This is a genomic window from Inmirania thermothiophila (assembly GCF_003751635.1).
GTDB lineage: Bacteria > Pseudomonadota > Gammaproteobacteria > DSM-100275 > DSM-100275 > Inmirania > Inmirania thermothiophila.
The window spans coordinates 55,398-167,342 of sequence record NZ_RJVI01000001.1 but is presented as its reverse complement, the minus strand read 5'-3'; the positions used below and the strand labels follow the sequence as shown (position 1 = coordinate 167,342).

The 111,945-nt window shown below is 74.6% G+C and carries 104 protein-coding genes and 1 tRNA gene (2 of these 105 running past the window's edge); 62 read left to right on the top strand and 43 right to left on the bottom strand.

All coding sequences use genetic code 11. The features are described 5' to 3' along the window. The 6 genes from hemB to EDC57_RS00740 form a co-directional block, all read right to left on the bottom strand. A protein-coding gene (gene hemB / locus EDC57_RS00765; protein ID WP_123400861.1) for a porphobilinogen synthase crosses the window boundary here: on the bottom strand, nt 1–369 show its start. The gene continues 603 nt to the left of window position 1, outside the view; 369 of the gene's 972 nt are visible here — the first part of the coding sequence; its start codon is at nt 367–369; its stop codon lies beyond the left edge, outside the window. Nucleotides 370–480: 111 nt separating this feature from the next. After that, nucleotides 481–1,383 carry an AEC family transporter gene (locus EDC57_RS00760; RefSeq protein ID WP_123399281.1) on the bottom strand — a complete coding sequence of 301 codons (903 nt, stop codon included), beginning with the start codon at nt 1,381–1,383 and terminating at the stop codon, nt 481–483. Nucleotides 1,384–1,395: 12 nt separating this feature from the next. Next, nucleotides 1,396–3,705, bottom strand: a complete 2,310-nt coding sequence (topA, locus tag EDC57_RS00755; RefSeq protein WP_123399279.1) for a type I DNA topoisomerase — start codon at nt 3,703–3,705, stop codon at nt 1,396–1,398. Nucleotides 3,706–3,729: 24 nt separating this feature from the next. Next, nucleotides 3,730–4,203 carry a Smg family protein gene (locus EDC57_RS00750; RefSeq protein WP_123399277.1) on the bottom strand — a complete coding sequence of 158 codons (474 nt, stop codon included), beginning with the start codon at nt 4,201–4,203 and terminating at the stop codon, nt 3,730–3,732. After that, a complete protein-coding gene (gene dprA, locus EDC57_RS00745) occupies nt 4,200–5,318 on the bottom strand; it encodes a DNA-processing protein DprA (protein WP_123399275.1) in 1,119 nt (372 codons plus the stop codon). Before dprA ends, EDC57_RS00750 begins: the two co-directional genes overlap by 4 nt. Before the next feature lie 25 nt (nt 5,319–5,343). Then, a complete protein-coding gene (locus EDC57_RS00740; protein WP_123399273.1) occupies nt 5,344–6,384 on the bottom strand; it encodes a LysM peptidoglycan-binding domain-containing protein in 1,041 nt (346 codons plus the stop codon). A gap of 158 nt (nt 6,385–6,542) precedes the next feature. On the opposite strand from EDC57_RS00740, the gene def reads away from it, so the two are divergent. The 10 genes from def to EDC57_RS00690 are packed head-to-tail and all read left to right on the top strand — an operon-like array spanning nt 6,543 to nt 18,409. Further along, entirely contained in the window at nt 6,543–7,046 is a 504-nt protein-coding gene (def, locus tag EDC57_RS00735) for a peptide deformylase (RefSeq protein WP_123399271.1), read from the top strand. A 5-nt stretch (nt 7,047–7,051) separates the two neighbouring features. Further along, nucleotides 7,052–8,017 carry a methionyl-tRNA formyltransferase gene (gene fmt, locus EDC57_RS00730; protein ID WP_123399269.1) on the top strand — a complete coding sequence of 322 codons (966 nt, stop codon included), beginning with the start codon at nt 7,052–7,054 and terminating at the stop codon, nt 8,015–8,017. Next, nucleotides 8,014–9,348: a 16S rRNA (cytosine(967)-C(5))-methyltransferase RsmB gene (gene rsmB / locus EDC57_RS00725; RefSeq protein WP_245995089.1), complete on the top strand. Its 1,335-nt coding sequence runs from the start codon at nt 8,014–8,016 to the stop codon at nt 9,346–9,348. The genes fmt and rsmB overlap by 4 nt, the downstream gene beginning before the upstream one ends. Further along, nucleotides 9,348–9,899 (top strand): DUF4390 domain-containing protein, encoded by a 552-nt coding sequence (locus tag EDC57_RS00720; RefSeq protein ID WP_123399267.1) that lies wholly within the window; start codon nt 9,348–9,350, stop codon nt 9,897–9,899. Before rsmB ends, EDC57_RS00720 begins: the two co-directional genes overlap by 1 nt. Then, nucleotides 9,881–12,103 carry a sensor histidine kinase gene (locus EDC57_RS13240; protein WP_281272244.1) on the top strand — a complete coding sequence of 741 codons (2,223 nt, stop codon included), beginning with the start codon at nt 9,881–9,883 and terminating at the stop codon, nt 12,101–12,103. Before EDC57_RS00720 ends, EDC57_RS13240 begins: the two co-directional genes overlap by 19 nt. Continuing rightward, nucleotides 12,100–13,479, top strand: coding sequence for a sigma-54-dependent transcriptional regulator (locus EDC57_RS00710; protein ID WP_123399265.1), 1,380 nt, complete (start codon nt 12,100–12,102; stop codon nt 13,477–13,479). The genes EDC57_RS13240 and EDC57_RS00710 overlap by 4 nt, the downstream gene beginning before the upstream one ends. Nucleotides 13,480–13,500: 21 nt before the next feature. After that, on the top strand, nt 13,501–14,880 hold the full coding sequence (gene trkA / locus EDC57_RS00705; protein ID WP_123399263.1) for a Trk system potassium transporter TrkA: 1,380 nt from the start codon (nt 13,501–13,503) through the stop codon (nt 14,878–14,880). A 4-nt stretch (nt 14,881–14,884) separates the two neighbouring features. Further along, a complete protein-coding gene (locus tag EDC57_RS00700) occupies nt 14,885–16,336 on the top strand; it encodes a TrkH family potassium uptake protein (protein WP_211331844.1) in 1,452 nt (483 codons plus the stop codon). 8 nt (nt 16,337–16,344) lie between these two features. Beyond that, nucleotides 16,345–17,790, top strand: a complete 1,446-nt coding sequence (locus EDC57_RS00695; protein ID WP_342768971.1) for a TrkH family potassium uptake protein — start codon at nt 16,345–16,347, stop codon at nt 17,788–17,790. A 4-nt stretch (nt 17,791–17,794) separates the two neighbouring features. Beyond that, nucleotides 17,795–18,409: a class I SAM-dependent methyltransferase gene (locus tag EDC57_RS00690; RefSeq protein WP_123399259.1), complete on the top strand. Its 615-nt coding sequence runs from the start codon at nt 17,795–17,797 to the stop codon at nt 18,407–18,409. On the opposite strand, the gene EDC57_RS00685 is transcribed toward EDC57_RS00690, so the two are convergent. From EDC57_RS00685 to ftsY, 5 genes are read right to left on the bottom strand one after another with little or no spacing between them, the layout of a single operon-like run. Next, nucleotides 18,376–18,621 carry a putative signal transducing protein gene (locus EDC57_RS00685; protein ID WP_123399257.1) on the bottom strand — a complete coding sequence of 82 codons (246 nt, stop codon included), beginning with the start codon at nt 18,619–18,621 and terminating at the stop codon, nt 18,376–18,378. The two genes, EDC57_RS00690 and EDC57_RS00685, sit on opposite strands and share 34 nt — an antisense overlap. Then, on the bottom strand, nt 18,618–19,379 hold the full coding sequence (locus EDC57_RS00680) for a PP-loop family protein (protein WP_123399255.1): 762 nt from the start codon (nt 19,377–19,379) through the stop codon (nt 18,618–18,620). Before EDC57_RS00680 ends, EDC57_RS00685 begins: the two co-directional genes overlap by 4 nt. A 47-nt stretch (nt 19,380–19,426) precedes the next feature. Beyond that, complete coding sequence (ftsX, locus tag EDC57_RS00675) at nt 19,427–20,392, bottom strand: permease-like cell division protein FtsX (RefSeq protein WP_123399253.1); 966 nt, start codon at nt 20,390–20,392, stop codon at nt 19,427–19,429. Beyond that, entirely contained in the window at nt 20,389–21,066 is a 678-nt protein-coding gene (gene ftsE, locus EDC57_RS00670; RefSeq protein WP_123399251.1) for a cell division ATP-binding protein FtsE, read from the bottom strand. Before ftsE ends, ftsX begins: the two co-directional genes overlap by 4 nt. Nucleotides 21,067–21,077: 11 nt before the next feature. After that, complete coding sequence (ftsY, locus tag EDC57_RS00665) at nt 21,078–22,058, bottom strand: signal recognition particle-docking protein FtsY (RefSeq protein WP_123399249.1); 981 nt, start codon at nt 22,056–22,058, stop codon at nt 21,078–21,080. 96 nt (nt 22,059–22,154) lie between these two features. On the opposite strand from ftsY, the gene EDC57_RS00660 reads away from it, so the two are divergent. The 5 genes from EDC57_RS00660 to EDC57_RS00640 all read left to right on the top strand — a co-directional run bounded on the left by EDC57_RS00660 (nt 22,155) and on the right by EDC57_RS00640 (nt 26,203). Beyond that, a complete protein-coding gene (locus tag EDC57_RS00660; RefSeq protein ID WP_123399246.1) occupies nt 22,155–23,486 on the top strand; it encodes a M16 family metallopeptidase in 1,332 nt (443 codons plus the stop codon). Continuing rightward, the gene (locus EDC57_RS00655; RefSeq protein WP_123399244.1) at nt 23,476–24,789 is read left to right on the top strand and encodes a M16 family metallopeptidase; all 1,314 of its coding nucleotides are present in this window, start codon (nt 23,476–23,478) and stop codon (nt 24,787–24,789) included. The genes EDC57_RS00660 and EDC57_RS00655 overlap by 11 nt, the downstream gene beginning before the upstream one ends. Beyond that, entirely contained in the window at nt 24,786–25,373 is a 588-nt protein-coding gene (gene rsmD, locus EDC57_RS00650; RefSeq protein WP_245995088.1) for a 16S rRNA (guanine(966)-N(2))-methyltransferase RsmD, read from the top strand. Before EDC57_RS00655 ends, rsmD begins: the two co-directional genes overlap by 4 nt. Nucleotides 25,374–25,404: 31 nt before the next feature. Beyond that, entirely contained in the window at nt 25,405–25,887 is a 483-nt protein-coding gene (gene coaD / locus EDC57_RS00645) for a pantetheine-phosphate adenylyltransferase (protein ID WP_123399242.1), read from the top strand. A 61-nt stretch (nt 25,888–25,948) separates the two neighbouring features. Further along, nucleotides 25,949–26,203, top strand: a complete 255-nt coding sequence (locus EDC57_RS00640; RefSeq protein ID WP_123399240.1) for a YfhL family 4Fe-4S dicluster ferredoxin — start codon at nt 25,949–25,951, stop codon at nt 26,201–26,203. A 55-nt stretch (nt 26,204–26,258) separates the two neighbouring features. Here EDC57_RS00640 and EDC57_RS00635 read toward each other — a convergent pair whose 3' ends face one another. After that, nucleotides 26,259–27,599 (bottom strand): peptidoglycan -binding protein, encoded by a 1,341-nt coding sequence (locus EDC57_RS00635; protein WP_123399238.1) that lies wholly within the window; start codon nt 27,597–27,599, stop codon nt 26,259–26,261. A 7-nt stretch (nt 27,600–27,606) separates the two neighbouring features. Further along, complete coding sequence (locus EDC57_RS00630) at nt 27,607–28,704, bottom strand: flagellar motor protein MotA (RefSeq protein WP_123399236.1); 1,098 nt, start codon at nt 28,702–28,704, stop codon at nt 27,607–27,609. Between the two features lie 135 nt (nt 28,705–28,839). On the opposite strand from EDC57_RS00630, the gene EDC57_RS12705 reads away from it, so the two are divergent. Further along, complete coding sequence (locus tag EDC57_RS12705; protein WP_170164995.1) at nt 28,840–29,262, top strand: hypothetical protein; 423 nt, start codon at nt 28,840–28,842, stop codon at nt 29,260–29,262. Between the two features lie 58 nt (nt 29,263–29,320). Continuing rightward, nucleotides 29,321–29,836, top strand: a complete 516-nt coding sequence (locus EDC57_RS12700) for a TlpA family protein disulfide reductase (RefSeq protein WP_170164994.1) — start codon at nt 29,321–29,323, stop codon at nt 29,834–29,836. On the opposite strand, the gene EDC57_RS00620 is transcribed toward EDC57_RS12700, so the two are convergent. From EDC57_RS00620 to fdhF, 3 genes are all read right to left on the bottom strand, one after another. Continuing rightward, complete coding sequence (locus tag EDC57_RS00620; protein ID WP_123399232.1) at nt 29,824–33,435, bottom strand: hydantoinase B/oxoprolinase family protein; 3,612 nt, start codon at nt 33,433–33,435, stop codon at nt 29,824–29,826. The two genes, EDC57_RS12700 and EDC57_RS00620, sit on opposite strands and share 13 nt — an antisense overlap. A gap of 92 nt (nt 33,436–33,527) precedes the next feature. Continuing rightward, complete coding sequence (lhpI, locus tag EDC57_RS00615) at nt 33,528–34,508, bottom strand: bifunctional Delta(1)-pyrroline-2-carboxylate/Delta(1)-piperideine-2-carboxylate reductase (protein WP_245995087.1); 981 nt, start codon at nt 34,506–34,508, stop codon at nt 33,528–33,530. Further along, nucleotides 34,505–37,243, bottom strand: a complete 2,739-nt coding sequence (fdhF, locus tag EDC57_RS00610) for a formate dehydrogenase subunit alpha (protein WP_123399230.1) — start codon at nt 37,241–37,243, stop codon at nt 34,505–34,507. The genes lhpI and fdhF overlap by 4 nt, the downstream gene beginning before the upstream one ends. Nucleotides 37,244–37,340: 97 nt before the next feature. Between fdhF and hslV the strand changes: the two genes are divergently transcribed. Genes hslV through ubiB form a run of 5 tightly spaced genes read left to right on the top strand, consistent with a single transcriptional unit; the run spans nt 37,341 to nt 42,055 of the window. Further along, complete coding sequence (gene hslV / locus EDC57_RS00605) at nt 37,341–37,886, top strand: ATP-dependent protease subunit HslV (RefSeq protein WP_123399228.1); 546 nt, start codon at nt 37,341–37,343, stop codon at nt 37,884–37,886. A 4-nt stretch (nt 37,887–37,890) separates the two neighbouring features. Next, nucleotides 37,891–39,207: an ATP-dependent protease ATPase subunit HslU gene (hslU, locus tag EDC57_RS00600; protein ID WP_123399225.1), complete on the top strand. Its 1,317-nt coding sequence runs from the start codon at nt 37,891–37,893 to the stop codon at nt 39,205–39,207. A gap of 22 nt (nt 39,208–39,229) precedes the next feature. Further along, nucleotides 39,230–39,595: a gamma-butyrobetaine hydroxylase family protein gene (locus EDC57_RS00595; protein WP_123399223.1), complete on the top strand. Its 366-nt coding sequence runs from the start codon at nt 39,230–39,232 to the stop codon at nt 39,593–39,595. After that, the gene (gene ubiE / locus EDC57_RS00590; RefSeq protein ID WP_123399221.1) at nt 39,592–40,353 is read left to right on the top strand and encodes a bifunctional demethylmenaquinone methyltransferase/2-methoxy-6-polyprenyl-1,4-benzoquinol methylase UbiE; all 762 of its coding nucleotides are present in this window, start codon (nt 39,592–39,594) and stop codon (nt 40,351–40,353) included. The genes EDC57_RS00595 and ubiE overlap by 4 nt, the downstream gene beginning before the upstream one ends. 43 nt (nt 40,354–40,396) lie before the next feature. Then, nucleotides 40,397–42,055 carry a ubiquinone biosynthesis regulatory protein kinase UbiB gene (ubiB, locus tag EDC57_RS00585; RefSeq protein WP_123399219.1) on the top strand — a complete coding sequence of 553 codons (1,659 nt, stop codon included), beginning with the start codon at nt 40,397–40,399 and terminating at the stop codon, nt 42,053–42,055. 7 nt (nt 42,056–42,062) lie between these two features. Here the strand turns inward: ubiB and EDC57_RS00580 are convergent, their stop codons facing one another. From EDC57_RS00580 to EDC57_RS00565, 4 genes are all read right to left on the bottom strand, one after another. Beyond that, nucleotides 42,063–42,611, bottom strand: coding sequence for a DJ-1 family glyoxalase III (locus tag EDC57_RS00580; RefSeq protein ID WP_123399217.1), 549 nt, complete (start codon nt 42,609–42,611; stop codon nt 42,063–42,065). Then, the gene (locus tag EDC57_RS00575) at nt 42,515–43,354 is read right to left on the bottom strand and encodes a divergent polysaccharide deacetylase family protein (protein ID WP_123399215.1); all 840 of its coding nucleotides are present in this window, start codon (nt 43,352–43,354) and stop codon (nt 42,515–42,517) included. The genes EDC57_RS00580 and EDC57_RS00575 overlap by 97 nt, the downstream gene beginning before the upstream one ends. 14 nt (nt 43,355–43,368) lie before the next feature. Continuing rightward, on the bottom strand, nt 43,369–44,676 hold the full coding sequence (locus EDC57_RS00570; protein ID WP_123400855.1) for a S41 family peptidase: 1,308 nt from the start codon (nt 44,674–44,676) through the stop codon (nt 43,369–43,371). Between the two features lie 114 nt (nt 44,677–44,790). Beyond that, nucleotides 44,791–45,924: a murein hydrolase activator EnvC family protein gene (locus EDC57_RS00565; protein ID WP_123399213.1), complete on the bottom strand. Its 1,134-nt coding sequence runs from the start codon at nt 45,922–45,924 to the stop codon at nt 44,791–44,793. A gap of 84 nt (nt 45,925–46,008) precedes the next feature. Between EDC57_RS00565 and EDC57_RS00560 the strand changes: the two genes are divergently transcribed. Genes EDC57_RS00560 through EDC57_RS00540 form a run of 5 tightly spaced genes read left to right on the top strand, consistent with a single transcriptional unit; the run spans nt 46,009 to nt 48,583 of the window. After that, nucleotides 46,009–46,329: an ArsR/SmtB family transcription factor gene (locus EDC57_RS00560; protein WP_245995086.1), complete on the top strand. Its 321-nt coding sequence runs from the start codon at nt 46,009–46,011 to the stop codon at nt 46,327–46,329. A gap of 48 nt (nt 46,330–46,377) precedes the next feature. Beyond that, nucleotides 46,378–46,803, top strand: a complete 426-nt coding sequence (locus tag EDC57_RS00555; protein WP_123399211.1) for a rhodanese-like domain-containing protein — start codon at nt 46,378–46,380, stop codon at nt 46,801–46,803. A 37-nt stretch (nt 46,804–46,840) separates the two neighbouring features. Further along, entirely contained in the window at nt 46,841–47,116 is a 276-nt protein-coding gene (gene grxC / locus EDC57_RS00550; RefSeq protein ID WP_123399209.1) for a glutaredoxin 3, read from the top strand. Then, the gene (gene secB, locus EDC57_RS00545; RefSeq protein ID WP_123399207.1) at nt 47,113–47,583 is read left to right on the top strand and encodes a protein-export chaperone SecB; all 471 of its coding nucleotides are present in this window, start codon (nt 47,113–47,115) and stop codon (nt 47,581–47,583) included. The genes grxC and secB overlap by 4 nt, the downstream gene beginning before the upstream one ends. Further along, nucleotides 47,540–48,583 (top strand): NAD(P)H-dependent glycerol-3-phosphate dehydrogenase, encoded by a 1,044-nt coding sequence (locus tag EDC57_RS00540; protein ID WP_123399205.1) that lies wholly within the window; start codon nt 47,540–47,542, stop codon nt 48,581–48,583. The genes secB and EDC57_RS00540 overlap by 44 nt, the downstream gene beginning before the upstream one ends. Here the strand turns inward: EDC57_RS00540 and EDC57_RS00535 are convergent. Beyond that, on the bottom strand, nt 48,580–49,053 hold the full coding sequence (locus EDC57_RS00535) for a tRNA (cytidine(34)-2'-O)-methyltransferase (protein WP_123399203.1): 474 nt from the start codon (nt 49,051–49,053) through the stop codon (nt 48,580–48,582). The genes EDC57_RS00540 and EDC57_RS00535 overlap by 4 nt on opposite strands. Here EDC57_RS00535 and EDC57_RS00530 point away from each other — a divergent pair. The 18 genes from EDC57_RS00530 (at nt 49,052) to EDC57_RS12685 (ending at nt 68,595) form a co-directional block, all read left to right on the top strand. Next, nucleotides 49,052–50,026: a dihydroorotate dehydrogenase gene (locus EDC57_RS00530; protein ID WP_123399201.1), complete on the top strand. Its 975-nt coding sequence runs from the start codon at nt 49,052–49,054 to the stop codon at nt 50,024–50,026. The genes EDC57_RS00535 and EDC57_RS00530 overlap by 2 nt on opposite strands. A 172-nt stretch (nt 50,027–50,198) precedes the next feature. Beyond that, complete coding sequence (locus EDC57_RS00525; protein ID WP_123399198.1) at nt 50,199–51,002, top strand: type IV pilus biogenesis protein PilM; 804 nt, start codon at nt 50,199–50,201, stop codon at nt 51,000–51,002. Next, complete coding sequence (locus EDC57_RS00520; RefSeq protein WP_123399196.1) at nt 50,999–51,610, top strand: hypothetical protein; 612 nt, start codon at nt 50,999–51,001, stop codon at nt 51,608–51,610. The genes EDC57_RS00525 and EDC57_RS00520 overlap by 4 nt, the downstream gene beginning before the upstream one ends. After that, nucleotides 51,607–52,272, top strand: coding sequence for a hypothetical protein (locus EDC57_RS00515; protein ID WP_123399194.1), 666 nt, complete (start codon nt 51,607–51,609; stop codon nt 52,270–52,272). The genes EDC57_RS00520 and EDC57_RS00515 overlap by 4 nt, the downstream gene beginning before the upstream one ends. Further along, nucleotides 52,269–52,604 carry a hypothetical protein gene (locus EDC57_RS00510; protein WP_123399192.1) on the top strand — a complete coding sequence of 112 codons (336 nt, stop codon included), beginning with the start codon at nt 52,269–52,271 and terminating at the stop codon, nt 52,602–52,604. Before EDC57_RS00515 ends, EDC57_RS00510 begins: the two co-directional genes overlap by 4 nt. 5 nt (nt 52,605–52,609) lie before the next feature. Continuing rightward, the gene (mshL, locus tag EDC57_RS00505; protein WP_123399190.1) at nt 52,610–54,277 is read left to right on the top strand and encodes a pilus (MSHA type) biogenesis protein MshL; all 1,668 of its coding nucleotides are present in this window, start codon (nt 52,610–52,612) and stop codon (nt 54,275–54,277) included. 4 nt (nt 54,278–54,281) lie between these two features. Continuing rightward, complete coding sequence (locus EDC57_RS00500; protein WP_123399188.1) at nt 54,282–55,196, top strand: ExeA family protein; 915 nt, start codon at nt 54,282–54,284, stop codon at nt 55,194–55,196. Further along, complete coding sequence (locus EDC57_RS00495; RefSeq protein WP_123399186.1) at nt 55,193–56,368, top strand: tetratricopeptide repeat protein; 1,176 nt, start codon at nt 55,193–55,195, stop codon at nt 56,366–56,368. Before EDC57_RS00500 ends, EDC57_RS00495 begins: the two co-directional genes overlap by 4 nt. Continuing rightward, complete coding sequence (locus tag EDC57_RS00490; RefSeq protein WP_123399184.1) at nt 56,368–58,095, top strand: GspE/PulE family protein; 1,728 nt, start codon at nt 56,368–56,370, stop codon at nt 58,093–58,095. The genes EDC57_RS00495 and EDC57_RS00490 overlap by 1 nt, the downstream gene beginning before the upstream one ends. A 3-nt stretch (nt 58,096–58,098) precedes the next feature. Next, nucleotides 58,099–59,322: a type II secretion system F family protein gene (locus tag EDC57_RS00485; RefSeq protein ID WP_123399182.1), complete on the top strand. Its 1,224-nt coding sequence runs from the start codon at nt 58,099–58,101 to the stop codon at nt 59,320–59,322. 13 nt (nt 59,323–59,335) lie between these two features. Beyond that, nucleotides 59,336–59,863 carry a prepilin-type cleavage/methylation domain-containing protein gene (locus EDC57_RS00480; RefSeq protein ID WP_123399180.1) on the top strand — a complete coding sequence of 176 codons (528 nt, stop codon included), beginning with the start codon at nt 59,336–59,338 and terminating at the stop codon, nt 59,861–59,863. 86 nt (nt 59,864–59,949) lie between these two features. Then, nucleotides 59,950–60,360, top strand: coding sequence for a prepilin-type N-terminal cleavage/methylation domain-containing protein (locus EDC57_RS13235; RefSeq protein WP_123400853.1), 411 nt, complete (start codon nt 59,950–59,952; stop codon nt 60,358–60,360). A 46-nt stretch (nt 60,361–60,406) separates the two neighbouring features. After that, the gene (locus EDC57_RS00470; protein WP_123399177.1) at nt 60,407–62,317 is read left to right on the top strand and encodes a tetratricopeptide repeat protein; all 1,911 of its coding nucleotides are present in this window, start codon (nt 60,407–60,409) and stop codon (nt 62,315–62,317) included. Continuing rightward, complete coding sequence (locus EDC57_RS13230) at nt 62,314–62,772, top strand: pilus assembly FimT family protein (RefSeq protein ID WP_170164993.1); 459 nt, start codon at nt 62,314–62,316, stop codon at nt 62,770–62,772. Before EDC57_RS00470 ends, EDC57_RS13230 begins: the two co-directional genes overlap by 4 nt. Continuing rightward, a complete protein-coding gene (locus tag EDC57_RS00465; protein ID WP_123399175.1) occupies nt 62,772–63,227 on the top strand; it encodes a type II secretion system protein in 456 nt (151 codons plus the stop codon). The genes EDC57_RS13230 and EDC57_RS00465 overlap by 1 nt, the downstream gene beginning before the upstream one ends. A 1-nt stretch (nt 63,228) precedes the next feature. Beyond that, on the top strand, nt 63,229–64,050 hold the full coding sequence (locus EDC57_RS00460) for a prepilin-type N-terminal cleavage/methylation domain-containing protein (RefSeq protein WP_123399173.1): 822 nt from the start codon (nt 63,229–63,231) through the stop codon (nt 64,048–64,050). Beyond that, nucleotides 64,047–64,481: a hypothetical protein gene (locus EDC57_RS12690; RefSeq protein WP_170164992.1), complete on the top strand. Its 435-nt coding sequence runs from the start codon at nt 64,047–64,049 to the stop codon at nt 64,479–64,481. The genes EDC57_RS00460 and EDC57_RS12690 overlap by 4 nt, the downstream gene beginning before the upstream one ends. Continuing rightward, complete coding sequence (locus tag EDC57_RS12685) at nt 64,471–68,595, top strand: DUF6701 domain-containing protein (RefSeq protein ID WP_170164991.1); 4,125 nt, start codon at nt 64,471–64,473, stop codon at nt 68,593–68,595. The genes EDC57_RS12690 and EDC57_RS12685 overlap by 11 nt, the downstream gene beginning before the upstream one ends. On the opposite strand, the gene ntrC is transcribed toward EDC57_RS12685, so the two are convergent. The 13 genes from ntrC to rpsU form a co-directional block, all read right to left on the bottom strand. Beyond that, nucleotides 68,577–70,049, bottom strand: coding sequence for a nitrogen regulation protein NR(I) (gene ntrC, locus EDC57_RS00445; RefSeq protein WP_123399169.1), 1,473 nt, complete (start codon nt 70,047–70,049; stop codon nt 68,577–68,579). The two genes, EDC57_RS12685 and ntrC, sit on opposite strands and share 19 nt — an antisense overlap. Further along, nucleotides 70,042–71,091: a nitrogen regulation protein NR(II) gene (gene glnL / locus EDC57_RS00440; RefSeq protein ID WP_123399167.1), complete on the bottom strand. Its 1,050-nt coding sequence runs from the start codon at nt 71,089–71,091 to the stop codon at nt 70,042–70,044. Before glnL ends, ntrC begins: the two co-directional genes overlap by 8 nt. Before the next feature lie 113 nt (nt 71,092–71,204). After that, the gene (locus EDC57_RS00435; protein ID WP_123399165.1) at nt 71,205–71,747 is read right to left on the bottom strand and encodes a DUF4124 domain-containing protein; all 543 of its coding nucleotides are present in this window, start codon (nt 71,745–71,747) and stop codon (nt 71,205–71,207) included. A gap of 98 nt (nt 71,748–71,845) precedes the next feature. Beyond that, nucleotides 71,846–73,255: a glutamate--ammonia ligase gene (glnA, locus tag EDC57_RS00430; protein ID WP_123399163.1), complete on the bottom strand. Its 1,410-nt coding sequence runs from the start codon at nt 73,253–73,255 to the stop codon at nt 71,846–71,848. Nucleotides 73,256–73,443: 188 nt separating this feature from the next. After that, nucleotides 73,444–74,604 carry a cation diffusion facilitator family transporter gene (locus tag EDC57_RS00425; RefSeq protein ID WP_123399161.1) on the bottom strand — a complete coding sequence of 387 codons (1,161 nt, stop codon included), beginning with the start codon at nt 74,602–74,604 and terminating at the stop codon, nt 73,444–73,446. Further along, nucleotides 74,594–74,830: a sulfurtransferase TusA family protein gene (locus tag EDC57_RS00420; RefSeq protein WP_123399159.1), complete on the bottom strand. Its 237-nt coding sequence runs from the start codon at nt 74,828–74,830 to the stop codon at nt 74,594–74,596. The genes EDC57_RS00425 and EDC57_RS00420 overlap by 11 nt, the downstream gene beginning before the upstream one ends. Then, nucleotides 74,827–75,873, bottom strand: a complete 1,047-nt coding sequence (locus EDC57_RS00415; protein WP_123399157.1) for a tRNA (5-methylaminomethyl-2-thiouridylate)-methyltransferase — start codon at nt 75,871–75,873, stop codon at nt 74,827–74,829. Before EDC57_RS00415 ends, EDC57_RS00420 begins: the two co-directional genes overlap by 4 nt. A gap of 97 nt (nt 75,874–75,970) precedes the next feature. Further along, nucleotides 75,971–76,555, bottom strand: coding sequence for a hypothetical protein (locus EDC57_RS00410; RefSeq protein WP_123399155.1), 585 nt, complete (start codon nt 76,553–76,555; stop codon nt 75,971–75,973). 100 nt (nt 76,556–76,655) lie between these two features. Continuing rightward, nucleotides 76,656–76,728 (bottom strand) — tRNA-Ile (locus EDC57_RS00405). 73 nt (nt 76,729–76,801) lie between these two features. After that, nucleotides 76,802–78,634 carry an RNA polymerase sigma factor RpoD gene (gene rpoD / locus EDC57_RS00400; protein WP_123399153.1) on the bottom strand — a complete coding sequence of 611 codons (1,833 nt, stop codon included), beginning with the start codon at nt 78,632–78,634 and terminating at the stop codon, nt 76,802–76,804. A gap of 89 nt (nt 78,635–78,723) precedes the next feature. Beyond that, nucleotides 78,724–80,454: a DNA primase gene (dnaG, locus tag EDC57_RS00395; protein WP_123399151.1), complete on the bottom strand. Its 1,731-nt coding sequence runs from the start codon at nt 80,452–80,454 to the stop codon at nt 78,724–78,726. Nucleotides 80,455–80,482: 28 nt separating this feature from the next. Next, entirely contained in the window at nt 80,483–80,938 is a 456-nt protein-coding gene (locus EDC57_RS00390; RefSeq protein ID WP_123399149.1) for a GatB/YqeY domain-containing protein, read from the bottom strand. A gap of 4 nt (nt 80,939–80,942) precedes the next feature. Continuing rightward, nucleotides 80,943–81,158, bottom strand: a complete 216-nt coding sequence (rpsU, locus tag EDC57_RS00385; protein ID WP_123399147.1) for a 30S ribosomal protein S21 — start codon at nt 81,156–81,158, stop codon at nt 80,943–80,945. Nucleotides 81,159–81,223: 65 nt separating this feature from the next. On the opposite strand from rpsU, the gene tsaD reads away from it, so the two are divergent. Next, nucleotides 81,224–82,261, top strand: coding sequence for a tRNA (adenosine(37)-N6)-threonylcarbamoyltransferase complex transferase subunit TsaD (gene tsaD, locus EDC57_RS00380; RefSeq protein WP_123399145.1), 1,038 nt, complete (start codon nt 81,224–81,226; stop codon nt 82,259–82,261). 3 nt (nt 82,262–82,264) lie between these two features. Here the strand turns inward: tsaD and plsY are convergent, their stop codons facing one another. Genes plsY through gshA form a run of 4 tightly spaced genes read right to left on the bottom strand, consistent with a single transcriptional unit; the run spans nt 82,265 to nt 86,045 of the window. Further along, on the bottom strand, nt 82,265–82,858 hold the full coding sequence (plsY, locus tag EDC57_RS00375) for a glycerol-3-phosphate 1-O-acyltransferase PlsY (protein ID WP_123399143.1): 594 nt from the start codon (nt 82,856–82,858) through the stop codon (nt 82,265–82,267). A gap of 49 nt (nt 82,859–82,907) precedes the next feature. Further along, nucleotides 82,908–83,786, bottom strand: coding sequence for an energy transducer TonB (locus EDC57_RS00370; RefSeq protein WP_123399141.1), 879 nt, complete (start codon nt 83,784–83,786; stop codon nt 82,908–82,910). Next, nucleotides 83,783–84,745, bottom strand: a complete 963-nt coding sequence (gene gshB, locus EDC57_RS00365) for a glutathione synthase (protein ID WP_123399139.1) — start codon at nt 84,743–84,745, stop codon at nt 83,783–83,785. Before gshB ends, EDC57_RS00370 begins: the two co-directional genes overlap by 4 nt. Before the next feature lie 4 nt (nt 84,746–84,749). Continuing rightward, entirely contained in the window at nt 84,750–86,045 is a 1,296-nt protein-coding gene (gene gshA, locus EDC57_RS00360; protein WP_123399138.1) for a glutamate--cysteine ligase, read from the bottom strand. Nucleotides 86,046–86,210: 165 nt separating this feature from the next. On the opposite strand from gshA, the gene EDC57_RS00355 reads away from it, so the two are divergent. The 8 genes from EDC57_RS00355 (at nt 86,211) to EDC57_RS00325 (ending at nt 97,374) form a co-directional block, all read left to right on the top strand. After that, entirely contained in the window at nt 86,211–86,615 is a 405-nt protein-coding gene (locus EDC57_RS00355) for a response regulator (protein WP_123399136.1), read from the top strand. Between the two features lie 40 nt (nt 86,616–86,655). Next, the gene (locus tag EDC57_RS00350; protein ID WP_123399134.1) at nt 86,656–87,021 is read left to right on the top strand and encodes a response regulator transcription factor; all 366 of its coding nucleotides are present in this window, start codon (nt 86,656–86,658) and stop codon (nt 87,019–87,021) included. Between the two features lie 4 nt (nt 87,022–87,025). Further along, the gene (locus EDC57_RS00345; protein WP_123399131.1) at nt 87,026–87,553 is read left to right on the top strand and encodes a chemotaxis protein CheW; all 528 of its coding nucleotides are present in this window, start codon (nt 87,026–87,028) and stop codon (nt 87,551–87,553) included. A 49-nt stretch (nt 87,554–87,602) separates the two neighbouring features. Continuing rightward, nucleotides 87,603–89,993: a methyl-accepting chemotaxis protein gene (locus EDC57_RS00340; protein WP_123399129.1), complete on the top strand. Its 2,391-nt coding sequence runs from the start codon at nt 87,603–87,605 to the stop codon at nt 89,991–89,993. A gap of 36 nt (nt 89,994–90,029) precedes the next feature. Beyond that, nucleotides 90,030–92,144 carry a FimL-related protein gene (locus tag EDC57_RS12980; RefSeq protein WP_245995085.1) on the top strand — a complete coding sequence of 705 codons (2,115 nt, stop codon included), beginning with the start codon at nt 90,030–90,032 and terminating at the stop codon, nt 92,142–92,144. Then, nucleotides 92,080–96,102: a hybrid sensor histidine kinase/response regulator gene (locus EDC57_RS13225; RefSeq protein WP_281272249.1), complete on the top strand. Its 4,023-nt coding sequence runs from the start codon at nt 92,080–92,082 to the stop codon at nt 96,100–96,102. The genes EDC57_RS12980 and EDC57_RS13225 overlap by 65 nt, the downstream gene beginning before the upstream one ends. Next, entirely contained in the window at nt 96,099–96,578 is a 480-nt protein-coding gene (locus EDC57_RS00330) for a chemotaxis protein CheW (RefSeq protein ID WP_123399125.1), read from the top strand. Before EDC57_RS13225 ends, EDC57_RS00330 begins: the two co-directional genes overlap by 4 nt. A gap of 121 nt (nt 96,579–96,699) precedes the next feature. Continuing rightward, nucleotides 96,700–97,374, top strand: a complete 675-nt coding sequence (locus tag EDC57_RS00325; RefSeq protein WP_170164990.1) for a c-type cytochrome — start codon at nt 96,700–96,702, stop codon at nt 97,372–97,374. Between the two features lie 10 nt (nt 97,375–97,384). On the opposite strand, the gene EDC57_RS00320 is transcribed toward EDC57_RS00325, so the two are convergent. After that, nucleotides 97,385–98,116: a 16S rRNA (uracil(1498)-N(3))-methyltransferase gene (locus tag EDC57_RS00320; RefSeq protein WP_123399121.1), complete on the bottom strand. Its 732-nt coding sequence runs from the start codon at nt 98,114–98,116 to the stop codon at nt 97,385–97,387. Between the two features lie 139 nt (nt 98,117–98,255). Between EDC57_RS00320 and EDC57_RS00315 the strand changes: the two genes are divergently transcribed. Continuing rightward, on the top strand, nt 98,256–99,290 hold the full coding sequence (locus EDC57_RS00315; protein WP_123399119.1) for a GGDEF domain-containing protein: 1,035 nt from the start codon (nt 98,256–98,258) through the stop codon (nt 99,288–99,290). On the opposite strand, the gene metF is transcribed toward EDC57_RS00315, so the two are convergent. Genes metF through metK form a run of 3 tightly spaced genes read right to left on the bottom strand, consistent with a single transcriptional unit; the run spans nt 99,278 to nt 102,734 of the window. Next, nucleotides 99,278–100,114, bottom strand: coding sequence for a methylenetetrahydrofolate reductase [NAD(P)H] (gene metF, locus EDC57_RS00310; protein ID WP_245995084.1), 837 nt, complete (start codon nt 100,112–100,114; stop codon nt 99,278–99,280). The genes EDC57_RS00315 and metF overlap by 13 nt on opposite strands. Before the next feature lie 20 nt (nt 100,115–100,134). After that, on the bottom strand, nt 100,135–101,553 hold the full coding sequence (gene ahcY / locus EDC57_RS00305; RefSeq protein WP_123399117.1) for an adenosylhomocysteinase: 1,419 nt from the start codon (nt 101,551–101,553) through the stop codon (nt 100,135–100,137). A gap of 20 nt (nt 101,554–101,573) precedes the next feature. Then, nucleotides 101,574–102,734, bottom strand: a complete 1,161-nt coding sequence (gene metK, locus EDC57_RS00300) for a methionine adenosyltransferase (protein WP_123399115.1) — start codon at nt 102,732–102,734, stop codon at nt 101,574–101,576. A 101-nt stretch (nt 102,735–102,835) separates the two neighbouring features. On the opposite strand from metK, the gene EDC57_RS00295 reads away from it, so the two are divergent. The 6 genes from EDC57_RS00295 (at nt 102,836) to fba (ending at nt 110,390) form a co-directional block, all read left to right on the top strand. Further along, nucleotides 102,836–103,396: a thioredoxin family protein gene (locus EDC57_RS00295; RefSeq protein ID WP_123399113.1), complete on the top strand. Its 561-nt coding sequence runs from the start codon at nt 102,836–102,838 to the stop codon at nt 103,394–103,396. Nucleotides 103,397–103,556: 160 nt separating this feature from the next. Further along, nucleotides 103,557–105,551 (top strand): transketolase, encoded by a 1,995-nt coding sequence (gene tkt / locus EDC57_RS00290; protein ID WP_123399111.1) that lies wholly within the window; start codon nt 103,557–103,559, stop codon nt 105,549–105,551. A 40-nt stretch (nt 105,552–105,591) separates the two neighbouring features. Then, a complete protein-coding gene (gene gap / locus EDC57_RS00285; RefSeq protein WP_123399109.1) occupies nt 105,592–106,596 on the top strand; it encodes a type I glyceraldehyde-3-phosphate dehydrogenase in 1,005 nt (334 codons plus the stop codon). A 61-nt stretch (nt 106,597–106,657) separates the two neighbouring features. Then, nucleotides 106,658–107,848, top strand: coding sequence for a phosphoglycerate kinase (locus EDC57_RS00280; RefSeq protein WP_123399107.1), 1,191 nt, complete (start codon nt 106,658–106,660; stop codon nt 107,846–107,848). Continuing rightward, nucleotides 107,845–109,302 (top strand): pyruvate kinase, encoded by a 1,458-nt coding sequence (gene pyk, locus EDC57_RS00275; protein ID WP_123399105.1) that lies wholly within the window; start codon nt 107,845–107,847, stop codon nt 109,300–109,302. The genes EDC57_RS00280 and pyk overlap by 4 nt, the downstream gene beginning before the upstream one ends. Before the next feature lie 23 nt (nt 109,303–109,325). Then, complete coding sequence (gene fba / locus EDC57_RS00270; RefSeq protein ID WP_123399103.1) at nt 109,326–110,390, top strand: class II fructose-bisphosphate aldolase; 1,065 nt, start codon at nt 109,326–109,328, stop codon at nt 110,388–110,390. Between the two features lie 64 nt (nt 110,391–110,454). Here the strand turns inward: fba and EDC57_RS00265 are convergent, their stop codons facing one another. Beyond that, complete coding sequence (locus tag EDC57_RS00265) at nt 110,455–111,102, bottom strand: thiopurine S-methyltransferase (protein ID WP_123399101.1); 648 nt, start codon at nt 111,100–111,102, stop codon at nt 110,455–110,457. Nucleotides 111,103–111,204: 102 nt separating this feature from the next. On the opposite strand from EDC57_RS00265, the gene EDC57_RS00260 reads away from it, so the two are divergent. Next, nucleotides 111,205–111,945, top strand: partial view of a zinc metalloprotease HtpX gene (locus tag EDC57_RS00260; protein WP_123399099.1) — the 5' portion only. Its footprint extends 213 nt past the window's final position; 741 of the gene's 954 nt are visible here — the first part of the coding sequence; the start codon lies at nt 111,205–111,207; its stop codon lies off the right edge, out of view.

Sequence of the window (111,945 nt, the reverse complement as noted above, 5' to 3'; positions counted from 1 at the left end):
GCCGTGGGTGGTGAAGGGATCGAGGGCGACGTCGGTGATGACGCCGAGCTGCGGCACCGCCTCCTTGAGGGCGCGCACGGCGCGCTGCACCAGCCCCTCGGGGTTGTAGGCCTCGGCGGCGTCCGCCGACTTCTTCTCCGGCGGCGTCACCGGAAAGAGGGCCAGGGCCGGGACCCCCAGTTCGGCCAGGGTCTCGGCCTCGCGCAGCAGCTCGTCGATGCTCATGCGCTCGATGCCGGGCATGGAGGGGACGGGCTCCCGCCGCCCCTCGCCCTCGAGCACGAACATGGGCTGGATGAGGTCGTCCACGGTCAGGACCGTCTCGCGCATGAGGCGGCGGGAGAAGTCGTCGCGGCGCATGCGGCGCATGCGCGTGCCCGGGAAGAAACCCCGGCTGGTGTCGATGCGGCTCACTGGCGTCCCCTCCGAAGGCGATGGCCTGCCGCCGCCATCATAGCCCAGCGCAGGGGCGGGGTGGGCTCACCCCGCAAGACCCAGCACCAGCGGCAGGGTCAGCACGGCGGCGGCGGTCTGGCCGGTGACGAGCCCCGCCATGAGGGCGCCGTCGCCGCCGAGCTGGCGCGCCAGCACGTACGCGCTGGGCGCCCCCGGCAGCGCCGCGAAGAGCACCGCCACCAGGGACGCCGGCTCCGGCACCGCGAGCAGGCGGCAGGCGGCGAACACCAGCGCCGGCATGAGGGCGAGCTTCGCCGCAAGGCCGAGGGCGAGGAGGCCGGGACGCTGGCGCACGGCGGCGAAGTCGAGGCCCGCCCCCACCGCGAGCAGGCCCAGCGGCAGCGCGGCGCGGCCGAGAAGCTCCAGCAGCGTCGCCGCCGCGGCCGGCGGCGCGACCTCGGCGAGGCGCAGGCCGATGCCGGCGGCGCAGGCGAGGATCAGCGGGTTGCCCGCGACCGCCCGCACGAGCCCGATGCCGCCGCTGCCGTAGCGGGCGAGCAGGGTGACGCTGAGGAGGTTGACCAGCGGCACCAGCACGGCGAGGGCGACGGCGGCGAGCCCCAGGCCCGCCTCGCCGAGGAGGGCGGCGGTGGCGGCGAGCCCCACGTAGGTGTTGAAGCGCACCGCCCCCTGGTAGAGGGAGGTGAAGGCGGGGCCGGGGACGCCGAGACGGGGGCGCAGGACGAGGAGCAGCGCGGTCATGGCGAGGACCCCCGCGGCGAGCGCCCCCGCCATGCGCGCCGCCCCGGCCCCCTCGAGCTCGGCCCGCGACAGGCTCAGCACCAGCAGGGCGGGGAAGAGGACGTAGTAGGTGAGACGCTCGGCCGGCCGCCAGAAGCCCTCGCCGGGGAAGCCGGCACGGCGCAGCAGATGGCCCAGGGCGATGACGAGGAAGAGCGGCAGGAGGGCGGCGAGGGCGGCGCTCACGGGCGGCGGCGCTCAGGATGCGCCGGCGGCGCGTTCCTCCTCGGGGGCGGCGGCGGGGGCGCGGAAGTCGCACGCCTTCTGCGGGCAGACCTTCTCGGTGCCGCGGCGCTTGGTGGTCTTCAGGGTCAGGATCGGCCAGCCGCAGGCCGGGCAGGCCTCCGCCAGCGGCGGGTCCCAGACCGCGTAGTCGCACTTCGGATAGGTGCTGCAGGAATAGAAGACCTTGCCGCGGCGCGAGCGGCGCTGGCGCAGCGTCCCCTCGCCGCACTGGGGACAGCTCACCCCGGTGTCCTTCGGCGGCTCGAGGGGGCGGATGTAGCGGCACTTGGGATAGGCGCTGCAGCCGACGAAGCGGCCGTAGCGGCCGCTGCGGACGAGGAGCTCGGCGCCGCACTCCGGACAGCGCTCGCCCTCCACCACCTGCGGCGGCGGCCGCTCCTCGCCCTCGAGATCCCGGGTGTAGTCGCAGTCCGGGAAGCCGCTGCAGCCGACGAAGCGGCCGCGGCGGCCGAGGCGGATCGCCAGCGGCCGCCCGCACTTGGGGCAGGCCTCGTCGAGGGCCTCCTGGGTGACGTCGGCGCGGCGCAGGCTGCGGTCCTTCTCCTCCACCAGGGCCTTGAACGGGCCCCAGAAGCGGCGCAGCAGCGGCACCCACTCCTCCTCGCCGCGGGCGACGGCGTCGAGCTCGTCCTCGAGGCGCGCGGTGAAGGCGTAGTCCACGTACTGGGGGAAGTGCTGGGTGAGGAAGCGGGCCACCACCCGGCCGAGGTCGGTGGGGCGGAAGCGGCGCTGCTCGAGGGTGACGTACTCGCGCTGCTGGAGGGTGGAGATGATGCTGGCGTAGGTGGACGGACGGCCGATGCCGTACTCCTCCAGCGCCCGCACCAGGCTCGCCTCGGTGTAGCGCGGCGGCGGCTCGGTGAAGTGCTGCCCGGCCTCGATGTCCTCGAGGCGCACCACCTCGCCCTCGGCGAGCGCCGGCAGCCGGCGGTTCTCGCCCGCCTCGGGGCGCTCGGGCTCGTCGCTGTCCTCCTGGTAGACGCGCATGAACCCGGGATCGGCGACGGTGGCGCCGGTGGCGCGGAAGACGCCGGCCTCGCCGGCGGCGAGCTCCACCGCCACCGTATGCAGGGTGGCGTGCTTCATCTGGCAGGCGACGGTACGCCGCCAGACGAGCTCGTAGAGGCGCAGCTGCTCGTCACTGAGGAAGGGGCGCAGCGACTCCGGGGTGCGCCGCACGGAGGTGGGGCGGATCGCCTCGTGGGCCTCCTGGGCGTTCTTGGTGCGGGTCTTGTAAATGCGCGGCCGGGCCGGCACCTGGTCGGCCCCGTACTGCTCGGCGATGTAGCGGCGCAGCTCCTCCACCGCCTCCCCGGCGAGGTTGACCGAGTCGGTGCGCATGTAGGTGATGAGGCCGACCCGCTCGCCGCCGATGTCCACCCCCTCGTAGAGCTGCTGGGCGATGCGCATGGTGCGCTGGGCCGAGAAGCGCAGCTTGCGCGAGGCCTCCTGCTGCAGGGTCGAGGTGGTGAAGGGGGCGGCGGGGTTGCGCCGCCGGTTCTTGCGCTCCACCGAGCGCACCCGGAGCCGGCCTGCGGCGGCCTCGAGCAGGCGCTGCCGGGCCGCCTGCGCGGTGGCCGCGTCGGTGATGGTGAACTGCTCCACCTTCGCCCCGTCCAGCCGCACCAGGCGGGCGGAGAAGGCCTCGCCGTCCTTGTCGGCGCGGGCCACCAGGGTCCAGTACTCGCGCGGCTCGAAGCGCTCGATCTCCTCCTCGCGCTCGACGATGAGGCGCAGGGCGGGGCTCTGCACGCGCCCCGCGGACAGCCCCGGGCGGACCTTCTTCCACAGCAGCGGCGAGAGGTTGAAGCCCACCAGGTAGTCCAGCGCGCGGCGCGCCTGCTGGGCGTTGACCAGCGGCATGGCGATGTCGCGCGGCTGCGCCATCGCCTCCTGGATGGCGCGCCGGGTGATCTCGTGGAAGACGACGCGATGCACCGCCTTGGCGTCGAGGGCACCGCGGCTGCGCAGCAGCTCCAGCAGGTGCCAGGAGATGGCCTCGCCCTCGCGGTCGGGGTCGGTGGCGAGGTAGAGGGCCTCGGCCCGCCGCAGGGCGCGGGCGATGGCCTCCACGTGGCGCGCGTTGCGCTCGATGGGCTCGTAGCGCATGCGGAAGTCGTGCTCGGGATCCACCGCCCCCTCCTTGGGGACGAGGTCGCGCACGTGGCCGTAGGAGGCGAGGACCTCGTAGTCCGGGCCGAGGTAGCGCTTGATGGTGCGCGCCTTGGCGGGGGACTCGACGACGACGAGCTGCCTGCCCATGGGATCTGCGCTGCCCCCCGCCGCTCAGTGCAGGGCCCCGCCGGGGAGCTGGTAGACGTAGTCGCGCATCCAGGCGTAGGCCGCCTCGCGTCCGGGCTCGCTGAACAGCACCATGAGCGCGACCCACTGCGCGGCCTCGCGCCCGAGGTGCGGCTCGTCCAGGGCCAGGAGGCGGTCGAGGACCAGCTCGCGGGTGCGGTGGTCGAGGACGCCGCGCTGCTCCAGATCCAGCAGCAGCCCCCGCGCCTCGAGGTCGAGCCGAGCCACCTCGGCCTCGGTGTAGATCCGGATCGCGCCCGGCGCCACCACCCCGGGCAGGCTCTCCTGGCGCTCGCCCAGCTCCTCGAGCCAGTCGAAGGCGCGCTCGATCTGCTCCTCGTCGAAGCCCTGCTCCTCCAGCTCCGAGCGTAGCGCCTCCTCGCTGGGCGGCTCCGCGGCGGGGGCCTCCATGTAGTGCTCGAACAGATAGACGAGGACGTCGAGGATGGTCTCGTTCATGCTTCCTGGCCGTGCCGCCGGGCGTAGAGGCCCCCGGGCGCCGATGATACCTGCCCCTCCAGCTCGAGGACGAGCAGCATGGAGGAAACCTCCTCGGGGGTCAATCCGGTGCGCTCCACCAGGAGGTCGATCCCGGCCGGCCCGTCGGCGAGGGCGGCGAGGAGCCGCGCGTAGGCGGGATCCCGCCCCGTGGGCGTCCCGGGGCGGTCGGCGGCGGGCGGTTGCGGTGCCGCCGCCGCGGCCCACAGGGGGCCGAGCTCCTCGAGGATGTCGGCGGCCTCCTCCACCAGCTTCGCCCCCTGGCGGATGAGGGCGTGGCAGCCCCGCGCCAGGGGGTTGTGGATGGAGCCGGGGACGGCGAAGACCTCGCGCCCCTGCTCGGCGGCGAGCCGCGCCGTGATGAGCGAGCCGCTGCGCGCCGCCGCCTCCACCACCAGGGTGCCGAGGGCGAGGCCGGCGATGATCCGGTTGCGCCGCGGGAAGTGGTGGGGCCGCGGCGGCGTCCCCGGCGGGAACTCCGAGACGAGCAGGCCGCGGCGGGCGATCTCGCGGGCGAGCTCGCGGTGGCTTGCGGGGTAGACGCGGTCGAGCCCGGTGCCGCAGACCGCCACCGTGGCCCCGCCCGCGGCGAGGGCGCCGCGATGGGCCGCCCCGTCAATGCCGAGGGCGAGGCCGCTGGTGACGGCAAGGCCCGCGCCGACGAGAGCACGGGCGAAGGCGGCGGCGTTCTCGCGCCCGCCCGGGGTGGGGTTGCGGCTGCCGACGATGGCGATCTGGGGGGCTGCGAGCAGCGTCGCCTCACCGTGGAGCCACAGCGCCGGAGGCGGGTCGGGGATGGCGGCGAGCAGCGGCGGATAGGCGGTCTCGCCGAAGAGGACCAGACCCCGTGCCGGATCGGCCTCGAGCCAGGCGCGATCGGCGGCGATGCGGTCGGGATCCGGCCGCCCCAGGTGGGCGATGGCGGCGTCGGCGAGGCCGCACTCGGCGAGTGCCGCCTGCGGGAGCGCCGTCACCGCCGCCGCGTCGCCGCCGGCGCGGGCGAGCGCCGCCGCCAGGGCCGCAGCGCTCAGGCCCGGGGTGCGGGCGATCCAGACCCGGGCCTCGGTCGCCCGCAATCCCTGCGGGGCGGCCACGGGGCGGTCAGGGGGCGGTGACCGGATCGAGCACGTGGATGGGGCGCTCGGCCTCCATGACGAGGGCGTAGCTCACGCGCTCGAAGGGGCGGAAGACCATGACCAGGCCCGAGCGCTCGTCGGGCAGCCGCACGGTCTCGCGCGGCTCGGGGCTGACCACGTCGCGCACGGTGCCCCCGGCACGGTGCACGGCGAGCACGTGCCCGGCCTCGATGCCGTCGGTGCGGCCGAGATCGAGCACCACCACCTGGTACTGGCCGATCTGGGAGACGCCGTCGACCACCGCGATGATGCGCCCGCGGGTCCCGCGCGGCGGGGCGTGGGGATAGAAGGTGTCGGCGCTGCGCTCCTCGCCCACGGGCAGGAGGCGGTCGCCGATCAGGGCCTCGCGCACGGTGTGGGTGAGCACGAGCGTGGCCGGGTCGCCCACCCGCTGCAGCGCGGCGGTCCCGACGAAGAGGGCCTCGTGGCCGAGGATCTCGCCGGTGTCGGGGTCGGTGAAGGTGCGGCCCGGGCGGTAGACGCCGTAGCGCAGCCTGTCCGTGGGCGGGATGCTGCGCACGTAGATGCGGTTGCCGCTGCCGTTGACGAGGTGGCCGTCGAGGCTCTCGACGATGTACGGGGCGCGCTCGAGCTCCTCGCGGCTCAGCACCACCCGCGACTCGTCCAGGAACTGGCGGACGGCCTCGAAGGGGATGGGCGGGATGGCCTCGCGCAGGGGGGTCGCGCGCACCCGCGGCGAGAGCTTCACCGTCGGCCGACCCCGCCGCACCGTGAGCTGCGGGCGCCCCTCGGCGTCGAAGCTCAGCAGGATCTCGTCGCCGGGGTAGATCAGGTGGGGGTTGGCGATCTGGGGGTTGATGTGCCAGATGTCGGGCCAGCGCCAGGGGTCGCGCAGGAAGCGGCTGGCGATGTCCCAGAGGGTGTCGCCGCGGCGCACCACGTAGCGCTCCGGGTGGCCGTCGCGCAGGGCGACGGCGTCGCCTGCAGCGGCCGCCGCGCCGGCGGCGAGGAGGGCGAGGATCCAGCTCAGAATGCGTGCATGCATGCCCGGTCCCCCGGCGTCCTGTCGGGCGAGTGTAGGTCAAAACGACGGCCCCTCAAAGGCTCGCCTATAATGCCAACCCCGTGCAAGCTGTAGCACGGCGGTGGGGCCCGCGCCCGGAAGCGGTCCACACTTCGGCACCATCCACCCGCGGACAGACCATGGCCAAGCTGACGATCCTGCACTTCCCCGATTCGCGGCTGCGCAACCGCGCCGAGCCGGTGGAGCGGGTCGACGACGAGGTGCGCCGCCTCGTGGACGACATGTTCGAGACCATGTACGACGCGCCCGGCATCGGTCTCGCCGCCACCCAGGTCAACGTCCCGCGCCGGGTCGTGGTCATCGACGTCTCCGAGGCCCGCGACCAGCCCCTGTGCCTGATCAACCCCGAGATCCTCGCCGCCGAGGGCGAGGAGGTGAGCGAAGAGGGCTGCCTCTCGGTGCCCGGGGTCTACGAACGGGTGCGCCGGGCGGCGCGGGTGCGGGTGCGTGCCCTCGACCGCGAGGGCGCGCCCTTCGAGCTCGACGCCGAGGGGCTGCTCGCGGTGTGCATCCAGCACGAGCTGGATCACCTCGAGGGGCGGCTCTTCATCGACCGCCTCTCCGAGCTCAAGCGCGAGCGCATCCGCAAGCGGCTCGAGAAGCTGCGCCGCCAGACCATGTGAGGGCGATGGCGGCCTCTCCCCTGCGCGTGATCTTCGCCGGCACCCCGGCGTTCGCGGTGCCGAGCCTCGAGGCCCTGCTCGGGGCCGGCCATGCGGTGGTGGCGGTCTACACCCAGCCCGACCGGCCCGCCGGGCGCGGCCGGCGGCCGCGGCCGAGCCCGGTCAAGGAGGCGGCGCTGGCGGCGGGGCTCGCCGTGCGCCAGCCGCGGACCCTGCGCGATGCGGCCGAGCAGGCCGCGCTCGCCGCGCTCGGCGCCGACCTCATGGTGGTGGTGGCCTACGGCCTTCTCCTGCCGCCGCCGGTGCTGGCGGCGCCGCGGCTCGGCTGCGTCAACGTCCACGCCTCGCTGCTGCCGCGCTGGCGCGGGGCGGCGCCGATCCAGCGCGCGATCCTCGCCGGCGACGGCGAGACCGGGGTGTGCCTGATGCAGATGGACGAGGGCCTGGACACCGGCCCCGTGCTCGCCCGCGCCGCCACCCCCATCGGCCCCGAGGAGACCGCGGGCGAGCTCCACGACCGCCTCGCCGGCATGGGGGCGCGGCTCCTCGTGGAGGCGCTCCCGGCCCTCGCCCGCGGCGAGCTTGCGCCGGTGCCGCAGGACGAGGCGCAGGCCACCTATGCCGAGAAGCTCGCCAAGGAGGAGGCGGTGCTGGATTTTGCGCGTCCGGCCGAGGAGCTCGCGCGGCGGGTGCGCGCCTTCAACCCCTGGCCCGTGGCGGAGGCGCGGCTCGACGACGGCACGCGGCTGCGGGTGTGGCGGGCGCGGGCGCTGCCGGGGGGCGGCGGCGAGCCGGGGCGGGTCCTCGCCGCCGGGCGCGAGGGCGTCGACGTCGCCACCGGGCGGGGGGTGCTGCGCATCCTCGAGCTGCAGCGTCCCGGTGGGCGGCCGCTGGCGGCGGGCGACTTCGTCAACGCCCTGCCGCTCGCCGGGCGGCGCCTCGGTCCCGCCGCCGGCGCCGCGGTCGGGTGAGCGGGGCCGCCGCGGGGCGGACGGAGCAGGTGCGCGCCGCCGCGGCGCGCGTGGTGGCGCGCGTCGTCGGCGACGGCGTCTCCCTCGAGGCCGCGCTGCCCCCGGCGCGGGCGGCGCTCGGCGGGCGCGAGGGGGCGCTCCTGCAGGAGCTGGTCTACGGCACCCTGCGCTGGCAGCCGCGCTGGGCGGCGGTGGCGGCGCGGCTGATGCGGCGGGTGCCGAGGGGGCGCGACCTCGAGGTGGCGGCCCTCGTCTGGGTGGGTCTCTACGAGCTCGCCGAGCTCGCCACCCCGGCGCCGGCGGCGGTGGCGGCGGCGGTGGATGCGGCGCGCGCCCTCGGTCGCGGCTGGGCGGCGGGCCTGGTCAACGCCGTGCTGCGCCGCTTCCTGCGCGAGCGCGGGGCGCTGCTGGCGGCGGTGGAGGCCGACGAGGTGGCGCGCCTCGCCCACCCGCGCTGGTGGCTGCAGCGGCTGCGGCGGGACTGGCCGGCGCACTGGCAGGCGCTCGCGGTGGCGGGCAACCGGCGTCCGCCTCTGGTGGTGCGGGTGGCGGGGGAGCGGGCGGCGTGGCGGGCGCGGCTCGCCGCCGCCGGGGTCGACGCCCTGCCCCATCCGTACGCCCCCCAGGCGCTGGTGCTGCGCCGGCCGCTGGAGGTGACGCGGCTGCCCGGCTGGGCGGAGGGGGCGCTGAGCGTGCAGGATGCGGCGGCGCAGCTCGCCGTGCCCCTGCTCGCGGCGCGCCCCGGGCAACGGGTGCTGGACGCCTGCGCCGCCCCCGGGGGCAAGACCGGGCAGCTGCTGCAGTCCGTGCCGGGGCTGGAGGTGGTGGCCCTGGAGCAGGATGCGGTGCGCGCCGGGCGGCTGCGCGAGACCCTGGCGCGGCTGCGGGTGTCGGCCGAGGTGCGGGTCGCCGACGCCGCCGATCCGGGGTGCTGGTGGGACGGCCGCCCCTTCCACCGCATCCTCCTCGACGCCCCCTGCACCGGCAGCGGCGTGGTGCGCCGCCACCCCGACATCAAGCACCTGCGCCGGGCCTCGGACCCGGCGGCGATGGCGGCGCGGCAGCGGCGGCTGCTGGACGCCCTTTGGCCGCTGCTGGCGCCGGGCGGTATCCTCGTCTACGTCACCTGCTCGGTGTTCGCCGAGGAGAACCACGGCTGGCTGGGGCCGTGGCTGGCCGCGCGCCCGGACGCGCGCGAGCTGCCGGTGCGGGCCTCTTGGGGGCGGGCGCTGCCGGTGGGGCGGCAGGTGCTGACGGGAGAGGCGGGGATGGACGGCTTCTACTACGCGCGTCTGCGCAAGGAGGGCGCGGTCCCGGGGGGCGGGTCCTGATGCGCGCGCTGGCGCTGGTGCTGGCGCTCGCCGCGGCGCCGGCGGCGCCGGCCGCCGAGGCCCCGGGGGTGGTGGTGCGCCATGCGGACACCCGCCTCGTGGAAGAGGTCTACCGCCTCAGCGCCCGCATCGACTACCGCCTCTCCCCGGCCGCGGGCGAGGCGCTGGCCAACGGCGTGCCCCTCACCTTCGAGGTAACGGTGGAGGTGGTGCAGCCGCGGCGCTGGCTGTGGGACGAGACGCTCGCGACGGTGCGGCTGCGCAGCCGCCTGCGCTTCCACGCGCTGAGCGGGCGCTACGTGCTCGTCAACCTCAACAGCGGCGCCCGGCGCACGTTCCGCCGGCTGGAGGCGGCGCTGGCCGCGGCCGGCACCCTCGAGGCGGTGCCGGTGCTGGACCGGCGGCTGCTCGCCCCGGGCGGGCGCTACCAGGCGCGGCTGCGGGCGCGGCTCGACATCGAGGCGCTGCCGGCGCCGCTGCGCCCGCTGGCCTACCTGTCGCCGGGCTGGCGGCTGGCCAGCGAGTGGTACGCGTGGCGGCTCGAGTCCTGAGGCTGGCACGGGTCCTGGCGCGCCGGGGCCCGGCGCGATCGTGGGCGGCCGCGGCGGCGCTGGCGGCGGCGCTCCTCCTCGCCCTCCACCTCATGGGGCAGGCGACGGAGAACTCCGTCCGCTTCGGCCGCCTCTACTCCCTGCTGCTGGTGGTCAACGCCGGGGCGCTGTTTCTGCTCGCGGGGCTGGTGGTGGCGAGCGCGGCCCGGCTGCTGCGCCAGTACCGCGCCGGGGTGGTGGGCTCGCGCCTGACGGCACGGCTGGTGCTGGTCTTCGTCCTCCTCACCCTGGCGCCGGTGGCGGTGGTCTACTCCTTCTCGATCCAGTTCCTGCACCGGGGCATCGACAGCTGGTTCGACGTCCGCATCGAGGAGGCGCTGCGGGACGCGCTGGAGCTGTCGCGCTCGAGCCTCGATCTCTACGTGCGCGAGCAGCTGCGCCAGACCCGGGTCGCGGCCGCCGGCATCCCCGCCGCGGCGCGGCGCGAGGAGCTCGCCCTGGCGGTGGCCGAGGTCCGCGAGGCCCTGGGGGCGAGCGAGCTCACGGTGCTCGCGGGCGACGGCACGATCCTCGCAACGAGCAGCACCGATCCCACCGCCATCGTCCCCTCCCGCCCCCCGGAGGAGGTGCTGCTGCAGGTCCGCTCCGGACGCGTCTACGCAAGCCTCGATCCCGTCACCGAAGGCGATCTCTACGTTCGCATCGTCCTCCCCCTCGCGGCGGCGGGCGAGACGGGGCGCGACCGCCTCGTGCAGGCCCTCTTTCCGGTGCCGACGCGCATCGATGACCTCGCGGCGAGCGTGCAGGAGGCCTTCACCCGCTACCGCGAGCTCGCCTACCTGCGCCGTCCCCTGCGCCTGAGCTTCACCCTGACCCTGTCGCTGGTGCTGGCGGTGAGCGTGCTCGCGGCGATGGCGGCGGCCTTCTACTCGGCGCGGCGGCTGGTGCGGCCCATCCGCGACCTCGCCGAGGGCACGCGCGCGGTGGCGGCCGGCCACTACGACCGCCAGCTGCCGCGCACCAGCCGCGACGAGCTCGGCTTCCTGGTGCAGTCGTTCAACATCATGACCCGGCGCATCGCCCAGGCCAGCGAGCAGGCGCGCCGCAGCCGCGCCGAGCTGGAGCGGCAGAAGGCCTATCTCGAGGCGGTGCTCGGGCACCTCTCCTCGGGGGTGCTGGTGCTCGACGAGGGCGGCGGCATCCGCACCGTCAACCAGGCCGCGGCGCAGCTCCTCGGCATCCCCCTGCGGCGGCTGCACCGGGTCGGCCTCGCGGTGCTCGCGGCCGGGGAGCCGCGCATCGCACCGCTCGCCCGGCTGGTGGAGGCCCATGTCGCCGCGGACGACGAGGAATGGCGGGGGGAGTGCGAGCTCGTCGCCGGCGGCAGCCGCCAGATCCTGGTGGTGAGCGGGACCCGGCTGCCGCCGGCGGCGGGGGCGCCGGGGCAGGTGGTGGTGCTGGAGGACGTGACCGCGCTGGTGCAGGCGCAGCGGGAGGCGGCCTGGGGCGAGGTGGCGCGGCGGCTCGCCCACGAGATCAAGAACCCGCTGACCCCGATCCAGCTCTCGGCCGAGCGGCTCTGCCACAAGTACGCCCGCCGGCTGCCGCCGGAGGAGGCCGCGGCCCTGGAGCGCTACACCCAGACCATCATCCAGCAGGTGCGGGTGATGAAGGACATGGTGGACGCCTTCAGCGCCTACGCCCGCGCCCCGGATCTCGCGCTCGCCCCGGTGGAGATCGACCGCCTGGTGCGCGAGGTCTGCGACCTCTACCGGGGCGAGCGCCGCATCGCCACCCTGGAGGTGGTCACCGGGGGGCTGCCGCCGGTGGCGGCCGATGCCGCGCGCCTGCGCCAGGTCCTGCACAACCTCCTCACCAACGCCGCCGAGGCCCTCGAGGGGCGGGCGGACGGCCGCGTCCGGGTGGAGACGCGGCTGGTGGAGGAGGGCGGGCGGAGCTGGGCCGAGCTTGCGGTCTGCGACAACGGCCCCGGGCTGCCGCAGGGCCTCGCCGACCGCCTCTTCGAGCCCTACGTCACCACCAAGAAGGGCGGCACCGGGCTGGGGCTGGCCATCGTGCGGCGCATCGTGGAGGAACACGGTGGTAAGATCCGCGCCGAGGGCGCCCCCGGTGGGGGGGCGTGCATCCGCATCCGCCTGCCCGCGGAGGGGGGCGCGGCGGGCGCCGTCCGTCAGCAGGCATGAGCAAGGCCCACATCCTCGTCGTCGACGACGAAGAAGACATCCGCCGGCTGCTGCGGGAGATCCTCGAGGACGAGGGCTACAGCGTCGACGAGGCGCAGACCGCAGCGGAGGCCGACGCGGCGCGGCGCGCGCGCCGCCCCGACCTCGTGCTGCTCGACATCTGGATGCCGGACCTCGACGGGGTGACCCTGCTTCGCCGCTGGGTCGACGAGGGCGGCCTGCCCTTCCCGGTGATCATGATGTCGGGCCACGGCACCGTGGAGACCGCGGTGGAGGCGACGCGCCTCGGCGCCTACGACTACCTCGAGAAGCCCCTCTCCATGAGCAAGCTGCTGCTCACGGTGGAGCGCGCCCTGGAGGCGGAGCGGCTGCAGCGGGAGAACGTGGGTCTGCGCCGCCGGGCCGCGGTGGTGACCGAGCCGGTGGGGCGCAGCCTCGTGATGCAGCGGCTGCGCGAGCAGATCCGGCGCATCGCCGCCCACGGCTCGTGGGTGCTGTTCACCGGCGAGCCCGGCAGCGGCAAGGAGACCTGGGCGCGCTACCTCCATGCCCACAGCCCGCGGCGCGACGGTCCCTTCGTGGAGGTGGGGGTGGCCGCCATCGCGCGCGAGAACTCGGCGGTGGAGCTGTTCGGCCGCGAGGAGGGCGGGCGCATCCAGTACGGGCGCCTCGAGCAGGCCAACGGCGGCTCGCTGTTCCTGGACGAGGTGGCGGACATGGATCCGGAGACCCAGGCGCGCCTCGCCAGCGCGCTGGAGGGCGGCTCCTTCCTGCGCGTCGGCGGCGCCGAGCCGGTGACGGTGGACGTGCGCATCCTCGCCGCCACCCACCGGGACCTCGCCGCCGAGGTGCGCGCCGGGCGCTTCCGCGAGGACCTCTTCTACCAGCTCCACGTGGTGCCGGTGGCGGTGCCGCCGCTGCGCGAGCACCCGGAGGACATCCCGGAGCTGCTCGACTTCTACGTCGACCACTTCGTGCGCGAGGAGGGCCTGCCCTTCCGCCGCTTCAGTACCGCGGCCCAGAACCGCTTGCGCAACCACGACTGGCCGGGCAACATCCGCGAGCTCAGGAACCTGGTGCAGCGGCTGCTGATCCTCGGCGCCGGCGAGGAGATCGGCCTCGAGGAGGTGGAGGCCGCGCTCGGCGGCGAGGTGCAGCGCCCCGGGGCGGCGCTGCCCGAGGGGGTGACGCTGGAGGGGCCGCTGCGGGAGGCGCGCGAGCGCTTCGAGCGCGCCTACTTCGTCCACCAGCTGCGCCGCGCCGGGGGCAGTGTGGCGGAGCTTGCGCGCCGCACCGGCATGGAGCGCACGCATCTCTACCGCAAGCTGCGCGCCCTCGGCATCGACCCGCGGCGGGGGGCGGGCGCGGAGGACTGACGGGGCAGCATCGGGGGGGCCGTGAAGAAGATCGTCATCCTCGGCGCCGGCCAGGTGGGGTCGTCGGTCGCCGCCATCCTCTCCTCCGAGGGCAACGACGTCACCGTGGTCGACCGCGACACCGAGCGGCTGCAGGTGCTGCAGGACCGCTACGACCTGCGCACCGTCGCCGGCCACGGCAGCCACCCCAGCGTGCTGGAGCAGGCCGGCACCGCCGATGCGGACATGGTGCTGGCGGTGACCAACTCCGACGAGACCAACATGGTCGCCTGCCAGGTGGCGTACACCCTGTTCCGGACCCCGACCAAGATCGCGCGCGTGCGCGCCGCCGACTACCTGCGCCACCAGGAGGCGCTGTTCGCCCAGGAGGCGCTGCCGGTCGACGTCATCATCAGCCCCGAGAAGCTGGTCACCGAGTACATCCAGCGCCTCATCGAGCACCCGGGGGCACTGCAGGTGCTGGACTTCGCCGACGGCCGCGTGCGCCTCGTGGCGATGCGCGCCTACTACGGCGGGCCGCTGGTGGGCAAGGCCCTGCGCGCCCTGCGCGAGCACCTGCCCGAGGTGGACACGCGCGTGGCCGCCATCTTCCGCCGCGACAAGCCCATCCTGCCCGAGGGCGACACCGTCATCGAGGCCGACGACGAGGTCTTCTTCGTCGCCGCGGCGCCGGACATCCGCCGCGTCATGAGCGAGCTGCGCCGCCTCGAGCGGCCGGTGCACAACGTCCTCATCGCCGGCGGCGGTAACATCGGCACCGCGCTCGCGCGCCGGCTCGAGGACGACTACAACGTCAAGCTCATCGAGCGCGACCGCGGCCGCGCGCAGCGCATCGCCGAGGTGCTCGACCGCACCGTGGTGCTGCAGGGGGACGCCGCCGACGAGGAGCTGCTGCGCGAGGAGAACATCGACCACGTCGACGTCTTCTGCGCCGTCACCAACGAGGACGAGGCCAACATCCTCTCGGCGATGCTGGCCAAGCGGCTGGGGGCGCGCAAGGTGATGGCGCTCATCAACCGCCCGGCCTACGTGGACCTGGTGGAGTCGGGCCCCATCGACATCGCGGTCTCGCCCCAGCAGGCCACGGTGAGCGGCCTGCTCACGCACGTGCGCCGCGGGGACGTGGTCATGGCCCATCCCCTGCGCCGCGGCGCCGCCGAGGCCATCGAGGCGGTGGTCCACGGCGATCGCGCCACCTCGAAGGTGGCAGGGCGGCGGATCGACGAGATCCCCCTCCCCCGGGGCACCACCATCGGCGCGGTGGTGCGCGGCCATGAGGTCCTCATGGCCCACCACGACCTGGTCGTCGAGCCGGGCGACCACGTGATCCTCTTCCTCGTGGACAAGCGGCGGGTGCCGGAGGTGGAGCGGCTCTTCCAGGTCAGCGCCACCTTCCTCTGAGACCGTGCATCCGGCCGCGATCGCCAAGGTGGTGGGCATACTGCTGACACTGTTCAGCGGCTCCATGCTGCCGCCCGCGGGGATCGGGCTCCTCTACGGGGACGGCGCGGTGCAGCCCTTCCTCATCGCCTTCCTCGTCCTGCTCGGGCTCGGGCTCGCCCTGTGGCTGCCCTGCCGCCGCACCCCGGCCGAGCTGCGGGTGCGCGACGGCTTCCTCGTGGTGGTGCTCTTCTGGAGCGTCCTCGGCGCCACCGGGGCGGTCCCGTTGATGCTCGCGGAGCGGCCCCATCTCGACCTCGTCAACGCCGTCTTCGAGTCGGTCTCGGGCCTGACCACCACCGGGGCGACGGTGCTCACCGGGATCGAGGAGCTGCCGCGGGCGGTGCGCTTCTACCGCCAGCAGCTCCAGTGGCTGGGGGGGCTGGGCATCGTCGTCGTCGCGCTCGCCGTGCTGCCGATGCTCGGGGTGGGCGGGATGCAGCTCTACCGGGCCGAGACCCCGGGGCCCATGAAGGACACCAAGCTCACGCCGCGCCTGGCCGAGACCGCCAAGGCGCTGTGGTACATCTACCTCGGGCTCACCGCCGCCTGCGCCCTCGCCTACCGGCTCGCCGGCATGGACTGGTTCGACGCCGTGGGCCACGCCTTCTCCACCGTCGCCATCGGCGGCTTCTCCACCTACGACGCCAGCATCGGCTACTTCGACAGCACCGCGGTGGAGCTGGTGGCCGTGGTCTTCATGCTTCTGGCCGGCATGAACTTCGCGCTGCACTTCGGCGCCGTGCGTCGGCGGAGCCTGCGCGTCTACGCCGCTGACCCCGAGGTGCGCGCCTACCTCGGCATCCTCGCCGCCAGCGCCGCGGTCTCGGTCCTCTTCCTCTACGCCAGCGGCACCTTCGACCGCTTCCCCGACGCGCTGCACCACGGCGTCTTCCAGGCCGTCTCCATCGGCACCACCACCGGCTTCACCACCCACGAGTACTTCACCTGGCCGGGCTTCCTGCCCGTGATGCTGATCCTGACCAGCTTCGTCGGCGGCTGCGCCGGCTCCACCGGCGGCGGCATGAAGGTGATCCGCTGGCTGCTCCTCTACCACCAGGGGCGGCGTGAGATCCTGCGCCTGATCCACCCCGCCGCGATGGTGCCGGTGAAGGTGGGCGGGCGGGTTTTGCCGGAGTCGGTGATGGGTGCGGTGTGGGGCTTCTTCGCCGTCTACGTGGTCACCTTCGCCGTGCTCATGCTGGCGCTCATGGCCACCGGGCTCGACCAGGTCAGCGCCTTCTCCGCGGTGGCCGCCACCCTCAACAACCTGGGCCCGGGCCTCGGCGAGGTGGGGGCCCACTTCGGCACCGTCGGCGACGCCGGCAAGTGGATCCTGATCCTGGCCATGCTCCTCGGGCGGCTCGAGATCTTCACCTTCCTGGTGGTGATCACGCCGGCCTTCTGGCGGCGCTAGGGCCGATGGTGCGGGTCGGCGCCATCCGCTACGTCCTCGGGGCCCTGCTGAGCCTCTACAGCCTGACGCTGCTGCCGCCCATCGCCGTCTCGCTGGGGTTCGGCGACGGCGAGGCCCGCCACTTCCTCCTCACCCTCGCCCTCACCGCGGGGGCGGGCCTTGCCCTGTGGCTTCCGGTGTGCCGCCGCCGGGTCGAGCTCGGCCGCCGCGAGGGCTTCCTGGTGGTGGTGCTCTTCTGGACCACCCTCGGCGTGATCGGCTCGCTGCCCTTCCACTTCAGCCCCCACCTGGGTTTTACCGACGCCGTCTTCGAGGCCCTCTCGGGCTTCACCACCACGGGGGCGACGGTGATCCGGGGCCTCGACGGGCTGCCGCCCTCCATCCTCTGGTACCGGCAGCAGATCCAGTGGCTCGGGGGCATGGGGATCGTGGTCCTGGCGGTGGCGCTCTTCCCCATGCTCGGCGTCGGCGGCATGCAGCTCTACCGGGCCGAGACCCCGGGGCCCATGAAGGACGAGAAGCTCACCCCCCGCATCGCCCACACCGCGCAGTCCCTGTGGCTTATCTACGTGGGCCTGACGGTGCTGTGCGCGCTCGCCTACCGGGTCGCGGGCATGGACTGGTTCGACGCCGTCGGCCACGCCTTCTCCACCATCTCCACCGGCGGCTTCTCCACCCACGACGCCAGCCTCGGCTACTTCGACAACCCCTGGATCGAGGCCGTCGCCGACGTCTTCATGCTCGCGGGGGCGCTCAACTTCGGCATCCACTACCTGGCCCTGCACCGCCGCCGCCCCGGGCTCTACCTGCGCGACCCCGAGGCGCGGGCCTTCCTCGCCGTCGTGCTTGCCGCGACGGCGCTGGTGGCGGTGCTGCTGGCGGTGCTCGGCCGCCACCCGGCGCCCGGCGAGGCCCTGCGCTACGCCCTCTTCCAGGTCATCTCGGTCGTCACCAGCACCGGCTTCACCACCGACGCCTTCGCCTCCTGGCCCTCGTTCCTGCCCATCTTCCTGATCTACATCAGCTTCATCGGCGGCTGCGCCGGCTCCACCGCGGGGGGCATGAAGGTGGTGCGCGTGCTGCTGCTGCTCAAGCAGGGGGTGCGCGAGGTGGGGCGGCTGGTGCATCCGCGCGGCGTGCTGCCGATCAAGCTCGGGGGGCACGTCATGAGCGAGACCGTGGTGGGGGCCGTGTGGGGGTTCTTTGCCCTCTACATGGCGGCCACCGCGACCCTGACCATGCTCATGGTGGCGGCGGGGCTCGACGTGCTCTCGGCCTTCTCCGCGGTGGCCGCCACCCTCAACGTCCTCGGTCCCGGCCTCGGCGAGGTCGCCGCCAACTTCGCCTCGGTCTCCACGGCGGGCAAGTGGGTGCTGATCCTCTCCATGCTGCTGGGGCGGCTGGAGCTGTTCACCCTGCTCGTGATCCTCTCGCCGGGCTTCTGGAGGGGCTGAGGCCGTGGGCGAGGACCGCCGTGCCCTGTGGGACGCCCGCTACCGGATGCGGGATCCGGCGCGGGCGCGCCCGGCGCGCGTGCTCAGCGAGAACCTGCATTTGCTGCCCGCGCGCGGCCGCGCCCTCGAGATCGCCTGCGGCTTCGGCGCCAACGCGCTGCTGCTCGCCGCGCGGGGCCTCGCGGTCACGGCCTGGGATCTTTCGCCGGTGGCCATCGCCGCCCTGCGCGAGCGGGCGGCGCTCGAGGGGCTGGCGCTTGCGGCCGCGGTGCGCGACGTCGTCGCCGAGCCGCCCCCGGCGCAGGCCTTCGATGTCGTCGTCGTGAGCTACTTCCTCGAGCGGGCGCTGTGTCCGGCCATCGCCGCGGCCCTGCGCCCCGGCGGGCTGCTCTTCTATCAGACCCACACGCGTGCGGGGGCGGGCCGGCGCGGGCCGCGCGACCCCGGCTTCCGCCTCGCCGACGGCGAGCTGCTGCGCCTGTTCCCAGGGCTCGTCCCCCGCGTCTACCGCGACGAGGGGGCGGTGGGCGACATGACGCAGGGGCTGCGCGGCGAGGCCTATCTGGTGGCCCAGCGCCTCCCCCCTCAGGCGCCGCCGTCGTCGAGCTCGCCGGAATAGTCGGTGGCGAGGACGGCGCGGGCGCGGGCGGCGTCGGCCGCGCGCACGCGCAGCTTGATGCCGCCGACGGCGATGCCGTAGAGCCAGTCGGTCTGCACCAGGTGCTCGTCGGCGAGCACCGCCTCGATGCCCTCGGCGCGCAGCCGCCCGAGCGCGATGTGGGCGTCGGGCATGGTGTCGAAGGTGGCGACGGTGACCAGCTCGTCGCTCACGCGCTGCGCCGAAGGCCGGCCTCGGCCCGCGGCGGTGCGCCCATGAGCGGGCGCATGGCCGAGAGGAGGCTGCGGAAGAGCCGCGGCTGCGCCTTCTCCTCCGCGGCGAGCAGGGCCTTCATGTGGGCGCGCCGGGTGGGCATACGGAAGCAGGCGGGGCAGGAGTCCGGCACCACCGGCAGGCCCGCGGCCTCGGCGAAGGCGGCGGTCTGGCGCTCGCGCACGTAGACCAGCGGGCGGATGACGCGCACGTCCCCGGCGTCGTTGAGGTAGTGGGCCTTCATGGTCTCGAGCCGGCCCTTGTCGAAGGCCGACATGAGGAAGCTCTCGGCGAGATCGTCCAGGTGCTGGCCGAGGGCGAGGACGTTGTAGCCGTGGCTGCGGGCGATGCGGTACATCACCCCGCGCTTGATGCGCGAGCAGAAGGCGCAGAAGGAGCCGCCCTCCTCCATGTGGTCGCGGGCGCGCTGGATCATGGGCTCGGCGTGGTAGTGCATGGGCAGGCCGAGGGCGGCGACGTAGTCGCGCAGGGGCGCGGGCTCGAAGCCCTCGATCTCGGGGTCGAAGGTGAAGACGCCGAGCCCGAAGCGCACCGGCGCGCGCCGGCGCAGGGCGAGCAGCACGTGCAGCAGGGTGAGGGAGTCCTTGCCGCCGGAGACCGCCACTAGGATGCGGTCGCCGTCGCGGATCATGTCGTAGTCGCCGATGGCGCGTCCGGCGAGGCGCAGGATCGACTTGGGCGGGGTCACGGCGTCCATGGCGGCACCTTAGCCCCGCCCCGCGGCGCCGGCAAGGGGGGGTGGTCTCAGCGCGGCTCGATGGCGCGCAGGTGGCGGCCCACCGCGAGCCACGAGCCGGCCAGCCCGAGGGCGGCGGCGACGGCGAGGAGGACGAGGCTCGCCGTGCCGTCCATCAGGCGCAGGGTGCGCTCGCTGCCGTAGAGGCCGGCGAGCTCGCCCGCCGGGCCGCGCAGCAGCCACAAGGCGCCCTGGACCAGGAGCCAGGCGATGACCCCGCCGGCGAGGCCGTACCACATCCCGCCGTAGAGGAAGGGCCGGCGCACGAAGGCGTCGCCCGCGCCGACGAGCTTCATCACCTCGATCTCCTGGCGGCGGTTCTGGATGTCGAGGCGGATGGTGTTGCCCACCACCAGCAGCACGGCGGCGGCGAGCAGCGCCCCGAGCAGGAGCACGCCCCGCCGCGCCAGGGCGAGCAGGGCATGCAGGCGGCGGAGCCAGGCGAGATCGAGCTGCGCCGCTTCCACCTCGGGCAGGGCGGCGAGGGCCTCCCGCAGCCGCCCGCTCCCCTCCGGGGTCGCCGCCTCGGGGCGGGGCGTGACCACCACCACCGCCGGCAGCGGGTTGTCCGGCAGGAGGTCCAGGGCGGCGCCGAGGCCGGAGTGGCGGCGGAACTCCTCGAGCGCCTCCTCGCGTCGGATGAGGCGCACCGAGGCCACCTCCGCGCGGGTGCGCAGCGCCTCGGCGAGGGCCGCGGCCTCCTCGTCCCCGACCTCGTCGCGCAGGAACAGCGAGATCTGGGCCCCGCTCTCCCAGCCCCCGAGCAGGGCGCGGGCGTTGTCGAGCAGCACGTAGAAGAGGGCCGGCAGCGCGAGCGCGATGCCGATCACCGCCGCGGTCATGAGGCTCGCAAGGGGCGTGCGCACGAGCCGGCCGAGGGCGCCGATGCCGGCCTGGGCGTGCCGCTGCGCCAGGCGCAGCGGCGGTGCGAGCCGCCGCGGGGCGGGGTCCGGCCGCCGCCGGGACCCGTTCACGCCGCCGCCCCCGGGCGGCCGTCGTCCACCAGCCGCCCGTGGTCCAGGCGGAGGATGCGCCGCCCGAGGCGGCGGATGAGCCCGAGGTCGTGGCTCGCCACCAGCACCGTCACCCCGACCTCGTTGAAGCGGCAGAACAGCGCCATGATCTCGGCCGAGAGCTCGGGGTCGAGGTTGCCGGTGGGCTCGTCGGCGATGAGCAGCGGCGGGCGCGCCACTACGGCGCGGGCGATGCCCACCCGCTGCTGTTCGCCGCCCGAGAGCACCACCGGGTTGAGCCGCTCCTTGCCGAGCAGGCCCACCTTGTCGAGGGCGGCGCGCACGCGGCGGGCGATCTCGCGGTGGCCGAGGCCGTCGATGACCAGCGGCAGGGCGACGTTGTCGAAGACGGTGCGGTCGTAGAGCAGCCGGTGGTCCTGGAAGATGATGCCGATCTTGCGCCGCAGGTGCGGGAGGCGCCGGCGCGGCAGGCGGGTGATGTTCTCGCCGTCGACCACGATCTGGCCGCGGGTGGCGCGCTCGATGCCCGCCACGAGCTTGAGCAGCGTGCTCTTGCCGGCGCCGGAGTGGCCGGTGAGGAAGGCCATCTCGCCGCGGGCGAGATGGAAGCTGACCTCGCTCAGGGCCTCGCCGCCGCCGGGGTAGCGCTTGCTCACCGCGTCGAAGCGGATCACCGCCGTCCCCCTCAGCCGTCCGCCACCGCCTCCCCCTCCCCGCCGGGATCGAGGATGGCATCGACGAAGGCCTCGGCGTCGAAGGGGCGCAGGTCCTCGGCGCCCTCGCCGATGCCGATGAACCGGATCGGCAGCGCGAGCTCGCGCGCGATGGCGAGCACGATGCCGCCGCGGGCGGTGCCGTCGAGCTTGGTCAGGGCGATGCCGGTCACGCCCACGGCGTCGTGGAAGCGGCGCGCCTGGGCGAGGGCGTTCTGCCCCGTGGTGGCGTCCAGCACCAGCAGCACCTCGTGGGGCGCGCCGGGGTCGAGGCGGGCCATGACGCGGCGGATCTTGCGCAGCTCCTCCATGAGGTTGTGCTTGGTGTGGAGGCGTCCGGCGGTGTCGGCGACGACGACGTCGATGCCGCGCGCCTTCGCCGCGGTCATGGCGTCGTGGATCACCGAGGCGGCGTCGGCCCCGGTGCCCTGGGCGACGACCGGCACGCCGTTGCGCTCGCCCCAGGCCTGGAGCTGCTCCACCGCGGCGGCGCGGAAGGTGTCGCCGGCGGCGAGCAGCACCCCCAGGCCCTCGTCGCGCAGGCGCCGCGCCAGCTTGCCGATGGTGGTGGTCTTGCCGACGCCGTTGACGCCCACGGTGAGGATGGTGAAGGGGTGCGCCTCGTCCGGGATCTCCAGCGGCCGCGCGCAGGGGGCGAGGATCTCCAGCATCCGCTCGCGCAGCACCGCCACCACCTCGTCGCCGCTGCGCGGGCGGCTGCGGCGCAGCGCATCCACCAGCTCCGTGGTGGCGGTCACGCCGACGTCGGCGAGGAGCAGCCGCGCCTCGATCTCCTCGAGGACCTCCTCGTCGACGCCGCGGCCGCGAAGTAGCGCCGCCAGCCCGCCGCCGAGGCCGCCGCGGGTGCGCGCCAGGCGCTCGCGCAGGCGCGCGAGGAGCCCCTGCCTCTCGTCCGCCCCGTCACGGGCACGGCGCTTTCGGAAACCGAACATCTCCGGACCGGTCGAAGGGTGGGTGTGCCCGCGGCCGTGGGCGGGCGTGCGCTATGCTACCACAGCCCCCGCGGGGGGCGGCGGAGGGAGGATCCGATGCACCGACGAGGGTGGGCGTGGCTGCTCGCCGCCTTCGCGCCGTGGGCGCTCGCGGGCGGCGTCGCCGAGTACCGGCTCGACAACGGGCTGAAGCTGCTGGTGAAGGAGGACCACCGCGCCCCGGTGGTGGTGTCGCAGGTCTGGTACCGGGTGGGCTCGAGCTACGAGCACGACGGCATCACCGGCATCTCCCACCTGCTCGAGCACATGATGTTCAAGGGCACGCCGGCGCATCCGGCGGGCGAGTTCTCCCGCATCATCGCCGAGCTGGGCGGGCGCGAGAACGCCTTCACCGGGCAGGACTACACCGCCTACTTCCAGACCCTGGCCCGCGACCGCCTCGAGGTGGCCTTCGCCCTCGAGGCCGACCGCATGCGCAACCTCCTCCTCCCCGAGGAGGAGCTGCGCAAGGAGGCGCAGGTGGTGATGGAGGAGCGGCGCCTGCGCACCGAGGACGACCCCCAGGCCTTCACCTACGAGCGCTTCAAGGCCACGGCCTTCCTCTCCGGGCCCCAGCGCATCCCTGTGATCGGGTGGATGGACGACCTCAGGCACGTCACCCGGGACGACCTCCTCACCTGGTACCGGCGCTTCTACGCCCCCAGCAACGCCACCCTGGTGGTGGTGGGCGACGTCGAGCCGGAGGCGGTGCGGGCCCTGGCGGAGCGGCACTTCGGCCCGGTGCCGCCGGCCCCGCCGCCGGCGGTCAAGCCGCGGCCCGAGATCCCGCAGACGGGGCCGCGGCGGATCACGGTGCGCCGCCCCGCGCGGGTGCCGCTCCTGCTCATGGGCTACAAGGTGCCGGCGCTGGCCCAGGCCGAGCCGCGCTGGGAGGCCTACGCCCTGGAGGTCCTCGCCGGGATCCTCGACGGCGGCGCCAGCGCCCGCCTCGCCCGCGAGCTGGTGCGCGGGCGCGAGATCGCGGCGAGCGCCGGCGCCGGCTACAGCCTCTACGACCGTCTGCCCACGCTGCTCGTGCTCGAGGCCACCCCCGCCCCCGGCCACGACGTCGCCGAGCTGGAGGCGGCGCTGCGCGCGCAGGTGCGCAGGCTGCGCGAGGAGCCGGTTTCGGACGAGGAGCTGGCGCGGGTCAAGGCGCAGGTGGTGGCGGCGGCGGTCTACCAGCGCGACTCGGTCTTCTACCAGGCGATGCAGCTCGGCATCGCCGAGACCGTGGGCCTCGGCTGGCGGGCGGTGGACGAGTACGTCCCCGCCGTGCGGGCGGTGACCGCGGCCCAGGTCCAGGCCGTGGCCCGCAGGTACCTCACCGACGAGGGGCTGACCGTGGCCGTGCTGGAGCCGCAGGGAGGGGCCGGCGATGGGCGCTGAGCTGCGGGCGGCGCTCCTCGCGCTGGCGGCGCTTCCGGCGCTGGCGGGCGCGGGGCCGCGCATCGAGCACTGGCGCACCGAGGGCGGCGTCCCGGTCTACTTCGTGCAGGCCCCGGAGCTGCCGATGGTGGACGTGCAGATCGTCTTCGACGCCGGCAGCGCCCGCGACGGCGACCGCCCGGGGCTCGCGGCGCTGACCGCCTCGCTGCTGGAGGAGGGCGCCGGGCCCTGGGACGCCGATGCGCTGGCGGCGCGCTTCGAGGGCCTCGGGGCCCGCTTCGGCGTCGAGGCCGGGCGCGACAGCGCCACCGTTTCCCTGCGCAGCCTCACCGACGCGGAGCTCCTCGCCCCGGCGGTGGAGACCCTGCGCGCGGTGCTCGCGAAGCCGCGCCTCGACCCCGGCGCCTTCGAGCGCGAGCGCCGGCGCATGCTGGTGGGGCTGCAGGCGGCGGAGGAGTCGCCGGGCGCGGTGGCCGAGCGCGCCTTCTACCGCGCCCTCTACGGCGACCACCCCTACGGCTCGCCGCCGGAGGGGACCCGCGCCTCGCTGGAGGGGCTGACGCCCGCGGACGTGGTGGCCTTCCACCGGCGCCACTACGTCACCGGCAACGCCCTCGTCGCCATCGTCGGCGCCCTCGACCGGCGCGGGGCGGAGCGGCTCGCGGCGCGGCTCGCCGAGGCCATCCCGCGGGGGCCTGCGGCGCCGCCGCTGCCCCCGGTGCCGGACCTTCCGGGGCCGCGGCTGATCCGCATCCCCCATCCCTCGACCCAGACCCACATCCTCGTCGGGGCGCCGGGCATCCGTCGCGACGACCCCGACCTCTTCCCCCTCTACGTGGGCAACTACGTGCTCGGCGGCAGCGGCCTCGTCTCGCGGCTGTCCGAGGAGGTGCGCGAGCGGCGCGGGCTCGCCTACAGCGTCTACAGCTACTTCCTGCCCATGCGTCGGCGCGGCCCCTTCCAGCTCGGGCTGCAGACGCGCAACGAGCGCGCCGAGGAGGCGCTGGGGGTGGTGCGCGAGGTGCTCGGGCGCTACCTGCGCGAGGGCCCGACGGCGCAGGAGCTGGAGGCGGCCCGGCGCGGCATCGTGGGCGGCTTCCCGCTGCGCATCGACAGCAACCGCAAGATCCTCGGCTACCTGACCCTGATCGGCTACCACGGTCTCGGCCTCGACTATCTGGAGCGCTTCACCGAGCGGGTCGAGGCGGTGACCGCCGAGCAGGTGCGCGAGGCCTTCCGCCGCCACCTCGACCCGGCGCGCATGGTCACGGTGCTGGTGGGCGGGGGCGCGGCGGGGGAGTGACGGGCCGGCCGGGGCGGGTGCGCATCGTCGGCGGGTGCTGGCGCGGCCGGCGCCTGCCCGTGCCCTCCGTGCCCGGCCTGCGGCCGACGCCCGACCGCGTGCGCGAGACGCTGTTCAACTGGCTGGCGCCGCGCATCGCGGGGGCGGCCTGCCTCGACCTCTTCGCCGGCAGCGGGGCCCTCGGGCTCGAGGCCGCCTCGCGCGGCGCCGCCCGCGTCGTCCTCGTCGAGCGCGACGCGCGCCTCGCGCAGGCCCTGCGGGCGCGCCTCGTCGAGCTCGGCGCCGAGGGCGTGGAGGTGGTCCGCGCCGATGTGCTGCGCTGGCTCGCGTGCACGCCCCCCGTGCCCTTCGACGTGGTCTTCGTCGATCCCCCCTACGCCGCCCGCCTGCAGGGGCCGGTGCTGGCGCGGCTCGCCCGCGGCTGGGTCCGCCCCGGGGGCTGGGTCTACGTGGAGCAGCCGCGGCAGGAGGCGCCGGCGGCGGCGCCGCCCGGCTGGCGGGTGGTGCGGGAGGGGCGGGCCGGCGCGGTGGCCTTCCGCCTCCTCGAGGCGGCCCTTGGGGCCGACGGCGGGGCCGTGCCATAGTAGGGGCACTGCGCGAACGGAGGGAGGCGCCTTGCCCGACGTCACGGTGGTCTATCCCGGGACCTTCGATCCCATCACCAACGGCCACACCGATCTCGTCCAGCGGGCCTCGCGCCTGTTCAGCCGGGTGGTGGTGGCGGTGGCCGCCAACCCCAAGAAGCAGCCGCTGTTCAGCCTCGAGGAGCGGGTCGCCCTGGCGCGGGCGGCGCTCGCCGGCATCGACGGGGTGGAGGTGTGCGGCTTCGACAGCCTCCTGGTGGACTTCGTCCGTGCCCGGGGGGCGCGGGTGATCCTGCGCGGGCTGCGGGCGGTGTCGGACTTCGAGTTCGAGTTCCAGCTCGCGAGCATGAACCGGCGGCTGGCGCCGGAGGTGGAGACCACCTTCCTCACGCCCGCCGAGCAGTACGCCTTCATCTCCTCCACCCTGGTGCGGGAGGTGGCGGCGCTGGGCGGCGACGTCACCCCCTTCGTGCACGAGGTTGTGGCCCGAGCCCTGCGTGCTAAAATGCCGTGAATGGGCTCATAAAGCCTTAGTTTGAGACGGTTTTTTCTGGTGGTGAACCGGGGGTGAAGCCATGGCCTTGATGATCACCGACGAGTGCATCAACTGCGACGTCTGCGAGCCGGAGTGTCCGAACAACGCCATCTCGCAGGGCGACGAGATCTACGTCATCGACCCCAACCGCTGCACCGAGTGCGTCGGGCACTACGACACGCCGCAGTGCGTGGAGGTCTGCCCCGTGGACTGCATCGTCAAGAATCCGGACTACGACGAGTCCCAGGAGGAGCTGATGGCCAAGTATCAGCGCCTCCAGGAGGAGACGGCCTGAGGCCGCGGCGCCCGCAAGGATCCCGCGACGGCCCCCGCGAGGGGCCGTCGCCGTTTCAGGGCTGGGTGAGCTTGATCTCGATGCGGCGGTTGCGGGCCCAGGCCTCGGGGGTGTCGGCGGGGTCGATGGGGCGGTGCTCGCCGAAGCCCGCGGCCACGAGCCGGTGCGCGGGGATGCCCTGGGCGGTGAGGAAGCGGACCACCGCGAGGGCGCGGGCGGTGGAGAGCTCCCAGTTGGAGGGGAACTCGGCGGTGTGGATGGGGCGGCGGTCGGTGTGGCCGTCGATGCGCAGCACCCAGTCGATCTCGGGCGGGATGCGCGCCGCCACGTCCTTGAGGGTCGCGGCCAGCCGCGCGAGCTGGCGCTTGCCCTCCTCGCGCAGCGCCGCCGAGGCGGTGTCGAAGAAGATCTCGGAGGCGAAGACGAAGCGGTCGCCGACGATGCGGATCCCCGGGTGCTCGCCCAGCACCTCGCGCAGGCGGCCGAAGAACTCCGAGCGGTAGCGCGCAAGCTCCTGCACCCGCCGGGCCAGCGCCAGGTTGAGCTTGCGCCCGAGCTCGGCGATCTCCACCTTCTGCCTCTCCATCGTGCCCTGGGCGAGGTCGAGGGCGGCCTCCAGCTCGGCGATCTGCGCCCGCAGGGCGGCGATCTGCTGGTTGAGCAGCGCCACCTGGTTGCGGGCCTCGGCCGAGAGGCGCTGCTCCTCGGCCAGCGCGCGGTCGCGGGCGGCGATCTCGGCGGCGAGCTCGCCGATGCGGATGTCGCGCCGCTCCACCTCGCGCTGGGCGAGCAGGGTGCGCTCCTCGGCCTCGGCGAGACGCGCCTCCAGCTGGCGGCTGCGCTCGCGCAGGGCGCCGAGGGTGCGGCCCCGCTCCTCGAGGGCGGCGGCGAGGATGCCCACGCGCCGCTCCAGCTCCTCGCGCACCTGCCGCAGGGCCGCGATGTCGGCCTGCAGGCTCGCGATCTCGCGCAGGCGCAGCTCGATGGTCTCGCGATCGGCGGCGACGGTGCGCTCGGCCTCGGCGAGGCGGCGCTCCAGCTCGGCGATGCGCGCCTCGGCCTGCTCGGCCCGCGCCGTGGTCAGGCGCAGCCGCCCGGCGAGGCGCTCGCGCTCGGCCAGGGTCGCCTGCAGGCGGGCCTGGACCTCGGCCAGGCTCTCCTCCAGCCCGGCGCGGCGCTCGCGCTCCAGGGCGAGGGTCTCGGCGAGCTCGGCGATGTTGCGCTGGAGGCGGTCGAGGGCGCGGTCGCGCGCGGCGATCACGCCCGTGAGGTAGAACTGCGCGAGGACGAAGAGCAGCAGCAGGAAGACGAAGACCAGCAGCACCGAGGCGAGGGCGTCGACGAAGCCCGGCCAGACGTTGACGCTGCGGCCGCCGCGGCGGGCGAGGGTGAACATGGCCGCCTCAGCCGTCGCGCCCGGCGAGGGTGCGGGCGAGGAGCCTCAGCTCGCCGCGCAGCGTCTCCACCACCGCCTCGCGCCCCCGCACCGTCTCCTCGGCGAGACGGGCCAGGCCGAGGTCGAGGTTGCGCAGGTGCTCGCGCGCGGCCTCGTCGGGCCCCCAGCGCTCGGCGGCCTCGGCGAGCCGCCCGATCATGGCCTGCAGCTCCGCCTGCTGCCGGGTGAGCCCCCGGATCACCTGTTGCTCCTCCCGCATGCGGTCGGCGAGCTCGGCCAGCCGCCGCGTCAGCTCCAGCAGCTCCTGGCGCGTGCCGGCGCGCTCCTCCTCGCTGCGGGCCATGAGCCGCTGCAGGGCCTCGAGGCTGTCGGCGCTGCGCTCGATGAGGGCCTCGAGGTAGGCCGGCAGCGGCTGCTCCGCCTCCAGCGCGCCGCTGGGCAGGTGGGTGAGCTCGGCGAGCCACTCCTCGAGGTCGTTGTAGAAGCGGTTCTGGGCGTGGCCCGCCTGCAGGTCCAGGAAGCCCAGCACCAGCGCCCCGCCGAGGCCGAAGAGCGAGGAGCTGAAGGCGGTGCCCATGCCCGCCAGGGGGGCCTGTAGGTTGGCCTTGAGCTGCTCGAAGACCGAGGCGAGCTCGCCTTCCACGGACAGGCCCGCAATCACCCCGGCGGCCGCGGAGACGGTGTCCAGCAGGCCCCAGAAGGTGCCCAGCAGGCCGAGGAAGACCAGCAGGCCGACGAGGTAGCGGGAGAGGTCGCGCTGCTCGTCGAGGCGCAGGCGGATGCCGTCGAGGAGGGCGCGCGCGGCCTGGGTGGAGAGCCTGGGCCGCTCCCGCTCGGCGAGCAGCCGCGCCAGCGGGGCGAGCAGGTGCGGCGCCGGCTGCGAGGTCACGCCCGCGCGCAGGCGTGCGAGCCACCGCCGCTCCGGGGCGAGCCCCAGGACCTGGCGGTACTCGAGGACGACGCCCACCAGGAGCACCGCGAGGATCATGCCGTTGAAGACGGGGTTGGCGAGAAAGGCGCGCTGCAGGGCGGGGAAGAGCGCGGTGGCCGCGGCCGCCACCGCCACCAGGAAGACGGACATCCAGTACGGGACGCGATCGCTCATCTGCGGCTCCCCCCAGGCCGGCCGACCCGAGGATAGCCGACCTCGCCGCGCCGTCGCCACCACCTTGCGCTGTGAGCAACCGGCGGTCCGGCCGGTCCTGCAGAGTGGAGGGGCGTGTCCTGGAGGAGAGGCGAGATGACCACGATGCGACATCCGATGACGGTGCGCGCCCTGCAGCTTGCCGCGGGGCTCGCGCTTGCGGCCTGGATGGGCGCCGGCGCCTGGGCCGCGGAGACCCTCACGGGGCGGATCAACGGCCTCGACTGCACCACCCGCGGCATCCAGTGCCCGGTGGACCGGCTCGACCCGCACGTGGCGGTGGAGCCGGACTTCGTGCTCGTGGTGGGGGACCGCTGGTTCTTCATGCCCAACGTGGACCGCAGCACCAAGGTCCGCCACGTGCTCGAGCGCGTCCAGGTGGTGGGCGAGCGCCATCCGCGCTACAACTCGATCCAGGTCGAGGAGATCCGGGTCGAGCGCGACGGGCGCTGGCACAAGATCTGGTCCCAGGAGGACGTCGAGCGCGAGCGCGCGGCGATCTACGACCGCAGTTCCTGAGCAGCACGGCGCGCAGCGGGGGGCGGCGGCGCCCCCCTTTCCCGCCGGGGAGGGTTTCGTGATCCGCAACCGTCTGGCAGGGCTCGCCGCCCTGCTCCTCGCCTTCTCGGGGCCGGCGGCGGCCGGCCGCTTCGGTCCGCCGCCGGGCGGCGGCGCGCCGGCCCCGCCGCTGGGGGCCACGGCCTTCCGCGGCGGGGCGCCGTCCGCCGGTCCCCGCATCGTCCACTTCTGGGCCACCTGGTGCGTGCCCTGCCGGCGGGAGCTGCCGGTGCTGGGGGAGGCGGTGCCGCGCCTCGCCGCCGCCGGTGTGGGCGTGGTGACGGTGGCGCTTCGGGACCACCCGGACGACCTCGCCGCCTACCTGGACGAGCTCGGGGTGGCGCTGCCCGTGCTCCTCGACGCCGACGGGCGCGACGCCGCATCCTGGCGGGTCCTGGGGCTGCCCAGCACCTTCGTGGTGGACGGCGCGGGGCGGGTGCGCGGGGTGCACATCGGCCCCCTGCCCTGGGAGGATCCCGCCGTGGGCGCCGAGATCGCCGCCCTCGCCGGGGCCGCGCCGGCTCAGGCCCCGTAGCCGCCGCCGCCGGGGGTCTCGATCACGAAGCGGTCCCCCGGCGCCATCTCCACCTCGGCGCAGCCGCCGAGGACCTCGATGCGGCCGTCGGCGCGCAGGACGCGGTTGGCGCCGCAGGCCGCGGCGCCGCCCCCTGCAAGCCCGTGCGGCGCCACCCGGCGCCGCCCGGACAGGATCGCCGCCCTCATGGGGGCGAGGAAGCGGACCTCGCGCACCACCCCGTCGCCGCCGCGCCAGCGCCCGGCCCCGCCGGAGCCGCGGCGGATGGCGAAGCGCTCGAGCCGGACCGGGAAGCGCCACTCCAGGACCTCGGGGTCGGTGAGGCGGGAATTGGTCATGTGGGTGTGCACGGCGCTCGCGCCGTGAAAGCCCGGTCCCGCGCCGGCGCCCCCGCATACGGTCTCGTAGTACTGGTGGCGGGCGTCGCCGAAGGTGAAGTTGTTCATGGTCCCCTGCGAGGCCGCCTGGGCGCCGAGGGCGGCGAGAAGGGCATCGACGATCTGCTGCGAGGTCTCGACGTTGCCGGCCACCACCGCCGCCGGCGGGCGCGGGTTGAGCATGGAGCCCTCGGGTACCACCAGCTCCACCGGCTTGAGGCAGCCGCCGTTGAGGGGGATGTCCTCGGCGACGAGGCAGCGGAAGACGTAGAGCACGGCGGCCTTGGTCACCGCCAGGGGGGCGTTGAAGTTGCCCGGGTGCTGGGGGCTCGTGCCGGTGAAGTCGACGCGGACCCGCCGCGCGGCGCGGTCCACCGCCACCGCCACCTGGATCACCGCGCCGTCGTCGAGCACCTGACGGAAGCGCCCGTCGCCGAGGCGCCCGATGACGCGGCGCACCGCGGCCTCGGCGTTGGCCATGACGTGCCCCATGTAGGCGAGGACGGTGTCGAGCCCGAAGTGCGCCACCATCCGCCGAAGCTCCTGCACCCCCTTCTCGCAGGCGGCGAGCTGGGCCGCGAGATCGGCCACGTTCTGGTCGATGTTGCGCGCAGGCCACGGCCCGGAGGCGAGCAGCGCGCGCACCGCGTCCTCGCGCAGCCGCCCCCCCTCCACGAGCAGGAAGTCGTCGATGACCACCCCCTCCTCCTCGATGCGGCGGCTGAAGGGCGGCATCGAGCCCGGGGTGATGCCGCCGATGTCGGCGTGGTGGCCGCGGGCGGCGACGAAGAAGAGCAGCCGCCGCCCGGCGTCGTCGAAGACGGGGCGGATCACGGTGACGTCGGGCAGGTGGGTGCCGCCGTTGTAGGGGGCGTTCTGCATCCAGGCCTGATCCGGGGCGAGGCGGTCGCGGTGGGCGGCGAGCACCGCCTTGACGCTCTCGCTCATGGAGCCCAGATGGACCGGCATGTGGGGGGCGTTGGCGACGAGCTCGCCGTCGGCGTCGAAGACCGCGCAGGAGAAGTCGCGCCGCTCCTTGATGTTCACCGAGTGGGCCGTGTTCTCCAGCACCGCCCCCATCTGCTCGGCCACCGACATGAAGAGGTTGTTGAAGATCTCGAGCATGACCGGGTCGGCCGCGGTCCCGACCCTGCGCCGCGCCGCCCTGCGCCGCCGCTCCAGGAGGAGGTGACCGCGCCCGTCCAGGCGCGCCCGCCAGCCCGGCTCCACCACCGTGGTGCTGTTGGGCTCGATGAGGATCGCAGGCCCCTCGATGCCCTCGCCCGGCCGGAGGGCCTCCCGCGCCAGCACCGGCACCGTGCGCCAGCGCCCCGCGACCCACATGGGCGCCTCGGCAAGGCGCGGCAGCGCCCCGCTCGGGCGCGGCGGCGGCGCCTCGCGCGCGGGCTCGTCGGCGATCTCGGCCTCGCCGATCACCTCCACCTGCACCGCCTCCACCACCAGCGCCCGCTCCGGGGGGGCGAAGCCGAAGCGCTCGCGGTGCGCCGCCTCGAAGGCCGCGCGCACCGCCGCCGCCGGGCCCAGCGGCACCTCCAGCGCGGTGTCCGAGCCGCGGTAGCGCACCAGCAGCCGCGGCTCGTGGCGGATGCGCGCCGCCGCCACGCCCTGGGCCGCCATCGCCTCGCGGCCTTCGGCGGCGAGGGCCTCGGCGAGGGCCGCGAGCCGCCCCGCGAGGGCCTCGTCGAGCTCGGCCTCCACCGCCTGCTCGCGGATCAGGCGCAGGTCCGCCAGACCCATGCCGTAGGCCGAGAGCACGCCCGCGAGGGGATGGATGTGGATGCGGCGGATCCCGAGGGCGTCGGCGACGCGGCAGGCGTGCTGCCCGCCGGCACCGCCGAAGCAGGCGAGGGCGTAGGCGCTCACGTCACGGCCGCGCTGCACCGAGATGCGCTTGATGGCGCTGGCCATGTTCTCCACCGCCACGGCGAGGAAGCCCTCCGCCGCCTCCTCCGGGGTGTGCCGCCGGCCCGTCGCCTCGCTCACCTGCGCGGCGAGGCGGGCGAAGCCCTCGCGCACCGCCTCGGTGTCGAGGGGCTGGTCGCCGCCCGGGCCGAAGACCTGCGGGAAGAACTCCGGGCGGATGCGGCCGAGCAGGACGTTGCAGTCGGTGACCGTGAGCGGGCCGCCGCGGCGGTAGCAGGCCGGTCCGGGATCCGCGCCGGCCGAATCGGGACCGACCCGGAACCGCCCGCCGTCGAAGTGGAGGACCGAGCCGCCGCCCGCGGCGACGGTGTGGATCTCCATCATGGGCGCGCGCAGACGCACCCCCGCCACCTCCGTCTCCAGGGTGCGCTCGAACCGCCCGGCGTAGTGGCTGACGTCGGTGGAGGTGCCGCCCATGTCGAAGCCGATCACGCGCCCGAGGCCCGCCATGGCCGCGGTGCGGGCCATGCCGACCACACCCGCGGCGGGCCCGGAGAGGATCGCGTCCTTGCCGTGGAAGGCGCCGGCCTCGGCCAGCCCCCCGTTGGACTGCATGAAGAGCAGGCGCACGCCGCCCAGCGCCCGGGCCACCCGCTCCACGTAGCGGCGAAGGACCGGCGAGAGATAGGCGTCCACCACCGTGGTGTCGCCCCGCGGGACGAGCTTCATGAGGGGGCTGACGCGGTGGCTGACCGAGACCTGGGCGAAGCCGGCCTCGCGGGCGATCTCCGCCGCCGCCGCCTCGTGGGCCGGGAAGCGGTAGCCGTGCAGCAGGCAGATGGCGACCGCCGAGAGCCCGCGTGCCCGCGCCGCCTCGAGCGCCGCGCGCAGGGCCTCGCGGTCCAGCGGGCGGATCACGGTGCCGTCGGCGCCGATCCGCTCGTCGGCCTCCAGCACCTCGGCGTAGAGCATCTCGGGCAGGCGGATGGCGAGATCGAACAGCCGCGGCCGCTGCTGCGTGCCGATGCGCAGCGCATCGGCGAACCCGCGCGTCGTCACCAGCAGGGTGGGCTCGCCCTTGCGCTCGAGCAGGGCGTTGGTGGCCACCGTGGTGCCCATCTTCACCGCCTCGATGCGCTCGGCCGGGATCGGCTCGCCGGGGCCGAGGCCGAGCAGACGCCGGATGCCCTCCACCGCGGCGTCCTCGTAGCGCCCCGGGTCCTCGGAGAGCAGCTTGAGGGTGGCGAGGCTGCCGTCCGGGCGGCGCGCCACGATGTCGGTGAAGGTGCCGCCGCGGTCGATCCAGAACTGCCAGCGTGCGCCGTTGCTCTGCTCCATCGCCCATGCTCGCCTGCGGTGTGGGCCGGCGGGCCGCTTGCAGGCCCGTCGGCGGCGCACAGGATACCCCGCGCGCCGCGGGGCCGGGGCGACTACGTGGCGGCTTCGCCCAGGCGCGCGAGGGCGAGCTCGGCGGCGGCGAGGTCCTCGAGGGCGCAGCCCACGGACTTGAAGAGGGTGATCTCGTCCGCGCCGGTGCGCCCGCGCGCCTCGCCGCGGCACAGCGCGAAGAGGTCGCCGCGGACGTCGGTCTCGGCGATGACGCCGGCGCGCAGGGGCTGGACGAGGTCGCCGGCCTCGCGCAGGGCGCCTTCGCGGGTGTCGACGAAGAGGCGGGCGCGGCGCACGGCCTCGTCGTCGGCCTCGCGCATGGCCGGGGTGAAGCCGCCCACGAGGTCGAGATGGGCCCCGGGGCGCAGCCACGCGCCGCGCACGAGGGGCTCAGTGGCGAGGGTGGCGCAGGTGACGATGTCGGCCTCGGCGACGGCGGCGGCGAGCTCCGGCGCCGCCTCCACCGCCACCCCGGGAAGCGCCGCGGCGAGCTGCGCGGCGAGGGTGCGGGCGCGCTCGGCCCGCCGCCCCCAGACCGCGATGCGGCGGATGGGGCGCACGGCGGCGTGGGCGCGGGCGAGGTGCGGGGCGAGGGCCCCGGTGCCCACGACCACGAGGGTGGCGGCGTCGGCACGGGCGAGGAAGCTGGCGGCGAGGGCCGAGGCCGCGGCGGTGCGGCGGCGCGTGAGCTCGGTGCCGTCGAGGATGGCGCGGGGTGCGCCGGTGGCGCCGTCGAAGAGGACGTAGACCCCGTGCACCGAGGGCAGCCCCCGCGCGGCGTTGCGCGGAAAGACCGTCACCAGCTTGGTGCCCGCCGCCGCGCCGGGCCGCCAGGCCGGCATGAGGAGCAGCGTCCCGTCGGCCTCCTGCGGCCCGAGGGCGAGATGCGCCCGCGGCGGCTGCACGCACCCCTCGGCGAAGGCCCGGCGCAGCGCCTCCACCAGGGCATCGTAGGGGAGCGCCTCGGCGAGGGGCGCGGCGTCCACCCAGGCGGGCCGGGGCGCGGCGGCCTCCCCGCTCACGTGCCGGTCTCCCCGTGGGCGCGGCCGGCGGGGGCGAGCGCGGCGGCGCAGCACTTGAACTCCGGGATCCGGCCCCAGGGGTCGAGGGCGTCGAGGGTCAGGAGGTTGGCCGCCGCCTCCCGGTAGCAGAAGGGCATGAAGATCTCGCCGCGGCGCAGGCCGGGGTCGGGGCGTGCGCGGGCGGTGACGCGGCCGCGGCGGGTGGCGACGGTGACGGCGGCGCCGGGGGCGAGGCCGAGGGCGGCGAGGTCCTCGGGGTGGAGGAAGGCGACGGGCTCGGGCTCGAGGGCGTCGAGCACGGCGGCGCGGCGGGTCATGGCGCCGGTGTGCCAGTGCTCCAGCAGGCGCCCGGTGAGGAGGGTCCAGGGGTAGGCGCGGTCCGGGGGCTCGGCCGGCCCCCGATGGGTCGCCGGCACCAGCCGCGCCCGCCCGCCGGGCAGGGGGAAGCCGTCGGCGAAGAGCACGCCGTGGCCGGGATGGTCCTCGCGCGGGCAGGGGTAGGTCACCGCCCCCTCGCGCTCGAGGCGCCGCCAGGGGATGCCGGCGAGGGCCGGGATCGCCGCGCGCATCTCATCGTAGACCTCGGCCGCGCCCCGGTGCGTCCAGGGCAGGCCCAGGCGGCGGCCCATCTCGGTGATGATCCAGAGGTCCTGCCGCGCCTCGCCGGGCAGGGGCAGGGCGGGGCGGCCGAGCTGCACGCGGCGGTCGGTGTTGGTGTAGCTGCCGAGCTTCTCCAGGTGTGCCGAGGCCGGGAGCACCACGTCGGCGAGCGCTGCGGTCTCGGTGAGGAAGAGGTCCTGGACCACCAGGTGGTCGAGGCGGGCCAGCCCCTCGCGGGCGTGGGCGAGGTTGGGGTCGGACATGGCCGGGTTCTCGCCCACGATGTACATGCCGCGGATCTCCCCGCGGGCGGCGGCGTCGAGGATCTCCACCACCGTGAGGCCGGGCTCGGCCGCAAGCCGCGCCCCCCAGAGGCGCTCGAAGCGCACGCGCGCCTCGGCGTCGGCGACGGGGGCGTAGCCCGGCAGCATCATGGGGATGAGGCCGGCGTCGGAGGCGCCCTGGACGTTGTTCTGGCCGCGCAGGGGGTGGAGCCCCGTGCCGCGCCGCCCGATCTGCCCCGTGACCAGGGCGAGCGCGATGAGGGCGCGGACGTTGTCGGTGCCGTGGGTGTGCTGGCTCACGCCCATGCCCCAGAGGATCATGGCGCGGCGGGCGCGGGCGTAGGTGCGGGCGACCGCGCGCAGGGTGTCGGCGGGGACGTCGCACAGCGCGGCCATGCGCTCGGGGGTGCAGGGGGCGACGGCGGCGGCCAGGGCCTCGAAGCCGTCCACCCGCGCGCGCACGAAGTCGTGGTCCACCAGATCCTCCTCGTGGATGATCACGTGGAGGAGGGCGTCGAGGAGGGCGACGTCGCTGCCCGGGCGGAACTGCAGGACGAGGCGGGCGTCGCGGGCGAGGGGCGTGCGCCGCGGGTCGGCGACGATGAGGGTGGCGCCGGCGCGGGCGGCGTTGCGCAGGAAGGTGGCGGCGACGGGGTGGTTGGCCGCGGGGTTGGCGCCGATGAGGAAGAGGACCTCGCTCTCGAGCACCTCCTCGATCTGGTTCGAGACCGCCCCCGAGCCGATGCCCTCGAGCAGGGCGGCCACGCTGGAGGCGTGGCAGAGCCGCGTGCAGTGGTCCACGTTGTGGCTGCCGAAGCCGAGCCGTACTAGCTTCTGGAACAGATAGGCCTCCTCGTTGCTGCCCTTGGCCGAGCCGAAGCCGGCCAGCGCGCCGCCGCCGTGGCGCGCGCGGAGGGCGGCGAGCCCGCCGGCGGCGCGCGCCAGGGCCTCGTCCCAGTCGGCCTCGCGGAACCAGGTACGGGCCCCGTCCAGGCGGTCCGGATCCTTGGGGGCGTCGGGCAGGCGCACCAGGGGGCGGGTGAGGCGCTCCGGGTGGTGGACGTAGTCGAGGCCGAAGCGGCCCTTGACGCAGAGCCGGCGCCGGTTGGAGGGGCCGTCCAGGCCCTCGGTGCGCAGCACGCGGCCCGCATGCACGTGGATGCGCACCTGGCAGCCGACGCCGCAGTAGGGGCAGACGCTGTCGGTGAGCGCCTTCGCCTGCCGCAGCGCCGCGCCTCCGGCCGGTGCGAGCGCGCCCGTGGGGCAGGCCTGCACGCACTCGCCGCAGCCGACGCACAGGCTCGCCCCCATGGGGTCGTCGAGGTCGAAGGCGATGCGGCTTGCCGCCCCGCGCCCCGCCATGCCGAGGACGTCGTGGCCCTGCACGGTGCGGCAGGCGCGCACGCAGCGGGTGCAGCGGATGCAGGCGCCGCGCTCGACCGCGATGGCGGGATGGCTGAGGTCGGCCGCGGGCCACGGGTCGGGGCGGAAGCGGTCCCGCCGCGCCCCCTCCGCCTCGGCCCAGCGCTCGAGCTCCGAGTCGCGCCGCAGCAGCGCCCCCCCGGCCTCGGCGAGCAGCAGCTCCAGCACGCCGCGGCGCACGCGGGCGGCGCGCCCGCCGCGGGCGCGCACCACCATGCCGGGCTCCACCCGGCGGTGGCAGGCGGCGGCGAGCCGTCCCTCCCCCTCCACCTCCACGAGGCAGGTGCGGCAGTTGCCGGCGACGCCGAGGTCCGGCCGCCAGCACAGGTGGGGGATCGCGATCCCGTGCCGGCGCGCGGCCTCGAGGATGGTCTCGCCCTCGCGGGCGTCGAGCTCGCGCCCGTCGAGGCGGAAGCGCAGGGTCTGCATCGCCGCTCCCGAGGGGGTCTTCGGCCAGTGTAGCAGCGCCGGTGCCGGCGGGGCCGTTCCTGCTACAATCGGGCGCCCACGGAATCCGGTCCCCGCCATGACGCGCATCCGCTCCACCACCGTCCTCTGTGTCCGCCGCGGCCCCGTGGTGGCGATGGGCGGCGACGGCCAGGTGACCCTCGGCGACATGGTCATGAAGGGCAACGCCCGCAAGGTCCGCCGCCTCTACGGCGGGCGCGTCCTGGCCGGCTTCGCCGGCGGCACCGCCGACGCCTTCACCCTCTTCGAGCGCTTCGAGGCCAAGCTCGAGGCCCACGGGGGCAACCTCACGCGGGCGGCGGTGGAGCTGGCCAAGGACTGGCGCACCGACCGCATGCTGCGCCGGCTCGAGGCGCTGCTGGCGGTGGCCGACACCGAGCGCTCGCTGATCCTCTCCGGCACCGGCGACGTGGTGGAGCCCGAGGACGCGATCATGGCCATCGGCTCCGGCGGCGGCTACGCACGCGCGGCGGCGCGGGCGCTGCTGGAGGCCACCGGGCTCGGGGCGCGCGAGATCGTCGAGCGCGCCCTGGGCATCGCCGCCGACCTCTGCATCTACACCAACCGCAACCTCGTCATCGAGACCCTGGGGACGCCGGAGTGAGCCCATGACCCCGATGACGCCGCGCGAGATCGTCCAGGAGCTGGACAAGCACATCGTCGGCCAGACCGCGGCCAAGCGCGCGGTGGCGGTCGCGCTGCGCAACCGCTGGCGCCGGGCCCAGCTCCCCGCGGCCCTGCGCGCCGAGGTCACGCCCAAGAACATCCTCATGATCGGCCCCACCGGGGTGGGCAAGACCGAGATCGCGCGCCGCCTGGCCCGCCTCGCCCACGCCCCCTTCATCAAGGTGGAGGCGACGAAGTTCACCGAGGTGGGCTACGTGGGGCGCGACGTCGAGTCCATCATCCGCGACCTCGTGGACGTCGCGGTGAAGATGACCCGCGAGCGCGAGATGGCCAAGGTCCGCCATCGCGCCGAGGAGGCCGCCGAGGAGCGCATCCTCGATGCGCTGCTGCCGCGGCCGCGCTTCGGCGAGCCCGCCGGCGACGAGGGCACGCGGCAGAAGCTGCGCAAGCGCCTGCGCGAGGGCGAGCTCGACGGGCGCGAGATCGAGATCGAGGTCAGCGCCGCGCCGTTCGGGGTCGAGATCATGACCCCGCCCGGGATGGAGGAGCTCTCGAGCCAGCTCCAGAGCCTGTTCCAGAACCTGGGCGGCGGGCGGCCGCGGCGGCGCCGCCTGAGCGTGCGCGAGGCGCGCCGGCTCCTGGTGGAGGAGGAGGCGGCCCGCCTCGTCAACGACGAGGAGGTCAAGCAGCGGGCGCTGGAGGCGGCCGAGCAGCACGGCATCGTCTTCATCGACGAGATCGACAAGGTGGCCCGGCGCGGCGAGCACGGCGGCCCCGACGTCTCGCGCGAGGGGGTGCAGCGCGATCTGCTGCCGCTGGTGGAGGGCTGCACCGTCACCACCAAGTACGGCATGGTGCGCACCGACCACATCCTCTTCATCGCCTCGGGGGCCTTCCACGTCGCCCGGCCCTCGGATCTCATCCCGGAGCTGCAGGGGCGGCTGCCGATCCGGGTCGAGCTCGACCCCCTCGGCGTGGAGGACTTCGTGCGCATCCTCACCGAGCCCGATGCCGCCCTCACGCGCCAGTACGAGGCGTTGCTCGCCACCGAGGGGGTGCGCCTGCGCTTCACCGCCGACGGCGTGCGCCGCATCGCCGAGATCGCCCACGAGGTCAACGCGCGCACCGAGAACATCGGCGCCCGCCGCCTGCACACAGTGATGGAGCGGCTGCTGGAGGGGATCTCCTTCGAGGCCCCGGACCGCGACGGCGAGGAGGTGGTGGTGGATGCCGCCTACGTCGAGCGCGAGCTCGGCGGCCTGGCCGGGGACGAAGACCTCAGCCGCTATATACTGTGAGCCCCGTCCGCCGGAGGGAGCCATGAGCGAGGTCCCGCGACCCACGGAGCTGCGCCTGCACCAGAAGAGCCGGGAGCTGGAGGTGGCCTACCCGGACGGCACCCGCTTCCGCCTCCCCTGCGAGTACCTGCGCGTGTTCTCGCCCTCGGCCGAGGTGCGCGGCCACGGCCCCGGGCAGGAGACCCTGGTGACGGGCAAGGAGGAGGTCAACATCGTGCGCATCGAGCCGGTGGGCCAGTACGCCGTCAAGCTCGTCTTCGACGACGGCCACGACACCGGCATCTACTCCTGGGAGACGCTGTGGGAGCTTGCGCGCAACCGCGAGCGCTACTGGCAGGCCTACCAGGAGCGGCTGGCGCGCGCCCGCGCGACGGAGGGCGGGGCGTGAGGGAGGACGGGCGGCCGCCCCGCACCACCCACTTCGGCTTCCAGGAGGTCCCGCTGGAGGAGAAGAAGGCGCGCGTGCAGGGCGTCTTCAGCTCCGTCGCCCGCCGCTACGACCTCATGAACGACCTCATGTCGTTCGGCATCCACCGCCTGTGGAAGCGCTTCACGGTGGAGCTGGCGGGCCTGCGCCCGGGGCATCGGGTGCTGGATCTGGCCGGCGGCACCGGGGACCTGGCCGCGGCCATGGCGCGCCGGGTCGGCCCGCGCGGGCAGGTGGTCCTCGCCGACCTCAACCCCGACATGATCGAGGTGGGGCGCGAGCGGCTGGCCGACCGCGGCATCGTCGGCAACGTCGCCTTCGTCCAGGCCGACGCCGAGCGGCTGCCCTTCGCCGAGGCGAGCTTCCATCTCGTCACCATCGGCTTCGGCCTGCGCAACGTCACCGACAAGGAGGCGGCGCTCGCCTCCATGTACCGCGTCCTGCGCCCGGGCGGCCGGGTGCTGGTGCTGGAGTTCTCCCACCCGGTGCTGCCCGGGCTCGGGCCGGTCTACGACGCCTACTCCTTCCGCGTGCTGCCGCTGCTGGGGCGGCTGGTGGCCGGCGATGCCGACAGCTACCGCTATCTCGCCGAGTCCATCCGGGTCCACCCCGACCAGGAGACGCTGCGCGCGATGATGGAGTCGGTGGGCTTCGAGCGCTGCGAGTACTTCAACCTCAGCGGCGGCATCGTCGCCGTCCACCGGGGCTACCGGCTCTGAGGCCGATGGCGGGCGCGGGGGGCACGGCGGGCAGGGTGCGCCCATGATCCGCCCGTCGGAGCTGCTGCGCCTCGTCCACATCTCCTGGGTGCTGGTGCGGCACAACCTGGACGAGGTGGTGCTCGCCACCCACCTCTTCCGCCCCGTGCGCTTCCTGCGCTACCTCTCGCCCTGGTACTGGGTGCACCGCGGCCGCGCCCCCCGCGGGGTGCGGATCCGCCGCGCGCTGGAGGAGCTGGGGCCGATCTTCGTCAAGTTCGGCCAGGCCCTCTCCACCCGCCGCGACCTGCTCCCCGACGACATCGCCGACGAGCTCGCGAGGCTCCAGGACCGGGTGCCGCCCTTCCCCGGGGCGCAGGCGCGGGCGATGGTGGAGGCCGCCTACGGGCGCCCGCTCGAGGAGGTTTTCGCCGAGTTCGACGAGGAGCCGCTGGCCTCGGCCTCCATCGCCCAGGTCCACGGCGCGGTGCTGCGCGACGGCCGCCGCGTCGTGGTCAAGGTGGTGCGGCCCGGCATCGAGCGCGTCATCCGCCGCGACGTCGCCCTCCTGCACCGGCTCGCCGAGCTCGCCCACCGCTACTCGCGCGAGGCGCGCCGGCTGCGCCCGCGGGAGGTGGTGGCCGAGTACGAGAAGACCATCCTCGACGAGCTGGACCTGCTGCGCGAGGCCGCCAACGCCTCGCAGCTGCGGCGCAACTTCGAGGGCTCGCCGCTGCTCTACGTCCCCGAGGTGTACTGGGACTACACCCGGCGCCGCGTGCTCGTCATGGAGCGCATCTCCGGCACCCCCATCAGCGACGTCGAGGCGCTGCGGCGGCAGGGGATCGATCTTGCCCGGCTGGCGGAGGCCGGCGTGGAGATCTTCTTCACGCAGGTCTTCCGCGACAACTTCTTCCACGCCGACATGCACCCGGGCAACATCTTCGTCGCCGCGGACGGACACTACATCGCCGTCGACTTCGGCATCATGGGCAGCCTCAGCCCCGCCGACCAGCGCTATCTCGCCGAGAACTTCGTCGCCTTCTTCCGCCGCGACTACCGCCGCGTCGCGGAGCTGCACGTGCGCTCCGGCTGGGTCCCGCGCGAGACCCGCATCGACGAGCTGGAGGCCGCCGTGCGCGCGGTCTGCGAGCCCATCTTCGAGCGCCCGCTCAAGGACATCTCCTTCGGCCAGCTGCTGCTGCGGCTGTTCCAGACCGCGCGCCGCTTCGACATGGAGGTGCAGCCCCAGCTGGTGCTGCTGCAGAAGACGCTGCTCAACATCGAAGGCCTCGGCCGTCAGCTCTACCCCGACCTCGACCTGTGGCGCACGGCCAAGCCCTTCCTCGAGCGCTGGATGTCGGAGCAGGTGGGCTGGCGGGGTCTTGCCCGCGGGGTGCGCGAGAACCTGCCGGTATGGGCCGAGCAGCTGCCGCGCCTGCCGGGCCAGGTGCAGGAGTTCCTGGACCAGGCCCTCGCCGGCGAGCTGCGGCTGCGCTGGGAGAGCGAGGAGCTTGCGCGGCTGCGCCGGGCGCTGGTGCGCGGCCAGCGGCGGCAGTTCCTCGCCACCGTGGGGACCGGCCTGGTGGTGGCGGCGGTGCTGCTCCTCGGCCTCGACGGCTACGCGCCGCCGATGCTGGGCGGCGCCCCCCTGGGCACCTGGCTCCTCGGCGGGCTGGGAGCGGCCCTGCTCGCCTCGGCCTGGCCGCGCAGCGAGGACTGAGCTCCCCTCAGGGGCGCTGCAGCGCTGCCTCCACCTCGCGCCGCCGCTGCGGGCCGGCGAGCAGCTCGGCGAGCTCGAGGGCGAAGTCCATCGCCGTGCCGGGGCCGCGCGAGGTCACCACGCGGCCGTCGCGCACCACCGGCGCCTCCTCCAGCGTGATGCCGCCGGCGCGGGCCTCGAGCACGCCCGGATAGGCGGTGGCGCGGCGCCCCTCCAGCAGCCCCGCCTCGGCGAGGACCTTGGGGGCGGCGCAGATGGCCGCGGTGTAGGCGCCGCGCTGGGCGTGGCGGGCGAGGATCGCCCGCACGCGGGGATCGGCGGCGAGGGTGTCCGTGCCGGGCTGGCCCCCCGGCAGCACCACCATGTCGAAGTCCTCCCCGGCGACGGCGTCGAGGGTCGTGTCGGGGAGGACGACGACGCCGCGGCTTGCGCGGATGGGGCCGGCGACGAGCCCCGCCGTCACCACCTCCACGCCGGCGCGGCGGAGGATGTCGACCACGGTGACGGCCTCGATCTCCTCGAAGCCGGGGGCGAGGGGGACAAGGACGCGTGCCATGTGGGGATCCTCCTCTGCTGCGGCCCGCGCGCGAGCAGCGCCGAGGGCGGCACGAGGCGCATCCCCGCGGCCTCGATCTCGCCCAGGCGCCGCTCGAGCACGTCCAGGGTCCACGGGTGGGGATGACCGATGGCCACGGCCTGCCCGCGCCGGCGCGCCAGCTCCAGCAGGCGGTCGAACTGGGCCGAGACCACGGCGCGGCTCGGCTCCGGGTCGAGGAAGACGTCGCGCTCGAGCACCGCGAGCCCGTTCTCGCGCGCAAGCCGCGCCGCCACCGAGCGCTCGCTGGTGCGGCTGTCGAGGAAGTAGAGCCCGCCGCGGCGGGCGAGCAGCCCCATGAGCCACTGCATCGCCCCCGGATGGCGGGTGAGCAGGCTGCCCATGTGGTTGTTCACCCCCACCGCCTCCGGGACCAGGTCGAGGTCGGCGAGCACCGTGCGCCGGAACTCGCCCTCGGTCATGTCGAGGGTCACGCCGCCCGGCCCCAGGGGGAGCGGCTCCACCGCCTGCATGGGCAGGTGCAGCAGCACCTCGCGCCCGCGCCGAGCGGCCTCGCGCGCGGCCCAGCGAGCCGCCGGCGTCGCCGGGAGCACCGCGTAGGCGATCGGGCCCGGCAGCGCGAGCGCGCGGCGGGCGGCGGCGAGCTCGTTGCCGATGTCGTCGAGGACGACGGCGATGCGCGGGGGATCGGCCGCCACCGCGCCGGCGAGGCCGAGCAGCAGCGCGAGCAGCGGGCCGCGCATCCGCCCCGCCCCTGTCAGTGCCCCCGCGCCTGCAGGATCGCCAGCCCCCGCAGCAGGTTCAGGGCCTCGTAGAGGGCGTAGTCCTCGGTGGCGGAGACGGACGCCCCGCCGGCGGGCGCCTCCTCCTGCGGCGCCTTCGCGTCGCCGTTGGGGTTGGCGAGGTGGCGCGAGAGGTCGGCCTCCTTGACGGGCTCGATGGCGTTGTCCTCGGCGCGCGTGACCTTGACGTTGTCGAGACGGATGTCGGGGACGATGCCCTCGGCCTGGATCGAGCGCCCCGAGGGCGTGAAGTAGCGCGCCGTGGTGAACTTGATGGCGGTCTCGTTGGCGAGGGGGACGATGGTCTGCACCGAGCCCTTGCCGAAGGTCTTCTGCCCCATGACGATGGCCCGCCGGTGGTCCTTGAGGGCGCCGGCGACGATCTCCGACGCCGAGGCCGAGCCGCCGTTGACCAGCACCACCATGGGCGCGCCGTTGAGGATGTCGTCCGGGGTGGCGTTGAAGCGCAGCTTGGCGTCCTCCACCCGGCCGTCGGTGTAGACGATGAGCCCGTCGCGGAGGAAGGCGTCGCTGACCTCCACCGCGGCGTTGAGCACGCCGCCCGGGTTGTTGCGCAGGTCGAGGATGAGGCCCTTGAGGTTGCCGCCGGCCTGCTTGCGCAGCGCGCTCACCGCCTCGCGCAGGGCGCGCGCGGTCTGGGCCTGGAAGTGGCTGATGCGGACGTAGCCGAAGCCGTCCTCGAGGAGGCGGCTGCGCACGCTGCGGACGCGGATGACGTCGCGGGTGATGGTGAACTTGAGGGGCTTCTCCTCGCCCTCGCGCACCACCGTGAGGGTGATCTGGGTGCCGGGCTTGCCGCGCATGCGCTTGACCGCCTCGGCGAGGGTCATTCCTTTCACCGGCGTGTCGTCGAGGCGGATGATGAGGTCGCCGGCGCGGATGCCGGCGCGCTCGGCCGGGGTGTCGTCGATGGGGGCGATGACCTTGACGAAGCCGCCCTCCATGGTGACCTCGATGCCGAGGCCGCCGAACTCGCCCGAGGTGCCGATGCGCAGCTCGCGGAAGGCGTCCTCGTCGAGGTAGGCCGAGTGCGGATCGAGGCCGGCGAGCATGCCGCGGATGGCGTTCTCGAGCAGGGTGCGGTCGTCCACCGGCTCCACGTAGTCGGACTTGAGCCGGGCGTAGACCTCGCTGAAGAGGCGAAGCTCCTCCAGGGGGACGGCGGCGGCGCCCTCGCCGCCGCGCTCGGCCAGGGCCGAGCCGCCCTCGAGGAGGGCGATGCCGAGCACCGTGCCGAGCAGGATCAGGGACAGCTGTCGCATCAGGGATCGCATGGCTCGCTCCGCGGGCACTCCGCGCCCGCCGTGGTCGTCTCGGGACGCGGCCGCGCGGGGATCTGCGCCGGCCGCTGCGCCGAGTATGCAACAAAGCGCGCCCTACTTCACGCCGGCCACCTGCCGTCCCAGCCACCCCGCCGGGTCCAGCGGCTCGCCGTCGCGGCGCAGCTCGAAGTAGAGGGCGGGTTCGCGCCGGCCGCCGCTTGCCCCCACCGCGGCCACCACCTCGCCCCCCTCGACCCACTCGCCGGTCTCCTTGTAGAGGGCGTCGTTGTGGGCGTAGAGGCTCATGTAGCCGTCGCCGTGGTCGATGATGAGCAGGAGGCCGTACCCGCGCAGCCAGTCGGCGAAGACCACGCGTCCGTGGGAGACGGCGCGCACCGGGGCGCCGGTGCGGGCGCCGATGAGCAGGCCTCGCCACTGCGGCCCGCCGCCGCGCCGGGGGCTGCCGTAGCGGGCGAGGACGCGGCCGCTCAGCGGCCAGCGGAGGCGGCCCCGCAGCCTCGCGAAGGGCACGCGCTCGCCCTCGGCGAGGGGCGGGGCCTCGCGCAGGGAGCGCACCAGCGCCTCCAGCCGTTCGGCATCGGCGCGAAGCTGCGCCAGCTCCTGCCCCCGCGCGCGCACCGAGCGCTCGATCTCGGCCGCAAGCGCCGCGCGCGCCGCACGCGAGGCCGCGAGGGCGTCGCGCCGCGCCGCCGCCGCCGCCTGCAGCCCCTCCAGGCGCCGGACCTCCTCGGCGAGGCGGCGCTCGGCCTCGGCGAGACGCGCGATCTCGGCCTGCAGCCGCTCGAGCTCGCGGGCGCGCGCCCGCGCGAGGCGGCGGTGGTAGGCCAGCATGCGCGCCACGCGTCCCGGATCGTCCTGCTCGAGGAGGAGCTTGACGCGCTCGGCGCGGCCGGCGGCGAAGGCGGCGCGCAGCTGCCGTCGCAGCAGGGCGCGGTGGCGGCCGACGGTGTCGGCGGCCTCGTCGCGGGTCCGGCGCAGGGCGGCGATGCGGTCGCGGCTTCGCGCCGCCTCCGCCTCGAGGTGGTGCAGCTCGCGGCCCACCTCGCCCAGCTCGCGCTCGAGCCCCTCGAGCTCGCGCCCCAGCGCCTCGAGGCGCCCGCGGTCGCCGGCGAGCGCCTGCTCCACGGTGCGGATGCGCTCGCGCAGGCGGGCGAGGTCGTCCTCGGGGGGGGCGGCCGCGGCGAGGGCGGCCAGGAGCAGCAGCGGCAGGGCGGGCAGGCGCGACATGTTTGCCGTGGTTGCGATGGCGTATTATTGTATCGATGGATGCTAAATGACCGCCGGGAACCCGCGGCCGGGAGGGCGCTCCCCATGAACACGGCCCACGGACTGCTCATGGCGCGCGAGGAGGACATCGAGCGGACCTCGCGCTCGCTCAAGGCCATGTCGCATCCGCTGCGCCTGAAGATCCTCTGCACCCTCGGCGACGGCGAGGTGAGCGTGCAGGAGATCGCCGATCACGTGGGCACCTCCCAGAGCAACATCTCTCAGCATCTGGCGATCCTGCGCGACAAGGGGCTGCTGGCCTCGCGCAAGGACGGCAACCGAGTCTACTACCGGGTCCGCGACGCGCGCACGCTGCGCCTGATCGAGATGATGCGCGAGATCTTCTGCTCGGGCCACCGGCCCTGAGCGCCTCGCCCCGCGCGCGGTCCCGACCATCCGGAGTCCAGCGCCGACATGGAGCGGCTGATCGAGTTCGCCACGCGCCACTGGCTGCTGGTCGCGGCCTTCGTCGTCACCGGCGGCGCCCTCGTCTGGTCCTTCGTCGCCCCGGCCCTGCGGCGCTACCGCGAGGTGGGGCCGCTGGAGGCGACCACCCTGATCAACCGCGAGGACGCGGTGGTGCTGGATGTGCGCGAGCCGCACGAGTTCCGCGAGGGGCACATCGCGGGGGCCGTCTCGGTGCCGCTGGCGCGCCTGCGCGAGCGGCTCGACGAGCTGGCGCGCTACCGGGGTCGCCCGCTGGTGGTGGTCTGCCGCAGCGGCTCGCGCGCCCCTTCGGCCTGTGCCCTGCTCGCGCGCAGCGGCTTCGGGCCGGTGTACCATCTCGCCGGCGGCATGCTGGCCTGGGAGCGGGCCAACCTGCCGGTGCGGCGCAAGTGAGGTGGGCGCGGGCGCCCGCGGGGAGGCGAGACGAACGATGGCCGAGGTGATCATGTACGCCACCGGGTCGTGCCCCTACTGCATGCGGGCACGCAGGCTCCTCGAGCGCAAGGGGGTGCACTGGCGGGAGATCCGGGTCGACGAGGAACCGCACCGCTGGGCGGAGATGGAGCGGCTGAGCGGGCGCGGCACGGTGCCGCAGGTCTTCATCGACGGCCGGCCGGTGGGCGGCTTCGACGATCTCGCGGAGCTGGATCTCGAGGGGGAGCTGGACCGCCTCCTGGGTCTCGACGGCGGGCGGGCATCGGCATGAGCGGGCGGCCCGAGGATGCGGCCGCGGGGGGCGGCGAGCGCCAGGTCCTGATCGAGCGGCTCTACGTCAAGGACGTCTCCTTCGAGGCGCCCAACAGCCCGGCGGTCTTCGCCGAGAAGTGGGAGCCGCAGGCCGAGGTCCAGCTCGGTTCCAACGCCCGTCCGCTCGAGGGGGATGCCTATGAGGTGGTGCTCACGGTGACGGTGACGGCGCGCCTCGGCGAGCGCACCGCCTTTCTCGTGGAGGTGCAGCAGGCGGGCGTGTTCCGCGTGCGCGGCTTCGAGGAGAAGGAGCTCGGGCCGGTGCTCGGGGCCTTCTGCCCCGGGACCCTCTATCCCTACGCCCGCGAAGCGGTGGGCAGCCTGGTGGCCAAGGGGGGGTTCCCGCCGGTGATCCTGGCCCCGGTGGACTTCAACGCCGTCTATGCCCAGAGCCGGCGCCAGCAGCAGGCCGCCGGGCGCCACTGAGCCCCCCCTCGCCGTCCTCGGGGCGGGCTCCTGGGGGACGGCGCTCGCCGTGCACCTGGCGCGCGGCGGCCATCGGGTCCGCCTGTGGGGGCGCGATCCGGTGCACCTCGGGCGGCTTGCGCGCGAGCGAGCCAATGCCCGGTACCTGCCGGGGGTCGCGCTTCCGGAGGGGCTCGAGCCGGTGGCGGCGCTGGAGGCCGCCCTCGCGGGGGGGGCCGAGGTGCTGGTGGCGGTGCCGAGCGCGGGCTTCGCCCCGCTGCTGGAGGCGCTGCGCCCGCTGTGGGAGGCGGGCCGGGCGCTCGCCTGGGCCACCAAGGGCTTCGAGCACGGCGGCGAGCGGCTCCTGCACGAGGTCGTCGCCGAGCGCCTCGGCGCCGCGGTGCCCGTGGCCGTGGTCTCCGGCCCCAGCTTCGCCGCCGAGGTCGCGGCCGGGCTGCCCACCGCGGTCACCGTCGCCGGCCATCCCGAGGCCGCCCGGGCCTGGGCGCGCCGTCTCCATCACGGCGCCTTCCGCGCCTATCTCAGTGACGACCTGGTGGGGGTCGAGGTGGGGGGCGCGGTCAAGAACGTCATGGCCATCGCCGCCGGCGTCTCCGACGGGCTCGGCTTCGGCGCCAACGCGCGCGCGGCCCTCGTCACCCGCGGCCTCGCCGAGGTGACGCGCCTCGGGCTCGCCCTCGGTGGACGGCGCGAGACCTTCATGGGGCTCGCCGGGCTCGGCGACCTCGTCCTCACCTGCACCGACGACCAGTCGCGCAACCGCCGCCTGGGGCTGGCGTTGGCGCGCGGGGCGGCCCTCGCCGAGGCCCTCGCCGGCATCGGCCAGGCGGTGGAGGGGGTGGCGACGGCGGCGGCGGTGCGGCGCCTCGGCGCCCGCCTCGGCGTGGAGATGCCCATCTGCGAGCAGGTGGACCGTCTGCTGAAGGGGCGCTGCAGCGCGCAGGAGGCGGTGCAGGCGCTGCTCGCGCGGAGCCAGAAGGAGGAGTTCGCCGGCTTCTAGCCGGGCGGGGCGGCGCCGGCGAAGCCATGCTGGCGCCAGGCCTCGTAGACGGCGACGGCGACGGCGTTGGAGAGGTTGAGGCTGCGGTTGCCCGGCCGCATGGGCAGGCGCAGCCGCCGGGCCGCGGGGATGCGGGCGAGGACCTCGGCCGGCAGGCCCGCGGTCTCGGGGCCGAAGAGGAGGGCGTCGCCGGGGCCGAAGCGGGCCTCGGTGTGGGCTGCGGTGCCGCGGGTGGTGAAGGCCCAGAGGCGCGGCGGGCGCTCGGCGGCGAGGAAGGCGTCGAGATCGGCGTGGGTGCGCAGCACGGCGAGCTCGCGGTAGTCGAGGCCGGCGCGGCGGAGGTGGCGGTCCTCAAGGCTGAAGCCGAGCGGGCCGATCAGGTGCAGGGAGCAGCCGGTGTTGGCGCAGAGGCGGATGACGTTGCCCGTGTTGGGCGGGATCTCGGGGCGGTAGAGGACGACGCGGAACATGAGCGACCCGGCGGTGCAGAGGCGGCCCGACATCGGCGTGGAGCTCTGCGGCCTGCGCCTGCAGACCCCCATCGTCCTGCTCTCGGGCTGTGTCGGATTCGGCGAGGAGTATACGCGGGTGGCCGGCTTCTCCCACCGCGAGGTGGGTGCGGTCTGCCTCAAGGGCACGACCCTCGAGCCGCGCCTCGGCAACCCCCCGCACCGGGTCTGCGAGACGCCCATGGGGATGCTCAACGCCATCGGGCTCCAGAACCCCGGCGTCGATCACGTGGTGCGCGAGATCCTGCCGCGCCTCGACTTCTCCGAGACCCGCTACATCGCCAACGTCTCGGGCTCCACCGTGGAGGAGTACGCCGAGGTGACGCGGCGCTTCGACGACTCCCCGGTGGACGCCATCGAGATCAACATCTCCTGCCCCAACGTCAAGGCCGGGGGCGTCGCCTTCGGCAACGACCCGGAGATGTCGGCGCGGGTGGTGGAGGCCTGCCGCCGGGCCACCTCGAAGCCGCTCATCACCAAGCTCTCTCCGAACCAGACCGACATCGCCGAGAACGCGCGCCGCTGCATCGAGGCCGGCACCGACGCCTTCTCTGCCATCAACACGCTGATGGGGATGGCCATCGACATCGAGCGGCGCCGGCCGGTGCTCGGCAACGTCCAGGGCGGGCTCTCGGGGCCGGCGATCAAGCCGGTGGCCCTGCTCAAGGTGCACCAGGTCTACCGCGTCTGCCGCCCCCACGGCATCCCCATCATCGGCCAGGGGGGGATCGCGAGCGCCGAGGACGCGATCGAGTTCATCCTCGCGGGGGCGAGCGCGGTGGGGGTCGGCACGGCCCTCTTCTACGACCCCCTGATCTGCGCGAAGATCAACCGCGGCATCGAGGACTATCTGCGCCGTCACGGCCTGGCACGGCTCTCGGAGCTCGTCGGCGGACTCGAGCTTCCCGAGGAGGTCGAGCCGAAAAATCCTTGACAACAAGGACATAGGGTGCAAACTTGCGACGCAGTCGCAGCTTTGGGCCCGGGTCCGCAAAAGGGGGGATGGAGCCATCGCGATCGGCCGCCGCGGAAGGGGCTGCGTCGGGATCGCCTTCGGCGAGGGCGAGGGGGCCGTCGTCGCCGCCCGCGTCGAGGGCGGCGGGCTCGTGGTGGAGGCCTGCGAGCGGTGGGTGGAGGGCGACCAGCGCTGGCGGGGCCGTGCCGCCTGCGCGGTGCTCGCCCGCAGCGAGTACAAGCTGCTCCAGGTGGAGCGGCCGCAGGTGGCGGAGGCCGAGCTCGCCGAGGCGGTGCGCTGGCGCATCCGCGACCTGCTGGACTTCCCCGCGGCCTCGGCGGTGGTGGACGTCTTCCCGGTGGGCGAGGCGGGCGATGCGCGCCCGCAGCTCTACGCCGTAGCCGCCCCGGGGGAGGCGGTGGATGCCCGCGTGCGCGCGCTGCGCGGGGCGGGGATGCGGGTACGGGCCATCGAGATCCCGGAGCTCGCGCTGGCGCGGCTTGCCGGGGCGGCGGGGCCGGCGGACCGGGCGGTGGCGCTGCTCGCCGCCGAGACGGGCACGAGCCTCCTGGTGGTGGCGCGCAACGGGGCCCTCTACCTCGCCCGCACCCTGCCCGTGGGGGTGGAGGTGGCGGCGGCGTCGGCTCCTGCGGCCGACGGCACGGGCCTCGCCCTGGAGGTGGACCCGCGCATCGAGTCCATGGCCCTGGAGCTGCAGCGGACCTTCGACCACTTCGAGAGCCACTTCGGCCTCGGCGCGGTGCAGGAGCTGCTGGTGGTGACCGGCGAGGGGGCGGCGGAGGCGGCGGCCCGGCTGGATGCCGCCCTCGGCGTGCGGGCGAGGGCCCTGGAGGCGCAGGCGTTGGGGCGGTGGGACGCCGAGCGGGCGGCGCTGGATCCGGCCGCGGCCTGCGCCCTCGGGGCGGTGCTCAGGCTGCGCGAGGAGGGGGCGTGAGCACCCAGCGCATCAATCTCTACCGCCCCGAGCGCTACCGCAACCCGGGCCGCCGCGAGGCCGTGGCCGGGACCGCGGTGGTGCTTCTCGCCCTGGTTGCGGCGGTCGCCCACGGCGTGCTGGGCCGGGTGGAGACGGCGCGGCTCGCGGCCCGCCTCGAGGCGGCGCGGGCGGCGCAGGCCGCGCTCGAGCAGGAGCTGGAATCGGTGCGGGCGCTGCCGGTGCCGCAGGCGGACGCGCGTCTCGTCGCGCGTCGCGACGCTCTGCACCGCGAGCTCGAGGGGCGTCGTCGCCTGGTGGGGATGCTGGACGCGCGCGATCTGCCCGGCGGCGCGGGGTTCGCCGGGGTCCTCGAGGGGCTGGCGCGGCGGCGCCTCGAGGGGGTCTGGATCGAAAGATTGACGATCGGCGACGGCGGTCGGGACCTGGCCGTGGGCGGGGGGGCGGTGGCGCCGCGGTTGCTGCCGCGCTGGCTCGCCGGGCTGCGCGAGGAGCCGGCGTTCGCGGGGCGGCTGTTCGACGAGTTCGCGATCCGCCGGCCGCAGCCGCGTCCGGCCCAGGTGGAGTTCGACCTGCGCACGCGGCCGTCGGAGGGCGGGGCCGGATGAGGATCGGCGCGCTCTGGCTGCGGCTGGAGCGGCTGCCGGCGCGCAGCCGCCGGCTCCTCTTCGCCGCCGCCCTCGCGGTGGTGGCGGCGGCCTGGTCGGCGCTGGTGGACACGCCGCTGCGCGCCGAGCGGGCGCGGCTCGGGGCGGAGCTTACGGAGGCGGCGCAGGCGCAGGCCCGGCTGCAGGCCGCGATCGCGGCCGAGCAGACGCGGCGGCGGGGCGACCCCGACGCGCCGCTGCGGGCCGAGATCGCCGCCCTGCAGGCGGAGCTCGAGGCGGTGAACCGGCGCCTCGACGCCATCGCCGCGGCCTTCATCCGGCCCGAGGAGATGCCGGAGCTGCTGCGCGACCTCATCGGCGAGGACGGCAGGCTGCGGCTGGTGGCGCTGCGCAACCTGCCGCCCCGGCCCTGGGGGGCGGCGCCGCCGGGCGGGGGGCCGGCGGAGGCCGAGGCGGGGGTGCCGCGGCTCTACCGGCACGGGCTGGAGCTCACGGTGGAGGGCGCCTACCTGGACGTCCTCGCCTATCTGCGGCGCCTCGAGGGGCTGCCGTGGCGGCTGCACTGGGCGGGGCTGGAGCTGGAGACGCTTCGGCCCGGGCGGGTACGGGTGGTGCTGCGGCTCGAGACCCTGAGCCTGCAGCGGCACTGGATCGGGGTGTGACGGTGGGGCGGATCCTGGCGGCGATGCTCGCGGCGCTGCTCTCGGGGGCGGCTGCGGCGGCGGAGGGGCTCGCGGATCCCACCCTGCCGCCCGCGGTCCCGGCGGCGCGCCAGGCGCGGGGGAAGGCCCCGGCGGCGCCGCCGCCGCGCCTCGAGGGGGTCCTCCTCGGGGGGGCGCGCCGGCTCGCGATCCTCGACGGGCGCACCGTGGGCGAGGGCGAGCGCGTCGGATCCTGGCGGGTGGCGCGGATCGGGCGCGGGGAGGTCGAGCTCGTGGGCGGCGGCCGCAAGGTGCGGCTTCGGCTCCCGCTGCCGCCGGTGGAGAGGAGGTGAGGGGCATGGTGCGGGGCCTTGGGGGGGCGATGCTGGCGCTGGCGCTGCTCGCCGGGTGCGCGGCGCCGCATCCGCGGCCGCAGGCGCCGCCGGCCGCCGGCGCGGACGGTGTGCGCGAGGCGCTGGCGGTGCCGGAGGCGGACGCCGGCGGGCAGGTCCCGGAGGCGGTGGCGCAGGCGCTGCTTCCGCCGGTGCGGGTGCAGCTCCCGGAGGCGGAGTCTTCGCCCGAGCCGCGCTTCGACATCGAGGTGCACGACGCCCCGGCCAAGGCCTTCTTCATGGGCCTGGTGCGCGGCACGCCATGGAACATGGTGGTGCACCCGGCGGTGGAGGGCTCCATCAGCCTCGAGCTCAAGAACGTCACCGTGCCCGAGGTGCTGCGCGTCGTGCGCGACGTCTACGGCTACGACTTCCGCCGCACCGCCACCGGCTTCGAGGTCTATCCGGCTCGGCTGAGCACGCGCATCTTCCACGTCGGCTACCCCGACGTGGTGCGTCGGGGCGAGTCGCGCACGCGGGTCAGCTCGGGCCAGGTCTCGCAGGGGGCGCGCAGCGAGGACGGCGGGGCCGGCTCGACCCCGGAGGAAGTCACCGGCAGCAGCGTCCGCACCGAGACCCAGTCGGACTTCTGGCGCGAGCTCGAGGCCGCGGTGCGCGCCCTCGTCGGCGGCGGCGATGGGCGCAGCGTGGTCGCGAGCCCGCAGACCGGGCTGCTGGTGGTGCGGGCGATGCCGGGCGAGCTGCGCGACGTGGAGGCCTACCTGGAGAAGGCGCGGCTGGCCCTGTCGCGGCAGGTGATCCTCGAGGCCAAGATCGTGGAGGTGGAGCTCGCCGACGGCTTCCAGAGCGGGATCAACTGGGCCGCGCTCCTCGGCGGCGGCGACCACTTCCTGGTGGGGCAGACCGGGGGCGGGCGCGCCCTCGCCGAGGGCCGCTCCGTGATCGCCGGCCAGGAGGGCAACCTCGATCCCCTCGACTTCAGCGCCGTCGCCGGGAACCTCGCCGAGGCCTTCGGCGGCGTGCTCACCTTCGCCGCCCGCTTCGACGACTTCACCGCCTTCCTGGAGCTGCTGGAGACCCAGGGCCGGGTGCGGGTGCTCTCGAGCCCGCGGGTGGCCACGGTCAACAACCAGAAGGCGGTGATCAAGGTGGGCTCGGACGAGTTCTTCGTCACCGACGTCTCCACCACCACCGTCACCGGCACCACCACCACCACCACCCCGGACGTCACCCTGACCCCGTTCTTCTCGGGCATCGCGCTGGATGTCACCCCCGAGATCGACGAGGAGGGCGGCATCGTGCTGCACATCCACCCGACGGTGAGCGAGGTCAGCGACCAGATCAAGACCATCACCATCGGCGGCGAGACCCAGACCCTGCCGCTGGCGGTGAGCCGGGTGCGCGAGGCCGACAGCGTGGTGCGGGCGCGCAGCGGGCAGGTGGTGGTGATCGGCGGGCTGATGCGGGAGTCCTCCACCGACGACCGCGCCGCCACGCCGGTGCTCGGCCGCCTGCCGGGGGTCGGCGCGCTCTTCCGCCACCGCCGCAGCGAGGCGCGCAAGAGCGAGCTGGTGATCCTGCTGCGCCCGGTGGTGGTGGACCCCGAGGGCCGCGTCTGGCGCGAGGCGATCGGCGAGTCGGCGCGGCGGGTCGAGGGCATGGACGGGCGCTGAGGCGGTGTACGAGGCGCACTTCGGACTGCGCGAGCCGCCCTTCCGGCTGACGCCGGACACCGGCTACTACTACAACACCGCCGGCCACCAGGAGGCCCTCAACGTGCTGCTGGTGGCGCTCGCAGGGGGCGAGGGCTTCGTCAAGATCAGCGGCGAGGTGGGCACCGGCAAGACGCTGCTCTGCCGGCTGCTGCTGGCGCGGCTGGAGGCGCCCTTCGAGAGCGCCTACCTGCCCAACCCCGCGCTGAGCCCGGCCGGCCTCTACCATGCCATCGCCGCCGAGCTGGGGCTGAGCCTCGCCCGCAACCTCGGCCAGCATCGGGTGCTGGCGGCGCTGACCGAGGCCCTCGTGGCGCGCGCCGCCGCCGGGCGGCGGGTGGTCCTCGTGGTGGACGAGGCGCAGGCCATGCCGCCGCCGACCCTGGAGGCGCTCAGGCTGCTGACCAACCTCGAGACGGAGCGGGAGAAGCTGCTGCAGGTGGTGCTCTTCGGCCAGCCGGAGCTCGACCGCGTGCTCGCCGAGCCGGGGCTGCGCCAGCTCCGCCAGCGCATCACCTTTTCCTACCGGATCCCCACCCTGGACCGCGCGGGGGTCGAGGGCTACCTGCGCCACCGGCTCACGGTGGCCGGGTGGGACGGACCCGGCACCCCCTTCGACCGCGCCGCGCTGCGGATGCTGGCCCGCGCAAGCGGCGGCATCCCGCGCCTCGTCAACATCCTCGCCCACAAGTCCATGATGCTCGCCTACGGGCGGGGGCGGCGGCGGGTGGGCGTGCGCGAGGTGCGGGCCGCCGTGCGCGACACCGAGGGCGCGGTGCGTCGCCGGCGCCCGGCCCTGCCGTGGGCGGTGGCCGGGGGGGCCGTCGCCGCCGCCGCCGCCGGCCTCGGCGCGGCCTACGCCTGGGGGGTGCTGGGGTGAGCGTCATCAACGAGATGCTGCGCGAGCTGGATGCGCGCCGCGCGCTCTCGCCGGCCACGCCCGGGATGCCGGCGGAGGTGGCGCCGGTGCGCGCCGGCCGGGGCGGCCGCCTCGGCCGGGTCCTGGCGCTGCTCGTCCTCGCCGGCGGGCTCGCCGTGCTGGCGGGGGTCCTGGGCAGGTCCGGGCCGCCGCTTCGGGCGCGCGGGGAGGCGGCGGCCCCGGAGCCGGCGCCGCCGCCGGCCGAGCTCGTGCAGACGGAGCGGCCCGCGGCGGCGCAGGCCGATGCGGGGCCCGCCCCCGCACCGCACCCCGACGCCGGGAAGGGGCCGGGCGCCGCGGGAGAGCGGCCGGCCGCAGCGCGGGGCGAGACGGCCGCCGCGACCGCGGCGCCGCCGGCGGCAGCGCGGACCGTTCCTGCGGAGGCGGCGGCCTCGCGCCCTGTCGCGACGCCCCCCGCGAAGGAGGCGGCGTCGAGGCGTACGGCGCGGGCGCCGCAGCCGGCCAAGCCCAAGGCGTCCCCACCCCCGCCGCCCCGCCCGGTGGCGGCAGCCGAGGTGGCCGCCCCGCCGCCGGTGCGCCGCATCGAGCGCCCGCCGACGCCTGCGGAGCAGGCCGAGGCCGCTTACGGGGAGGCGGTGGCGCTGCTTCGTCGGGGGGAGGTGCGCGAGGCCGAGGTGCGGCTGCGCGCGGCGCTTGCGTCCGATCCGGGGCACCGCGGGGCGCGGCTGCTTCTTGCCTCGCGGCTGCTCGAGGCCGGCCGCGGGGAGGAGATGGCGGCGCTCGTGCGGGAGGGGCTCGCGCGCGACCCGGCCGATGCCGAGCTCGCCCTCGTCGCGGGGCGCTGGCTCGCCGCACAGGGGCGCTGGGCGGAGGCGCGGGCCCTGCTGGAGGGCGCGCTGGGGCCGGCGGCGCCGGCCGCCCTCCACCAGCTCCTGGGGGCGGTCTACCAGCGCCTCGGCGCCCACGCCGAGGCGGTGGCGGCCTACCGGCGGGCGGCCGCCGCCGGGCAGGGGGCGGCGGCCTGGCTGGGGCTTGCCATCAGCCTCGAGGCGCTGGGGGCGCGGCGGGAGGCGCTCGCGGCCTACCGGCGGGCGCGTCCGGGGCTTGCGGGCGAGGCGGCGCGCTACGCCGAGGGCAGGATCGCGGCGCTCGCCGCGGAGGGGAGGGACTGATGGCCGAGGAGGCGAGGCGGCGCATCCGCATCGGCGATCTCCTCGTCGAGCACGGCCTCATCACCGCCGAGCAGCTCCAGCACGCCCTCGCCGAGCAGAAGCGGCTTGGCCTCAAGCTCGGGCGCACCCTGGTCCAGCTCGGCTACATCGGCGAGGAGCAGCTCCTCGACTTCCTCGCCCGCCAGCTCGGCGTCCCCCACATCGACCTGCGCCAGTACCGCTACCGCCCCGAGCTGGTGCGGCGCCTGCCCGAGACCTACGCCCGGCGCTTCCGCGCCATCGTGTTGGCCGAGGAGGCGGACGGGGCCTACCTCGTGGGCATGGCCGATCCCACCGATCTCTTCGCCTACGACGAGATCCGGCGCCTCCTCGGCCGCCCGGTGCGCCAGGCCCTGGTGCGCGAGAGCGACCTGCTCGCGGTGCTGGACCAGGCCTACCGGCACGGCGACGAGCTCAGCGACCTCGCCCAGGCGGTGAGCGAGGACCTGGGGGAGGCCGGCATCGATCTCGCCGAGCTCGCCGAGGGGGCGGGGGGCGATGCCCCGGTGGTGCGTCTGATCCAGACCCTGTTCGAGGACGCGGTGCGCGCCGGGGCCTCGGACATCCATGTGGAGCCCGACGAAGGGGTGCTGCGGCTTCGGCTTCGCATCGACGGCGTGCTCCAGGAGCAGGTGATGAAGGAGGTGCGGGTCGCCCCGGCCCTGGTCTCGCGCCTCAAGCTCATGAGCGGGCTCGACATCTCGGAGAAGCGCCTGCCCCAGGACGGGCGCTTCCAGGTCCAGGTGCAGGGGCGGCGCATCGACGTGCGCCTCTCCACCATGCCGGTGCAGCACGGCGAGGCGGCGGTGATGCGCCTGCTCGACCCGGAGCGGGCCAAGCTCTCGCTGGAGCAGCTCGGCATGCCCCAGGAGATGCTCGGGCGCTACCGGCGGCTCGTGGCCTCGCCCCACGGCATGGTGCTGGTCACCGGGCCCACCGGCTCGGGCAAGACCACCACCCTCTACGCCACCCTCGCCGAGCTCAACCGCCCGGAGAAGAAGATCATCACCGTCGAGGACCCGGTGGAGTACCGGGTGCCGCGGGTCAACCAGGTGCAGGTCAACTTCCGCATCAACCTCACCTTCGCCGGCGTGCTGCGGGCGGCCCTGCGCCAGGACCCGGACATCCTCCTGGTGGGCGAGATGCGAGACCAGGAGACGATGCAGATCGGTCTCCGCGCGGCGATGACCGGGCACTTCGTGCTCTCGACCCTGCACACCAACGATGCCGTGGCCACCGCGAGCCGGCTCATCGACATGGGCGGGGAGGGCTATCTGGTGGCGGCGGCGCTGCGGGGGATCGTCGCCCAGCGGCTGGTGCGCCGGGTCTGCGACGCCTGCCGGGTGCCGGACGAGCCCCTGCCCCAGACCCGGGCCTGGCTCGAGGCCCTCGAGATCCCGTTCGAGGGGGAGGAGGCCGGCTTCGTGCGCGGCCGCGGCTGCCCGCGCTGCAACAACACCGGCTACCGCGGGCGCATCGGGGTCTACGAGCTCCTCGAGATGGACGCCGGGCTCACCGACGCCCTGCGGCGCGAGGACATGGCCGCCTTCGCCGCGCAGGCGCGCCAGAGGCCGGACTATCGTCCCCTGGTCCACGCCGCCCTGGACTACGCGCGCGTCGGGGTCACCAGCCTCGAGGAGGTGATGCGGGTCGCGGGCGAGTCGGTGGCGGCGGGGGCGGAGGGCTGAGCCGTGGCCCGCTACCGCTACCGGGGGCGCGACCGCCACGGCGCCGTGGTGGAGGGGGTGCTCGAGGGGCCGTCGGCGGAGGCGGTGGCCGAGCGGCTGCTGGGGGAGGGGCTGACCCCGGTGGCGATCGAGGCCGAGGTCACGCGGGCGCCGCGGGGCGACCTGCTGGGGCGGCTGTTCGAGCGCGGGCCGGGCCTCGACGAGCTGATCCTCTTCAGCCGCCAGATGTACTCGCTGCTCAAGGCCGGGGTGCCGATCCTGCGGGCGATGAGGGGGCTCGTGGAGACCACGCGCTCGGCGCGCATGCGCCAGGTGCTGGAGGAGATCGCGGAGGGGCTCGAGTCGGGGCGGTCGGTCTCGGCCTGTCTCGCCCGCCACCCGGAGGTCTTCTCCTCCCTCTACGTGGCGGTGGTCGCAGTGGGCGAGAACGCCGGGCGCCTCGACGAGGCCTTCAGCCAGATGGCCGACACCCTGGAGCGCGAGCGGGAGACGCGCCAGCGCATCCGCACCGCCATGCGCTATCCGGTCATCGTGCTCAGCGCCATCGCCATCGCTGTCTTCGTCATCAACCTGTTCGTGATCCCCGCCTTCTCGCGGGTCTTCGCCGGCTTCCAGATGGAGCTGCCGTGGGCGACGCGGGTGCTGCTGGCGGTCTCGGCCTTCTTCACCGCCTGGTGGCCGCACCTGCTCGTCGCGGCGGCGGTGGCGGTCGCGGGGCTGCGCCGCTATGTCGCCACCGAGGCGGGGCGGCTGCGCTGGGACCGCCTCAAGCTGCACCTGCCGGTGGTGGGGAGCATCATCCTGCGCGCGACGCTGGCCCGCTTCGCCCGCTCCTTCGCCCTCTGCCAGCGCTCCGGGGTGCCCCTGCTGGCGACCCTGACCGCGGTGGCGCGGGCGGTGGACAACCGCTTCGTGGAGGGCAGGATCCTCGCCATGCGGGAGGGCGTGGAGCGGGGCGACACCCTCACCCGCACCGCCCGCGCCACCGGGCTCTTCACCCCGCTCGTGATCCAGATGGTCGCGGTGGGGGAGGAGACGGGCGCGGTGGACGACATGCTTGCGGAGGTCGCGGACTTCTACGAGCGGGAGGTGGACTACGAGCTCAAGTACCTCTCCGACGCCATCGAGCCCATCCTCATCGTGGCCGTCGGCGTCATGGTGCTGATCCTCGCCCTCGGGGTCTTCCTGCCCATGTGGGAGCTGACCTCGCTGGCGCGCCGGGGCTGAGCGGAGGGGCGGGATGCGATGGCGTGCGCGGGGCTTCAGCCTGCTCGAGCTCACCCTCGTCGTCATCGTGGTGGTGCTGCTGATCCGGTTCGCCATCGATCGGCTGCTGCCCCTGCGCATCGAGGCCGAGCGGGTGGCGGTGGCCCAGGTGGTGGGGGGGCTGCGCAGCGCGCTGGGCCTGGAGGCGGCGCGGCGCGTGGTCTCGGGCGGGGTGCAGGCCCTGGCGGCGCTCGACGGGGGCAACCCCATGCTGCTGCTGCAGCAGGTGCCGCAGGGCTACGTCGGCGAGGCCGAACGGGTGGATCCGGCGGCGCTGCCTCCGGGGGCGTGGGCCTTCGAGCGTGCCAGCGGCATCCTGATCTACCGTGTGCGCTTCGCGGAGCACTTCCGCGGCGGCGGGCCCGGGCCGCCGCACATCCGCTTCCGTGTCCGCCTCGTCTACGAGGACGTGGACGGGGACGGGCGCTTCGCGGCGGGAGAGGACCTCCCGCAGGGGCTCGATCTGGTCGCCCTCGAGCCCTACACCTGGCTCAAGGACTGAAGGCGGGCGGCCGACAAGGGGAAAAGTGGTGCCCCATGCGCAAACGGGGCATGATTGCGGCATCGACACAACTGGGGAGCATCGACATGCATCGCAGGCAGCAGGGCTTCACCCTCATCGAGCTGGTCATCGTCATCATCATCCTCGGCATCCTCGCCGCCACGGCGCTGCCGAAGTTCGTCAACTTCAAGGACGATGCCCAGCAGGCCGCCGTCGAGGGCGTGGCCGGCGCCCTGAGCTCGGCCGCCTCCATCAACTTCGCGGCGCGCAGCCTCGACAGCACCAAGGGCGTGGCGGTGGCCGACTGCTCGGACTTCGAGAGCGCGCTTCAGGGCGGCGCCCTTCCCTCGCCGTCCAACGGCAGCTATTCGATCCGCGACCTCGGCGCGAGCTTCCCCGCCACCGACGGGAGCACCGCCACCTGCACGGTGGTGCTGAAGGATACCGGCGGCAACGTGGTGGCGAGCGCCACCTTCACTGCGATCGAGGTCGACTGAGGGCGGGGGTCCCGAGCGGCGGGCCCTTGCGGCCCGCCGTCCTCTCATGGAGGCGCTGCCGGCGCGAGGGGTCCGCGAGCTGGCGGGGCTGCAGCTTCGCCTGCCCCTCGCCACGCTCGCCCATTGCGCCGTCCTCGCGGCCCTGGTGGGGTTTGCCTACGCCAACGCCCTCCAGCTCCCCTTCCTGTTCGACGACGTCCCCAACATCGTCCTCAATCCGGCGGTCCATCCCCGGTCGGCGGCGGACCTGGCGGCGGTGCTGGACTCGCCTTACTCGGCGCGCCGGCCGCTGGCGCTGGCCACCTTCGCCCTCAACTACCTCGCGGGTGGGCTCGACCCCGCCGGCTACCACCTGGTCAACATCGTCATCCACGGGGCCAACGCCCTCCTCCTCTACGCCCTAATCCGCATCCTGCTCGCCGCCCTCGGGCGGGACCCCGGGGAGGCGGCGCGCCTCGCCTTCTGGGGGGCGGCGCTGTGGGCGGTGAATCCGCTCCAGACTCAGGCCGTCACCTACGTGGTGCAGCGGATGGCGGCGTTGGCGGCGCTCTTCTACCTCGCGGGGCTTGCGCTGCTCGCCCTCCACCGCGCGGGAAGGCTCAGGCCGGGGCGGTTCTGGATGGGGCTCATTGCCTGCTGGGTCCTCGCCCTCGCGAGCAAGGAGAACGCCGCCACCCTGCCGCTGGCGGTGCTGCTGCTGGACCGCACCGTCTATGCCCACCGCCGTCCGCTGGTGGGGGGACGTGCCCTGGCGCTGCTGGCGCTGGTGCTGGCGGGGCTGGCCTGGTTCTATCTCGGCGGCCGCCTGCCGGACTGGACGGCGCGCTACCCCGGTCGCGACTTCTCGCCCCTGGAGCGGCTGCTCACCGAGCCGCGAGTCCTCTGGCACTACCTCGGGCTCTACCTCTGGCCGCTGCCCTCGCGGCTGCACCTGGACTACGCCTGGGCGCCCTCGCGGGGGCTCCTCGACCCGCCCGTCACCGCCCTCGCCCTGGCCGCGTGGGCGCTGGCGGCGATGCTCGCCTGGCGGCTGCGGCGGGCGGCGCCGCTCGCCGCCTTCGCCCTGCTCTTCTACCTCCTGGCCTCGGCGGTGGAGGCCTCGTGGGTGGACCTGGAGCTCGTCTTCGAGCACCGCGCCTACCTGCCCACGGCCTTCCTCGCCGCCGGTGCCCTGAGCCTGCTGGGGGGGCGGGGGGCGCGCTGGAGCGCGCCGGCGCTGGCGGTGGCGGTGGGTCTTGCGGCGCACGCCACCACGCTTCGCAACGAGGACTGGGGCGTGCGCGCGGAGTTCTGGCGCACCGAGCAGGCGCGCGGGGCGACACCGGCGCGGGCGGCCATCAACCGCGCCTTCGGTCTCCTGCGCCAGGGCCGGCATGCCGAGGCGGTGCGCGTGGCCGAGGCCGCCCTCGGCGAGGCCGAGGGGCGCCGGCGCCTGATCCTGCTCAACCTCATCGGCATGGGTCGGCTCTTCGCGGGCGATCTCGACGGCGCGCGCTCGGCCTTCGAGCGCCAGCGGGCGGAGTTCGGCCTGACCCTGGACGCGGCCTTCTACCTCGGCGAGATCGCCCTGCGCGCGGGCGATGCCGCCGGCGCGCAGCGATGGATCGCGACCCTGGAGGCGGCCGGGGCGCGGCCCCATGCGCGCATCCTCGAGGCGGGGCGGGCCCTGCGGGCGGGCGATGCCGCGGCGGCGGTGGCGCGGCTGCGCGAGGCGCTCGCCGCGGTGCCGGCAGGGGACGACGAGCTGCGGGGGCTGGTGGAGCTGCACCTGGCCAACGCGCTGCTCGCCCTCGGGCGGCCCGCCCAGGCGCGCGAGGTCTACCTGCGCATCGTCCGGCGCGATCCCGAGAACCACGAGGCCTGGCGCGCGCTCATGCGGATGCTGGAGGCGGGCGGCGATGCGGCCGGGGCGGCCCGCATCCGCAGGCTGCTCGAGGGGCAGGGGGTGGCGCCGTGAGGCGGGCGGGGGGGTTCACCCTGACCGAGGCGGTGATCGTGCTGGTGCTCGTGGGGGTGCTGGCGGTCTTCGCCGCGCCGCGGCTCATGGACACCCGGGCGGCGCGCGAGCGCGGCTTCTTCGACGAGCTGCTCTCGGCGATCCGCTACGCCCAGGTCCTGGCGGTGGGGTCGGGCTGCCCGGTGCGGGTGACCATCGAGGCCGCGGGCTATCGGGTCGAGCGGCACCAGACCGGCTGCACCGCGGGACCCTGGATCACCGTGGCGCATCCCTCGCGCGCCGGCGGGCTCGAGCGCGGCGGCGCGCCCGCGCCCCTCGCCCTCGACGGAGCGGCGCCGGCGAGCCTCGTCTTCACGCCCCTGGGCGAGGTGGAGGACGGCAAGGATCACACCGTGACCCTGGGCGGGCGCAGCATCCAGGTCTGGGGCGGCAGCGGCTACGCGGAGGCCTCCTGATGGGGCGGCGGGCGGAAGGCTTCACCCTGGTGGAGCTGGTGATCGCCATCGTCATCCTGGCCATCGCCGTCGCCGGCGTCCTCCTCGCCTTCCAGCAGACCGCCGCGCGCAGCGCCGATCCGCTCCTGGTGCAGCAGGCGGTGGCGGTGGCCGAGGCCTATCTCGAGGAGATCCAGCTGCGCGCCTTCGACGATCCCGACGGCGCCGACGGCGAGGCGAGCCGCGCCGACTACGACGACGTGGACGACTACGACGGCCTGAGCGACCTCGGCGCCCGCGACCAGGAGGGCAACGCGGTGGCGGGGCTGGGCGACTACCGGGTCGATGTCGCGGTGGCCCATGCGGCGCTGCACACCGTGCCCGCCGCCGATGCCTACCGCATCGAGGTGCGCGTCCGCCATCAGCGGCGGGCGGACGTGGACGTGACCCTGACCGGCTACCGGACCCGTTACTGAGATGGTGCGCGGGCGCGGCTTCACCCTCGTCGAGCTGGTCGCGGTGATGACCATCATCGGCGCCATCGCCGCCGTCGCCGCCTCCTTCATCCCCGGCGCGGTGACCTCCTACCAGGCGGTCTCGCGCCGCGCCGAGCTCACCGCGGTGGCCGAGCTCGCGCTTCAGCGCATGGCGCGCGACCTGCGCGCGGCGCTGCCCAACAGCGTGCGCGTGACCGGGGGCGGCACCGTGCTGGAGCTGGTGGAGAGCGTGGATGCGGCGCGCTACCGCGACGACCCGCCGCCCGGAAGCCCGGACGCCGTCCTCGACTTCACCGCGCCCGACGACGCCTTCGACGTCATCGGGCGCCTGACGCGCTTCGCCGAGATCCAGGTGCCCGGCGACGCGGTGGTGATCTACAACCTCGGCGTGGCAGGGGCCGACGCCTACGCGGGCGACAACCGCGCCGCCCTCGCCGGCGGCACCACGGACAGCCACATCGCGCTCGCCGCGCCGACGCAGTTCCCGCGGCCCTCGCCCCGGCAGCGCTTCTTCGTCGTGCGCGGGCCGGTGACCTACCTCTGCGACCCCGCCGCCGGCACCCTCACCCGCTACCACGGCTACGGCTGGCACGCGAGCCAGGCCGACGTGGACACGACGGCGGAGCTTGCCGCCCTCGGCGCCGGCGAGGCCCGCATGGCCGCCGGCGTCACCGCCTGCAGCTTCACCTACCAGGCGGGCACGAGCCGGCGGGCGGCGCTGGCGACGCTGCGCATCAGCCTGGCCCAGGGGGACGAGTCGGTGACCCTGCTGCGCCAGGTCCACGTGGTGAACGCGCCGTGAGGGGCCGGGGCTTCGCCACCGTGACCGCGGTCTTCCTCCTGGTGGTGCTCGCCGCCATCGCCACCTACCTCCTCACGGTGGCCGGAGCACAGCGCGAGACCGCCCGCTACGCGGTGCAGGGGGCGCGCGCCTACCAGGCGGCCCTGGCAGGCATCGAGTGGGCGCTGCACCAGATCGCCCCCACCGGCGCGGCCGCGCCCTCGGCCGCCTGCGGCACGGCGCCGGCCACCGACGTCGCCACCACCTTCACCGTCGCCGCCGGGGGCGGGGCGGACTTCACCGTGACCGTCGTGTGCCGATACACCGAACACAGGGAGCGCGCCGACGACTATGCGGTCTACGAGATCACCAGCACCGCCGAGACCGGGGCCTGGGGTAGCCTCGCCTACGTGCGGCGGCGGATCCGGACGGTGGTGACCGATGCGCCGTGAGGACGGAGGCCGGGGGGCGCTTGCAGCCCTGGTGCTCTTGGCGGGGCTCGCGCCGGGCGCCGCGGAGGCGTGGTGGGATCCGGCCTGGAGCGCCCGCGAGCAGCTCGAGGTGCGGGTCGGGCCCAACGTGCCCGACAAGGGCTACGCGGGCTACACGGTGCGGGTCGTCGTCGACGGCAAGGCCTGGATCGCCGCCGGCACCCTGCAGCCCGACTGCGACGATCTACGGGTCGTGTACGGCGACGGGAGCACGGCCAAGGAGCTCCCGCGCCACGTGGTGGGCTGCGGCACCGCCGCCACCGAGGTGCGCTTCAAGCTCGCCGCCGACATCGCCGCCAACGGCAGCGACGCCGGCTACTACCTCTACCACGGCAACCCGGCTGCTCCCGCGCCGGCCGCCCCGGGCCCCACCGACGTCTACCTCTGGTACGACGATGCCAGCGTCGACCGCAGCGCAAGCTACGTCCACGGCCGTATCGATCCCTGGCATGGCCAATGGTGGGACGACTCCCTGACCTGGGATGCGGCGGGCTACTACCGCTACCGCAACGACGACAACCACACCAGCGGCTACCGGCGGACGGTGGACGAGCGCGACGTCTACATCGAGGCCGAGTTCTACCACACGGGCTGCTTTCCCCTCAGCATGACCACGGGGCTGCTGGTGCGGGGCCGCATCGACTCGGGAAGCGGCGGCAGTGAGACGTCCGACAGCTACTACGCCTCGAACCGCGGCGAGCAGGACGGCTGCGGGAGCAACCACGACTACCCGCACGACGGCGACATCCTGCGGGGCGAACGCACCGTCACGGCGGTGGACGGCCCCAACCCGCCCGCCATCGCCACCGGACGGTGGCGGCGCCAGGCGCTTGCGGCGTGGGGTGTCGGGCCCACCCGTCTCAAGTTCTGGGACAGCGACGCGGGCTGGGCGAGCATGGGCTGGCCCACCGACGCCGAGCTCCAGGCCTCCGGCACCGACGGCGGCGGCGACGAGGTCACGGGGCGCGGCTTCGTCGCGGTCATGACGGCCCAGGACCAGGCCCGGCTGCGCAACATCCTCGTGCGCCGCTACGTCGAGCCGGAGCCGACGGTGACCCTGGTGGGCGCCGGGGGCGGTCCCGTGTGCTCCACCACCACGGTGGGCACGGACGACCTCAAGGCGGTCCACGGCGTGTCGGACCGCTGGGTCCTCGCGGTGGGCAAGAAGGGCCAGATCCTCGAATACGACGGCGCCGGCTGGACGGACGTGGCGACGCCGACGACCGAGGAGCTGAAGGGGATCTTCGCCCTCGACACGGTGACGGCCTTCGCGGTGGGGGACAAGGGCGCCGTGCTCCGCCGCGGCGCGGGCGGCTGGAGCGTCCTCCCGGGGCCGGGCACCACCAAGGACCTCGAGGCGGTCTGGGCCTACTCGGCGGGCGAGGTCTACGTCGCGGGCAAGGACGGCACCCTGTGGCGGTACGACGGTGCGGCGTGGACCGATCTCTCGCGGGCGGCGGGCACCGGTGGGAAGGACGACTTCAAGGACCTCTGGGGCGATGCCTCGACCCTCTACGCCCTCACCGACGACGGCAAGCTGTTCTGGCTCGACCGCGCCTCCGGCGTCTGGCGCAGCGACGGCGCGTCCTGCCCGGCGAGGACGCGGGGATTCGAGAGCCTGTGGGGGGGCGGGGGCGTGCTCTACCTCGCGGGCAAGGACGACAAGAAGGGCGCGGTCTACCGTTGGGACGGCGCATCCTGCACCGTGGTGGCGACGGCGTTGGAGGACCTCAAGGGGATCTACGGCGCGGGGGCGGACCGCATCGTGGCGGTGGGCAAGAAGGGCGTGGTCCTGAGCTGGGACGGCGCGGCCTGGAGCGAGACCACCGAGGCAGGCGGCACCGATCTCGAGGAGGTGTGGGTCTCCCCCTCGGGGCTCGCCTACTACGCCGGCAAGGGCGGGACGGTGACCGTCTGCAGCGGGGCCGTGCCGACGCTGGACCACTTCGTCGTCGACGCCGGCGCGGGCACCGCGAGCACCTGCATGCCGCGTGCGGTCACCATCACCGCCTACGACAGCTCCGGCGCGGTGCTCGGCGGCTACACCGGCACCGTCTCCATCACCACCTCCGCCGGCCACGGCGACTGGTCGGTCTCCGCCGGTTCCGGCACCCTCGACAACGGCGGCGCCGACGACGGTGCCGCCACCTACACCTTCGACGCCGCCGACGGCGGCAGCGTCGTGCTGGAGCTTGCAGACGTCCACGCCGACGACCTCACCATCACGGTGGCCGACGCCTCGGCGGGGGTGGGCAGCACCTCCGCCACGGTGTCCTTCCGCGACGACGCCTTCGTCCTGACCCCCACCGACACGCTGGGTACCGAGGTGGTGGCCGGGCGCGGCCACGGCTTCAAGGCCGAGCTGTGGCGGCGCGATCCGGTCACGGGCGACTGCGCCGTCGCCGCCGGCTACGCCGGCGCGGTCAAGCTCAAGGCCTGGGTGGTGCGCGACGGGGCCGACCCCGGGGGGGGCGGGCCGGCCATCGGCGGCACCGTGCTGCCGGACAGCGCCCCGCTCGGCAACAACATCGCCCTGACCTTCGTCGCGGGTGTCGCCGGCTTCACCCTGGACACCAGCGACGCCGGCAAGTACGCCCTCGCCCTGCGCGACGATGAGTCGGGCTTCGCCCGGGACGCGGCGGGCAACCCGCGGCCCATCGCCGGCGGCTCCGCCACCCTCACGGTGCGCCCCTTCGGGCTGTCGCTGGAGGGGATCCAGGCGGGCGGCACCGCCAACCCGGGCAGCACCACCCCGGCCGGTGCGGTGTTCGCCAAGGCCGGGCGCCCCTTCGACGTGCGCGTGCGTGCGGTGATCTGGCAGGCGGCGGACGACGCCGACGGCGACGGCGTCCCGGACGCGGGGGCGGATCTTGCGGACAACGGCACCACCCCCGCCTTCGCCTGGTCGACGACCCTCGCCGCGGGGGCGCCGTATGCCCCGGCGGGCGGGGCCCTCGGGAGCCTCGCCCGGGGCGGTGTCGGCGCCCCCGTGGTGGCCGCCTCCGAGTACGCGGCGGGGGAGGCGACGGTGAGCGATCTCGGCTACTCCGAGGTGGGCGCCTTCACCCTGGGCGCCTCCGCCAGCGCCTATCTCGGCAGCGCCGGGGTCGACGTCGGCGCGGTCGGGGTTACGGTGGGCCGGTTCACGCCCGACCATTTCGACGTCGCCCTCAACACCCCGGCGTTCGACACCTTCTGCGACGCCGGCGGCTTCACCTACCTCGGCCAGCCCTTCGGCTACGCCACCGCGCCCGTGATCACGGTGACCGCGCGCAACGCCCAGGGCGGCACCACCGCCAACTACACCGGGGCGTGGATGCGGCTGACCAACGCGAGCCTGGGCCTGCCCGCCTACGCGGCCGCCACCGGCACCCTCGATCTCTCGGGCCTGCCCGCCTCGGGCGATCCCGCCATCGCCGACCTCGGGGCCGGCACCGTGACCCTCACCTTCTCCGCCGGCAGCGGCCTGCGCTTCGACCGCTCCGGCGGTCCCGTGCCGCCCTTCGACGCCGAGATCGCGCTGTCGCTGGACGTGGTGGACGCCGACGGCGTCGCCTATGCCGGCAACCCCGCGCGGTTCGGCGACGCCAGCGCCGGCAACGGCATCGCCTTCGACGCCGGCAAGTCCATGCGCTACGGGCGGCTGGCCCTGGATCCGGCCCACGGCCCGGAGCTGCTGCCGCTTCAGCTTCCGCTTCGCATCGAGTACTGGGGCGACCCCGACGGCGACGGTGTCGCGAGCTTCGTCACCCACGCCGACGATGCCTGCACCACGGTGGCGGCCTCCGCCGTAAGCCTCTCCGGCTACACCGGCAACCTCGATCCGGCCGACCTCGACGGCGACGGCGACGGGCTGCCGGACGTGGCGGTGACGCTTTCGGCCGGGGCCGGCAGCGTCGCCCTCACGCAGGCCCCCGGCGCCGGCAACGACGGCGCCGCGGAGGTGGGCGTCGACGCCCCCGTCTGGCTCGAGTACGACTGGAAGGGGACGGGTGCGGCCGACCCCGCGGCGCGGGCCACCTGGGGCGTCTACCGCGGCGACGACTACCGCATCTATCAGCGCGAGCTGTACTGACCGGCCCTGCGGGGCGCCGGCTGGCGCCTCTCCTCCCCCGGCTCGATGCCGAGCTCGCGCAGCTTGCGGGTGAGTGTGTTGCGGCCCCAGCCCACGAGGCGGGCGGCCTCCTGCCGCAGGCCTCCGGTGTGGGCCAGCGCGGTCTCGGCCAGCGCCCGCTCGAAGCGCGGGCCGGCCTCGGCGAGGAGGTCGGCGGCGCCGGCGGCGAGGCGCGCCGCGGCCCAGCGGCGAAGCGCCGCCTCCCAGTCCTCGGCCGCCTCGGGGGCCGGCGCGGCGTCGGCGCACAGCTCCGGCGGCAGGTCCTCGGCCTGGATCTCCCGCCCCGACGCCATCACCGTGAGCCAGCGGCAGGTGTTCTCGAGCTGGCGGACGTTGCCGGGCCAGGGGAGCGAGCCCAGCACCGCCGCCGCCTCGTCGCTCAGGCGCTTGGGCTCGACCCCCATCTCCGCCGCGGCGCGGCGGAGGAAGTGGCGGGCGAGCCGGGGGATGTCGCTGCGGCGCTCACGCAGCGGCGGCACGCGGATGCGGATGACGTTGAGGCGGTGGTAGAGGTCCTCGCGGAAGAGCCCCTCGCGCACCCGCGCCTCCAGGTCCTGGTGGGTGGCGGCGATGACGCGCACGTCGACGCGCACCGGGTCGCGCCCGCCGACGGGGAAGAACTCGCCGGTGGCGAGCACCCGCAGCAGCCGCGTCTGCAGCTCCGCCGGCATGTCCCCGATCTCGTCGAGGAACAGCGTCCCGCCGTGGGCCTGCTCGAAGCGCCCGGGCCGGCGCGACGCCGCGCCCGTGAAGGCCCCCTTCTCGTGCCCGAAGAGCTCGGATTCCAGCAGGTCCCGCGGGATCGCCGCCATGTTGAGGGCGATGAAGGGACCTCCCGCGCGCGGCCCGTGGCGGTGCAGGGCGTGGGCCACCAGCTCCTTGCCGGTGCCGGACTCGCCCACGATGAGCACCGTCGCATGGGAGCGCGCGAGGCGGCCGATGGCGCGGAAGACCTCCTGCATCGCGGGGTCCTCGCCGATGATCTCCGGCGCCGCCGCGGGCGGCGGCGCTTCGGCGGGGGCGCTTGCGCGCTGACGCAGGGCCCGCCGCACCAGGGCCACCGCCTCGTCCACGTCGAAGGGCTTGGCCAGGTACTCGAAGGCGCCCCCGCGGTAGGCGGAGACGGCGCTGTCCAGGTCCGAGTGGGCGGTGATGACGATCACCGGCAGGTCGGGGTCCTCGGCGCGCACCGCCTCGAGCAGCGCGAGACCGTCGAGGCCGGGCATGCGGATGTCGCTCACGAGGGCCTCGGGCGCCCCCTCGGCGCGCAGCGCCGCGAGCGCCGCATCGCCGTCGGCGAAGCAGCGCACCGCGAATCCCGCGCCCCCGAGCGCCCGCTCCAGGACCCAGCGGATGGAGCGGTCGTCGTCCACCACCCAGACGCGGGGGCGGCCGATGGCGTGAGGCTCAGCCATCCCTCTCCTCCAAGGGCAGCAGCAGGGTGAAGATCGTGCGCCCCGGCGCGCTCTCGCACTCGACGAGCCCGCCGTGCCGGACGGCGATGTCCTGGGCGATGGACAGTCCCAGGCCCGTGCCCTCCGGCCGCGTGGTCACGAGCGGATAGAAGATCTGCTCCTGCAGCTGCGGGGGCACGCCGGGGCCGTCGTCCTCCACCTCGATCCGCGCCACCAGCCGGTGGCGTCGCTCGCCGATGGTGAACTGGCGCTGCACCCGGGTGCGCAGCACCACGCGACCCCGCCCGCCCGTCGCCTGCAGCGCGTTGCGGCCGAGGTTGAGCACCGCCTGGATCAGGCCGTCGGCGTCCGCCGTGAGCTCCGGGATGCTGGGGTCGTAGTCGGCCACGACGCGGGCCTCGGGGGCCTCGGCGGCGAGGAGGTGGCGCACCCGCTCCGTGACCTCGTGGAGGTTGATCCTGCGGCGCCGCGGCTGGCGCGACGGCCCCAGCATCCGGTCCAGCAGCGCGCCGAGGCGGTCGGCCTCGGCGAGGATCACCTCCACGTACTCGCGGAGGGGGCTCGCCCCCAGCTCGCGGCCGAGCAGCTGCGCCGCGCCCCGCAGGCCGCCGAGGGGGTTGCGGATCTCGTGGGCGAGGCCGCGCAGCACCGAGGCCGTGACCTGCTGGCGGCTGCGCAGCTGGTCCTCGCGCGCGATCTGGAGCAGCCGGTCGAGCACCTGCAGTTCCACCACCAGATCGGCGGGCGGATCCCCCATGGGGGTCACCGTGCAGTCCACCGTCACCGTCCGCCCGTCGGCGAGGGCGAGACGGGCCTCGCGCTCGGTGAAGGGCTGGCCGGTCCGGGCGGCCCGCGCGAGGCGCTCGGCGAGCGGCCCGCTTCGCAGCAGGCGGGACAGCGGCATGGCGAGGACCTGGCGGCGGCTCAGTCCCAGCAGGTCCTCGCCGGCGGCATTGACGTGGCGCAGCCGGCCGTCCGGGGCGAGCAGCAGCACGGCGGTGGTGAGATGGTCGAGGAGCAGATCGTAGCGGGGCGGATCCATGTCCGAGCTCCCTGCAAGATGCGGGCCTGGATTTCGCAGGCCCGCACAGGGGGACGGGCGCAGGGGTCATGCACCATTGTAGTGCACGGCGCCCCGGACAGGGGCGGGGTCGTTCAGGAGGCGCCCGGGGCGGCCCGCCGCAGGAGCGCCGATTCCCGATGCAGATAGACGGTCACGGGTTCGGCGCGAGCGACCTCGCGGCCTTCGCCGTCCAGAACGCGGGCGCCGATGCGGTGGGTGCCGCGGTCGACGTTGGTAAGGGTGAACTGGGTGACGCGGGCGGGCGCCCCCTGGGGGCGGTCGTCGACGAGGATCTGCACCGCGTGGCCCTCTCGCAGCGCCGGCTCCAGGTTGACCACCACGGTGATGCGGCCCTCGTTGTCGCGGATGGTGGCCTCGGGCTCGGGGGCGGCGATGACCACGCGGCGGTAGCCCTCGGCCGCCTGCGGCGCGGGCGGAGTCGGCGGCCTGCGAGCCGGGGCCGGGGCGCGGAAGGTGGAGAGGGGGTCGAGACGCACGGCCTCGGCGCCCGGAGCCGGCCGGTCGCTGTAGTGGACCCGGCCTTCGGCGTCGGTCCACTTGTAGACCGCGGCGAGTGCGTGCGGGCCTGCAAGCCCGAGGACCAGCGCCAGCACGATGCCGCCCGATCCGCGCATGGCCGCAAGGATAGCACGGGGATGCCGGCGTCGCCGCGGCCCGGTGCGGAAAAGGAGAGGCCCCCGCGGGGCGGGGGCCTCGGCCGGCCTCGGTGGGTTCAGAGGCTGTAGTACATGTCGAACTCGACGGGATGGGTGGTCATACGCAGACGCGTGACCTCCTCCATCTTGAGGGCGATGTAGCCGTCGATCATGTCGTCGGTGAAGACGCCCCCCGCCTTCAGGAACTCGCGGTCCTTGTCCAGCGCCTCCAGGGCCTGGTCGAGGGAGTGGCACACGGTGGGGATCCGCTTCTCCTCCTCCGGCGGCAGGTCGTAGAGGTCCTTGTCCATGGGGTCGCCGGGGTGGATCTTGTTCAGGATCCCGTCGAGGCCGGCCATGAGCATGGCGGCGAAGCCGAGGTAGGGGTTGCCGCAGGCGTCCGGGAAGCGCACCTCGATGCGCCGGGCCTTGGGGCTCGGCACGTAGGGGATGCGCACCGAGGCCGAGCGGTTGCGCGCCGAGTAGGCGAGCAGCACCGGCGCCTCGAAGCCGGGCACGAGCCGCTTGTAGCTGTTGGTGGTGGAGTTGGTGAAGGCGTTGATGGCGCGTGCGTGCTTGAAGATGCCGCCGATGTAGTAGAGCGCCAGCTCCGACAGCCCGCCGTAGCCGTCGCCGGCGAAGAGGTTGACGCCGTCCTTGGACAGCGACTGGTGCACGTGCATGCCGGAGCCGTTGTCCCCCACCAGCGGCTTGGGCATGAAGGTCGCCGTCTTGCCGTAGGCATGGGCGACGTTCATGACCACGTACTTGAGGATCTGCAGCTCGTCGGCCTTGCGCACCAGGGTGTTGAAGCGGGTGCCGATCTCGTTCTGGCCGGCGGTGGCCACCTCGTGGTGGTGGGCCTCCACCTTGACCCCCATCTCCTCCAGGGTCAGTGCCATGGCGCAGCGCAGGTCCTGCATCGAGTCCACCGGCGGCACCGGGAAGTAGCCGCCCTTGATCGAGGGGCGGTGGCCGATGTTGCCGCCCTCGTAGACGCGCTCGGAGTTCCAGGAGGCCTCCTCGGAGTCCACCTTGACGAAGGAGCCGCTGATGTCGCTGGACCAGCGCACGTCGTCGAAGACGAAGAACTCGGGCTCGGGGCCGAAGAAGGCGGTGTCGGCGATGCCGGTGGAGCGCAGATAGGCCTCGGCGCGCTTGGCCAGCGAGCGCGGGTCACGCTCGTAGCCCTGCATGGTGCCGGGATCCACGATGTCGCAGCGCAGGATCAGGGTCGGCTCGTCGCTGAAGGGATCCATGACCGCGGTGGTCTCGTCCGGCATGAGGATCATGTCGGACTCGTTGATCCCCTTCCAGCCGGCGATGGACGAGCCGTCGAACATCTTGCCGTCGCGGAAGAAGTCCTCGTCGACGGTGTGGGCGGGCACGGAGACGTGCTGCTCCTTGCCGCGGGTGTCGGTGAAGCGGAGGTCGACGAACTTGACCTCCTTCTCCTGGATCATCTTGAGCACGTCGGATGCAGACATGGGTCTGGGTCTCCTTCCGGTGGGTCTTGAGACAGGGCCGCCACGGCGGCCGGTTGAGTTTCAGCGATCCCCTTCACTGCAAGCACGAAACATGCCAGCTTTCGGCGCCCCGATGGGGGCCGGTCCGTGCGCCCCCGGTGCACCATCATGGGGCGCAAAGCGGGCCCCCGATGCACCGGTTTGGTGCGTCAGCGAAAATGCACGCGCACCTCACCGATCTCCGTCAGCCCCGCCGCCGCCTCGCGCAGGGCGCGCGCGGTGGCCTCGGGGTCGGCGGCGGCCGCGAGCGGCAGCACCACGTCGACGTGGATGCGGCCCTCGAGGTAGTGGAGGGTGACCTCCTCGATCCGCGCCGCCTCGGGGATATGCCGCCAGCGCCGCTCCAGCCGCGCGAGCACCTCCCCGCGCAGGGGCAGCCCCTCGGAGGGGTTGCCGCCGGTGTCGTCCTCGGGGTCCACGTGGACGGTCACGTCGCGCACCTCGGGCAGCGCCTCCATGAGACGCGCGCGCACGGTCTCGCCGATCTGGTGGCCCTCCGAGACGCTGACGCGGGGGTCCACGAGGATGTGGACGTCCACCAGGGCATGCGGGCCCATGCGGCGGGTGCGCAGCATGTGCAGGGTACGCACCCCGTCGGTGCCGAGGATCACGCGGCGGATCTCGCGCACCCGCTCGGGCTCGAGGCCGGTGTCGATGAGCTCGCGCACGCCGCCGGCGGCGAGTTCCCAGCCCACCTTGGCGATCATGAGGGCGACCGCGACGGCGGCGACGGCGTCGAGGCTCTCGATCCCCAGCATGACCCCGCCGATGCCGAGCAGGACCACCACCGAAGAGACGGCGTCGCTGCGGTGGTGCCAGGCGTTGGCGCGGAGCAGATCCGACTGCACCCGGCGGGCGACGAGGACCGTGTACTGATAGAGGGCCTCCTTGGCGATCACGGAGAGGGCGGCGGCGGCGAGCGCCAGGGCCCCGGGACGCAGGAGCCGCTGCGGGTCCAGCAGCCGCTCCGCGGCGTCCCACAGGATCCCCGCCGCGACCCCGATGAGGAGCCCGCCGACGGCGACGGTGGCGACGGTCTCGATGCGGGCGTGGCCGTAGGGGTGCTCGGCGTCGGCGGCGCGGCTGCCCTCGCGTGAGGCGTAGAGGACGACGGCGTCGCTGGCGAGGTCGGACAGGGAGTGGACGGCGTCGGCCACCAGCGCCGCCGAGTGGCCGAGGAGGCCGGCGACGAGCTTCACCGCCGCGAGCACCACGTTGACGACGGCGCCGATGACGGTGGCGCGCCGGGTGGCGCGGTGCCGCGCCTCGTCCTCGGCGGCGTGGGCCGCCGTCGTCGCGTCAGCCGCCACCGCCGCCCACCCGCACCACGATGCGGACGATGTCGCGTCCCTGCTCGGTCTCCACCACCTCGTGGCCGTGGATGCGGCACCAGGCGGGGATGTCGGCGAGGGCGCCTGGGTCGGTGCAGAGCACCTCCAGCTCCTCCCCCGGGGCCATCTCGCGCACCCGCTCCTGGGTGCGGATCACCGGCATGGGGCAGAGCAGGCCCCGCGCGTCCAGTCGTCTGCGCGTCACACGTACCACCCCTGCGGGATCTCGTCCCGCCCCATGGGGGCCACCGTGAGGCGGCGGCTGCCGCCCGCGCGCTCCACCACCTCCACCTCCACCCGCTCGGCGTCGCGGCCCTGGCTGAAGCGCGCGGTGATGCGGGCGGCAAGCTCCAGGTCCGCCTCCGAGGCCTCGCCGTCGAGCAGGGTCAAGGGGCCCTTGTGGCTCACCGTGTAGAGGTGGGTGAAGCGCCGGCGGTAGCCCTCGAGGAAGCGGTTCTCGCCCTCCTCCCGGGCGACGATGAGCTTGAAGTGCGGCCGCGGGCGGATGTGCCGGCCCACCTTGAGCAGCATGATGTCGTCCAGGGTGTAATCGCGCCGCCCGCGGGCGCGCCAGAGATCGGCGAGCTTGGCCGAATAGGCGGCGTCGGTGAGGAAGCAGCAGCCGCCCGCGGGCTGGGCGAAGTCGTGCAGGCCGTAGCGGTGGGCGAGCTCGATCTGGCGCTTGCGGCTGCGCCCCGAGAGGTCCAGGAGACGCTCGCGGTCGACCCAGCCCTCGCGCTCGGGCAGGGTGGGGGGCAGGAGCTTGGCGCACAGCGGGCGCAGGAGCCGGTCGTGGGCCCCCGACTCGCGCGCCACCACGGGGAAGGTGTCGCGGCGCTGGGACATGGGGCGCTGGCCCAGCACCTCGCCGGTGATGACGAAGTCGAAGCCGTTCGCCTCCATCCACTCCAGGGCCTTGCGCACCATGAAGACCTTGCAGTCGAGGCAGGGGTTGAGGTTGGCCCCGTAGCCGTGGCGCGGATTCAGCAGCACCTCCTTGTAGGGCTCGGAGACGTCGATGATGTGCAGGCGGATGCCCAGCTGCTCGGCCACCCACAGCGCGTTGTTGCGCTTGGGGCGGGCGCGGTCGCGCTTGCGTATGGCGTGGGTGTGCCCCTCGACGCAGAAGCCGGTGAAGAAGTTGATGCCCTCGACGTGGATCCCCTGGTCGAGGATCAGGCGCGCGGCGAGCATCGAGTCGAGCCCGCCGGAGATGAGGGCGACGGCCTTGCGCTGGGGCTGGGGCATGGCGTGTGCGGTCCGTTCGTCGGGGCGGCAAGGATAACAGAGGGAGCCCGGCAGGGGTACCGTGCCGGGCTCCAACCCCTTGTTCGCGCGGGGATTGTCAGTGGCGGTGCGGGCCCGCGCCGGCGGGCCCCGCAAGCGGCGTCGCCGCCGTCAGCTCGGACAGGCGCCGGCGCGCGCGGGGACTGCCGGTGTCGGCCCAGAGCTCGTGCGCGGCGAGGGGGTCGAGGCGCTCGTCGCTGCGCATCGACTGGAGCACGTCCATCATCGCCACGAAGCCCTCCGCCAGGCGCCCGAACAGGGCCGCCTCGCCCGGGCGCGCGCCGTCGGCGAGCTGCCGGTAGGCGCTGGTGCCGAGGCGGACGAAGTAGCCCACGCGCACCCGCTTGCGCTGGGCGCGGCGCGGGAACAGGCCGGAGTAGAGCAGGCACTTGTCGCCCACGTCGCGGAGCCGCTCGCGGCGCAGGCGCCCCGCGGAGACGAGCCCGTCGAGGTATTCCACCGCGAGCACGGCCGCGGCCATGTCGGGCCGCTCGACGAAGCGCATGAGGAGGAAGGTCAGGTAGCTCTCGAGCTCCTCCTCGAGGCTGCAGCCGCAGGCCGCCTGGGCGTCGCGCACCAGCTTGTGCCACTGGGCGGTGGCGGTGGGCTCGAGGATCAGGTTCCCGGCGGGGCGTGTCGCCATCGGCTCCTCCCTTCGTCGGCTGAATCGGCAGGCTCGCGCCTTCCTTGATTCATAGACCGTCCGGAGCGGATGTCGACTCCCCATGGGGGAGGGCGGAGTGTGGGCCCGGCAGGATTCGAACCTGCGACCGAGTGGTTATGAGCCACCTGCTCTGACCGCTGAGCTACAGGCCCGGAAACGGACGGGGCGCCGCCCTTGCGGCGGCGCCCCATTGTAGCCTGCGGGCGGCGCCCGCGGTGCCCCGCCTCAGTCGGCGTCGAGGAAGCTGCGCAGGGGCTCCGAGCGCGCCGGATGCCGCAGCTTGCGCAGGGCCTTGGCCTCGATCTGGCGGATGCGCTCGCGGGTGACGTCGAACTGCTTTCCGACCTCCTCGAGGGTGTGGTCGGTGTTCATGTCGATGCCGAAGCGCATGCGCAGCACCTTGGCCTCGCGCGGCGTGAGCGTGGCCAGCACGCTGCGGGTGGCCTCGCGCAGGCTCTCGATGGTGGCCACCTCCAGCGGCGAGGGCACCGAGGTGTCCTCGATGAAGTCGCCGAGGTGCGAGTCCTCGTCGTCGCCGATGGGCGTCTCCATGGAGATCGGCTCCTTGGCGATCTTGAGCACCTTGCGCACCTTGTCCTCGGGCATGTCCATGCGCTCGGCCAGCTCCTCCGGGGTGGGCTCGCGGCCCATCTCCTGGAGCATCTGGCGCGCCACCCGGTTGAGCTTGTTGATGGTCTCGATCATGTGCACCGGGATGCGGATGGTGCGCGCCTGGTCGGCGATGGAGCGCGTGATGGCCTGGCGGATCCACCACGTGGCGTAGGTGGAGAACTTGTAGCCGCGGCGGTACTCGAACTTGTCCACCGCTTTCATGAGGCCGATGTTGCCCTCCTGGATCAGGTCCAGGAACTGCAGCCCGCGGTTGGTGTACTTCTTGGCGATGGAGATCACGAGGCGCAGGTTCGCCTCCACCATCTCCTTCTTGGCCCGCCGCGCCTTGGCCTCGCCGATGGACATGCGGCGGTTGATCTCCTTGATCTCGGCGATGGGCATGCCGGCCTCGGCCTCGATGGCGGCGAGGCGCGCCTGCAGCTTCTCGATCTCCTCGCGCCGGGCGCGGATCCCGGAGGAATACTTGCGCTTGGCGCGGACGAGCTTGTCCAGCCATTCCGCGTTGGTGGCGTTGGCGGGGAACTCCGCGATGAAGTCCTTGCGCGGCATGCCGGCCTCGTTCACCACCAGGCGCATGATCTGCCGCTCGTGCTCGCGGATGCGCTCGACGACGCCGCGCAGGTTGGCGACCAGGCGGTCGAGCTCGGCGGGCGCAAGCTTGAACTCCATGAAGCAGGCGGCGAGCTCCTCCTGCGCCTTGCCCGCGGCGATGCGCTTGCCCCGGGCGCGCCGGTGGGCGGCGACCACCCGCTCGTAGAGCTCGCGCAGGCGCGCGAAGCGCTGGCGGGCCTCGTCGGGATCGGGTCCGTTCGGGGCGGGTGCCTCCGCCTCCTCGGCAGACTCCTCGTCCCCGTCGTCGTCCGCGGCCTCGCACTCGCCGGGACGCACCGGCTCCGCGATCTCGTCGCTCTCGTCCTCGGGGCGGATGAAGCCCGCGATGAGCTCGTTGAGGCGCATCTCGCCACGCTCCACCCGCTCGTAGTCGGCGAGCAGCAGCGCGCTCGACCCCGGGTAGTCGGCGAGGGCCTGGCGGACCTGGCGCAGCCCCTCGTCGATGCGCTTGGCGATCTCGATCTCGCCCTCACGCGTGAGCAGCTCCACCGAACCCATCTCGCGCATGTACATCCGCACCGGATCGGTGGTGCGGCCGAACTCGGCATCGACGCTGGCGAGCGTCGCCGCCGCCTCCTCCGCCGCCTCCTCGTCGGTGACCGCATCGGAGAGGATCAACGCGTCGGGATCGGGCGGGGTCTCGTGGACCTCGATCCCCATGTCGTTGATCATCCCGATGATGTCCTCGATCTGCTCCGGGTCGACGATGTCCTCGGGCAGATGGTCGTTGACCTCGGCAAAGGTCAGGTAGCCCTGCTCCTTGCCGCGGGCGATCAGCCGCTTGAGCTCGCTCTTCTGCTCTTCCCGGTCCATAGTCACCTGCACCGTGCCTGCGCCTGGGCCTCGTGTCGGCCGAAGGCCGGAAAACATGAACCGCCCATTATAGTCGGATCCTGCCCCTGTCACGAAGTTTCGTCGCGCCGGCCCGCTCCGGTGAGGAGTGCGCGCAGCTCCGCCACCTCCGCCGGGGTGGCCTCGCCGCGCTCGTAGCGTTCCGTGAGCAGGCGCTGGCGGGCGCTGCGCGCCTGCGCCTCGAGGCGGGCGAGGACGGCCTCCAGTTCGGCGCGCGCCCCCGCCGCCGGGACGCCGTGTTCCCATGCCGCGATGCGGGCCAGGATCTCGGCCTCCTCGCGCCCGCGGAAATGCTCCAGGACGGCGCCGGTGGTTAGATGGGGGTCGGCGCGCAGGAGTTCAACGAGCTCGCAGAGCAGGCCGATGCCCGGCAGGTCGAGGGCCCGCCAGGGCGCGGGATCGGGCGCATCGCGGGCCAGGGCCGGCTGCTCGAGGAGGAGCGCGATGGCGAGGCGCACCGGGCGGCGGCGCGGGTCGGCGATGCCGCGGGGCCGCGGCGGCGCCGGCGCCGCCTCCTCGTCCTCGAGCGCAAGGCCGGTGCGGCGCGCCAGCTCCGCCGCGAGCAGGTCGCGGTAGAAGCCCGGCGGGATGCGCCGCAGCAGGGGGCGGGCGGCGGCGGCCAGGCGCGCGCGCCCCTCGATGGCGGCGAGGTCGAGGCCGCGGGCGAGGCCGTCGAGGAGGTGGCGGGAGAGGGGGGTCGCGTGCACCACCCGTGCCTCGAAGCGCTCGCGGCCCTCGCGCCGCACGAGGGTGTCGGGATCCTCGCCAGCGGGCAGGACCAGGAAGCGGACCTCCCGGTCGCCCTCGAGGAAGGGCAGCGCGGTCTCGAGGGCGTGCCAGGCGGCGCGCCGGCCGGCGGCATCGCCGTCGAAGCAGAAGACCACCTCCCGCGTGTGGCGGAAGAGGGCCGCCAGGTGCTCGGCGGTGGTGGCGGTGCCGAGGGTGGCCACCGCCCACGGCAGTCCGGCCTGGGCGAGGGCGATGACGTCCATGTAGCCCTCCACCACCAGCAGCCGCGGCGGGCGGGCCTCGGCGGCGAGGGCCTCGTGCAGGCCGTAGAGCAGCCTGCCCTTGTGGAAGAGCGGGGTCTCGGGGCTGTTGAGGTACTTGGGCGTGGCCTCGCCGAGGGCGCGGCCGCCGAAGCCGACGACGCGGCCGCGCACGTCGCGGATGGGAAACATGATGCGGTCGCGGAAGCGGTCGTGGCGGCGCCCGTCCTCGCGCTCCACCACGAGCCCCGCGCGCACGAGGAGCGCCTCCCGGCCGGCGAAGGCGCGCAGCAGCCCGTCCCATCCCGGCGGGGCGTAGCCGAGGCCGAAGCGGGCGGCGACGGCGCCGTCGAGCCCGCGCCCGCGCAGGTAGGCCACCGCCCGCGGCGCCGCCGGGTGCTCGCGGAGCTGGCGCCGGTAGTGGGCGCTCACCTCCTCGAGCAGGTCCCGCAGCGCCTCGAGGCCGGCGTCCCGGCGCGGTGCCCGCCCGCCCTCGCGGGGCACCTCGAGGCCGGCGCGGGCGGCGAGCTGCTCCACCGCCTCCGGGAACTCCAGGCGCTGGTGGCGCATGAGGAAGTCGATGGCGTTACCGTGGGCGCCGCAGCCGAAGCAGTGGAAGAACTGCTTGGCGGGGCTCACGGTGAAGGAGGGGGTGCGCTCCTCGTGGAAGGGGCAGCGGGCGGTGTAGTCGCGGCCGGCCTTGCGCAGCGGCACGTGGTCCTGGATCACGTCGACGATGTCGACGCGATCGAGCAGTTCCCGGATGAAGCTGCGGGGGATGCGCCCGCCCATCGATGCCCCGTCGGCCGGGGCCGCGGGCTCAGCCGCCGAGGCGCGCCTTGACCCGCGCGCTGACCTCGCCCATGTCGGCGCGACCCTGCACCTGCGGGCGCAGCAGCGCCATCACCCGGCCCATGTCGCGCATGGAGGCGGCCCCGGCCTCGGCCACCGCGGCCTCCACCAGGCGATCGAGCGCCTCGCCCGAGAGCGGCTCCGGCAGGTAATCGGCGATGACCGCGAGCTCGAACCGCTCCTGCTCGGCGAGGTCCTCGCGCCCGGCCTCCCGGTACTGCGCCTCGGCGTCGCGGCGCTGCTTGGCCATCTTGTCCAGCACCGCCATCACCCCCGCGTCGTCGAGGCGCGTGCGGGCGTCGATCTCGCGCTGCTGGATCGCCGCCAGCATCAGCCGCAACGCCCCGAGGCGGCGCTTGTCGCCGCCCTTGAGGGCGGCCTTCATGTCGTGCTCGATGCGGGCGCGGACGGCCGAGGCGCTCATCGGGTCAGTACAGGCGCTCGAGCCGCTTCTGCTCGCGCGCAAGCTTCTTGAGGTAGCGCTTGATGGCCGCGGCACGCTTGCGCTTGCGCGCCTCGGTGGGCTTCTCGTAGTACTCGCGGCGGCGCAGCTCGGTGAGGATGCCCGCCTTCTCGCAGGCCCGCTTGAAGCGGCGAAGCGCAACGTCGAAGGGCTCGTTCTCTTTCACGCGTACCGTCGGCATCGGTATAGTCACCTCCAAGTGGAAGGCACGACACGGTAAAAGCGAAATTCTATCGGGGCCCTGCGGTGGATGCAAAGCGCGCGTTTCGCTGCCTCGGCATCGAGACCTCCTGCGACGAGACCGGGGTCGCGGTCTACGAGCTCGGCCGGGGCCTGCTCGCGCAGGCCCTGCACAGTCAGGCGGCGGTGCACGCCCGCTACGGCGGGGTGGTGCCGGAGCTCGCCTCGCGCGATCACGTCCGGAGGCTGCCCGCGCTGGTGCGCCAGGCGCTGGCCGAGGCGGGGCTGTCCCCTTCGGGGCTGGACGGGGTCGCCTACACCGCGGGGCCGGGCCTCATCGGGGCGCTCCTGGTGGGGGCCGCCTTCGGCCGCGCCCTCGCCTGGTCCCTGGGGGTGCCCGCGGTGGCGGTGCACCATCTGGAGGGCCACCTGCTCGCCCCCCTGCTCGAGCCCGATCCGCCCGCCTTCCCCTTCGTCGCGCTGCTGGTCTCGGGCGGGCACACGCAGCTGCTCGCGGTGGCCGGCGTGGGCCGCTACCGGCTCCTCGGGGAGAGCCGCGACGACGCCGCCGGCGAGGCCTTCGACAAGACCGCGAAGCTGCTGGGGCTGGGCTACCCCGGGGGGCCGGCGCTCGCCGCGCTCGCCGACCGCGGCCGCCCGGGGCGCTTCCGCTTCCCGCGGCCGATGACGGACCGGCCCGGGCTCGACTTCAGCTTCAGCGGCCTCAAGACCCACGCCCTCTACACCCTGCGCGAGGCCGGCGGGGACGAGCAGACCCGGGCCGACATCGCCTGCGCCTTCCAGGAGGCGGTGGTGGAGACGCTGGTGATCAAGTGCCGGCGGGCGCTGCGCGCGACCGGCTTCCGCCGCCTCGTGGTGGCGGGCGGGGTGGGGGCCAACCGCGCCCTGCGCGAGGCCCTCGACGCCCTCGCGCGGGCCGAGGGGGTGCGCGTCCACTATCCGCGGCCGGCCTTCTGCACCGACAACGGGGCGATGATCGCCCTCGCCGGCTGCCTGCGCCTGGCCGCGGGCGAGGCCGCGGGCCTGGAGGTGGAGGCGCGCCCGCGCTGGCCGGTGGAGGCGCTGGCCCCGCCCGGCGGGTGAGCCTCAGCGGTCGGGGCCGCGGATCGGCTCCTCGCGCCCGGCCATGAGGTTGCGGATGTTGCTGCGGTGCCGCCAGTAGAGGAGCACGGTCATGACCGCGACCGTGCCCGCGGCGCGCGGCGCCCCCGTCGCCCACAGCGTGTAGAGGGGGGCCAGCGCCGAGGCCACCAGCGCCGACAGCGAGGAGATGCGCCAGAGGGCGGCGGTGGCGAGCCAGGTCCCCACCGTGAGCAGGCCCGCGAGCGGGTGCAGCCCGAGCAGGACGCCGAGCAGCGTCGCCACCCCCTTGCCGCCCTGGAAGCCGAAGAAGACCGGGTAGAGGTGGCCGAGAAAGGCGGCGAGGCCCACCAGCGAGGCCGCGAAGGGGTCGAGGCCCGCGAGCCGGGCCGCCGCCACCGGGACGAGCCCCTTGAGCATGTCCCCGGCGAGCGTCAGCGCCGCCGCGCGCCGCCCGCCGATGCGCAGGACGTTGGTGGCGCCGGGGTTGCGCGAGCCCTGGGTGCGCGGATCGGGCAGGCCGAGGGCGCGGCAGACGACGATGGCGCTCGAGAGCGAGCCCAGCAGATAGCCGGCGAGGATCCAGGCGGCCGTCTCCATGGGCCGCCATTTCAGCCCGCGCCGCGGGGGCGGTCAAGGACGGCGCCGCTCAGCGGTCGCTGCGCAGGCGGTTGTCGCTCTCGAAGCGCCAGGTGCGGACGATGTGGAGGATGTCGGTCTCGCGGCGGATCTCCGGCGGGAAGGGGGCGAAGGGCGCGGCGAGGCGCACGATGCGCTCGGCGGCCTGGTCCAGGATGGGCTCGCCGGAGGAGTGCAGGAGGCGGATCTCTTGCACCGTGCCGTCGGGGCGCAGGGCGACGTCCAGCATGAGGCTGCCGGTCAGGCCCCGGCGGCGCGCCTCCTCGGGGTAGTTGAGGTTGCCGATGCGCTCCACCTTGCGGCGCCACGCCTCCTCGTAGGCGGCGTACTTGTACTCGCGGGTGCGGGCGGAGATGAACTTCTGGCGTGGCTTGCGCGCGAAGGCCTCGCGGGTGAGGCCGATCTCGGCCGCGAGCGCCGCCATCTCGCGGGCCTGGCGCAGGAGGCGTGCGGCGTCGGGCTGCGGCGCGGGCTCAGGCTGCGCCCGCGGGGCCGGGGGGCGCGCGTCGGGGGCCCGCTCGACGGTCATGAGCGGCCGCTGCGGCGGCGCCGGCGGCGGCGCCTCGGCCGGTGTCGCCTGCGGCGCCGGCCCCGGCCGCGGCACCTCCAGCGGGGTGGCCGCAGGGGCCCGCGGGCGGCGCCGCGCCTCGGCGCGCCCACCCCCGTCCTGGGCCGCCTGCGCCAGGTACTCGGCGTCCTCGGGAGGGCGCTCGCTGCGCTCGTGCACCAGCGTGATCTCGAGCCGCTCCAGCGGCGGGCGGCGGGCGGGGGGCTCGCGGTCGAAGGTGACGCCGAGGATCACCACCGCGTGCAGGGCGGCGGCGAGAAAGACCATGAGACCGAGGCGGTCCTCGGGGCGCACCGGGGGGGTGTGGCGGCGCGCGTTCATGCTCCCGCGGCGCGACGGCCCGCCACCCGGTCCTCGATGCGCGCGATGAGGGTGCCGGCGATGTCGAGGCCGTAGATGCGCTCGAGCTCCCGGATGCAGGTGGGGCTCGTGACGTTGACCTCGGTGAGGCGGTCGCCGATGACGTCGAGGCCGACGAAGAGCAGGCCGCGGCGGGCGAGCTCAGGGCCGACGCGGGCGCAGATGGCGCGCTCGGCCGCGCCCAGCTCGACCCCGACGCCGGTGCCGCCGGCGGCGAGGTTGCCGCGCAGCTCCCCGGGGGCCGGCACCCGCGCCAGCGCATAGGGCACGGGTTCGCCGTCGATGAGGAGGATGCGCTTGTCGCCCTCGGCGATCGCCGGCAGGTAGCGCTGGATCATGGCGAAGCGGCGGCCGCGGCCGGTGATGGTCTCGAGGATGACGCTGACGTTGGGGTCGCCGAGGCGGACGCGGAAGACCGACTCCCCGCCCATGGCATCCAGCGGCTTGACCACGGCGTCGCCGTGCCGTTCGAGGAAGGCGCGCAGCAGCGCCGGGTCGCGTGCCACCCGCGTCGGCGGGCAGAGCTCGGGGAACCACAGCGCGGCGAGCTTCTCGTTGGCCTCGCGCAGGGCGGCCGGGCGGTTGACCACGCAGGCGCCGGCCCGCTCGGCGTGCTCGAGGACGTGGGTGGCGTAGAGGTAGTCCGGGTCCACCGGCGGGTCCTTGCGCATGAGCACGGCGTCGAGCGAGGCCAGCGCCCGGTCCTCGGCCTCGCCCAGGCGGTACCAGCCGGCGGGATCGTCGAAGACCTCCAGTGGGCGCATGCGCGCCCGCGCCTCGGCGCCCTCCAGGTAGAGGTCGCCGAGCTCCATGTAGAGGAGCTCGTGGCCGCGGCGCCGGGCCGCGAGCAGCATGGCCAGGGTGCTGTCCTTGCGGAAGTGGATGGACCCGATGGGGTCCATGACCACACCCAGGCGCATGGCCTCAGACCGCCTCCGCCATCTCCCGCGCCGCCGCCACGAGGGCGAGGCGGGCCACCACCCCGTAGGCGTAGAAGCGGTTGGCGCCGGCGTCGGGGTCGGCCGCGGGGTCGGGGTCGTTGCAGGGCTCGGCGAAGGCGAGCGGCTCGAAGTGCATCCCCGGGGCGTTGAGGTTCTCCCTCGGGCCGCGGCGGGTGTGGACGCGGTAGAAGCCGCCGACGACGAAGCGGTCGATGAGGTAGACCACGGGCTCGGCCACGTGCCCGGCCTCGCCCCAAGTCTCGGCCGTGGGTACCCCCTCCTGCACGATCACCCGCGTCACCGGCAGCCCGCCCTTGGTGGTGGCCATGCGCGTGCGCTGGCGGCGGTTGAGCTCGCGCACCTCCTCGACGCTGCGCACGCTCATCACCGCCATGCCGTAGGTGCCCGAGTCGGCCTTGACCACCACGAACGGCTCCTCGTCGATGCCGAACTCGCGGTACTTGGCCTCCACCGCGGCGAGGAGGACCTCGGTGTTGCGCGCGAGGCAGTCCTCGCCGTCGCGCTTCATGAAGTCGATCTCGCCGCAGTCGCGGAAGATGGGGGTGACGAGCCAGGGATCGAGCCCGATCAGCCCGGCGAGTTCCCGCGCCGCCGCCTCGTAGTGCCGGAAGTGGCTCGACTTGCGCCGCCGCTGCCAGCCCATCGCCGGCGGCGGCACCACCGGCTGTTCGAGCCCCGCCAGCAGCTCGGGCTCGCCCCCCGCAAGGTCGTTGTTGAGCAGGACGAGGCACGGCCGGTAGTCGTCGAGCCGCAGCCGCGCCCCCTCCCGCCGCACCGGCTCCAGGGTCACGGTGCGCCCGGAGGGCAGCTCGATGCGCCGCGGCGCCTCGAGCTCCGGCAGGAGCGAGCCGATGCGCACCTCGAAGCCCGCCTTGGCGATGATGGCGGCGAGGCTCGCGAGGCTCTCCAGGTAATGGACGTTGCGGGTGTGGTTCTCGGGCACCACGAGCACGCGGCAGGCCTCGGGGCGGACGCGGTCGAGGGCCGCCTGCACCGCCTGCACGCACAGCGGGGTGAAGGCCGGGCTGAGGTTGTTGAAGCCCGCCGGGAACAGGTTGGTGTCCACCGGCGCCAGCTTGAAGCCGGCGTTGCGCAGGTCCACCGAGGCGTAGAAGGGCGGCGGCGTGCGCTGCCACTGGCTGCGCAGCCAGCCCTCGATGCGGGCCTGGTGCTCGAGCAGGTGCCGCTCGAGGTGCAGCAGCGGCCCGGTGAGCGCGGTGGTGAGGTGCGGGACGCTCTCGGTGCGGACAGCGGACATGAGGCCCTCGCAGGCGGGTCGGGCACCGGATTATAGCCGCGGCGCCGCCGGCACGCCCACGGACCGCCTGCCAAGGGCTTGCGCGCCGGGGCTCAAGAATTGTCCGAGCTTGGCCGATCCACTACAGTGCGCTCACCGGACAGCGTGCCCGCACGAGGGGAGGAGATGGCGGTCGCCATGGATGCCACGGGTTCCGATCTTCAGGGCCTCAAGGTCATGGTGGTGGACGACAGCAAGACCATCCGCCGCACCGCGGAGACCCTGCTGCGCAAGGCCGGCTGCGAGGTGGTGACCGCCAACGACGGCTTCGAGGCCCTGGCGAAGGTGGTGGAGACGCGTCCGGACGTCATCTTCATCGACATCATGATGCCGCGGCTGGACGGCTATCAGACCTGCGCCCTGATCAAGCACAACCGCATGCTCAAGGACACGCCCGTGATCATGCTCTCGAGCAAGGACGGGCTGTTCGACCGCGCCCGCGGCCGCGTGGCCGGTTCCGACATGTACCTGACCAAGCCGTTCACGCGGGACGAGCTGCTGGGGGTGCTGCGCCAGTGCGTGCGCCGGTGAGCCGCAGCGGCGGCAGAGGCAGACGAGGAGGGAAGACCCCATGGCCCGTGTCCTGATCGTCGACGACTCGCCCACGGAGATCCACATCATCTCCACCATGCTGGAGCGCAACGGCTACGAGGTCCTCAGCGCCACCAGCGGGGAGGAGGGGGTGGAGATGGCGCGCAGCCAGCGGCCGGATCTGATCCTCATGGACATCGTCATGCCGGGGCTGAACGGCTTCCAGGCCACCCGGCAGATCGCGCGCGACCCGCAGACGGCGGGCATCCCGGTGATCATCGTCAGCAGCAAGGGCCAGGAGAGCGACAAGGTGTGGGGGCTGCGCCAGGGGGCCAAGGACTACATCGTCAAGCCCGTCACCGAACCCGAGCTGCTGGCCAAGGTGCGCGCGGTCCTCGGAGGCTGAGCCCGTGGATCCGCTGGCGCTCCTGCAGGAGGCCGAGGCCCGGTTCCGGGGCCGGGTCGAGCCGGTGCGCCTCGAGGGCGCCGAGCGGGAGACCTGGTCGGGGCTCGGCTTCCGCCTGGGGGCGCTGCGGCTGGCGGCCCCGCTCGCAGAGGTGGCCGAGATCCTCGAGCCGCCGCGCCTGACCCGGGTGCCGCACACCAAGCCGTGGCTGCTGGGAGTGGGCAACGTGCGCGGCACTCTCCTGCCGGTGGTGGACCTGCACGGACTCCTCTACGACACGCCGACGCCGCCCGGACCGCGCCGGCGGGTGATCGCGGCCGAGCACGGTGACCTGCGCGCCGGCCTCCTCGTGGAGGAGGCCTACGGCATGGTGCATTTTCCGGAGGAGGAGCGGGCGGCGGTGCTGCCGGCGCTGGGGGACGCCGTGCGGCCCTACCTCGTGCGCGCCTACTGGCACGAGGGCGGCTACTGGGGGGTCGTGAGCGTGCGTGCGCTGCTGGCGAGCGAGCGTTTCCTGAACGTGGCCGGCTGAGGCCGGACGGGTCGGCGCGGGGGAGCGCCGGAGTCGGAGGGCAGAAGCGATGAAACTGATCAACCTCTCGGGCGGGCGTGCAGGGGTCGGCCGGTATGTCGTCCTCGTGGGGCTGCTGGTGGCCTCGGTCGGCGCCATGGCCTGGCTCTTCCGCCAGCAGGCCGTGCTCGAGCAGACCGTGAAGGACTACCTGGTCCACACCACCGACATGCGGCTGACCGCCATCGAGCTCGGGCGGCTCGCGGCGGCGGCGACCGACGGCGACATCGAGGCCTTCGATCGCCTGGCCGCGGCCCGGGCGCGCATGGTCGAGCACATCAGCCACCTTGCCCTGGGCCACGGCGAGGAGGCGGCGGGGGACGGCCACGCCCACGGCGACGGCGAGGCCGCCGGCCACGGTCACGGCGAATCCGGGGAGGCGATGGTCCTGCCCGAGGTCAGCCCCGTGCCCCCGGATGCGCGCGACGAGCTGCAGCAGCTGGTCGAGCGCTGGAACGCCCTCCACGCGCAGGTGCAGGTGGTCCTCCCCGGGCGCGAGGCGGTGGCGGCGGTGGCCGGGCTCGTCCCCGAGCTCGAGCGGGCGCTGCCCCCCCTCAAGGACCGGGCCCGCAAGCTCATGGACGAGCTGGCCGCGCGCCGCGGCGGCGGCGCGCACATGCGCGAGCTGGCGCTGGTGCTGGCGGGCCTCGAGCGCATCGAGCGCGCGGCCGGGCGCCTCCTGCGCGGCGATGCCGCCGCGGTGGTGGCCGCCGACACCCTCGCCCGCGGCGCCCAGGAGGTGCAGGGGGCGCTCAAGGCCCTGCTCGAGGGCGACAGGGCGCGGGGCATCGCCCCGCTGCCGGCCCCGGAGGTGGCGGCCCTCGCCAATGCCTTCACCGGGATCTCCGCGCGCATCGACGAGGCCCTGGCGGCGGTGCCCGACTACTTCCGGGTGCGCGAGGCGGCGCGGGACGTGGAGGCCGCCCTCGGGCGTCTCGACGAGGCCACCGGGGCGCTGACCGCGGCCATCGTGGACGTCGAGGGGACGCGCTGGTGGTCGCGGCCGGAGGCGGTCTACGGCGTCGGCGCCCTCGCCCCGCTGCTGCTGATCCTCCTCGGCGTGCAGGTGGTGGGGCAGGTGCGCGCCCAGCGCGAGGAAAGCGAGCGCCTGGCGCGCGAGGCCGAGGAGCGCAACCGGCGCACCCAGGACGCCATCCTCACCCTCCTCGATGAGATGGCGAGCCTCGCCGACGGCGATCTCACCACCAACGCGACGGTGACGGAGGAGATCACGGGCGCCATCGCCGACTCCGTCAACTACGCCATCGAGGCCCTGCGCGAGCTGGTGCTCACCATCCGCCGCACCGCCGAGCGCGTCGCCCGCGCCGCCCAGGAGACGCGGGCGGTGGCCACCCATCTCGCCGAAGCGGGCGAGCAGCAGGCGGCCCGGATCGAGGAGGCGGCGGGCGAGATCGAGACCATGGCCGCCTCCATCGACCAGGTCTCGCGCGACGCCCAGTCCTCGGCGGAGGTGGCGCGCCGTTCGGTGGACATCGCCCATCGCGGCGCCGAGACCGTGCGCCGCACCATCGAGGGCATGGACGCCACGCGCGAGCAGATCCAGGAGACCGCCAAGCGCATCAAGCGCCTCGGCGAGAGCTCCCAGGAGATCGGCAGCATCGTCGGGCTCATCAACGACATCGCCGACCAGACCAACATCCTCGCCCTCAACGCCGCGATCCAGGCCGCCATGGCCGGCGAGGCCGGCCGCGGCTTCGCCGTGGTGGCCGACGAGGTGCAGCGCCTCGCCGAGCGCTCGGCGGAGGCGACCAAGCAGATCGAGACCCTGGTCAAGGCCATCCAGGCCGACACCAACGAGGCCGTCGCCTCCATGGAGGAGACCACCGCGGGGGTGGTGCAGGGGGCGCGCCTCGCCGAGGAGGCGGGCGCCGCCCTGGGCGAGATCGAGGACGTGTCCAGGCAGCTCGCGGGGCTGGTGGAGCGCATCTCGCACTCCTCGGTGGAGCAGGCCCGCGCGGCCTCCAGCGTCGCCAACACCATGAACGTCATCCGCGACATCACCCGCGAGGTGGCCGCGGGCAGCCAGGAGACGGCGCAGGCGGTGGCCAACCTCACCGAGCTCGCCTCGGAGCTGCGCGCCTCCGTGGCCGGCTTCCGCCTGCCCCAGGATGCGGAGATGGCGGTGCAGAGCGAGGCCGCGCCCGCGGCGCCGGCGGTCGAGGAGGCCCCGGCCGCCCCGCAGCCGACCGCTGCCGCTGAGCCCGCGGTGCAGGGGGCGCCGGCGGTGGAGCGGCGCCGGCCCCCCGCGGCGGCGCCGGAGCTCGAGGACGAGGCCCGGCGCGCGGTGGAGGAGGAGGTGGCCGAGCTGGCCCCGGAGGCGGTGGAGGAGATCGACCTCGATCTCGGCGGCGAGACCCCGGTGCGCGCGGGCGGTCGGTGACGATCCCCGCCCCCGAGGCCTGCGGGAGGCATGGCGATGGCTAGCGAAGGGGGCTTCCGCCGTACCGCTCTGGGCTGGCTCGGCGACGGTCTGGCCCACGAGATCGAGGAGATCGCCCGCGGCATCGAGGCGGCCCTGGCCGCGGAGGAGCCGGTGCAGGTCGCCGAGGCGCTGGCCCAGCGGCTGCACGGGGTCGTGGGCACCCTGCGGCTGGTCGAGCTCGACGGGGCGGTGGCCCTGGGCGAGGAGCTCGAGCAGGTCCTGCAGGGGCTGCCGCGCCGGCCGACGGAGGCGCAGCGCGATGTCGCGGAGCTGTTGGTGCGCGGGCTGCTGCGCCTGCGCGCGCTGCTGGATCGCGCCCGCAGCGGCGACAGCGAGCCGCCCGCGGCGCTTGTGCGCACCATCAACGACCTGCGGGCCGCGCGCGGGGCCGAGCCCCTCCCGCTGGAGTCGTTCTTCCGCCCGGACCTGACCCGTCCCGTGCCCGCCGAGGCCCTGCCTCCGCACCGCGAGGGGGACGCCGGTGCGGTGGCGCTGCGGGCACGGCCCGTGGTGCAGCGCGCCCTCCTCGGGTGGATGCGCGGCGGCGACGGCAACGCCCTGCGCGCCTTCGTCGGCGCCCTCGACCAGGTCCTCGCCCGGGTCGCGGCGCCCCCCCTGCAGTTGCTGTTGGCCGCCATCGCCGCGGTGGCCGAGGGGGCGGCAACCGGCGCCCTCGCCGGGGACGAGCCCGCGGCGCGCCTGCTCGGCAACGCCGACCGCTGTCTGCGTGACCTGACGCGGCGGCCGGAGCCGGAGGTGGCGGCCGCGGTCCCGGAAGGGGTGCTGCGCCGCCTGCTCTATGCGGTGGCCCGCGCCCGCCCGGCCACGCCCCGGATCCGCGCGCTGCAGTCGGCCTACGACCTCACCGCGCTCGTCGGTTCCGAGGAGCCCGCGGCGGAGCTGAACCTGGAGCTGCTCGAGCGCGTCGCCGAGGGGCTGCGGGAGGAGCTCGCGGTGGCGCGCGATCTGCTGGACGCCGCAGGCGGCGACGACGCCGAGGCGCGCATCGCCGAGGCCGCGCAGGCCATGGGCCGGATCGCCGACATCCTCCGGGTGGTGGGCCTCGAGGAAGGGGTCGCCCGCCTCGAGGCGGCGGTGGCGCGTCTCGGGGACACCGGGTCGGCGCCGCAGGCCGACGGCGAGGCGATGATGCTTGCGGCCACCGCGCTGGTGGAAGTGGAGGCGCTGCTCGACAGCATGGCGCACGGCCGGGAGCGGCCCGCGGGGGGTGCCGTCGGCGAGGCCCGCCGCCACGTCCTCGAGGAGGTGCTGCAGGAGCTGGCCCTGGCGCGCGACGCCCTCACCGCGCTGCTGTCGCGCCCGCAGGAGGGGGCCCTCGTCGACGCCGCCGGCAGGCACTTCGGCCAGGCCGCGCTGCTGCTGCGGGTGCTGGATCTCGAGCAGGGGGCGCAGGCCGTCGAGGCGGTGGCGGCGGCGGTGGCGGCGGGATTCCTCGGGGCCCTGCGCGGGGGCCGGGAGGCCGAGCTGGAGCGGCTGGCCGAGGGGGTGACGGCGCTCGAGCTCTACGCCGAGGGGCTGCGCGACGGTCGTTCCGACGCCGACGAGCTGCTGGCGCGGGCGCATGCCGTTCTGGGTGCCCCAGGACCCGAGGCGGCCGAGCCCGAGGCGGCCGAAGCCGAGGTGGCCGAAGCCGAGGTGGCCGAGCCCGAGGTGGCCGAGCCCGAGGTGGCCGAGCCCGAGGTGGCCGAGCCCGAGGTGGCCGAGCCCGAGGTGGCCGAGCCCGAGGTGGCCGAGCCCGAGGGCCGAGGTGGCCGAGCCCGAGGTGGCCGAGCCCGAGGTGGCCGAGCCCGAGGTGGCCGAGCCCGAGGTGGCCGAGCCCGAGGTGGCCGAGCCCGAGGTGGCCGAAGCCGAGGTGGCCGAGCCCGAGGTGGCCGAGCCCGAGGTGGCCGAAGCCGAGGTGGCCGAAGCCGAGGTGGCCGAGCCCGAGACGGTCGAGCCCGAGACGGCGGGCCGCGCGCCGTCGCCCCTGGACGGGCTGGCGGTCCTCGCGGAAGGTGCGGACCCCGAGATCGTCGAGATCTTCGTGGAGGAGGCCGGCGAGGTCCTGGGCGAGGCGCGCGAGGCGCTTGCACGGCTGCGGCGCGATGACACCGACGGCGAGGCCCTCCTGTCCCTGCGCCGCGCCTTCCACACCCTCAAGGGCAGCGGACGCATGGCCGGGGCGCAGCGCATGGGGGAGTTCGCCTGGCAGCTGGAGCGGCTCCTCAACGGCGTGCGCGACGGTCTCTATCCGGCCACCCCGGCGGTGGTCGCGGCCGCCGCCGAGGCCTTGGATCTGGTGCCGGAGATGATCCGCGAGATCCGCCAGCGGCGGCCGCTGGCGGCGGGCGCCGAGCGGCTGGCGGCGCGCGCCGCGGCCCTGGTCGAGGGCCGGGGCCGGCTTCCGGCGACGGTGCAGGCGTCGGACCGCGGTGGGGCGGAGGCGGCCGCGGCCGACGACGCCGGTGCGGCCGCCGAGGCGGGGCCGGAGCCGCGCGAGGTGCCGGCGCGGGCCGAGGTGGAGGACGAGCAGACCCTCATGGGGGCGGCCATGGACCCCGTCCTCTACCAGGTCTTCCGCCAGGAGGCGGAAGGGCATCTGGACGTGGTGTCGGCCTTCCTCGAGGAGGCGGCGCGCGGTGGCATGGCGGCGGCCCCCAGCGACGGCCTCCTGAGGGCGCTTCATACCCTGCACGGCAGCGCGCGCATGGCGGGAGTGGCGCCGGTGGCCGAGGTGGCCGGGGCGCTGGAGGCCTATGGCAAGGCGCTGCGGGCCAACCAGGCGGTGTTCCCGGAGGAGGCCCTGACCGTGCTCGCCGAGGCGGTGGAGGCCATGCGCGCGGCCGTGGACGGGCTCGCCCGGGGCGGCGCCGCGCTGCCCGACGTCGATGGGCTGGTGCGGCGCATCACCGTCTTCGAGAACAAGGAGCGGACCAGCCAGGTGCTGCGGCTGGAGGGTCTGGAGCTGCCCCCGGAGGAGGATGCGTCGAGCCGCCGCGCGGTGCTGGAGGTCTTCCTCGACGAGGCGATGGAGCTGGTGCAGGCGCTGGAGGCGACGCTGCACCAGTGGAGCGAGCAGCCCGCCGAGACACGGTTCGCGGTGGAGCTCGCGCGCGACCTGCGCAGCCTCGGGGAGGCGGCGGGGCTGGCCGGGGTGGCGCCGATGGCCGCTCTGTGCCGGGCCATGAAGGGTCTGCTGGAGCGGGCGGGCGGTGCCGGGGAGGCGCCGGATCCGGCCCTCTGGGGGCTTCTCGCCGAGGGGATCGAGGCCCTCGAGGCGATGACCAGCGCGGTGCAGGCGGGACAGGATCCGGAGCCGCAGGCGGAGCTGGTGGCGCGGCTGGAGGCCTTCGGCGGCGCACCCGGGGCGGAGGGCGGTCCGGGTGACGCCGCGGCGGGCGCGACCGAGGAGGCGGCGGAGGCGGCCGTCCCGGCGCAGGACGCGGCGGGCGAGGGCCCGCCTTGCCCCGCCGACGACCGGGGCGGGGAAACGGGCGCGCGGGCGTCGGCGGCGGTGTGGGACGAGTCCACGCTGATCCTCGAGGTGGGAGAGGGGGCCGCTGCGGCCGAGGAGGCGGCGGAGGCCGACGACGAGGCGGCCCTCCTGCGCGAGGTCTTTCTCGAGGAGGCCAGCGAGATCCTCGGCCGCGCCGAGGAGGCGATGGTCGGTTGGCGGGCGCGGCCTCAGGACCCGGAGCCGGCGGCGCAGCTCCGGCGCGAGCTTCACACCCTCAAGGGCGGGGCGCGCATGGCCGGGATCGCCGCCGTCGCCGAGCTCTGTCACGCCGCCGAGAGCCTGCTCGACGACCTCGCCACGCGGCGCGGCGAGGAGGCTCCGGTGCGCGAGGTCCTGCAGGAGGCGCTGGACGCCCTCGCCGGCATGGTGGAGACCGTCTGGCGCGGCGGAAGTCCGGCGCCGGCGCCGGACCTCCTCGAGCGGGTGGGCCGGCTGCATGCGGCCGTGCGCGGCGAGGCGGAGACCGCCCCCGTGGAGGGTGCGGCATCGGGTGCGCCGGCGCAGCCGGCGGCGGCGGAGCGGCAGGATGCGGGGGCGGAGGAGCCCGCGGCGAAGGCGGAGGTCGGCGAAGGCGCCGCCGGGCCGGAGCCCGGTGCGGATGCCGGGCCGGACCGGCCGGCCTCCGGCGACGAGGGCGCGGCGGCGGGTGGCGGGGTCGCCGTCACCGCCACGGTGGGTGCCGAGCGGCGGCAGCCGGTGCTCCCCGCCTATCAGGGCCACGACACCGTCCGCGTGCGGGCGACCCTGATCGACGAGCTGGTGGGCTTCGCCGGCGAGATCGGGCTCTACCGGGCACGGCTCGTGCAGCAGGCGAACGCGCTGCGCGCGGCCCTGGGCGAGATGGAGGCCACGGTGGGGCGGCTGCGCGAGCAGCTGCGCAAGCTCGAGATCGAGACCGAGGCCCAGATCCTCTACCGCTACGAGCGCGAGGGCGGTCCGGGACGGGAGGACTTCGATCCCCTGGAGCTGGACCGCTTCTCCACGCTGCAGCAGCTCTCGCGGGCGCTCGCCGAGTCCACCGAGGACCTGGTCAACCTGCGGGGCATCCTCGACGGCCTCAACCGCGAGGCCGAGACCATGCTGGTGCAGCAGGGGCGCGTGGCCTCGGCGCTGCAGGAGGGGCTCATGCGCGCGCGCATGGTCCCCTTCGCGGGCCTGCTGCCGCGCATGCGGCGCATCGTCCGTCAGGTCGCCCAGGAGCTCGGCCGCAAGGCCGATCTGCGGGTCGCCGGCGCCGAGGTGGAGCTCGACACCACCGTGATCGACCGCGTGGTGCCGGCCCTGGAGCACCTCCTGCGCAACGCCCTCGCCCACGGCATCGAGCCGCCCGAGCGGCGGCGCGAGGCGGGCAAGCCCGAGACCGGGGTCGTCAGCATCAGCCTCAGCCGCGACGGCCCGGACGTGGTCATCCGCATCGCCGACGACGGTGCCGGGGTCGACCTCGAGGCGGTGCGGCGCAAGGCGGAGGCGCTCGGCCTGCTGCCCCCGGGGGCGCAGATCCCGGAGGCCGACCTCGCCCAGCTCATCCTCGAGTCGGGCCTGAGCACGGCGCAGGAGGTGACCCAGGTCTCCGGCCGCGGGGTGGGCATGGACGTGGTGGTGAACCAGGTGCGCCAGCTGGGCGGCACCTTCGCCATCGAGACCGTGCGCGGGCGCGGCACCGCCTTCACCCTGCGCATCCCCTTCACCCTCGCCGTCAACCGGGCGCTGCTGCTGCGTGCCGGCGACGAGACCTACGCCGTCCTCCTCTCCGGCGTGGTGGGCATCGCCCGCATGGGGGCGGAGGAGCTCGCGCCCTTCGTGAGCGGGGAGCGCGAGGAGTTCGTCTACGCCGGGCGCGGCTACCGCTTCCACCACCTCGGCAGCCTCGTGGACGGGGCCGGGGTGGCGGTGCCGGAGGGCGGCGCCAAGCTGCCGGTGATCCTGGTGCGCGCCGCCCAGCAGCAGGTGGCGCTGCTGGTGGACGCCGTGCTCGGCGCCCGCGAGGTGGTGGTCAAGTCCCTGGGGCCCCAGTTCCACGGCGTGCGCGGGGTGCTCGGCGCCACCATCCTCGCCGACGGCGAGGTGGTGCTCATCGTCGACGTCGCCGCGCTGGTGCACCGGGGGGCCATCCTCCGGGCGCGCGAGGCGGCGGCGCAGGAGGTGGACGAGCGGCCGGTGGTCTATGTGGTGGACGACTCCATCACCATGCGCCGGGTCACCGGGCGGCTGCTCGAGCGTCACGGCATGCGGGCCGTGGCCGCCCGTGACGGCGTCGAGGCCCTGGCGCGGATGCGCGAGCTGCACCCCGACCTCGTGCTCCTCGACATCGAGATGCCGCGCATGGACGGCTACGACGTGGCCGCCCACATGCGCGCCGATCCGGGGCTCGCCACCGTGCCCATCGTCATGGTCACCTCGCGCACCGGCGACAAGCACCGCCAGCGCGCCCTCGAGCTCGGCGTCGACCGCTACCTCGGCAAACCCTACCAGGAGGCGGAGCTGCTCGAGACGGTGCGCGAGCTGCTGGAGGGGCGCGCGCCGGCGGCCGATGCGGGGGGCGGGGCATGAGCGAGCGTTCGGTGCGCTGCCTGCTGGTGCCGCTGCAGGGGATGCACCTGCTGGTCCCCAACGCGGCGGTGGCGGAGATCCTCACCTTCCAGCCGCCGAATCCGGTGCCGCAGTCTCCGCCCTGGCTGCTCGGGGTGATGCGCTGGCGGGGGCGGCTGATCCCGGTGCTTTCCTTCGAGGCCGCGACGGGGGCCCCGCGTCCGCCCCTCGGGGCTCGCAGCCGCCTGGTGGTGCTGCACAACGCCACCGCCGAGGAGGGCGGACCGGGCCATTACGCGCTGGTGACCCAGGGCTTCCCCTCGCTGCTGACGGCGGAGGCGGGCAGCCTCGCCCCCCTGGAGGAGGAGGGCGGGGGCGGCGAGCCGGGGGTGCGGGCCCGCGTCCTGGTCGGTGGGCGCGCCGCCGTGATTCCCGATTTCGACGCCCTCGAGCTGCTGCTGCGCGACCGCCACGGCGCGGCGGCCGAAGGGGGGTGAACAGAGGGGCTTTCGAGACGATCCCGGAGGTGCTCAGGTGCGCAGAACAACCGGTTGGTTCCTGGCGGTTCTGACCGTCGCAGGCGGAGCGCCTGCGGCCGGGGCGGCGATGGAGGGCCTGGTGGCCACGGGCGAGGGGGAGGTCGCCGCCCTGCGCGAGATCCTCGCGGATCCCGAACGGCGGGAGCAGGCGGCGGCGGCCGGGCGTGCGCGGGCGGCGCTGTGCGTGCGCTGCCACGGCGACCACGGCAACACCGCGCGTCCCGACATCCCGCGCCTCGCGGGGCAGAATCCGTACTACCTGCTGGACCAGCTCGCGCGCTTCGCCAGCGGTGACCGGAGCCACTACGTCATGACCCCGCTCGCGCGCCAGCTCGGTCCCGAGGAGCGCCGCCAGGTGGCGGTCTTCTTCGCCGTCCAGGAGGGGGGGCGCGAGGCGGCCGATCCCGCCCTCGCCGCGCGCGGCGAGGCGGTCTTCCAGGCCCGCTGCCGGGCCTGCCACGGCGACGGCGTGGCCGGTCGTGCCGGCTATCCGCGCCTCGCCGGACAGCATCCGGAGTACGTCGTCCGCCAGCTGGAGCGCTTCCGCAGCGGCGACCGGCGCCGCCACAGCGAGGTCATGGCGCAGGTGGCGGCATCCCTCGGCGAGGACGAGATCCGCGCCGTGGCCCACTACGTCGCCTCGGCCGGCGCCGGGGGGACGCCGCCTCGGAAGTCCGGGGACGGCCACGGCGCGCCGGCGGCGCATCCCGCCGGGGCCGGTCACGGCGGGGACGGGCACGGCCACGCCGACTGAGCGGTCGGTGCTAGCGCAGATCGCCGTAGCGGTGCTGGACGAGGGCGAGGGCGACCACGGCCGCGGTCTCGGTGCGCAGCACGCGCGGGCCGAGGCGCACCGGACGGAAGCCCGCGGCCAGCGCCGCCGTGCGCTCGCCGGGGGCGAGCCCGCCCTCGGGGCCGACGAGGAGATCCACCGCGGCCGGGGATGAGGGATGCCGCGGCAGGCCTTCCTCGGCCTCGGGATCGAGCAGCAGCCGCAGGGGGGCGTCGGCGGAGGCGATCCAGTCGCGGAAGGTCCGGGGCGGCTCGACGGCGGGCAGCCGGGTGCGGCCGCACTGCTCGCAGGCGGCGACCGCGACCGCCCGCCAGTGCTCCAGGCGGCGGCGGGCCCGCGCGCCGTCGAGGCGGACCACGGTGCGCTCGGTGACCAGCGGCTGGACCGTGGTCACGCCCAGCTCCACGGCCTTCTGCACGATCCAGTCCATGCGCTCGCCCTTGGCCACGCCCTGGGCGATGCGCAGGCGCAGGGACGATTCGCGCCGCGGCTGCGTGACCGCCTCCACCACGGCGATGTCCGCCCCCGCGGCGTCGCGGGCGAGGCGGGCACGGTGCTCGGCGCCGCCACCGTCGAAGAGCACCAGCGGCGCCCCGTCGGCGAGGCGCAGGACCCGGCGCAGGCGCCGTGCGGCGGCGGGCTCGAGGCGCACCGGCCCTTTCTCCGGCAGGGGATCGCGGCAGTGGATGCGAGGGATGCGCATGGGCTCCTCCTGGATACCGTCGGCGCGACGGTAGCGGTCCGCGCCGGCGTCGTCCAGCGCTTGGGGCGGGTGGCCCCCCGTGCTAGCCTCATGGCGGGCCCGCCGTCGGAGGCGGCGGGGTCGCCGCGGGGGAACAGCCGTGCACAAGGTCCGCTACGAGGAGTCCTACGCCGAGGCCGCGCAGGTCCTGCGCATGGTGGTGCCGGCCATGGCCGAGCACCGCGCGAGCCCCAATCCGGTCAACTACGCCGTCTGGTACGCTCATCTTGCGGGGAAGTCGCCGGAGCTGAGCGCCGAGCTCGAGGCGCGCCTGCGCGGGGGCGGCTTCGACGACGCCCTCGGACGCGAGCTCTACCTGCGCCACCTCGCCGACCGCGACGAGCGCACCGTGGCCGAGCTGCGCACCGCGCTGGCGGCGGTGGTGCGGCAGGTGACGCGCCTGCTGTCGGAGGCGGGCGACGAGGCCGGGCGGCGCAGCGCGGCCCTCGCCGACATCGCGCGTCGCGTCGCCGGGGCGGGCGAGCCGGGGTCGCTCCAGGAGCTCATCCGCGAGGCCGCGGAGGAGAGCCGCGGCATGGCCGAGATGGGGACGCGCCTGGAGTCGCGCCTGCACGAGGCCACCTCGGAGGTGGAGGCGCTGCGGCGCGAGCTGGAGCGGGTGCGCGAGGAGGCGCGCACCGACCCCCTCACCGGCATCGCCAACCGCAAGGCCCTGGAGACGGCGCTGGCCGAGGCGGTGGCGGCCGGTGCGCCCTTCGCCCTCGTCATGGCCGACATCGACCACTTCAAGCGCATCAACGACACCCATGGCCATCTCATGGGCGACCGCGTGCTGCGCTTCCTCGCCGGGCTGCTGCGGCAGCGGGCGCCGGAGGGGGCGCTGCCGGCGCGCTACGGCGGCGAGGAGTTCGCCCTCGTCCTGCCCGGCCACGATCTTGCCGCCGCGCGCGCGGTGGCCGAGGGCCTGCGCCGGGCCCTCGCCGCCGGGCGCGTGCGCTCGGTGCGCAGCGGCGAGGAGATCGGCCGCATCACCATGTCCCTGGGCGTCGCCCAGTGGGTCCCCGGGGAGTCGGCGGAGGAGCTCGTCGCGCGCGCGGATGCCGCCCTCTACCGCGCCAAGGAGGGCGGGCGCAACCGGGTCGAGGCGGCGGCGCCGCCGGATCAGGCGGCCTGAGGGGCGAGGCCGAGGTTGCGGCAGATGGCGAGGGTGGGCTCCGCCCGGTTCATGGTGTAGAAGTGCAGCCCCGGTGCGCCGCCCTCGAGCAGGCGCTCGCACAGCCGCGTCACCACCTCCTCGCCCAGGGCCCGGATCGAGGCGGCGTCGTCGCCGTAGGCCTCCATGCGCCGGCGCAGCCAGCGCGGGATCTCGGCGCCGCAGGCGTCGGAGAAGCGGGCGAGCTGGCTGAACTGGGTGATGGGCATGATCCCCGGGACGATGGGGATCCCGATCCTCATGCGGCGGCAGTCCTCGACGAAGCGGAAGTAGGCGTCGGCGTTGTAGAAGTACTGGGTGATGGCGCCGTCGGCGCCGGCCTCCACCTTGGTGCGGAAGTTGCGCAGATCCGTGAGCGCATCGGGCGCCTGGGGGTGGAACTCGGGGTAGCAGGCCACCTCCACGTGGAAGCGCCGCCCGGTCTCGGCGCGGATGAAGGCGACGAGATCCGAGGCGTGGCGGAACTCGCCGATGTCGCGCATCCCCGAGGGCAGGTCCCCGCGGAGGGCGACGAGGCGGCGGATGCCGCGCTCGGCGTAGAGCCGGAGGAGCTCGCGGATGCTCTCGCGGCTGGCGCCGATGCAGGAGATGTGGGGTGCGGCCTCGAGGCCGCGCGCCTGGATCGCGAACACCGTCTCGGCGGTGCGCTCCCGCGTCGAGCCGCCGGCGCCGTAGGTCACCGAGCAGTAGGCGGGGGCGAGGGGCGCCAGCCCCTCCAGGGCTTCGCGCCAGCGCGCCTCGCCCTCGGGCGTCTTGGGCGGGAAGAACTCGAGGCTGAGCTGCACGGCCTTTCGCCCCCGCGCCCTCAGTAGCGGTAGTGGTCGGGCTTGTACGGCCCCTCCACCGGCACGCCGATGTAGGCCGCCTGCTCCGGGGTGAGCACGGTCAGCTCCGCCCCGATCTTGCCGAGGTGCAGCCGCGCCACCTTCTCGTCCAGCTCCTTGGGCAGGACGTAGACCCGCCGCTCGTACCGCTCCGGGTGGTTCCACAGCTCGATCTGGGCGAGCACCTGGTTGGTGAAGGAGTTGGACATGACGAAGCTGGGGTGGCCGGTGGCGCAGCCGAGGTTCACCAGGCGCCCCTCGGCGAGGAGGATGATGCGCTTGCCGTCGGGGAAGATGACGTGGTCCACCTGCGGCTTGATGTTCTCCCAGCGGTAGCGGCGCAGGCTGGCGACGTCGATCTCGGAGTCGAAGTGGCCGATGTTGCAGACGATGGCCTGGTCCTTCATCCGGGCCATGTGGTCGTGGGTGATGACGTGGATGTTGCCGGTGGCGGTGACGAAGATGTCCGCCTTGTCGGCGGCATAGTCCATGGTCACCACCCGGTAGCCCTCCATCGCCGCCTGCAGCGCGCAGATGGGGTCGATCTCGGTCACCCACACCGTGGCGCCGAAGCCGCGCAGGGCCTGGGCGCAGCCCTTGCCCACCTCGCCGTAGCCGCACACCACCGCGATCTTGCCCGCGATCATGACGTCGGTGGCGCGCTTGATGCCGTCGATGAGCGACTCGCGGCAGCCGTAGAGGTTGTCGAACTTGGACTTGGTGACCGAGTCGTTGACGTTGATGGCGGGGAAGAGCAGCCGCCCCTCCTTCTCCATCTGGTAGAGGCGGTGGACGCCGGTGGTGGTCTCCTCGGTGACGCCGCGGATGCCGGCCGCCACCTGCGAGTACCAGCCCGGCCGCTCGGCGAGGCGCCGGCGGATGGCGGCGAAGAGCACCCGCTCCTCCTCGCTGCCGGGCTCGTCCAGGACCGAGGGGTCCTGCTCGGCGCGCACCCCCAGGTGCAGCAGCAGGGTGGCGTCGCCGCCGTCGTCGAGGATCATGTTGGCGCTGCCGCCGTCGTGCCACTCGAAGATGCGGTGGACGAACGCCCAGTACTCCTCGAGGCTCTCGCCCTTGTAGGCGAAGACGGGGATGCCGCGGGCGGCGATCGCGGCGGCGGCGTGGTCCTGGGTGGAGAAGATGTTGCAGGAGGACCAGCGCACCTCCGCGCCCAGCGCCACCAGGGTCTCGATCAGGACCGCGGTCTGGATGGTCATGTGGAGGCAGCCGGCGATGCGGGCGCCGGCGAGCGGGCGCCGGCCGGCGTACTCCTCGCGCACCGCCATCAGCCCCGGCATCTCGGTCTCGGCGATGGCGATCTCGCGCCGCCCCCAGTCGGCGAGCGCAAGATCCCTGACCACGAAGTCGTGTCCGGTCTCGGCGGCGGGCTGGCTGGCCATGGTCCGCTCCTCCCTCGGTGTCACAGGCCCGCGGCCTCGCGCAGGGCCTCGGCCTTGTCCGTGCGCTCCCAGGTGAACTCCGGCTCCTCGCGGCCGAAGTGGCCGTAGGCCGCGGTTTTGCGGTAGATGGGCCGGATGAGGTCGAGCATGCGGATGAGCCCGTAGGGGCGCAGGTCGAAGTGCTCGCGCACGAGCTCGACGATGCGCTCGTCGTCGATGCGCCCGGTGCCGAAGGTCTCGACGCTGATGGAGGTGGGCTCGGCGACGCCGATGGCGTAGGAGACCTGGATCTCGCAGCGCTGGGCGAGCCCCGCGGCGACGATGTTCTTGGCCACGTAGCGGGCGGCGTAGGCGGCCGAGCGGTCCACCTTGGAGGGGTCCTTGCCGGAGAAGGCGCCGCCGCCGTGGCGGGCCATGCCGCCGTAGGTGTCGACGATGATCTTGCGCCCGGTCAGGCCGCAGTCGCCCACCGGGCCGCCCACCACGAACTGGCCGGTGGGGTTGATGAAGTACTTGGTCTCGCGGTGCAGCCACTGCTCGGGCAGCACCGGCTTGATGATCACCTCCATCACCGCCTCCACCAGGTCCTTGCGCGCGATGTGGGGGTCGTGCTGGGTCGAGAGCACGACGGCGTCGATGGCCGCCGGGCGCCCGTCCTCGTAGCGGAAGGTCACCTGGCTCTTGGCGTCGGGGCGCAGCCAGGGCAGGGTGCCGTTCTTGCGCACCTCGGCCTGGCGCTGGACCAGGCGGTGGGCGTAGGTGATGGGCGCGGGCATGAGGACGTCGGTCTCGTCGGTGGCGTAGCCGAACATCAGCCCCTGGTCGCCCGCGCCCTGCTCCTCCGGGTTGTCGCGGTCCACCCCCATGGCGATGTCGCCCGACTGCTTGCCGATCATGGAGAGCACGGCGCAGGTGGCGCCGTCGAAGCCCACCTCGGAGCTGTTGTAGCCGATGCCGCAGACCACCTCGCGCACCAGCTCGTCGAGATCCACCCAGGCCGAGGTGGTGATCTCGCCGCCCACGATCACGGCGCCGGTCTTGATCATGGTCTCGCAGGCCACCCGCGCCCTCGGATCCTGCTCCAGGATGGCGTCGAGGACGGCGTCGGAGATCTGGTCGGCGATCTTGTCCGGGTGTCCCTCGGACACCGACTCGGAGGTGAAGAGAAAGCTCCTGCTCATCGTCGCTGCGGCCTCCAGAGGCGTAGAATGAACGTCCGGGAAAAGGATCCGAAGGTTACCACGGCGGTTACCGGGCCGCACCTGCGCGAGGAGGACGGACCATGGTGCTGATGAAGACCCCCGTGTGCGAGTTCGGCAAGCCCGCCCCCGACTTCGCCCTGCCGGGTGTCGACGGGCGCATCTGGACCCGCGATGCGTGCCGCGGGCCCAAGGGGCTGCTGGTGATGTTCATCTGCAACCACTGCCCCTACGTCAAGGCCATCCGCGAGCGGCTCATCCGTGACGCCCGCGACATCCAGGCCCTGGGCATCGGCGTCGTCGCCATCAGCGCCAACGACCCCACCGACTATCCCGAGGATTCCTTCGAGAACATGAAGCGGGTGGCCGAGACCTACGGCTACCCCTTCCCCTACCTCTACGACGAGACCCAGGCGGTGGCGCGCGCCTACGGGGCCGTCTGCACCCCGGACTTCTTCGGCTACAACGCCGACCTCGAGCTCCAGTACCGCGGCCGGCTCGACGCCAGCACCCGCGAGACGGCGCCGCCCGATGCCCGCCGCGAGCTCTACGAGGCCATGAAGCAGATCGCCGAGACCGGCCGCGGCCCCGAGGAGCAGATCCCGAGCATGGGCTGCTCCATCAAGTGGCGCGACGGCGGCTGAGAGCCCCCCGGCGGGGCGCGCAAGCGCCTGAATCATGCAGGCATTCTGAATTTTTATTTGCGGGAATGCGCCCCCCCGCCGCATATTGCACGGCCCGGCGGCACCGGCGCCCCGCGCCCGGCGCACCCCCGGGGAAGGGATGCGACCAGAGGAGACGAGCATGCCCAGTCGCAGAGAGCTTGCCAACGCCATCCGCGTCCTCAGCATGGACGCGGTGCAGCGCGCCAAGTCGGGTCACCCCGGCGCCCCCATGGGGATGGCCGACATCGCCGAGGTCCTGTGGCGGGACTACCTCAAGCACAATCCGGCCAATCCGAGGTGGGCCGACCGCGACCGCTTCGTGCTCTCCAACGGCCACGCCTCCATGCTGCTCTACGCGCTCCTGCACCTGAGCGGCTACGACCTCGGCATCGAGGACATCAAGAACTTCCGCCAGCTCGGCTCGCGGACCGCGGGCCATCCCGAGTACGGCCTCACGCCGGGGGTCGAGACCACCACCGGGCCGCTGGGGCAGGGCATCACCAACGCCGTCGGCATGGCGCTCGCGGAGAAGGTGCTCGCCGCCCGCTACAACCGCGACGGCCACACCATCGTCGACCACTACACCTACGTCTTCGCCGGCGACGGCTGTCTCATGGAGGGCGTCTCCCACGAGGCCTGCTCGCTCGCGGGCACGCTGGGCCTCGGCAAGCTCATCGTCTTCTGGGACGACAACGGCATCTCCATCGACGGCGAGGTGGAGGGCTGGTTCGCCGACGACACGCCGGCGCGCTTCGAGGCCTACGGCTGGCACGTGGTGCGCGACGTCGACGGCCACGACCCGGAGGCGGTGGCGAGGGCCATCGAGGCCGCCCGCGCCGAGCGCGCGCGCCCGAGCCTGATCTGCTGCCGCACCATCATCGGCTACGGCTCGCCGAACCTCGCCGGCACCCACGACTGCCACGGCGCGCCCCTGGGCGAGGAGGAGGTGGCGGCGGCGCGGGAGAAGCTCGGCTGGCCGCATCCGCCCTTCGAGATCCCGCGGGAGATCTACGAGGCCTGGGATGCGCGCGGGCGGGGCGCCGAGGCCGAGCAGGCCTGGAACGAGCGCTTCGCCGCCTACCGCGAGGCCTACCCCGAGCTCGCCGCCGAGTTCGAGCGGCGCATGCGCGGGGATCTGCCTGCGGAGCTCGCCGCGCGCGCCGCCGACTACATCCGGCGGCTCCAGGCCGAGGGTCCCAAGGTGGCCACCCGCAAGGCCTCGCAGATGGCCATCGAGGCCCTCGCCCCGGCGCTGCCGGAGCTCATCGGGGGCTCGGCCGATCTCACCGGCTCCAACCTCACCGCCTGGTCGGGGTCGAAGGCGATCACCCGCGAGGACGCCGACGGCAACTACATCCACTACGGCGTGCGCGAGTTCGCCATGGCGGCGATCATGAACGGGCTCGCCCTGCACGGCGGCTTCCTGCCCTACGGCGGCACCTTCCTCGTCTTCTCCGACTACATGCGCAACGGCATGCGCATGTCGGCGCTGATGCGCCTCGGCGTGATCTACGTCCTCACCCACGACTCCATCGGCCTCGGCGAGGACGGCCCCACCCACCAGCCCGTGGAGCACGTGGCGAGCCTGCGGCTGATCCCCGAGATGCACGTCTGGCGGCCCTGCGACGCGGTGGAGACCGCGGCGGCCTGGCGCGCGGCGCTGCTGCGCCGCGACGGCCCCACGAGCCTCGCCCTCACCCGCCAGGGGGTGCCGCACCAGCCGCGCACCGACGCGCAGGTGGAGGCCATCGCCCGCGGCGGCTACGTCCTCGTCGACTGCGAGGGCACGCCGGAGCTGATCCTCATGGCCAGCGGCTCCGAGGTGGGGCTGGTGGTGGAGGCGGGGCGGCGCCTGGCCGAGGCGGGACGGCGCGTGCGCGTGGTCTCCATGCCCTGCATGGAGGTCTTCGAGGCCCAGGACCCCGACTACCGCGAGGCCGTGCTGCCGGCGGCGGTGACGGCGCGTCTGGCCGTCGAGGCCGGGGTCCCGGAGCCGTGGCTAAAATACGTCGGCGCCCGCGGGGCCGTCATCGGCATCGACCGTTTCGGCGAGTCGGGGCCCGCCGCGGCGCTGTTCGAGCACTTCGGCTTCACCGTCGACAACGTGGTCCGCACCGCCGAGTCGCTGCTCTGAGCGCCGGGCGCGGTCGGGTCCAACCATCGGGAGGAGAGCGATGGCCATCAAGGTAGGCATCAACGGCTTCGGGCGCATCGGGCGCATGGTCCTGCGCGCGGCGGTGCGCGAGTTTCCGGGCGAGATCCAGATCGTCGGCATCAACGACCTGCTCCCCGCCGACTACCTGGCGTACCTGCTGCGCTACGACTCGGTGCACGGCCGCTTCCAGGGGGAGGTCGCGGCCGAGGACGGTGCCATCGTGGTCAACGGCAGCCGCATCCGCGTCAGCGCCGAGAAGGACCCGGCCAACCTGCCCTGGGGCGAGCTGGGCGTCGACGTGGTGGTGGAGTCCACCGGCCTGTTCCTGACCGAGGAGGCCTGCCAGAAGCATCTCGCCGCCGGCGCGCGCAAGGTGATCCAGAGCGCGCCCTCCAAGGACGCCACCCCCATGTTCGTCTACGGCGTCAACCACAAGGCCTACGCCGGGCAGGCCATCATCTCGGCCGCCTCCTGCACCACCAACTGCCTCGCGCCGGTGGCCAAGGTCCTGCACGACAACTGGGGCATCAAGCGCGGCCTCATGAGCACGGTGCACGCCACCACCGCGACCCAGAAGACCGTCGACGGCCCCTCCCTGAAGGACTGGCGCGGCGGGCGCGGCATCCTCGAGAACATCATCCCGTCCTCCACCGGCGCCGCCAAGGCGGTGGGCAAGGTCCTGCCCGAGCTCAACGGCAAGCTCACCGGCATGGCCTTCCGCGTGCCCACCTCCGACGTCTCGGTGGTGGATCTCACCGCGGAGCTGGAGCGGTCGGCCACCTACGACGAGATCTGCGCCGCCATGCGCCGCGCCTCCGAGGAGGGGGAGCTCGCCGGGGTCCTCGGCTACACCGACGAGGCGGTGGTCTCCACCGACTTCCGCGGCTGCCCGCAGCCCTCGGTCTTCGACGCCAAGGCGGGGATCCAGCTCGACGAGACCTTCGTCAAGGTGGTGGCCTGGTACGACAACGAGTACGGCTACACCTGCAACCTGCTGCGTCTGCTGCGCCACGTCGCCGGCTGACGTCGGCGCGCCCGCGCCCGCCGGGACCCCGGCGGGCGTGGCGGTGCGAAGGAGCGAGACCGTGAGCGTCATCAAGCTGACCGACCTCGACATCCGCGGCAAGCGGGTGCTGATCCGCGCCGACCTCAACGTCCCGATCCAGGACGGGCGCGTGACCTCGGACGCCCGCATCCGCGCCACCCTGCCCACCATCGAGCACTGCCTGCGGGAGGGGGCGCGGGTGATGGTCATGTCCCACCTCGGCCGTCCCAAGGAGGGCGCGTTCTCGGAGGCGGACTCGCTGGCGCCCGTGGCCGCGCACCTGGGGCGGCTGCTCGGGCGGGAGGTGCGCCTCGTGCGCGACTATCTCGAGCACCCCCCGGAGGTGGCGGAGGGCGAGGTCGTCCTGCTCGAGAACGTGCGCTTCAACGTCGGCGAGAAGAAGGACGACGAGGCCCTGGCGCGCCGCTACGCCGCGCTCTGCGACGTCTTCGTCATGGACGCCTTCGGCACCGCCCACCGCGCCCAGGCCTCCACCCACGGCGTGGCCCGCTTCGCGCCCGTGGCCTGCGCCGGGCCGCTGCTGGCGGCCGAGCTGGAGGCCCTCGGCAAGGCCCTCGAGGCCCCGGCGCGGCCGATGGTGGCCATCGTCGGCGGCTCCAAGGTCTCGACCAAGCTCACCGTGCTGGACGCCCTCTCGGCCAAGGTGGACCGTCTCATCGTCGGCGGCGGCATCGCCAACACCTTCATCGCCGCCGCGGGCCACCGCGTGGGCAAGTCCCTCCACGAGCCGGACCTCGTGGCGGAGGCGCGCCGGCTGATGGAGCAGGCGAAGGCCCGGGGCGGCGAGATCCCGGTCCCGGTGGACGTGGTGGTGGCGCGCGAGTTCAGCGCCGAGGCCGAGGCCGTGACCAAGCCCGTGGACCGGGTGGGCGAGGACGAGATGATCCTCGACATCGGCCCCGAGACCGCGGCGCGCTACGCCGAGATCCTGCAGGGGGCGGGGACCATCGTCTGGAACGGTCCCGTGGGCGTGTTCGAGTTCGACGCCTTCGGCGAGGGGACGCGGCGGCTCGCCGAGGCCATCGCGGCGAGCCCGGCCTTCTCCATCGCCGGCGGCGGCGACACCCTGGCCGCCATCGACAAGTACGGCGTGGCCGGCGGCATCTCCTACATCTCCACCGGCGGCGGTGCCTTCCTCGAGTTCCTCGAGGGCAAGAAGCTGCCCGCGGTGGCGGTGCTGGAGGCGCGGGCCGCGGAGGCGCGTGCGTGAGGGAGCGGCCGCGCCGCACCAAGATCGTCGCCACCCTGGGGCCGGCCACGGACGACCCCGCGGTCCTCGACGCCCTCATCCGCGCGGGCATCGACGTCGCCCGCGTCAACTTCTCCCACGGCGACGCCGCAAGCCACCGCCGCCGGGCGCGGCTGCTGCGCGAGCGCGCCGAGGCCTGCGGCCGCGAGGTGGGGCTCCTGATGGACCTGCAGGGCCCCAAGATCCGCATCGAGCGCTTCCGCAACGGCCCGGTGCACCTGCGCGAGGGGGCCGCCTTCGCCATCGACCCCGACTGCCCGCCGGACGCCGGCGACGAGACCTGCGTCGGCATCACCTACAAGGACCTGCCGCGGGACGTCGGCCCCGGCGACATCCTGCTCCTCGACGACGGCGCCATCGTCCTCGAGGTGGAGCGGGTGCGCGGGCGGCGCATCGAGACCCGCGTCGTGGTGGGCGGCGAGCTCTCCGACGCCAAGGGCATCAACCGCCGCGGCGGCGGGCTGTCGGCGCGCGCGCTCACCGACAAGGACCGTGCCGACATCCGCGTCGCCGCCGAGCTCGAGGCCGACTACCTCGCCGTCTCCTTCCCGCGCGGCGGCGAGGACGTGGCGGAGGCGAAGGCGCTCTTCCGCGAGGCCGGCGGCAGCGGCGGGATCGTGGCCAAGATCGAGCGGGCCGAGGCGGTGCGTGCGGTGGACGAGATCCTCGAGGTGGCCGACGCCATCATGGTGGCGCGCGGCGACCTCGGGGTGGAGATGGGCGATGCGGAGCTGCCCGGGATCCAGAAGTGGCTCATCGGCGCCGCCCGCAACCGCAACCGGGTGGTGATCACGGCGACGCAGATGATGCAGTCCATGGTCACCCACCCGATGCCGACGCGGGCGGAGGTCTTCGACGTCGCCAACGCCGTGCTGGATGCCACCGACGCCGTGATGCTCTCGGCCGAGACCGCGGTGGGGCGCTATCCGGTCAAGGCGGTGGAGGCCATGCACCGGATCTGCCTCGGCGCCGAGCGCCAGCGCGCGGCCCAGGTCTCCGGCCACCGCATGGACTGGACCTTCCGCCGCATCGACGAGGCCATCGCCATGGCCACCATGTACACCGCCAACCACCTGCCGGTGCGGGCGATCGCGGCGCTGACCGAGTCCGGCGACACGCCGCTGTGGATGTCGCGCATCCGCTCCGGCATCCCCATCTACGCGCTCTCGCGCCACCGCGCCACACGGCGGCGCGTGACCCTCTACCGCGGCGTCTACCCGGTGGAGTTCGACGTCTGCAGCAGCGACCACGCCCGCGTCAACCTCGACGCCGTGGAGGTGCTGCGCCGCCTCGGCGCGGTCGAGGACGGCGATCTCGTCATCCTCACCAAGGGCGATCTCATGGGCGTGCACGGGGGCACCAACGCCATGAAGATCGTGCGCGTCGGCGACATGCCGGTGCCCGAAGAGAACTGAACGAGCGAGGGAGGATCGCGACCATGGCCTTCATCACCCTGCGACAGCTCCTGGATCACGCCGCCGAGCACGGCTACGGCGTGCCCGCCTTCAACGTCAACAACATGGAGCAGCTCCACGCGATCATGCAGGCGGCGGACGAGACCGACAGCCCGGTCATCGTCCAGGCCTCGGCCGGCGCCCGCAAGTACGCCGGCGCCCCCTTCCTCAAGAAGCTGATGGAGGCGGCGGTGGAGCAGTGGCCCCACATCCCGGTGTGCGTGCACCAGGACCACGGCGCCTCGCCCGCGGTCTGCGTCCGCTCCATCCAGCTCGGCTTCACCTCGGTGATGATGGACGGCTCGCTGCTCGAGGACGGCAAGACGCCGGCGAGCTACGAGTACAACGTGGAGGTCACGCGCAAGGTGGTGGAGATGGCCCACGCCTGCGGCGTCTCCGTCGAGGGCGAGCTCGGCTGCCTGGGCTCGCTCGAGACCGGCACCGCGGGCGAGGAGGACGGCGTCGGCGCCGAGGGGGTGCTCTCCCGGGAGCAGCTGCTGACCGACCCCGACCAGGCCGCCGAGTTCGTCAGGGCCACCGGGGTCGACGCGCTGGCCATCGCCATCGGCACCAGCCACGGCGCCTACAAGTTCTCCCGCCCGCCGACGGGCGACATCCTCGCCATCGAGCGGATCAAGGAGATCCACGCCCGCATCCCCAACACCCACCTGGTGATGCACGGCTCCTCCTCGGTGCCCCAGGAGTGGCTCGAGATCATCAACAGCTACGGCGGCGACCTCGGGCAGACCTACGGCGTCCCGGTGGAGGAGATCCAGGAGGGGATCCGGCACGGTGTGCGCAAGGTCAACATCGACACCGACCTGCGCCTCGCCAGCACCGGGGCGATCCGCAAGTTCCTCGCCGAGAACCCCAAGGAGTTCGACCCGCGCAAGTTCCTCAAGGCCTCCACCCAGGCCATGAAGGAGATCTGCAAGGCCCGCTACGAGGCCTTCGGCACCGCGGGCATGGCCTCCAAGATCCGGCCCCTGTCCCTGGAGGAGATGACCGCCCGCTACGCCAGCGGCGAGCTCGACCCCAGGGTCAACTGAGGGGGCGGCCGCCGGCCCCGCGGGGCCGGCGGCGCCGCCGCGCCCTCACGGGCGGATCAGGCCCTCACGGGCGGATCAGGAAGGCCTGCTCGCGCAGCCGCGTCAGGCCCCGGGCGCGGAAGCGCGGCTGCGCCTCGAGGACGTCCTCGTCGGCGAGCCGCTCCACCGTGCAGCCGGCGTAGCGGGCGCGCACCTCCGCCTCGGGCACGGCGAAGGGCGGGCCCTCCATCTCCTCCTGCGGGTAGTCCAGGGTGACCAGCAGCTGCGGCGCGCGCGGCGCCAGGCGGCGCAGGTGCGCCACGTAGTGCGCCCGCATCGCCGGCGGGAAGGCCACCAGGGCGGCGCGGTCGTAGACCGCCTCCACCGCGCCGAGGGTCTCGGGGTCGAGGCGGAAGAAGTCGCCCTCGAGGATCTCCAGGCGCCCGGCCCGCCAGCGCCGCAGCGCCCCCGCCGCGGCCACCGCCGGCTCGAGGCCGGCCTCGGCGAAGCAGCGCGCGACCGCGGTCGGCGCGAGCTCGCAGCCCACCACCTCGTGGCCGCGCCCGGCGAGCCAGCCGAGATCCAGGCTCGCCCCGCACAGGGGCACGAAGACGCGGCCCGGCGCGGCGAGCCCGAGCCGGGCCCACCAGCGGCGAAGCTGCGGGTTCACCTCCGGCAGGTGCCAGCCGGTCTGGCCCTGCTCCCAGCGCGCGATCCAGAACTTCGGGTCCATGGTTCCGCTCCGGCGCGTTGTCACCGTCCGCCCACAGGGTACTTGAAAGGGCGCCGGCGCGCGCCCAAAGTGGAGGGCCGGCCCATCCCGCCCGGTACCGCCATGCTGGATCCCCAGCGCCTGCGCCTGCACCGCCTGCGCAACCTCGTCCACTCCGCGCTCCTGCTCGGCGGCATGGCGCTCCTTGCGGCCGCCCTGGGCTGGGTCCTCGGCGGCCGCGAGGGGGTGGTGTGGACGGCCCTGTCGGTGCTCGCGGTGCTGCTCCTCGGCGGCCAGGTGAGCCCGCTCCTGGTGCTGCGGCTCTACGGCGCGCGGCCGCTCTCGCCGGCCGAGGCCCCGGCCCTGTACCGTATCCTGGAGATCCTTGCGGCGCGGGCGGGGCTGCCCGCGGTGCCGACCCTGCACTGGGTGCCGAGCCCGGTGATGAACGCCTTCGCCGTGGGGCGGCCGGAGCAGGCGGCGGTGGCGGTCACCGACGGGCTGCTCGCGCGGCTGACCCTGCGCGAGGTGGCCGGGGTGCTCGCCCACGAGGTCAGCCACATCCGTCACAACGACCTCTGGATCATGGGCCTCGCCGACGTCGTCAGCCGCCTGACCTCGAGCCTGTCCTTCCTCGGCCAGCTCCTGGTCCTGCTCAACCTGCCGGTGTGGCTGCTCACCGGCGGCGGCCTGCCCTGGGCGGCGCTGCTCCTGCTGGTGCTTGCGCCCACGGTCTCGGCCCTGCTCCAGCTTGCGCTGTCGCGCACGCGCGAATACGAGGCCGACCTCGGCGCGGTGCGCCTGACCGGCGACCCCCAGGGGCTGGCCTCGGCGCTGGCCAAGCTCGAGCGCTACCAGCGCGGC

What these genes read in the sequence shown, in the direction of transcription:
- topA (WP_123399279.1), bottom strand. Translation starts at nt 3,705, where the DNA reads ATGGGCAGGCAGCTCGTCGTCGTCGAGTCCCCCGCCAAGGCGCGCACC.
- EDC57_RS00750 (WP_123399277.1), bottom strand. Translation starts at nt 4,203, where the DNA reads ATGAACGAGACCATCCTCGACGTCCTCGTCTATCTGTTCGAGCACTAC.
- EDC57_RS00740 (WP_123399273.1), bottom strand. Translation starts at nt 6,384, where the DNA reads ATGCATGCACGCATTCTGAGCTGGATCCTCGCCCTCCTCGCCGCCGGC.
- def (WP_123399271.1), top strand. Translation starts at nt 6,543, where the DNA reads ATGGCCAAGCTGACGATCCTGCACTTCCCCGATTCGCGGCTGCGCAAC.
- fmt (WP_123399269.1), top strand. Translation starts at nt 7,052, where the DNA reads ATGGCGGCCTCTCCCCTGCGCGTGATCTTCGCCGGCACCCCGGCGTTC.
- EDC57_RS00720 (WP_123399267.1), top strand. Translation starts at nt 9,348, where the DNA reads ATGCGCGCGCTGGCGCTGGTGCTGGCGCTCGCCGCGGCGCCGGCGGCG.
- EDC57_RS00710 (WP_123399265.1), top strand. Translation starts at nt 12,100, where the DNA reads ATGAGCAAGGCCCACATCCTCGTCGTCGACGACGAAGAAGACATCCGC.
- EDC57_RS00680 (WP_123399255.1), bottom strand. Translation starts at nt 19,379, where the DNA reads ATGGACGCCGTGACCCCGCCCAAGTCGATCCTGCGCCTCGCCGGACGC.
- ftsY (WP_123399249.1), bottom strand. Translation starts at nt 22,058, where the DNA reads ATGTTCGGTTTCCGAAAGCGCCGTGCCCGTGACGGGGCGGACGAGAGG.
- EDC57_RS00660 (WP_123399246.1), top strand. Translation starts at nt 22,155, where the DNA reads ATGCACCGACGAGGGTGGGCGTGGCTGCTCGCCGCCTTCGCGCCGTGG.
- EDC57_RS00655 (WP_123399244.1), top strand. Translation starts at nt 23,476, where the DNA reads ATGGGCGCTGAGCTGCGGGCGGCGCTCCTCGCGCTGGCGGCGCTTCCG.
- EDC57_RS00640 (WP_123399240.1), top strand. Translation starts at nt 25,949, where the DNA reads ATGGCCTTGATGATCACCGACGAGTGCATCAACTGCGACGTCTGCGAG.
- EDC57_RS00635 (WP_123399238.1), bottom strand. Translation starts at nt 27,599, where the DNA reads ATGTTCACCCTCGCCCGCCGCGGCGGCCGCAGCGTCAACGTCTGGCCG.
- EDC57_RS00630 (WP_123399236.1), bottom strand. Translation starts at nt 28,704, where the DNA reads ATGAGCGATCGCGTCCCGTACTGGATGTCCGTCTTCCTGGTGGCGGTG.
- EDC57_RS12705 (WP_170164995.1), top strand. Translation starts at nt 28,840, where the DNA reads ATGACCACGATGCGACATCCGATGACGGTGCGCGCCCTGCAGCTTGCC.
- EDC57_RS00620 (WP_123399232.1), bottom strand. Translation starts at nt 33,435, where the DNA reads ATGGAGCAGAGCAACGGCGCACGCTGGCAGTTCTGGATCGACCGCGGC.
- fdhF (WP_123399230.1), bottom strand. Translation starts at nt 37,243, where the DNA reads ATGCAGACCCTGCGCTTCCGCCTCGACGGGCGCGAGCTCGACGCCCGC.
- hslV (WP_123399228.1), top strand. Translation starts at nt 37,341, where the DNA reads ATGACGCGCATCCGCTCCACCACCGTCCTCTGTGTCCGCCGCGGCCCC.
- hslU (WP_123399225.1), top strand. Translation starts at nt 37,891, where the DNA reads ATGACCCCGATGACGCCGCGCGAGATCGTCCAGGAGCTGGACAAGCAC.
- EDC57_RS00595 (WP_123399223.1), top strand. Translation starts at nt 39,230, where the DNA reads ATGAGCGAGGTCCCGCGACCCACGGAGCTGCGCCTGCACCAGAAGAGC.
- ubiB (WP_123399219.1), top strand. Translation starts at nt 40,397, where the DNA reads ATGATCCGCCCGTCGGAGCTGCTGCGCCTCGTCCACATCTCCTGGGTG.
- EDC57_RS00580 (WP_123399217.1), bottom strand. Translation starts at nt 42,611, where the DNA reads ATGGCACGCGTCCTTGTCCCCCTCGCCCCCGGCTTCGAGGAGATCGAG.
- EDC57_RS00575 (WP_123399215.1), bottom strand. Translation starts at nt 43,354, where the DNA reads ATGCGCGGCCCGCTGCTCGCGCTGCTGCTCGGCCTCGCCGGCGCGGTG.
- EDC57_RS00570 (WP_123400855.1), bottom strand. Translation starts at nt 44,676, where the DNA reads ATGCGACAGCTGTCCCTGATCCTGCTCGGCACGGTGCTCGGCATCGCC.
- EDC57_RS00565 (WP_123399213.1), bottom strand. Translation starts at nt 45,924, where the DNA reads ATGTCGCGCCTGCCCGCCCTGCCGCTGCTGCTCCTGGCCGCCCTCGCC.
- EDC57_RS00560 (WP_245995086.1), top strand. Translation starts at nt 46,009, where the DNA reads ATGAACACGGCCCACGGACTGCTCATGGCGCGCGAGGAGGACATCGAG.
- EDC57_RS00555 (WP_123399211.1), top strand. Translation starts at nt 46,378, where the DNA reads ATGGAGCGGCTGATCGAGTTCGCCACGCGCCACTGGCTGCTGGTCGCG.
- grxC (WP_123399209.1), top strand. Translation starts at nt 46,841, where the DNA reads ATGGCCGAGGTGATCATGTACGCCACCGGGTCGTGCCCCTACTGCATG.
- secB (WP_123399207.1), top strand. Translation starts at nt 47,113, where the DNA reads ATGAGCGGGCGGCCCGAGGATGCGGCCGCGGGGGGCGGCGAGCGCCAG.
- EDC57_RS00540 (WP_123399205.1), top strand. Translation starts at nt 47,540, where the DNA reads ATGCCCAGAGCCGGCGCCAGCAGCAGGCCGCCGGGCGCCACTGAGCCC.
- EDC57_RS00530 (WP_123399201.1), top strand. Translation starts at nt 49,052, where the DNA reads ATGAGCGACCCGGCGGTGCAGAGGCGGCCCGACATCGGCGTGGAGCTC.
- EDC57_RS00535 (WP_123399203.1), bottom strand. Translation starts at nt 49,053, where the DNA reads ATGTTCCGCGTCGTCCTCTACCGCCCCGAGATCCCGCCCAACACGGGC.
- EDC57_RS00515 (WP_123399194.1), top strand. Translation starts at nt 51,607, where the DNA reads ATGAGGATCGGCGCGCTCTGGCTGCGGCTGGAGCGGCTGCCGGCGCGC.
- mshL (WP_123399190.1), top strand. Translation starts at nt 52,610, where the DNA reads ATGGTGCGGGGCCTTGGGGGGGCGATGCTGGCGCTGGCGCTGCTCGCC.
- EDC57_RS00490 (WP_123399184.1), top strand. Translation starts at nt 56,368, where the DNA reads ATGGCCGAGGAGGCGAGGCGGCGCATCCGCATCGGCGATCTCCTCGTC.
- EDC57_RS00480 (WP_123399180.1), top strand. Translation starts at nt 59,336, where the DNA reads ATGCGATGGCGTGCGCGGGGCTTCAGCCTGCTCGAGCTCACCCTCGTC.
- EDC57_RS13235 (WP_123400853.1), top strand. Translation starts at nt 59,950, where the DNA reads ATGCATCGCAGGCAGCAGGGCTTCACCCTCATCGAGCTGGTCATCGTC.
- EDC57_RS00470 (WP_123399177.1), top strand. Translation starts at nt 60,407, where the DNA reads ATGGAGGCGCTGCCGGCGCGAGGGGTCCGCGAGCTGGCGGGGCTGCAG.
- EDC57_RS00465 (WP_123399175.1), top strand. Translation starts at nt 62,772, where the DNA reads ATGGGGCGGCGGGCGGAAGGCTTCACCCTGGTGGAGCTGGTGATCGCC.
- EDC57_RS00460 (WP_123399173.1), top strand. Translation starts at nt 63,229, where the DNA reads ATGGTGCGCGGGCGCGGCTTCACCCTCGTCGAGCTGGTCGCGGTGATG.
- EDC57_RS12685 (WP_170164991.1), top strand. Translation starts at nt 64,471, where the DNA reads ATGCGCCGTGAGGACGGAGGCCGGGGGGCGCTTGCAGCCCTGGTGCTC.
- ntrC (WP_123399169.1), bottom strand. Translation starts at nt 70,049, where the DNA reads ATGGCTGAGCCTCACGCCATCGGCCGCCCCCGCGTCTGGGTGGTGGAC.
- glnL (WP_123399167.1), bottom strand. Translation starts at nt 71,091, where the DNA reads ATGGATCCGCCCCGCTACGATCTGCTCCTCGACCATCTCACCACCGCC.
- EDC57_RS00435 (WP_123399165.1), bottom strand. Translation starts at nt 71,747, where the DNA reads ATGCGCGGATCGGGCGGCATCGTGCTGGCGCTGGTCCTCGGGCTTGCA.
- glnA (WP_123399163.1), bottom strand. Translation starts at nt 73,255, where the DNA reads ATGTCTGCATCCGACGTGCTCAAGATGATCCAGGAGAAGGAGGTCAAG.
- EDC57_RS00415 (WP_123399157.1), bottom strand. Translation starts at nt 75,873, where the DNA reads ATGCCCCAGCCCCAGCGCAAGGCCGTCGCCCTCATCTCCGGCGGGCTC.
- EDC57_RS00410 (WP_123399155.1), bottom strand. Translation starts at nt 76,555, where the DNA reads ATGGCGACACGCCCCGCCGGGAACCTGATCCTCGAGCCCACCGCCACC.
- rpoD (WP_123399153.1), bottom strand. Translation starts at nt 78,634, where the DNA reads ATGGACCGGGAAGAGCAGAAGAGCGAGCTCAAGCGGCTGATCGCCCGC.
- dnaG (WP_123399151.1), bottom strand. Translation starts at nt 80,454, where the DNA reads ATGGGCGGGCGCATCCCCCGCAGCTTCATCCGGGAACTGCTCGATCGC.
- EDC57_RS00390 (WP_123399149.1), bottom strand. Translation starts at nt 80,938, where the DNA reads ATGAGCGCCTCGGCCGTCCGCGCCCGCATCGAGCACGACATGAAGGCC.
- rpsU (WP_123399147.1), bottom strand. Translation starts at nt 81,158, where the DNA reads ATGCCGACGGTACGCGTGAAAGAGAACGAGCCCTTCGACGTTGCGCTT.
- plsY (WP_123399143.1), bottom strand. Translation starts at nt 82,858, where the DNA reads ATGGAGACGGCCGCCTGGATCCTCGCCGGCTATCTGCTGGGCTCGCTC.
- EDC57_RS00370 (WP_123399141.1), bottom strand. Translation starts at nt 83,786, where the DNA reads ATGAACGCGCGCCGCCACACCCCCCCGGTGCGCCCCGAGGACCGCCTC.
- gshB (WP_123399139.1), bottom strand. Translation starts at nt 84,745, where the DNA reads ATGCGCCTGGGTGTGGTCATGGACCCCATCGGGTCCATCCACTTCCGC.
- gshA (WP_123399138.1), bottom strand. Translation starts at nt 86,045, where the DNA reads ATGTCCGCTGTCCGCACCGAGAGCGTCCCGCACCTCACCACCGCGCTC.
- EDC57_RS00355 (WP_123399136.1), top strand. Translation starts at nt 86,211, where the DNA reads ATGGCGGTCGCCATGGATGCCACGGGTTCCGATCTTCAGGGCCTCAAG.
- EDC57_RS00350 (WP_123399134.1), top strand. Translation starts at nt 86,656, where the DNA reads ATGGCCCGTGTCCTGATCGTCGACGACTCGCCCACGGAGATCCACATC.
- EDC57_RS00340 (WP_123399129.1), top strand. Translation starts at nt 87,603, where the DNA reads ATGAAACTGATCAACCTCTCGGGCGGGCGTGCAGGGGTCGGCCGGTAT.
- EDC57_RS12980 (WP_245995085.1), top strand. Translation starts at nt 90,030, where the DNA reads ATGGCTAGCGAAGGGGGCTTCCGCCGTACCGCTCTGGGCTGGCTCGGC.
- EDC57_RS00330 (WP_123399125.1), top strand. Translation starts at nt 96,099, where the DNA reads ATGAGCGAGCGTTCGGTGCGCTGCCTGCTGGTGCCGCTGCAGGGGATG.
- EDC57_RS00320 (WP_123399121.1), bottom strand. Translation starts at nt 98,116, where the DNA reads ATGCGCATCCCTCGCATCCACTGCCGCGATCCCCTGCCGGAGAAAGGG.
- ahcY (WP_123399117.1), bottom strand. Translation starts at nt 101,553, where the DNA reads ATGGCCAGCCAGCCCGCCGCCGAGACCGGACACGACTTCGTGGTCAGG.
- metK (WP_123399115.1), bottom strand. Translation starts at nt 102,734, where the DNA reads ATGAGCAGGAGCTTTCTCTTCACCTCCGAGTCGGTGTCCGAGGGACAC.
- EDC57_RS00295 (WP_123399113.1), top strand. Translation starts at nt 102,836, where the DNA reads ATGGTGCTGATGAAGACCCCCGTGTGCGAGTTCGGCAAGCCCGCCCCC.
- tkt (WP_123399111.1), top strand. Translation starts at nt 103,557, where the DNA reads ATGCCCAGTCGCAGAGAGCTTGCCAACGCCATCCGCGTCCTCAGCATG.
- gap (WP_123399109.1), top strand. Translation starts at nt 105,592, where the DNA reads ATGGCCATCAAGGTAGGCATCAACGGCTTCGGGCGCATCGGGCGCATG.
- fba (WP_123399103.1), top strand. Translation starts at nt 109,326, where the DNA reads ATGGCCTTCATCACCCTGCGACAGCTCCTGGATCACGCCGCCGAGCAC.
- EDC57_RS00265 (WP_123399101.1), bottom strand. Translation starts at nt 111,102, where the DNA reads ATGGACCCGAAGTTCTGGATCGCGCGCTGGGAGCAGGGCCAGACCGGC.